Consider the following 111,085-nt stretch of genomic DNA (forward strand, 5'->3'; position numbering starts at 1 on the left):
ACTGCCCTGTACAGGAATGTTTACGGGTAAGATCGGCGCGGTTTCTCTGAATACAACCAAACCGACCGGCAGCCTTACGATGTCGAATTTCGCAGGTCTGAACTGGTTCATGAGCAAGGCGACCGTCGATGTCGAAATGACGATCCCGACAGAGGAAGCCTATGAGAAGATCGCCGCCGGAACCCCGGTGGAGGTAACGGTCAGGCTCAACAATGTAGAGGGAAAGCTGTATATCGTACAAAAGGGTAAAACATTCCTTGTGCTGAATACAGACCCGACGCCCGCAGGGTGATTTTAAACGCAGATCACGTTAGACAGCGATCAAAAAAGAAGGCGCTCCATAGAGAGCGCCTTCTTTTTTTGTCACTTTGCCCAGCCAGAAAATGGTATTTTCGGCATATTTATCCTGTTTGTAAAATTTGAGTATAGGCTTTTCATGCCGGCTTTACGCAGGCTTGACACAGCCGCCGGAGCCTGTGCAAAAGCTTTACCTCCATTTTGCGCGTACATGGTCGCAGCGCACACGGCGGTGCGGTACAATAAGGCCGTTCCCAAGGAAAACACAAGAAAACATCGGCCGGAACGACGTTCCGGCATTTATTGGAGGAAAAGGGTTATGAAAAAGATCACTCGTCGTTCGTTTATCACTGTCTGCGGCGCTGCTGCTGCAGCGATGGCTCTGACCGCCTGCGGCGGCGCAGCCTCTTCCACTGTGGCATCCTCTGCTGCAGAGTCTGCCTCTTCTTCTGCCGCTGCTGAGACCGCTGCAGGCACCCTGTCCGGCAATGTGGCGACCGGCGGTTCTACTTCCATGAAGAACGTCATCGCTGCCCTGACCGAGGGCTTTGCCGAGGTGGAGCCGGGTGTCACCGTCAGCTACGACCCCACCGGTTCCGGCGCAGGCATCACCGGTGCTACCGATAAGACGCTGGACATCGGCCTGTCCTCCCGCGCCCTGAAGGACGACGAGAAGAACGACGTGGACGGCACCACCGTGGCGCTGGACGGCATCGCCATCGTTGTCAATAAGGACAGCAAGGTGGCAGACCTGACCGTGGACCAGCTGAAGCAGATGTTCACCGGCGAGATCACCAACTGGAAGGATGTGGGCGGCGACGACGGCGAGATCGTTCTGGTGGGCCGCGAGGCCGGTTCCGGCACCCGCGATGGCTTTGAGAGCATCGTGGACGTGAAGGACAGCTGCAAGTACGCACAGGAGCTGACCGCTACCGGCGCAGTCATCAGCGCTGTGGAGGCCAACCCTCTGGCTGTCGGCTACGCTTCCCTGTCCGCTGTGGGCGACACCGTTGCCATGGTCACCGTGGAGGGTGTGGAGTGCAGCGAGGACACCGTGAAGGACGGCAGCTACAAGATCCAGCGTCCCTTCGTGTTCGTCACCAACAAGAGCGTGACCCTGTCGGAGCAGGCACAGGCCTTTGTGGACTTTGCCACCAGCAAGGACGCTGCCGACCTCATCCGCACCGCAGGCGCTGTGCCGGTGAACGAGTAATTACCGGGTGGTTTGCCGGGGAAAGCTCTCCGGTGAACCGCCTGCCCCGCATCTGAACAAGAAAACTGCCGCGTCGGGCTGCCGTTTCTGCGGGCCGACGCGGCTTTTATAAAGGATTTCAGCTATGAACAAAAAATCCTATCTGAGCCGGGTGCGGCTGCCCCGCACCCCCGCCGAATGGCTGGAAGCGGTGATGAACTTTATCTTCTTCCTGTGCGGTATGCTGGCTGTGGGCTGCGTGGTGCTCATCTCGGTGTACATGGTGATCTCCGGCGTGCCGGCCATCCACAAGATCGGCCTGTTCCAATTCCTGTTCGGCACAAAGTGGGCCTCCACGGCGGCCCAGCCGCTGTTCGGCATCCTGCCCTTTATCCTGTCCAGCATCTACGGCACGCTGGGCGCTGCCATCATCGGTGTGCCCATCGGCCTGCTGACGGCGGTGTTCCTCTCCAAGGCCGCCGACCCAAAGCTGCGCACCGTGGTGGTCACCGCCATCGAGCTGCTGTCCGGCATCCCCAGCGTGGTGTTCGGCCTGCTGGGCATGCAGGTGCTGGTGCCCGCCGTGGCAAAGACCTTCGGCAAGGCTTCCGGTGCCTGCCTGCTGAGCGCTATCGTGGTGCTTTCCATCATGATTTTGCCCAGCATCGTGTCCGTGTCGGTCACGGCACTGAACGCCGTGCCGCCGGAGTATGAGCAGGGCAGTCTGGCACTGGGTGCCACCGACACCGAAACATGGTTCAAAATCAGCATTCCGGCAGCCAAAAGCGGCATTGCCGCAGGCATTGTGCTGGGCATCGGCCGTGCCATCGGCGAGGCCATGGCGGTGATGATGGTGGCAGGCAACAGCCCCAACATGCCGGACAGTCCCTTCCGCAGCGTCACATTCCTGACCACCGCCATCGCCAAGGAGATGAGCTATGCCGGCGGTCTGCAGCGGCAGGCGCTGTTCAGCATCGCGCTGGTGCTGTTCGTCTTTATCATGATCATCAATGTTGTGCTGAACGTTGTGCTGAAGGGAGGAAGCCGGGATGAATAAGGGCCTTTCGCCTTCCCGTCAGATGTGGAACCGGGTCATGACCGCACTGGTCTGGGCCAGCGCCGTTCTGGTGATGGTTCTGGTGGCCGGTATCATCGGCATGGTGCTGGTGCGGGGCATCCCCCACATCAGCTGGAAGTTCCTTTCTACCACTGCCAGTGTGCTGAAAAAGACCGACGGCATCCTGCCTGCCATCCTCAACACACTGTATGTCATTGTGCTGACATTACTGATCGTACTGCCTCTGGGCGTGGGCGCGGCGGTCTACCTGACCGAGTATGCCTCCAACCGACGGCTCATCGAGGTCATTGAGTTCACCAACGAAACGCTGGCGGGCATCCCCAGCATCATCTACGGTCTGGTGGGCATGCTGGTGTTCAGTCAGGCGCTGGGCTTCCAGACCTGTCTGCTGTCCGGTTCACTCACGCTGGTGGTCATGAACCTGCCCACCATCATCCGCACCACGCAGGAATCCCTCAAGACGGTGCCGCAGGGCTACCGTGAGGGTGCCATGGGCTTGGGTGCAGGCAAGTGGCACATCATCCGCACCATCGTGCTGCCCTGCAGCATCGACGGCATCGTGACCGGCTGCATTCTGGCTGTGGGCCGCATCGTGGGCGAAAGTGCCGCTCTGCTCTTCACCGCCGGTGCCGCAGAGGTCATTGCCAAGAGCGTGGCCAAAGCCTACACCTCCAACGGTGCCACCCTGTCGGTGCTGCTGTACCTGCGTGCCTTTGAGGACGGCGATTTTGATTCCGCATGGGGCATCGGTGCGGTGCTGCTGGTGCTGGTGCTGGCCATCAACCTTGCGGCGCGGCTGGCAAAGACTAAGCTGAAACAGAAACAGTAAAATTTGATTTTACTGTTCAAAATGGCCTCCGCATTCGCTCTGGCCATGAATCGCGGAAAAATTATTTTTAATTTCGTAGATTTGAAAAATCTGCGGATTTTTCAAATCTACCTTTTCACGGGAAGGGTCGAAACGGTAAACTTCCTGTTGAAATTCAACAATGAGGTACTCTATGGAAAACACGAACATGCCGGTGATATCGGCAAAAGACCTGAACCTCTGGTACGGCGACTTCAAGGCGCTGAAAGGCATTTCGCTGGACGTGGGCGAGCGGGAGATCACCGCTCTCATCGGCCCTTCCGGCTGCGGCAAGTCCACCTTTTTAAAGACCCTCAACCGCATGAACGACCTTGTGCCGAATGTGCGCATCGAGGGGGATGTGCGGCTCAAGGGCGAGGACATTTTTGCCCGGGAAATGCAGCTTACCGACCTGCGCCGCCGGGTGGGCATGGTGTTCCAGAAGGCCAATCCCTTCCCCATGAGCATTTACGACAACATCACCTACGGCCCCAAGCTGCACGGCGTGCGCAATAAGGCTGAGCTGGACGAGCTGGTGGAAAGCAGCCTGCGGGGCGCGGCCCTGTGGGACGAGGTGAAGGACCGCCTGAAAAAGAGCGCGCTGGGCCTTTCCGGCGGCCAGCAGCAGCGTCTGTGCATCGCCCGTGCACTGGCGGTGAAGCCCGAAGTGCTGCTGATGGATGAGCCCACCAGCGCACTGGACCCCGGCTCCACCATGAAGGTGGAGGAGCTGATGAGCGAGCTGAAGAAGAACTACACGGTGGTCATCGTTACCCACAACATGCAGCAGGCGGCCCGTATCAGCGACCGCACCGCCTTCTTCCTGCTGGGCGAGCTGGTGGAAGTGGGCCCCACGGCGCAGATCTTCAGCGCACCGCAGGATAAACGCACCGAGGACTACATTTCCGGTCGGTTCGGTTAAAGGAGGAAACAGCTATGAGTATCCGTAAACAGTACGACACCGATCTGGAATCGCTGAAAAATTCGCTGACCGAAATGGGCCGCAACTCTGCCGATGCCGTGGAGAACGCTTTGGAAGCGCTCTGCGTTGCTGATGCCGATGCAGCTGCGGCCATCGTGAAGGGGGATGCCCGCATCAACAATATGGAGCGGGATATCGAGCACCGCTGCATGACGTTGCTGCTGCGTCAGCAGCCGGTGGCAGGCGATCTGCGCCGCATCTCCACCGCCATGAAGGTGGTCACGGATATTGAGCGCATCGGCGACCATGCCGCCGACATCGCCGAGATCATCCCCCACCTTGTCACCGTCCGCAAAGAGGGCGACCCGGCGGTAAGTCGGGCCATTGCCATGGGCAAAAAGGCCCACCAGATGATCCTGGATGCTCTCGATGCCCTGACGGCAGAGGACGAAAATGCCGCCCGCAGGGTGATCGCCGCAGACGACGCGGTGGATTACGACTTCAACGCCATCAAGCATCAGCTGGCGCAGGAGATCGCCGAAGATCCCGGCAAGGTGGACGCAGCGCTGGACCTGCTGATGGTCATTAAGTATCTGGAGCGCATCGGCGACCACGCCGTGAATGTGGCCGAGTGGGTGCAGTTCGTGCGCACCGGCCGCTACAAAGACGAAAGCATGTTCTGAGCATTTCCCTTCCTCATTTTTGAGGGTTCGTGTTTTCTTTATTTCTCCTGAAAAAGGCCGTTTCTGCCCGGTGCGGAAGCGGTCTTTTTCTGTAAGACGAAAACCCTCTCAGGCTCACTGCGTTCGCCAGCTCCCCCGAAGGGGGAGCTTTTAAGCATCTACCGGTTCGTGCCGATAAAGCTCCCCCTTCGGGGGAGCTGGCACGCCGTCAGGCGTGACTGAGAGGGGTCGGACTCCTACAACGAAAATTGACTAAAAATTTTTTAGCTTTCTGCAATATTCCGGTGCGTCGGTTCGTATCTGAGGTGTAGGGCGGCAGGAGCCGCCATTCCCTGTGCGGCGGGCGTCCGACATCCCCCAGTCCCCGCCCGCCGCACCCTTTACGGAGGAAACGCAGATGACACAGACGAATCCTATCCTGCCGGAAGTCAGGGCCGGAACGGTCAGCCGCGAAGCACTGGTGCAGGCGGCACTCAAAGAGATCACCCAGAATTACCGCGAAGCAAGCCTTTCCAACGTGGCACGGGAGTACGGCGTTTCGCTGGCATATGTCAGCGAGTGCGTGCGTGCCCAGACCGGACGCACCTATAAGGAATTGCTGCAAAAGCACCGTATGGAGACCGCTGCCCGCCTGCTGCGCCGCAGCGACATGAACATCCAGCAGATCATTTCTCTGGTGGGCTACGAGAACACCAGCTATTTCTACCGCCTGTTCCACGAGCGGTATGGTCTCAGCCCGCGGGAATACCGGCTGGTGCGCACCGGCCATGGCCGCGCCAGCGCATAAGGTACTTGCTCTAAAAGCAGGGACTGCTGCACATCGTTTTAGCCGAAAGTGCAGCAGCCCCTGCTTTTTGCCGTTTTGGAGCATTTTAAGGTACTTTGGTGCGGGAACTGGATTTTTATGGTAATTTGTAGTACAATAAGAACAATTCTCAAAGTGCTGTGCCGGACCGAGCGCAGCGCAGAAAAGACGAGGTGGAATGAATGTTTCGTGGAGCAGTGAGAGGGGATCTGCCCCAGATCCTGAAGATCTACGCCCATGCACGTGCAGTCATGAAGGCATCTGGCAACCCGACCCAGTGGGGGGATAATTTCCCGCCGCAGGAACTGCTGGAGGAGGATATCGACTCGAACCGGTTGTTCCTCTATGTGGTCAACGGCCAGATCGAGGCCGTGTTTGCCTTTATTCTGGGGGCAGACCCCACCTACGCCGCCATTGAGGACGGCCAGTGGCTGGACGATACCCTGCCCTATGGCACGGTGCACCGTCTGGCATCGGCCGGAAAGCACAAGGGCGTGGCATCGGCAGTGCTGGACTGGAGCATGGAGCACTGCCAGAGCCTGCGTGCCGACACCCACGCCGACAACAAGATCATGCAGCATCTGCTGGAAAAGAACGGCTTTACCCGCTGCGGCATCATCCATGTGGCAGACGGCTCGCCCCGCTTTGCCTACCAGAAGCTTGCCCCCACCCAGCCGCTGGGTTGAAACAGAATACACCCCCAAAGAGCCCCGGTCTGCGGATGCAGAGCCTGCCATGCAGGACTGCGCACGCAGGCTTTTTTGTTTGCCCCCGCTCGCTCCGCCCTGCGCCGCTCGACGGTGACGGAGAGAACAAAGCCGCGAATGGCCAAACCTGTCCTTGCTACAAATACAGATCAACGGAAAACCCCCATGGGCACCGACCTGAATGCAAATTTGTGAACGAAAAATGTCTGAAAACGCTTTCATTTCTCTGCCGTATGTGCTATAATAACACCCGTCCTTGTGTAAGAGACAGGAAGCTGTACGCCATTGGCGTACAATAGGAAAGAGGAGTGTCTATATGAAAACGTTGAATAAGGCAGTTGCCCGCTACAACGGCATCAGCCTGATCGTTCGCATTCTGATCGGCCTGTTCATCGGTGCGGTGCTGGCTCTGGTGGCCCCCGGTGCAGGCTGGGTGGGTGAACTGGGCAGCCTGTTCGTTGGCGCACTGAAGGGCATCGCCCCGGTGCTGGTGTTCGTGATCGTGGCAAGTGCTCTGGCACAGGGCTCTTCCAAGCTGGACCGCCGCGTCGGCACGGTCATCTGGCTGTACATGCTCACCACCTTTCTGGCTGCGGCCATCGCAGTGGCGACCAGCTTTATGTTCCCGGTCACGGTCGTGCTGGCAGACGCTGCCCAGTCGGACGTGGTGCCGCAGGGTCTGGGCGAAGTGATGGGCACTCTGCTCACCAACTTTGTGGCAAACCCCGTCAGTGCCATCATGAGCGGCAACTACATCGGCATCCTGTTCTGGGCCTGCATGTTCGGCGTGGCCATGAAGAAGATCGGCTCTGACACCACCAAGACCTTTATGGCAAACACCGCCGATGCGGTCTCCCAGATCGTGCGCTGGATCATCAATCTGGCACCCTTCGGCATCATGGGTCTGGTCTACACCAATGTTTCCGGCAACGGCCTTGCCATCTTTACCCAGTACGGCAAGCTGCTGGCCCTGCTGGTGGGCACCATGCTGTTCATGGCCCTCATCGTCTCCCCCTTCATCATGTTTATCTATCTGGGCTGCAACCCCTATCCGCTGGTGTTCCGCTGCCTGCGTGAGTCCGGCCTGACCGCCTTCTTCACCCGCAGCTCCGCCGCCAACATCCCCGTGAACATGGCCCTGTGCGAAAAGCTGGGTCTGGACAAGGATATGTACTCCGTCTCCATCCCGCTGGGCGCCACCATCAACATGGACGGTGCCGCCATCACCATCACCATCATGACGCTGGCCGCTGCTAACACCTTGGGCATTCAGGTGTCTCTGCCTGCAGCCATCGTGCTGAGCGCTATGAGCGCTCTGGGTGCCTGCGGTGCTTCCGGCGTGGCCGGCGGTTCCCTGCTGCTGATCCCCATGGCCTGCTCCCTGTTCGGCATCTCCAACGATGTCGCCATGCAGATGGTGGGTGTCGGCTTCATCATCGGCGTGGTGCAGGACTCTGTGGAGACTGCCCTGAACTCTGCCGGTGACGTGGAGTTCGCTGCCACCGCCGAGTATCATCAGTGGCGCAAGCAGGGCAAGCCCCTGCCGGAGTTCCTGAGCGGCAAGAAGAATTAAAAGAGCAAAAAAATGGCTGGCATCCTGCGATGCCAGCCATTTTTTGTCAGTCGATGACCTTTGCCTCCTGCAAAGCCACCAAAATCAGCGGGATGAGCACCAGCTGAGCCACGATGCCCGGCACAGCGGTGAGCAGTGCACCGGACAAAAACGCGCTGAACGGGAAGCTGGAACCGGTCAGGCCGGCCAGCACAAAGCGTACCGTACCCCAGACCAAACGGCCTGCCACCATGGCGGTGACAAGAGAAGCGTACATCATGGGCACGGTGTGCTTCACCTTGTGCCAGAGCACGCCGGACACAAGGCCGTAGGTGGCCAGCTCAAAGGCCATGGCAATGGCGATGGGGAACATCGGCGGCATGCCGAACAGCACCGACCGCACCAGCGGAGCAATGAAGCCCACGGAAAGGCCCCATGGACCGCCCAGCACAAAGCCGCACAGCAGAATGGGAAAATGCATCGGGCACAGCATGTTGCCCACCTGCGGCACATGGCCGGTGATCATGGGCAGCACAAAGGCCAGTGCAAGGAACAGTGCAGCCAGCACGAGGCTGCGGGTGGTGGAATGGGGGTTCGTTTTCATAAAAAGCTTCCTCCTTTGGCCAGACAAAAAAGGGGTCTGCCCGGCTTACAAGCCAACGGCAGACCCCTTCGTGGTGTCTATAGCAGCAAAAATAAGATGGCAGAACGCAAAGGCCCCCTGTGGGTTTTGCTCTGCACCGCTGCGTAAGCGCAGCGGTGGATAAAATGCTCCATCAGGATGGAGAACACGGGCTTCTGTCCGCACACCCGGCTTCGTGCCGGAATCTGTGAAAAATATAGCAGATGCTTCTGGCTTTGTCAAGATACGGCAAAAAGCCTGCAATTTGACCAAAAAGCGGCAAATTTCCGTGAATATTTCCCCGTGTGTGTACATTTTGCATGAAGATGCTTGACCTTTTTGCATAGAATAGCTAATATAAACTTGAAAAAGAGCGCGCTGCGGGCAGCAGGACTGCACCGGCGCTGACGAAAGGCTTTTTTGAACATGTGCAAATCTGAGGTTCATACGGGAGGACCATCATGACAAATGCAGAAAAACTTACTCTGGCCAAGCACGCCTGCCACATCCGCATGGGCGTGATCGAGGGCACGCACAGCGCAAAGTGCGGTCATCCGGGCGGCAGTCTGGATATCGCCGAGCTGCTGAGCTACCTCTATTTCGTGGAAATGAACATTGACCCGAAGGACCCCAAGAAGGCCGACCGCGACCGTCTGGTGCTGTCCAAGGGCCATGCAGCACCGGCACTGTATGCAGCGCTGGCAGAGCGCGGCTATTTCCCGGTGGAAGACCTTAAGACCCTGCGTAAGATCGGCAGCTATCTGCAGGGCCACCCCAACATGAACGAGACCCCGGGCGTGGATATGTCCACCGGCAGTCTGGGTCAGGGCGTGTCTGCCGCCTGCGGCATGGCACTGGGTGCCAAGCACGCCGGTAAGCCCATCAACGTCTACACCATCCTGGGCGATGGCGAGGTGGAAGAGGGCGAGTGCTGGGAAGCCTTCATGTTTGCCGCACACTACGGCCTTTCCAACCTGTGCGTTGTGCTGGACCGCAACCACCTGCAGATCGATGGCACCACCGAAACCGTGATGAACAGCGCCCCGCTGGAAGAGAAGCTGAAGGCCTTCAACTTCAATGTTGTCACCATCGACGGCCACGACTACGACCAGATCGAAGCTGCCATGCAGGCATTCCATGCAGAGACTGCAAAGCCCACCTGCATCATCATGGACACCACAAAGGGCAAGGGCGTTTCTTATATGACCAACTCTGTGGACTGGCACGGCAAGGGCCCCAACGATGACGAGTACAAGATCGCAATTGAGGAACTGAACGCCGCATACGCCGCGCTGGAGCAGGAGGAAAACTAAGATGGCAGATGTGAAGAAGATCGCTACCCGTGAAAGCTACGGCAACACCCTGAAGGAGCTGGCCGCAGAGGGCCACGAGGATCTGGTGGTGCTGGACGCAGACCTTGCCGCTGCCACCAAGACCGGCATGTTCCGCAAGGCTTACCCGGATCGTCATTTTGACTGCGGCATTGCCGAGGAAAACATGATGGGCGTGGCTGCGGGCCTGTCCACCATGGGCTACGTGCCCTTTGTTTCCAGCTTTGCCATGTTCGCCGCCGGCCGTGCCTTTGAGCAGGTGCGCAACTCCATCGGCTATCCCCACCTGAACGTGAAGATCGGTGCCACCCACGGCGGTATCTCGGTGGGCGAGGACGGCGCTTCCCATCAGTGCTGCGAGGACTTTGCCCTCATGCGCAGCATCCCCGGCATGACCGTGATCTGCCCCGCCGACGATGTGGAGGCCCGCGCCGCTGTGCGTGCTGCCTACGCAATGGAAGGCCCCGTCTACCTGCGCTTTGGCCGTTTGGCTGTGCCTGTGTTCCACGATGCCGAGAACTATCACTTCGAGATCGGCAAGGGTGAGCAGATCACTGAGGGCGGCGACATTGCCATCATCGCCACCGGCCTGATGGTCAACGAAGCCCGCATTGCCGCGGAACAGCTGGCTGCCGAGGGCATCCATGCCCGGGTCATCAACATCCACACCATCAAGCCTCTGGACGAGGAGATCGTCCTCAAGGCTGCAAAGGAATGCGGCAAGGTCATCACCGCCGAGGAGCACAATGTCATCGGCGGTCTGGGCGAGGCCGTCTGCGCCGTGCTGAGCGAAAAGCTGCCCACCCCTGTGCGCCGTGTGGGCGTGCAGGACAAGTTTGGCTGCTCCGGCCCTGCATGGGACCTGTTGCGTGAGTACGGTCTGGATGCCGCTACCATCTGCAAGACTGCCCACGAAATGCTGGGCAAATAAAGCTGCCGGAATCTCACAAAAGCTGAAGGGGCTGCTGCACGTTTGTTCAAAACGATGTGCAGCAGCCCCTTTTTGCGCCCCAATGTGACCCGGTTACGGAAAAGCCCTGGCGTTTTGGGTATACTGATGCCATAAGAACAACCACGAACGAACCCTTTCAGGAGGTAGAAATATGGCAGTTGTTACGATCACGAAAGAAAATTTTGAGCAGGAGGTGCTGCAGAGCGCAAAGCCTGTGCTGCTGGACTTCTGGGCCAGCTGGTGCGGCCCCTGCCGCATGCTCAGCCCCGTTGTGGACGAGGTAGCTGAGGAGCGCACCGATGTGAAGGTGGGCAAGGTGAATGTGGACGAGCAGCCGGAGCTGGCCGGGGAGTTCGGCGTCATGAGCATCCCCACTCTGCTGGTGTTTGAGCAGGGCAAGCTGGTGCGTCAGGCCGTGGGTGCCCGCCCGAAGGCCAGTGTGCTGGAGCTGCTTGGGTAAATATGCGTGCTGAAAAGGAGCTGTTGCGCCATGCGACGGCTCCTTTTCTTCTTTTCCCTGTACAAACGCACAGAAAAATCGTATCATTGAGTTGGAAACACCGTCACTTTCCTACTTTACAACTTTACCGAGATAAAGTAAAATAAACTCAAGTAAGAAATGGGGGAACCGACAATGGAATTCAGCCTTGCAAACCTGCAGCCCAAGGAGCGCGCCTCCTTTGCGCTGCGCGCCTTGTACGAAGCGGCGGGCTGCCGCAAGTATCATATGGGCCGGTTTGAGGAGTACGGCCTGTATCAGGCCAACCGCAGCTTTTTGTCGTCCGAACAGGTCATTACCTTTACCGATCTGGACGGCCGTCTGCTGGCCCTCAAGCCGGACGTGACCCTCTCCATTGCCAAGACGGCGCAGCCCGCCCCCGGCGAGACCCTGCGCTACTACTATCACGAGAACGTCTACCGCCCTTCCGCCGAGAGCCACACCTTTAAAGAGATCAGCCAGATGGGCCTTGAGATGCTGGGTGCGGTGGGCGAAGCACAGGTGCAGCAGGCGGTGTGTCTGGCGGCGCGGTCGCTGGATGCGCTGGGGGCCGATTGGGTGCTGGAAGTGAGCCACATGGGCTACCTGTTCGGCCTGTTCGACGCGCTGGGCGTGCCGGATGCCGCCCGCGCAAAGCTGCTGGAAAAGCTGCGGGAGAAAAACGCCCACGAGCTGCGGGCTGCAGCCGGAGCCGCCGGCCTTGCCGATGCCGCCGATACCCTGTGCAGCGTGCTGGATCTTTCCGGTGCCTATGCCGAAACGCTGGAAAAGGCTGCAGCCCTGTGCCGCAACGACGCCATGCGCGCAGCGGTGGCCGAGCTGGAAGCGCTGGCTGTGCCGCTGGAAAAGGCGGGCGGCGTGATCCGGCTGGACATGACGCTGGCCGGTGAGATGGAATACTACAACGGCCTTGTGTTTCAGGGCTACCTGAAAGCCCTGCCCCGCCCCCTGCTCAAGGGCGGCCGCTACGACCTGCTGATGCAGAAGTTCACCCCCGGTGCCGGTGCCATCGGCTTTGCGGTCTATCTGGACGAGCTGGACCGCCTGAGCGCCCCGCTGCCGCCGGTGCAGAAGAACAGCACCGACAGGGTGATGCTGAACGTGGCCCTGCCCAAGGGCCGTCTGGGCGATAAGGTGTATCACCTGCTGGCGGGCATCGGCTACGGCTGCCCGGAGGACTACAACGCCACCCGCAAGCTGGTGGTGGAAAACCCGGAGGCCGGCATCCGCTACTTCCTCGTCAAGCCCAGCGATGTTGCCATCTATGTGGAGCACGGTGCCGCCGATGTGGGCATCGTGGGAAAGGACATCCTCACAGAGGCTTCTGCCGATGTGTATGAGCTGCTGGACACCGGCCTTGGCAAATGCCGCATGTGCGTTGCCGCCCCGGCCGATTACCAAGACGACCCCAGCCGCCCGGTGCGGGTGGCCACCAAATTCGTCAACATTGCAAAGAGCTACTACGCATCTATGGGGCGGGACATCGATATCATCAAGCTGAACGGCTCCATTGAGCTGGCCCCCATTCTGGGCCTTTCGGACGTCATCGTGGATATCGTGGAGACCGGCACCACCCTGCGGGAGAACGGCCTGAAGGTGGTCACCGAGTTCATGCCCATCTCGGCCCGGTTCATTGCCAACAAGGCCAGCTACCAGTTCAAGCACGCCGAAATGGACACCATGCTGGAAAAGCTGCGGGCGGAACTGCAGAACAAGGAGGAAGCAAAATGATCAAGCTGTATAACTTTGACGAGCTGAAGCCCGAAGAGATTCTGAACCGCGACATCCGCGCGGAAAAGAACGTGGAGGATGTGGTGGACGGCATCATTGCCGATGTGCGCGCCCGGGGCGACGATGCCCTGAAGGATTATGCGCTGAAATTTGACGGCGCGAAGATCGATGCCCTGCAGGTGACGCAGGAGGAGATCGACGAAGCCTTTGCGGGCATGGACCCCTACTTCCTCGAAACGCTGCGCGAAGCCGCCGCCAACATCGAGAGCTTCCACCGCAAGCAGGTGCACAAGAATTTTGTGGTGAACGACAAGCCCGGCATCGTGCTGGGCCAGAAATATACCCCCATTGAAAAGGCCGGTGTCTATGTGCCCGGCGGCACGGCGGCTTATCCCTCCACCGTGCTCATGGACGTGATCCCGGCAAAGGTGGCAGGCGTGTCCGAAATCGTCATGACCACCCCCGCCGGAAAGGACGGCAGGGTGAACCCGGTCATCCTTGCCGCCGCTGCCACCGCAGGCGTGACCAAGATCTTCAAGACCGGCGGCGCACAGGCTGTGGCGGCGCTGGCCTACGGCACCCAGAGCATCCCTGCAGTGGATAAGATCGTTGGCCCCGGCAACATCTACGTTGCCACCGCCAAGCGCAAGGTGTTCGGCAAGGTGGGCATCGATATGATCGCAGGCCCCAGCGAAATTCTGGTGCTGGCCGACGGCGGCTGCAACCCCGCATGGGTGGCAGCAGACCTGCTGAGTCAGGCCGAGCACGACAAACTGGCAAGCCCGGTCCTCGTCACCGACAGCCCGGAGCTGGCCAAGGCCGTGCAGGCGGAGCTGGAGGTGCAGATCCCTCAGCTGCCCCGTGCCGCCATCGCCCGCGCCAGCGTGGACGACAACGGCAAGATCATCCTCTGCACCGACCTGCACAAGGCCATTGAAGCCTGCAACATCATTGCACCGGAACATCTGGAAGTGTGCGTGGAGGACCCCTTCGGCGTGCTGAACGAGATCAAAAACGCAGGCAGCATTTTCCTTGGCCGCAACGTGCCGGAAGCGCTGGGCGATTACTTTGCAGGCCCCAACCACACTCTGCCCACCAGCGGCACCGCCCGCTTCTCAAGCCCCTTGGGCGTAGACGACTTTGTAAAAAAGTCCAGCTTCCTCTACTACACCCGGGAAGCGCTGGGCGAAGTAGCCCCCCGCATCGCCGATTTTGCCGAGCGCGAGGGCCTGCACGCCCACGCCCGCAGCGTGACCATCCGGTATGAAAAGTGAGGATTTGAACCATGAGTAAATTCCTTTCTCCCACGCTGGCCGCTGTCACCCCCTACACCCCGGGTGAGCAGCCGCAGGATCAGCAGTACATCAAACTGAACACCAACGAAAGCCCCTATCTGCCCTCCCCGGCGGTGATTGCCGCCGTGAGCGAGCACGAGGTGGAAAAGCTGCGCCTTTACTCCGACCCCGCCTGTGCCGACCTGCTCAAGGCGGCCGCAGCCCACTTCGGTTTGCAGCCGGAGCAGATCATGCCCGGCAATGGCAGCGACGAGAACCTCTTCTTTGCGCTGCGTGCCTTCTGCGACGCAGACCACCCGCTGGCCTATGCCGACATCACCTACGGCTGCTACGGCGTGTGGTGTGGGCTGATGCACATTCCCAGCCACATCATCCCGCTGAAAGAGGATTTCACCCTTGACCCGAAGGACTACTACGGCCTGAACCAGACCATCGTCCTTGCAAACCCCAACGCCCCCACCGGTATTGCACTGCCCCGGGCGGAAATTGAGGGCATCTTAAAGGCAAACCCGAACAATGTGGTCATCGTGGACGAGGCCTATGTGGACTTTGGCGGCGAGAGCTGCGTGCCCCTCATCGACCAGTACGAGAACCTGCTGGTGGTGCAGACTTTTTCCAAGTCCCGGCAGCTGGCCGGTGCGCGTCTGGGTCTTGCCATGGGCAATGCAAAGCTCATTGCCGACCTGAACCGGGTCAAGTTCAGCCTGAACCCCTACAACATCAACCGCCTGACCCTGAAGGCCGGGCAGGCTGCGCTGGAAGATACCGCTTATTTTGACAGGACCCGTGCCGCCATCGTGGACACCCGCGCATGGACAAAACAACAGCTGGAACAACGCGGCTTTGCCGTGCTGGACAGCCGCTCCAACTTCCTGTTTGCAAGTACCGACCGGAAAGACGGCGAGGCGCTCTACAAAGAGTTGAAGAAAAACGGCATTCTGGTGCGCCATTTTGACGCGCCCCGCATCCAGAACTGGCTGCGCATCACCATTGGCACGCCGGAACAGATGCAGACGTTTATGGAAACGCTGGATAAGATCATGGAGGAATGAACCATGCCGAACCGAATGATCTCGCTGGAACGCAACACCAATGAGACCCAGATCGACCTTACCCTTGATCTGGACGGCACCGGCCGCTACGAGGTGGACACCGGGTGCGGCTTTCTGAACCACATGCTGGAGCTGTTCGCCCGCCATGGCCGGTTCGATCTGGTGCTCACCTGCCACGGCGATGTGCAGGTGGACTACCACCACACCACCGAGGATGTGGGCATTGCACTGGGTCAGGCCTTTGCACGGGCGCTGGGCGATATGCGCGGTATCCAGCGCTACGGCAGCTTTTATCTGCCCATGGATGAAGCGCTGATCCTGTGCGCCGTCGATCTTTCGGGCCGCTGCACCCTGAACTGGGACGTCCATTGCAGCACCGAAAAGGTGGGCGATTTTGACGTGGAGTGCGCCAAGGAATTCTGGCTGGGCTTTGCCCGCAGCGTGCCCGCTACTGTCCACTTTGTACAATTTGCGGGAGAAAATACCCACCACATCCTCGAAGCCTGCTTCAAGGGCGCAGGCCATGCACTGGGCGTGGCCGTGAAGATCGACGAAGCCCACAAGGACGAGATCCCTTCCACGAAAGGACTGCTGGTATGATCGCAATTATCGATTATGGCGTGGGCAACCTGTTCAGCCTGAAGTCCAGCCTGAAACAGCTGGGACTGGAAGCTGTTGTGACTGCGGATGCGGACACCATCCGCAAAGCCGACCGGCTCATCCTGCCGGGCGTGGGCGCTTTTGCCGATGCCATGGCCAAGCTGGAGGCGACGGGCCTTGTACCGGTCATGAAAGAAGAAGCTGAAAGGAAGCCGCTGCTGGGCATCTGCCTTGGCATGCAGCTGCTGTTTGAAAAGAGCTACGAGTACGGTGAGCACGAAGGCCTTGGCTTTGTGAAGGGCGAGGTCTGCCCGCTGGAGCCAGACCTTGCGGACAAGAGCCTGAAGGTGCCGCAGATCGGCTGGAACGCCTTGCACCTTGTAAAGGACGACCCGCTGTTCAAGTACATCCGTGAGGGAGAGTACGTCTATTACGTCCACAGCTACTACGGCAAGAACTGTACGGAGAGTACACTGGCTGTGAGCGACTATTCCATTCCCGTCACCGGCGCGGTGCGGGCAGGCAGGGTGTACGGCACCCAGTTCCACCCGGAAAAGAGCGGGGATACCGGCCTGCGCATTCTGAAAGCATTTGCGGAATTGTAAGGAGAAAAATTATGCAGCTTTTTCCAGCCATCGACCTGCGGGGCGGCAAGGTGGTGCGCCTGACGCAGGGCGACTACAGCCGCATGACCGTCTACGGCGAGGACCCCTGTGCACAGGCGCGGGAGTTCCTTGCAGCGGGGGCCAAAAATCTGCACGTCGTCGATCTGGACGGCGCAAAGGACGGCACCCTTTCCAACTACGATACCATTGCCGCGCTGGCAAAACAGGGCGGCTTATACATTGAGGTGGGCGGCGGCATCCGCACCGAGGAGCGCATTGAAACATATCTCTCCCTCGGTGTGGGCCGCTGCATCCTTGGCAGCGTGGCGGTGACGGATTTTGCCTTTACCGCCCGGATGCTGAAAAAATACGGCGATAAAATTGCCGTGGGCGTGGACGCAAAGGACGGCTGTGTGGCCATCCATGGCTGGAAGGAAGTGAGCGCCGAGCCGGGCGTGGACTTCTGCAAGCGGCTGGCAGATGCCGGATGCACCGCCATCATCTACACGGACATTGCCTGCGACGGTGCCATGAGGGGCACGAACCTCGGACTGTACCGCACGCTTGCCAAAGAGGTGCCCGGTGTGGCCTTTACGGCCAGCGGCGGCATCTCGTCCGAAGCAGAGCTTCTGGAACTGAAAAAAATGGGCACTGCCGCTGCCATTTTGGGCAAGAGCCTGTACACCGGCGCACTGGACCTTGCGCGCTGCGTGCATCTGGTGCAGGAGTGAACGGAGGGGAAACGACATGATCACCAAACGCATTATCCCCTGCCTTGATGTGCGAAATGGCCGCGTGGTCAAGGGCACGAACTTTGAAGGCATCCGGGACGTGGCCGACCCGGTGGAAATGGCCCGCATGTACAACGCTGCCGGTGCCGACGAGCTGGTGTTCTACGATATCACCGCCAGCTTCGAGGGGCGGGCGCTGTTTACGGATATCCTGACCCGCGTCGCCAGCGAAATTTTTATCCCGCTCACGGTAGGCGGCGGCATCAACACGCTGGAAGATTTTGACCGGGTGCTCAAGTGTGGCGCGGACAAGGTCAGCGTCAACTCGGGCGCACTCAAAAATCCCGGCCTTATCCCGGCGGCAGCACAGCGCTACGGCAACCAGTGCGTGGTGCTCTCTGCCGATGTGAAGCGGGTGGACGGCCAGTTCCGGGTGTTCGCCAAGGGCGGGCGCGAGGACACCGGCCGGGATGCACTGGACTGGATCAGCTGGTGCGTGGACCACGGCGCAGGCGAGATCTGCCTGAACAGCATCGACACCGACGGCGTGCGCAGCGGATTCGACCTTGAGATGCTGGATGCAGTTGCGGCGCGGGTGAACGTGCCCATCATTGCCAGCGGCGGCGCAGGCAAAAAGGAAGACTTTCTGGAGCTGTTCCACCACAAGGGCATCGACGCAGGCCTTGCGGCGGGCATCTTCCACCAGAAGCTGCTGACCATCCGCGACCTGAAAGAATACCTCAACGCAAACGGCGTGGAGATGCGGCTGTAACGCCGGGGCATTTCTCCCCGGCGCAGGGAGAAGCCGTAACGCGAAACTGGATTTCCGCAAAAACAACCCGCAAACTCTTGCGTTTGTGCACCGAATACGCTAAACTAGTAATATCCCCATCCGGGGAGGGAGAACCGTTATGAATCTGAAATTTGATGAAAAGGGCCTGATCCCTGCCATCGTGCAGGACCACTACACCAAAGAGGTGCTCACCCTCGCATACATGAACGCCGAGACGCTGGCGCTCACCATCGCCGAGGGCCGCACTGTGTTCTGGAGCCGCAGCCGTCAGGAGATCTGGCGCAAAGGCGAGACCAGCGGCAACGTGCAGCGGGTGGTGTCCATCACCGCAGACTGCGATGCCGATGCTCTGGTGGTGGAAGTGGTCAAATCCGGCCCCGCCTGCCACACCGGCGCCGAGAGCTGCTTTTTCAACGAAGTATACGTCTCGCCGGAGCTGAAGCAGTTCAGCTGGCAGGGCCTGTACCAGCTCATCAAGGGCCGCAAGGATAGCCCCAAGGAGGGCAGCTACACCACCTACCTGTTCGAGAAGGGCAAGGAGAAGATCCTGAAAAAGGTGGGCGAAGAGTGCACCGAGGTCATCATTGCGGGCGAAAAAGAGGATAAGGAAGAGACCGTTTACGAGATCAGCGATCTTGCCTACCATGTTCTGGTGCTGATGGTCAGCGCCGGCATTACGGTGGAAGATGTGACCCGTGAACTGGAAAAACGTCACGTCATTGACCACAAGGTCAAACAGGAAAGGATGCAGTGAATTAACGATGGCAGATTATAAGAAGTCCAGTGTCCATTGCCACTCCACCATGTGCGATGGCAAAAATACCTTGCAGGATATGGCAAGTGCTGCATGTGCGCAGGGCTTGACCACGCTGGGCTTCACCGGCCATAGCTACACCCAGCGCGACCGTGAATACTGCATGAGCCCCAGCCGCACCGCCCAGTACAAGGCCACCATTGCCAAGCTCAAGACTGAGTACAAGGGCAAGGTGGATATCCTGTGCGGCATCGAGTGGGATATCCTGAGCGAGGATAAGCGCACCGGTTACGATTACTGGATCGGCAGCGCACACCACCTGTACGGCAAGAACACCGGCAAGTATTACGAGATCGATTTCCGCCCGCAGGACCTGTGGGACTGCATCAACGATGATTTTGACGCAGACCCCCTTGCCGCTGTGGAAGCCTACTTTGCCGAGGTGGAAAAGGTGGCTGCCCTCAAGCCGGATATTCTGGCCCACATCGACCTCATCAAGAAGCTGAATGCCAACGGTGAGTTCTTCGACGAAGAGTCGCCCCGCTACAAGGCCGCTGCCCTCAAGGCACTGCAGGCCGCAAAGGCAAACGACTGCCTGCTGGAAGTGAACACCGGCAGCGTGTACCGCGGCTACCGCAAGGACTTCTACCCCGGCCCGTGGCTGCTGGGCGAGTGGCAGAAGATGGGCGGCAAGGTCATCATCACTTCTGATTCTCATGATATCAACAGCCTGACCTACGGCTTTGACGAAGCTGCCGCCGCCATCAAGGCTGCAGGCTTTACCAGCGTGCAGGTGCTTACCGGCAGCGGCTTCGAGACGCAGGAACTGTAATTTTATGGCACGGACTCCTTCCGTCACCTGCGGTGCCACCTCCCTCTGAGAGGGAGGCATTGGCAAAACCAGAAACTTTTACCGGCATGCCAAAGGCTCCCTCTTTGAGGGAGCTGGCAAATCCGGAGGATTTGTCTGAAGGAGTTCAGGCCCGCAAAAAATCGATCATCTGCAATGCCTTTTCCTGTTTTTTATAAATCGGGAAGGGATTGCAGATGTTTTGTTTTGTGTACAGATATCTTAAAAGTTATAATTTTGGAGGAACCCTATGACCCACGCGCAGCCCCAAAAGAAAAGTTTCTTCAACATGAACGTAGACCTGATGCACGGGCCTATTTTAAAAAGCCTGCTGCTGTTCATGCTGCCCATTCTCGTCTCCAACCTGTTCCAGCAGCTCTACAACACGGTGGATACCATGATCGTGGGCAATGTGCTGGGCGATACAGCCCTTGCCGCCATTGGCTCCTGCGGCTCGATCTACGAGCTTTTAGTCGGCTTTGGCATCGGTATCGGCAATGGCCTTGCCATCGTTGCAGCGCGCTCCTACGGCGCGCAGGACGAAGACCTGCTCAAGCGCACGGTGGTGGGGTCGGTCGTCATTGGCCTGATCGCCTCGCTGGTCATTACAACGGCAGGCTTTTTCGGCCTGCATGCCCTGCTGCAGCTGCTGGATACCCCGGCAGAAATTCTGGAAGATGCCTACAGCTACATCATCGTGATCGACCTTGGCGTTGTGGTCATGTTTATGTATAACCTGTGCGCAGGCCTGCTGCGCGCCATTGGCAACAGCGTAATGCCGCTGGTGTTCCTGCTCATCAGCTCGGTGCTGAACGTGGGGCTGGACCTGTGGTTCATTGCCGGGGTTGGCATGGGCGTGCGGGGCGCAGCGGTGGCAACGGTCATTGCACAGGGCATCTCGGTGGGGCTGTGCGTTCTGTACGTGCTGGCAAGGGTGCGCATCCTCATCCCGGAGAAAAAGCATTTCGCCGTGGGCAGTCATCTCTACTGGGAGCTGTTCAGCCAGAGCATCTCCATGGGCCTGATGAGCAGCATCGTGTCTGCGGGTTCGGTGGTGCTGCAGTACGGCATCAACGGGCTTGGCACCCTGACCATTGCGGGGCACACCGCTGCCCGCAAGCTGTTTGCCTTTACGGATATGCCGCTCATCTCCATGGCGAACGCCGGTTCTACCTTCGTTTCCCAGAACCGCGGCGCAAACCAGCCCGACCGTGTGCGCAGGGGAATGCGGCAGATGTATCTGTACTCGGTGGTGGTGATGGCCGCCGCCGTAGTGCTGATGAACTTTAGTGCTCAGTGGATGGTGCAGCTGATCTCCGGCTCTTCGGAATCCATCGTGCTGGAAAACGGTGCGCGGTATCTGATCTGGAACGCACCCTTCTATGCCGTTCTGGGCGTGCTGCTGTGCACCCGCTACGCGCTGCAGAGCCTTGGCCAGAAGGTGCTGCCGCTGTTCTCCAGCGTGATCGAGCTGGTGGGCAAGGTGATCTTTGTGCTGGTGTTCATCCCGAAATTCCAGTACAACGCCGTGATCCTGTGCGAGCCCATCATCTGGTGCTTCATGGCGGCATATCTGGTGGCGGTGTACCTGCACGAGCCATTTGTGTTCCCGAAAAAAGAAAAGTAAAAACAAGGCTTTGCAGGTGCAGGTGCACGTGCAAAGCCTTGTTGTGTTTTGATGAAAAGTATGCTATCATAAAACTGCCGCTTTGGCGGCAGGGCGCTGTGCCACAAACGCAGGCGGCTTTTTTCTCCTTACCGGCACCTGAGCGCGCCGGGTAAAGAGATTTTTCTTGAAATCTCGCTCCCCCGGACGCTTGAGGGCGGAAAGGGGGGATGCACCATGACGTTTGAACAGGTCGTATTGCTGCTCACGCTTCTCGGCGGAGCGATCTACGTTACGTTTGAAATTACATGGACTGTTTCTCACAGCGATAGACGCAAGAAAAAATGACCGCCTCCAGCTACCAACTTGAACGGTCATTTTTCTTGATCTGATTCAGTAAGGAGCGAGCCGTTTGCGGGCCAGCGCCTTTCTATTTATAGTATAATCATTTCACAAGGGACTGTCAAGGGCGCATCCGTGAGCACTTGACAGCCTTTTTACGTTACAGCGCCGAATAGCCAAAGCTGTTCACCAGCGCATCGATGTGCTGGCCGGCCTTGCACAGGGGGCAGTCGCGGCTGTCAAAGCTGGCGTAGTCCGGCAGGCTGGCGGGGTCAAAGATGGAGGTGACTTCATAGCCCATGCACTCGTGGGTGGTGGCAAAAATAGCGGAAAGGCCTGCCACGGTGCCGCCGTAGTAGTTCACGGCCTCCACAGCGGCCTGCACGGTGTAGCCGGTGGTGATGGAAGCCGCCAGAATGAGCACATGCTTGCCCTTGACCATGGGGGCCAGATTGTCGCGCAGGATGATCTGGCTGCCGGTGGTGTACTCCGGGGTGATCACATAAATGGTCTGGTGGGCGTTCATGTTGGCAAAGCCGTCCTTGGTCAGCTCGTTGGCAAGGCAGGTGCCGATCACCTGCGTGCCGTCCAGACAGAGCACGGTGTCCACAATGGTGTTGTGCTGGTAAGCGGCCACCAGCTCCTTTGCCACGGCCTTGGCCTCGGAAAGGCGGGACTTCTGGGTGGTGACATCGATGTAATAGTTGATATGGCTGTGGCTGGTAGCAAAGTGGCCCTTTGCTACGCGCAGGAACAGGTTACTTTTTTTGGTGGGAAGCTTTACCATATTGATCATCGAAACAGCACTCCTTTTCAGGTTTTCCGGGTTGCCCCTCAAATGCAAAAAGCACCGCATCGCTGCGATGCTCCTGCACATTTTTATAACCCTATTGTACCGGAAAAGAAACCTGTGCACAAGGCATAAATCCACTAAAAAACTTTGTACATTTTACATGATATCGCCCAAAACTTGGATACAAATGGCCCGCATACGCAAAAAGACCCGCACCTTGTGGGTGCGGGCCTTAGACATAATATAAAATCAAGCGGTAGGGATACTATCCTTGATGGCATCGGTGATATCCCAAGTGCCGTAGATATCATTGTAGGAATCATTGGGTTCACCAGTAGCGGCATGCTTGGGAGTATACAGCACAGCTACTTTGGTAGCGCCGGAGAGATCCAGATCGAGAGTCAGAGTGGCCTCGGTGACGCTGCCCTTGGGAGCTTTGGGGTTAGCGGTATCGCCCAGACTGGGCTTAGGATTGGTATTATAATAATAGTGCTTCGTGCCCGCATCAGTCGTAACATCGACCTGGAAATGGCTGTCAGTGATCTCCAGCAGTTTGAGCTTGGTGACGATCTTGAAGTAGCAGGTCAGGGTCTTGGTATTAGGGTCATAACGCGGTTCTTTGCCAGCACTGTTCAGCACAGTGGCTTCACAGATGCCGTCGCCCGGCTTCAGGGTGTCACCGGCCTTGCCGACAGGACGGTTCGGGTTGGAGCAGCCGGTCAGGGAGCCGGAGACTGCCACGGCAGCGGCGGCCAGTGCGGTATATTTCATAAAGTCACGGCGGGAGAATGTATAGGACATGTTCGTTCCTCCTTTAAAAAGCAGATCAGTACGGCCTTGCGGCACTACCTATAAGATAGGCGAAACCGGGCCGGATGTCAATGCCTTTTGGCAAAATAAAATGATGAAATTTTGAGCTGTGACGTTGTTTTGCGACGAAATTTTGTCCCGGGAAACCGTTCTCTCAGGCGCGGGTCACGTCTGCGGCGGTCATGACAAAGGTCATGGTCTTATCCGCTGCAAAGGTGGGCATGTAAGTAACGCTCAGCTGCTGCCAGCCCTTGGGGACCATCAGCATCAGCTGCAGATAGCCGGTACCCTGCGGGGGCAGATTGGTGGAATCCGAGAAGGTCTGAGAGTTGGAGTTGTACAGCGAGATGTTGGCACCGCACTCCACGCTCTGGCCGTCGCAGGAAGCAGAGAAATCGGTAGAAGCTGCTGCCAGTGCATGGAAGTTTGCATCCACGTTCTCCTGCGGGGGCACGGGATAAGCGGCGTTGATCTCGGCCAGATTCTGTGCGCCGATGTTGAAGGTCTGGTTCTTGGTGCGGTTGACCACGGTGACCAGAACAGCAATGTATTCGTAACCGGCCTGTGCAGGTACGGTATCAATGTTGAACAGGCTGGTCAGCTGAACGCCAAGGCCGTTCCAGTTGCTGACCTTATCACCGACCTTGACATCCACGATGGTGGCGCTGCCATTCTGCTGGCAGCCGCCCAGCAGGCTTGCTGCGCCCAGAGCAGCAACAGATGCGCCGGTGCACTTGAGGAAGGTACGGCGGGAAATGGAGTTGGACATAGAATAAATCCTCCTTTTGATAGGAAAAAACCGTATTCCAGAATGTTCTATTCTGTTTATACCCTTTCTGCCCGAAAGATGCAAGGGTTTTGGGGCTGAATTTACAGCTTTTTCACAGGAATATCACCCTTCGTGGGTAAGGCCCTTCACATGTGTTTCGCTGGTTTTGACCAGATTTAACAGGCTGGGCGTATAAAGCGGGAACTCGCGGGTCAGGCTTTCTGTGGTCATGGTCAGGCAGGCCGGGTCCTTTACGCCCTCGCCGCCGTTCACATCCTGTCCGTCCAGCAAGGCTTCCACGTTGGCTTCGGACATGCGCATCACGGCATCGGAGCAGCCGCGCCAGCGGATGGGCTCGATGCTGAACATACTGGCGGCGTTGTGGGGCTCGGCCGAGTACAGCAGGCGGAACATTTTGGCTACGGCCATCATCAGGTAGGCGCTCACCTCGGTGGTAAGGGCCTTGCTGTGGCACTGGCCGATCTTGGCGTACAGCACGTTCAGGCTGTTGGAGATCAGCTTTTTGTTCATGGTGGGCAGCACGCTGCCGTGGTAGATGTTGTCCTTCATCTTGTCCGGGTTCGGGATGTCTTCTGCCGAGAGCATCATGCCGTTGCGCTCTGCACTGCGGCCCAGAAGATAATCGCAGGAAACATTATAATAGTCTGCCACGCGCACCACAAAGTCCAGGCCGCATTCGCGGATGCCTTTTTCGTAGTGGGACAGCAGCGCCTGCGAGACGCCAAGATCCTCGGCGGCCTGCTTCTGGGTGATGCCGCGTTCCTTGCGCAGCAGCTTGATGATACGGTTGAATTCCATGATTTTTGGCTCCTCAAAGTTCGATGTAGGGGGACATCCTTGTTTTTGGTTTACAGCAGGTTGATTATACACAACGGAAAACCTTTTGTAAAGCAAGAAAAGTGACGATATTTTTCGTTGATTTTCGTCATTTCTGTCAAAAGGCTTGCTCTGGACACCATATCTATGTTAAACTATAGGTATTAACGCATACATTTTGTGGCGTGCGCGGGGCCGCAGCTGCCGCCAAAGAGCAAAAAATCTGGCAGACGACACGTTTTTCTGCCAGATTTTTTCTCCGCAGCGGGTTTTACCGTCCATTCCCGTGCCGCCGCACAGCGATAAAGAGAGGCACTATCCATGAAAACGTTCAAGCTTCATCTCATCCGCCACGGCATGACTGCAGGCAACCTGCAGGGCCTGTACATCGGCAGCGGCACCGACATCCCTCTGTGCGACGAGGGCCGCGCTCAGCTCAATGAGCTGAAAGAGCGGTTCGAGTATCCGCAGGTGGATACCGTGTTCTCCTCCCCGCTGCTGCGCGCAGTGGAAACAGCCAACATCCTGTTCCCGGATGCAAAGCACACCTTTACCGTGCACGACCTGCGGGAGGCCGGCTTTGGCAAGTTTGAGAACAAGCCGGTCAAGGAGCTGGTGCACGACGAGGACTTTAAAAAGTGGATCACCCCCGGCTCCGGCTATATGCCCGAAGGCGCAGAGCCTACCGACCAGTTCCACGCCCGCTGCGCCGAAAGCCTGATGAAGCTGTTTGAGTATATGATCCGCATGGATGTGACCGAAGCAGCCTGTGTGACCCATGGCGGCGTGATCATGAGCATGCTCAGCCAGCGCGCGGTGCCCACCCGCCGCCCGGAGCAGTGGATGGCAGACCCCGGCTGCGGCTACACCGTGCAGACCGATGTGCAGCTGTGGATGCGGGACCGTCTGGTGGAAGCCATCGACATCGTGCCCTTTGGCTATGCTGATACCCTGCGCGGTCAGGCCGAAGCCGAGGAGAACGAAGCCTTTGAGTAAGGATTCGGTTACAGTTTCGGCCCATCCCTTGACAGAAACAGCACAATCCTTTATTGTATAAGGGAACGATTATTTTAGGAGGAAGTTCCATGTCCCAGTCCATGTCCCGCCGGTCATTCCTGAAATGTGCCGGTTCCGGTGCGGTCAGCCTTGCGGCAGCGCTGCTCACCGGTGTATCTGCTGCGGCGCAGCAGCCGCATCTTGCAGGCGAACCTGCCCTGCTGGACGGCAAAGCTGCTGTGGAGCTGCTGGGCTATGCCCCTGCGCAGGAAATGGGCAATGTGCTGGTGTACCTCTCGGTGGAAAACCTCTCCGCATCCACCCTGCCGGTGGGCGCAAGCTATCTGCAGAGCCGTGAGGTGTGCACGCTTGGGGAGCTGTACAGTATGGGCACCGGCGTTACCGCTGTGTGCGATGGCAAGCCGGTGCGCTGCGGCAGCTTTGCTGCGCCGCTCTACGGCGAGAACGCGGCGGATGCTTCGGTGTTCACCCTGAACCTGACGGCGGGCCGCGGCGCGCTGCTGCACTGCTTCTGCGCAGTGCCGGACAACTGGCAGACGCTGGAGCTGACCTATCACCCGGATTTCGCGGCGGGCCGCAGCGTGACCTTTACGGTCAACCGCAGCACGGACCGCGCCGTGCTGGGCGTGGTGCCCACCTCTCCTGCCGAGGTCGGCAGCGTGGTGGATCTGTAAAATACCATTCAATACACAAAGGCCCTTGCACAGGAAAACTGCGCAGGGGCCTTTGAATTTGTTTTGTCAATTCAGCACATTCTGCCCGGCGGAATCCAATACCGTCAGCTCCTGCCCGGTCACGCTGGAGACCAGCGCAATGTAGCTGCGTCCGGTGCGGATGCTCAGCGGCCTGCCGTCGGCATCGTAAAAGGCAAAGGTGGAGTCTGTGCCCTGCGTCCATGTGATGTGCCACAGCTGGCTGCCGTTCAGCCAGACACCGCCGCCAAGGGACAGGTCGTAGTCCAGCGTGGTGCCGTCGTCCCGCAGGCTGGAAGCGGAGTAAAGGACCAGCAGGTTGTCGAATTGCGCCTGCGCGCCGGTGTTGGCATCCAGCTGGGCGGTGCCGTCTGCACGGAGCATCCCGTAGGTGCCGCTGGCCGCATCGTAGGCAAAGCCGGTGGTGCTTTGGGGCGCAAAGTTGATCTGCACCTGTTCGGCATCCCGGGAACCTGGCTCCGGCAGGCGGGGCTCTTTGGCCTGCGGCAGCAGGGCGGGCAGAGCGGAAATGGCAGAGCTGTCCTCGGCAGTGCTGGCCGAGGAGGAAGCGCTGCTGCCGTGGTCGCCCAATGCGCCGGAAAGGTTCAGGCTGCCCAGTACGGAAGCGACCTCCGCGCCGCTGGTATGCCACAGCGGCGCGCCGCTCCAGACATCATCGCAGGAAAAGGCGTTGCGGCCCACTTCCAGCGCGTCCACGGCCCGCAGGTTATAATAATCCAGATAGTTGCGGGCAAACTGCCCTGCACCCCGCTGGATGGGCAGTACTTCCTGCCCGCTGAGCAGCCGCCAGTAAAGGTCCTGACCAAGGGTCACTGGGCCGACGGTTGGCATGGCCGATACCGAAGGATAAGCCAGGCACAAGCTGGTGGGCTGGCCGCTCTCGGTCAGGGCTTCCAGCACCACCGATGCGCTGCCAATGCCCCACTGTGTGGTGCTGGAAGCGGCGTTGTCGATCACCACGGCGGCGGTGCGTTCGCCGGGATACTGCAGCTCCTGCCCGGTCAGCGGGTCGGTGGGCGCTGCACTGTCCGGGGCAGTGGGGCCGGACAGTGCACACCCGCACAGCAGGACTGTGCACAGCACCGCCGTGCCAAGGGCCAGATTCCAGATGCGTTTCATGCGGTTCCCTCGTTACTGATAACTGAAGTTGGACCACTCGTCGTCGTCCACGATGGCAAGATAGGTCTTGCCGCGGTTGAAAAGCATCTGCGCACCGGTCTTGTCGTAGACCAGCAGCGGATGCTCAGGCGAAGCCTTTTCCCAGCGGCCATGCTGTACAGCGCCGCGGCTGAAATAATAGGCATCGCCGCCGGAGATGTAGCTTACCTGCTGCACATCGCCGGAGTCGCCGGAATAGCGCTCGATGGGAGCAAAGCAGACCAGCAGGTTGTCAAAGCTCAGCTGCTTTGCATTCAGCTCGTCCACGGTGTTTTCAAATTTGCCGGAGATGCGGCTGTACATCTGCATTTTATAGGTGCGGGACTGCGGATCATAGCGGAAGCTGGTCTTGTAGTGGTCCGAGTGGGTGATGCTGACCGTTTTGCCGGATGCTGCACCCTGCATGGCGTTCTCCTCGCCGGTGCGGTAGTCCGCAAAGCGGAAGAAGGTGGTGTCGTAATCGTATTTCAGGCCGATGCCCGCGTTGGAAGCGGCCTGCCGGATCTCCTTGCCGGAGGTGAACTCGGTGTGTTCATAGGCCACATCCCGGCCCCGGCTGTCGCGGTGAGCCACATGCGGATGGGTGGGAGTATTAAAGTAGCTCTTGCCGCCGATGTTCAGGCCGGAATAGTTGTATACGCTGATGAATTTGGTGCAGGCGGCGCTTTCGCCATCGTGGTAGTACAGCGCCTGATAGGGTATCAGCAGCTGCAGGAACTGGTCGCGGCCAGAGCGCAGCGGGCCGATCTCCGGGATGGAGTCGGCATCGTGGAACACCGCGCAGAAGCGGGTGATGCCGCCCTCCACCTTGCACTCGATCAGCAGATCGGCAGAGGAAAGGCCGCGCTGCGGACGGGCGTTCTGACGGGAGGTGTTGGAGATGTTGTTCACCATCACGCCCACGATGCGGCCATTGCTGCGCTTGGCCTCACCGGTCAGCGGGTCGGCATCGTAAGCGGGCAGTGCGGCAAGACTGGCAGCGGGCTGTTCGCCTGCTGCCGGCGAGGAAGCAACCATGGCCTCCGAGGATGCAGCAGAAGAAGCTGCGCCGGAAGAACTGATGCCCAGTGTCTGCTGGAGCCAGCTGGAAAAATTGCTGCCCAGAATGGCACTGCCGGAAGCACTGCAGCTGGAAAGCGCCAGCGAAGCGGCAGCGGCACCGGTCAGGCGAAGAACAGCACGGCGAGTGATCTTCATAGGAAAAACCTCCTGCAAAAAACGTATCGGCGCGGCCCGGCAGAATGCCAAAGCCGGGAAAAAGTTTGCGGGTGCAGCGCGGCGGGGCGCACACTGCCGGGCAGTAAAACGCAGCGCACTGCAGACGGATTTGATTTGATTGTAACGATTCTTGCCGGGTTTGTAAAGAGGAAGTTATCGGGATGAAGCCCCTTCCGCTGCCGACACCGGAGCATCTTCGATCTGCTGCGCGGATGAAAAGCGGAAGCCCACACCGATGCAGGAGCTTTTTGCACCTTTTTGCCCGGGAACCCTTGCATTTTTGCGCAAGTTGTGGTAATATTATTCGGCAGTATGTTCACTGCGGAAATATGCGCTCGTAGCTCAGCCGGTAGAGCATCTGACTTTTAATCAGAGGGCCAGGGATTCGAGTTCCCTCGAGCGCACCAAAAGGACGATAAATCGTTGAACTAAACGGTTTATCGTCTTTTTTGTTTTATATTGGCTTTTTGTCTTGTACCTATGATTTTTTCAAAAATTTTAGAGGTCAAAGGTACAAAAATGAAGAAGATTCAGAAGAATGCAGTCCGGTTTGATAATCTAAAGCAAGATTTTTTGGACGACAAGAAGTATTCTGGCACGGCAGAAGCCACGTTGAACGGCTATCGGTATGATATTATACGGTTCTTGAAGTTCCTTTCAGATGAGCAGTCAGCCGTGAATCGATGCAAGTAGATAGAACAATTGATCGATTTGTGCTATACTTATCAATAAGAAATGGATTATCTTGCAGAGGTGCGTATCTGGATCAGGAAAAAGACTACTTATCTGGTTCGACAAAAGCAACCTATCAGAACAAAGCGTATCTGAGCAAAAACGATCCCAATTTACATAACACACCAAAAGATGCAATCGTTTTTGGAGCAGCGGTCAATGCGGTGGTGGCCCCCTGTTTTGCCCGCGGAAAATACCGGCAGATTTTGAATGAAGCAAAGTATTATCAGGCAATTGAAAGCATCTACGATGACTTTACTGCGGCAGTAGAACGCTCTGCGGCGCAGGATACAGTTTATGTTCAACAGATAAAACACCAGGATACTATTATGCTTTTCGTACTTCAGCTGGGATCTCGTTCTGGCTCAGATATCCCACAGGGAGGGCGCAGAGGTGGAAACTGCGGCGGCACCTGCGCGCATGGCGGCCATGATGTCGGCTTTGTCCCGCAGCAGGCCGCCTGCAATGACAGGCACCTGTGTGCGGGCGCTGATCTCGACGATGACCCGGGGCATGATGCCGGGAAGGATCTCGACAAAATCCGGCTTGCCCTGCTCCAGCTGGCCGGACAGGCTGGTCAGCGAGAGGGAATCCAGGATGAATGCCCGCTGGACGGTCAGCAGGCCGCGGTGGCGCGCCCGGCGGATCAGGGTCGGGCGGGTGGAGATGATGCCGTCCGGGTGGCATAGGGCGTTGAGGGAGTCCACCGCGATCTCCCGCGACGAAAGGCCGTCCACAAGGTCGATGTGAACCACGGCCAGTTTTCCAGCATCATGTATGCGGTGCACAAGCCCGTCTACGGTGAGCAGGGTGCTCGCCAGCAGAAAAACGGCGCTGCAGGGCGAAGCCAGCGCAGCAGTCAGGGCTTCGTCCGTTTTCACGGCGGCGATCACCGGTTCGTCCAGCAGGGTTTCAGCAAGAGGATGCATTGGGTAAGACTCCTTTTTTATCAATTACTTGATTTATATTATTCTACAAAAAAGCCGCCATGTAAATAAGTTACACGGCGGCTGTAATGTAAAATCTAGGTTTTATCAGAATGTGGTTGCAATCAGCTCACCGCCGCCCAGAATGGTAGTGGTATTGGAACAGCTGACCATGACGATAAACAATTAAAAATATTTTGTGCGCGAACTATAAAGTCAGACGAAAATCATCAATGCTCTGCCCAGTCGCAGCTGCGGCCCACAGCCTTGTGCCAGCCGGCCAGCAGGCGGGTGCGCTCGGCCTCTTCCATCTGCGGGGCAAAGGTCATATTGCAGTGCCACAGGCTGCGGATCTCGTCCCGGTCCTTCCATACGCCGGTGGCAAGGCCCGCCAGATAGGCAGCGCCCAGAGCGGTCGTCTCCCGGATGGCCGGGCGCAGCACGGTCTTGTTCAGGATGTCAGCCTGGAACTGCATCAGGAACTGGTCGCGGGATGCGCCGCCATCCACCTTCAGCGAGGTGATGGGCACGCCGATGTCTTTTTCCATAGCCGCCACAAGATCTGCGCTCTGGTAGGCAATGGACTCCTCTGCCGCGCGGATGATGTGGTTCTGGGTGGTGCCGCGGGTGATGCCAACAATGGCACCGCGGGCGTACATATCCCAGTACGGTGCACCCAGACCAGTAAAGGCCGGCACGATGTAAATGCCGCCGTTATCCGGCACCTTCTGGGCATAGTATTCCGCATCGCGGCTCTCCTGGATCATGCGCAGGCCGTCGCGCACCCACTGGATGACGGCACCGCCCACAAAGACGCTGCCCTCCAGCGCGTACTCCACCTTACCGTTCAGGCTGATGGCGATGGTAGAGATCAGGCCGTTCCGGCTGCGGCAGATGGTATCGCCGGTGTTCATCAGCAAAAAGCAGCCGGTGCCGTAGGTGTTCTTGGCCTCGCCCTTGCGAAAGCAGCTCTGTCCGAACAGCGCAGCCTGCTGGTCACCGGCAATGCCGGCCACCGGGATCTGCACACCGCACAGATCGGTGGTGCCGTAGACCTCGCTGGAATCCGTCACGCGGGGCAGGATGCAGCGCGGGATATCCAGCGCTTTGAGCAGGGTGTCGTCCCAGTCCAGCGTGCGGATGTTATACAGCATGGTGCGGCTGGCGTTGGTGCGGTCGGTGACATGCACTCTGCCGCCGGTCAGCTTCCAGACCAGCCATGTGTCCACAGTGCCGAACAGGATCTCCCCTGCCTCGGCGCGCTCCCGCGCACCGGGCACATTGTCCAGGATCCACTTGATCTTCGTTGCGGAGAAATAGGCATCGGGCATCAGGCCGGTGTTCTCCCGGATGTAGTCTGCCATGCCGGGCTGCTGCAGCAGTTCATCCACCAGCGGAGCCGTGCGGCGGCACTGCCAGACGATGGCATTGTAGATGGGGCGGCCGGTAGCCTTTTCCCACAGGATGGTGGTCTCCCGCTGGTTGGTGATGCCAATAGCGGCGATATCGTGGGCATCGACACCGCTCTGGGCCACCACCTCGTTCATGACTCCATACTGGGTGGACCAGATCTCCATGGGGTTGTGCTCCACCCAGCCCTGCTGCGGATAGATCTGCTCAAACTCGCGCTGCTGCACCGCAATGATATTCTGCTCATTGTCGAACAGGATGGCACGGCTGCTGGTGGTTCCCTGATCCAGCGCCAGAACATATTTTGTACTCATGCTTTTGCTTCCTCCGTATCGTTTCAGGAGTGTGTATCACAGATTTCGTGTCGCCACAACGTCCACGCCGGTGCCGCACACATCTGCCAGCACCACCTGTCCGGTGCGGACGGGTGCGTGCAGAGTGACGCGGTCCAGCGCAGCCATGACCTCGGTCATCTTCTCTTTGGGCACGGCCTGCGCAGTTTTTACCGGGCAGCGCGGATACAGCCCACCCTCTACCCGCACGGTGCTGGTGAGGATGCGGGTGGGGTGGGTCAGCTCTTCCCTGCCGTAGGCGGCACCGTTGGGACAGGCGTTTCCAGTTACATTATAATCATTTTCCGGGTCCACCTGCAAGTGGCAGCCGCAGGGACAGCAGATGCAAATCACTTCTTTGATGCTGCTCATTCTGCAATAACCTCCTCTACCGCAACGGTCAGCGGGCCGTCTGCTTTTTCCAGCAGGACTTTGGGCAGTGCGATGTGCTCCATCTCGCCGGGAGCCATGCGCTGGCGCTTGAACCGGGCCAGCTGCCTGCCGCCGCAGGTCACGGTGATCTGGCTGGGGCCGTAGTTCTGCCGCACGCGGAAGAAAATGTTCACGCTCCTGTCCACATCAGCGGGGCGCACCCGCTGCGGCACGGTGTAGCCCACGCCATTGCCCGGAACAAGGTCAAGCACAACCGTATCGGAGGCTTCGCCCTTCAAAACATAGGCCGCCGCAGAAGCACCGGCAAGGTCGCTTTCGCCCGAAACGAAGTCCACCAGATCATGCACGTGCACCACATTGCCGCAGGCGAACACACCGGGGATGCCGGTCTCCATATTCTCGTAGACCACAGCGCCCTTGGTGTGAGGGTCCATGGGGATGCCCGCCTGCCGGGTCAGCTCATTTTCCGGGATCAGGCCGACGCTGAGCAGGATGGTGTCCACATCAAATTCCATCTCGGTGCCCGGGATGGGGCGGCGGTTTTCGTCCACCTTGGCAACGGTGGCCTTTTCCACGCGGGCCTTGCCCTGAATATCCACGATGGTATGGGACAGATACAGGGGGATGTCGAAGTCCTGCAGGCACTGCACGATGTTGCGGGTCAGGCCGCCGGAATACGGCATGACCTCCACGCAGGCCAGTACTTTGGCACCTTCCAGCGTCATGCGGCGGGCCATGATCAGGCCGATGTCGCCGCTGCCGAGGATGAGCACCCGCTTGCCTACCAGATAGCCCTCCATGTTGACATAGCGCTGGGCAGCACCGGCGGTGTAGATGCCGGCGGGGCGGGTACCCGGGATGCCAATGGCACCGCGGGTGCGTTCCCGGCACCCCATGCAGAGGATGATGCTTCTGGCTTCCAAGATCTGATAACCCTTTTCCCGGCTGACGCAGTGGATCTTTTTGTCCGGGGTGACCTCCAGCACCATTGTGCCCAGCTCCACCCGGACACCGGTGGAGCGCAGCAGTTCAATGCAGCGGCCTGCGTATTCCGGGCCGGTGAGCTGCTCGCCAAAGCGGTGCAGGCCGAAGCCGTTGTGGATGCACTGGTTCAGGATGCCGCCCAGCTCGTTGTCGCGCTCTAAGATAAGGATATCGCGCAGACCATGCTGCCATGCGCTGTAAGCTGCGGCAAGGCCTGCAGGGCCGCCGCCGACGATGACCAGATCAATCATGGTGCTCTCCCTCCTGTTTGGTTTCGCACAGTAAGACGTTGGTGCCGGCCTTATCCTGCAGCACGTCCAGCGGACTGATGCCCAGCGTTTTGCTGATCAGTTCCAGCACGCGCGGCCCGCAAAAGCCGCCCTGACAGCGGCCCATACCGGCACCGCAGCGGCGCTTGACACCGTCAATGGTGGCGGCGGGAATCTCTTCGTGCAGAGCGTCCAGAATTTCGCCCTCGGTGATCGTCTCACAGCGGCAGATCACGCGGCCATAGGCGGGTTCCTTTGCAATGAGCCGGGCTTTTTCTTCGGGCGGAAGCTCCTTGAAGCGCACCCGGGTGCGGCCATCCCTGTAATCCGCCTTGGGGGCGGGCAGATCGCCGTGGGCTTCCAGAATTTTGACGGCTTCTCTGGCAACGGCCGGTGCACTGGAAAGGCCGGGCGATTTCATGCCCGCCAGATCGATGAAGCCGGGGGTGCCCTCCGCTTCGCCGATAACGAAGTCGCCCGTGTCCACATTGGCGCGGACACCCGCAAAGTTGCGGATGGACTCGCTGAAGCGGATGTTCGGCACGCTGCGGCGCGCGGCCGCGCTGACGAAGGCAAGCCCGGCGGCGGTGCAGGCGGTATCGTCCCCTTCCACGGGGTCGGCGTTCGGGCCGACGATCAGGTTGCCGTGGACGGTGGGGGCCACCAGAACGCCCTTGCCGTTTTCGTTGGGGCACTGGAAGATGACGTGGTGCACACGGCTGCCCTCGGATTTATCCAGCAGGTAGTATTCGCCCCGGGTGGGCTGGATGGTAAATTCGTGGGGTGCGGCCATATCGTGCACGGCCTGCGCCGAGACACCCGCCGCATTGATGATATAGCGCGTTTCCACAATTCCGGAGGGGGTGGTCAGTGCCCAGCCGCCGGCGGTCTTTTCGATGTGGGTCACAGGGCAGCTGCGGTGCAGCTCCACGCCGTTGCGCACAGCCACTTCTGCCATTGCCAGCGCAAACTCCCACGGGCTGACGATGGCGGCGCTGGGCGCATACAGCGCGCCAACGACAGTGGGGGCCAGATTCGGTTCCATGGCAAGCGTTTCCTCTGCGGAAAGCAGCCGGATGCCCGGCACGCCGTTGGCGATGCCGTTCTCATACAGTTTCTGCAGGTGGGGCAGCTCTTCCGGGCTGAGGGCCAGCACCAGACTGCCGCACTGCAGGTACGGCACATCCAGCCGGGCGCAGATCTCCTTGGCCAGTGCGGACCCCTCCACGTTGAGCCGCGCCATCCGGGTGCCCGGTTCGGGGTCGTAGCCAGCGTGCAGAATGGCACTGTTGGCCTTGGTGGTGCAGTCTGCCACGTCATTTTCAGCCTCGAAAATGGCGGTCTGCAGCGGGTAATGGGACAGCTCATAGGCTGCTGCCGCACCAATGACACCGCAGCCGATAATTGCTACATCCAGCATAAAAACCTCCTGATCGCTCCGTTTGCCGAATAAAAGAAAAAGAGCAGGACAAACAAAAGGGCCTTTCGACTCTCCCCTTGCTTGTTCTGCTCGATTCTCTGAACAAACTTTTATTGTCTTTATGATAATGCGATCTGCACAAGATGTCAAGCATTTGTTGAAAATTTAAAGCTCATTTTTACCTGTGCGGCTTTTTTCTGCTCTTTACGGGCGCGGAGGCTTTTGGCAGAGCACGGCCTGCTGCAGCATGGCCTGCAGCGCTGCGCCCGGCCACAAGGCCGGAGCCGAACGCCCAGTGCAGGTTAAAACCGCCGCAGCTGCCTGCGCAGTCCAGCGTTTCGCCCACAAAGTAAAGGCCCGGACAGCCCTTGAACTGGAAGTGCTGATCCACCTCCCGCAGGGCCAGCCCGCCGCCGGTGGTCTGGGCCTGCTTCCAGCTGCAGGGGGTCAGCCCTTCAAAGCGCCAGTGCTTGGCGGTGTGGGCCAGCTTCTGCCACTGTCCGGCGGTGAGCACGGCAGGCGCGTCGCTGTCCTGCAGCCCGGCGGCAGACCACACAGTACGGCCCAGCTTCTGGTTCAGCAGGCCCAGCCAGAAGTCAACGGCGCTGCCCCCTGCCGTCTGGGCGGCGTGGGCCGCAAACAGGCTGGCAAGTGCGGTTTCGTCCACTGCCGGGAAGAGGTCCAGCTCCACAGCAGGAGCCTTGGGGCCGCGGCCCGGGGCCAGCAGGCCGGACAGCTGCATGATGCAGATGCCGGAAAGGCCGTAATCGGTGAACTGTACCTCGCCGTTCTCGCAGGCAAGCACACGGGCACCGTCCAGCAGGGATGCTGCTGCCTTGGCACGGATGCCAGCCAGCGCTTTGCGGGGCTTTGCGCACTGCAGGGCGGTCAGGCAGGGGTACAGCGGCTCCACCCTGCCGCCGCACTGGGCGGCAAACCGGGTGCCAAAGCCGTCGGTGCCGAACTGCGGCCCTGCCTCGCCGCCCATGGCGCAGATGACGGCATCGGCGCGCAGCGTTTCGGCAGAGCCCTCTGCCGTATCGAACTGCACGGCGTAGCCGCTGCGGCTCTGGCTCAGGGTGCGCACGGTGCAGCCGGTGCGCAGCTGCACATGGTGCTGCGCAAGGTGGTGCTCCAGCAGGGCCAGCACGTCCGCCGCCTGATTGGAGTACGGATACACCCGGCCCGCCTCGTCGGTGCGGGTGTAAAGCCCCAGCGCACGGAACCAGCGCAGCGGGTCGGCGGTATTTACGGCATCCAGCAGCGGACGAAGTGCTGCCGGGTCGGCAGTGAAATACAGCTCCGGTGCAATGCCGGTGTTATCCAGATTGCAGCGGCCATTGCCGGTGGCAAGCAGCTTTTTGCCCGGCTTCGGGTTGCGCTCCAGCACAATGACCTGTGCAGCGGGGGCACTTTGTGCCGCCGCCAGCGCGGCTGCAAGACCGGCGGCACCGCCGCCCAGAATGAGGATGTTCGGCATCCGGACACCTGCCTTTCTCAGCAGAATTTTAGGATCTGTCTTCATAAGCGGGGTGCTGTGCTTATGAAAACGGCTTTTTGTATCATTGTAGCAGAACCCTGCCGGAAACGCAACGAAGAGACAGCTTTCCGTGCAGGTCTTTTTGCGCGGGGGCAGCAGGTATAAATGGCCCGGCCTGACAGATACTAGTGCTGCAGGCATTTTTAAGGAAACGGAGGAGCAAAAACATGAAAGCAACAGGAATCGTGCGCCGCATCGACGAGCTGGGCCGGGTGGTGATCCCCAAGGAGATCCGCCGCACCCAGCGCATCCGCCGCGGCGACCCGCTGGAGATCTTCACCACAGGCGACGGCGAGGTGATCTTTAAAAAGTATTCGCCCATTGGCGAGATGAACGCAGTAGCGGCCCAGTATACCGAGGTGCTCAGCAAAAGCTTTGCGCTGACCGCACTGGTGGCCGACCGCGACCGCATCCTGACGGTGAGCGGCTCCGGCCGACGGGAACTGGCCGACCGCAGCATCAGCCAGCCGCTGGAAAAGCTGATAGACGGCCGCAGGCTGTACCAGAGCGAGGGCATTGCCGAAAAGTGCATCCTGCCCTGCGAGGGCTCGCCCCGAGCAGTACTGTGCGCCGCACCCATCATTGCGGCGGGCGATGTGACCGGCGTGGTGGCCCTGCTGACCGAAGACCGCACGGCCACGCCGGATGCCGCCCAGCTCAAGGCCGTGAATGTGGCAGCGGCATTTCTGGCAAGGCAGATGGAAGAGTAAAGAACATGCCAGAGCGCTTTCCTTATAATAAGGAGGGCGCTTTCTTCGTTTATGACAGAATTATGAATCTTTTAAAACATTTTTCCAAGGGGCTTGACAGCACCGGAAAATTGGCTATAATGGTCTTAGCACTCAGGAACAAGGAGTGCTAAACAAACAAAGCGAACGCAAAAAGGAGGCAGGCGCTATGACGATGGATGCACGCAAGCAGCGAGTCTTGCAGGCGATCGTGGCGCTGTATGGTCTCGAAGGCGAGCCCGTTGGCAGCAGCGTGCTGGCAAACTACTTTGACATGGCAGTTTCCAGCGCAACGCTTCGCAATGAGATGGCGGCGCTGACAAAGCTGGGCCTGCTGGAGCAGCCCCACACCAGCGCGGGCCGTGTGCCCAGTGCCAAGGGCTACCGTTACTACCTTGATAATCTGCTGACCGACGATCAGCCGCTGGATCGTGTGAGCCGCGCCCGTGTGGATGCGGTGTTCGCAAGCCTCGACCATGAGCCGGAAAAGCTGGCCGCAGGTGCCGCCAAGGCGCTGGCCGCCATCAGCGGCTGCACCGCCGCCATCAGCACCCCATGTGCCGAAGACCTGTGCATCGCCCACTATGAAGTGGTTCAGGTGGGCCGCAGCGCAGCGGCTGTGCTGGCCGTTACCACGGCCGGTTACGTTCGTACCCGTGTGGCACGGGTGCGCACCGGTCTTTCCCGCGAGAATGCGGCAGCACTTGCCGCACTGCTCAACCGCAACCTTACCTTTGTAGCGCCGGTGGATCTTTCCACCCGGCTGCTGGCAGAGCTGTGCAGCCAGATCGACCCGGAGCTGGTGCCCGTTATCAGTGCAGCGGCTGCCATCCTGCAGGATTCCGTCAAGCCCCATGTATTTCTGGGCGGCGAGCAGTATCTGCTGGACTGGCCCCAGCTGGACGGCAAGGTGGGCGACATCCTCACACTGCTGAATGACGAGGAGCAGGCCGCTGGCCTGATCGCACCTCCGGCGGAACGCAGTGAGAGCGTGCTGCTGGGCGAGGATCTGGAACCGCAGATCCCGGGCCTGTGCATCGTGAGCGACCGGTATCTGGTGGGCGGAGGCCTGTGGGGTTCCATTGCATTGATCGGCCCCACCCGGATGCCCTTCCAGAAACTGATGCCGCTGCTGCATTACTTTGCAGATCAGCTGGGCGAGGGCATGAGCGGCAAACGAAAAGACACCCCGCAGGCTGCCGTACCGCGGCGGACTGTGATCTATAAGGAGGATCTGGAATGAGCGAAGAAGCAAAAAAGACGGCTCCGGCTCAGGAAGCGGAGCAGCCCGAAACGGCTCCCGAGGAAAAGGCCCAGCAGGCAGCACCCGAACAGGAACCTGCTGCTGAAGCTGCCGACCCGAAGGATGACAAGAAGAAGGATGGCGGCTGGTTCAACAAGAAGGCCCGTGAGCTGGAAGCCGTAAAGGCAAAGCTGGATGCTGCCGAAGCCAACGCTGCACAGGCCAAAGACCAGCTGCTGCGCATGGCAGCGGAGTACGAGAACTACCGCAAGCGCTCCACCCGCGAAGCCGACCAGAAGTTCAACGATGGCATTTCCTTTGCGGTGAACCAGATCATTCCCATTCTGGACACGCTGGAGATGGCAGCAAATGCCCCCACCACCGACGAGAACTACAAAAAGGGCGTGACCATGACGCTGGACAAGGCCGCCAAGGCGCTGGATGCCCTCCATGTGGAGGAGATCGAAGCGCTGGGCAAGCCCTTTGACCCCAACTTCATGAACGCAGTGCAGCAGATCCCCGCCCCGGATGGACAGGAGAGCGGCACCGTCATCACGGTCTACCAGAAGGGCTACAAGCTGGGCGATAAGATCGTCCGCCATGCGACCGTTGTAGTGGCCGAATAACAAAGCAGAAACCCGAAAGGGTTTTGAATATAACATCCGCTTACAAACATTTGAGCATCACATAAACAATAAGATTTGTTCTTTCGAGAGGAGTTTTCATTATGAGTAAGATCATTGGTATCGACCTTGGTACTACCAACAGCTGCGTGGCTGTCATGGAGGGCGGCGAGCCCGTTGTTATCGCAAACTCTGAGGGTGCACGCACCACCCCGTCTGTGGTGGGCTTCACCAAGACCGGCGACCGTCTGGTGGGTCAGGTGGCAAAGCGTCAGGCCATCACCAACCCTGAGAACACCGTTGCTTCCATCAAGCGCTTCATGGGCACCGACCACAAGGTGACCCTGAACGGCAAGGAGTACACTCCCCAGCAGGTCAGCGCTATGATCCTGCAGAAGCTGAAGGCTGATGCCGAGGCTTATCTGGGCGAGCCTGTTACCGAGGCCGTCATTACCGTTCCTGCATACTTCAACGACAGCCAGCGTCAGGCTACCAAGGACGCAGGCACCATTGCAGGCCTGAACGTCAAGCGTATCATCAACGAGCCTACTGCCGCTTCTCTGGCATACGGCATCGATAAGGAAGAAGACCAGAAGATCATGGTCTACGATCTGGGCGGCGGCACCTTCGATGTCTCTATCATCGAGATGGGCGACGGCGTTACCGAAGTTCTGGCCACCAACGGTGATACCCATCTGGGCGGCGATGACTTCGATGAGCGCATCATCAACTGGATGGCAGATGCCTTCCAGACCGAGAACGGCATCGACCTGCGCAAGGACAAGATGGCTGCGCAGCGTCTGAAGGAAGCTGCCGAGAAGGCAAAGATCGAGCTGTCCAGCGCAATGAGCAGCCAGATCAACCTGCCCTTCATCACTGCCGATGCTACCGGCCCCAAGCACTTGGATATGACCCTGACCCGCGCAAAGTTCAACGAGCTGACCGCTGATCTGGTCGATCGCACCATGGGCCCCGTCCGCAAGGCTCTGCAGGATGCAGGCCTGCGTCCCTCTGACCTGAAGAAGGTCCTGATGGTCGGTGGTTCCACCCGTATCCCCGCTGTCTACGATGCAGTCAAGAAGGAACTGAACTGCGAGCCCTTCAAGGGCATCAACCCCGATGAGTGCGTGGCTGTGGGCGCTGCCATTCAGGGCGGCGTGCTGCAGGGCGATGTGAAGGGTCTGCTGCTGCTGGATGTCACCCCGCTGAGCCTGGGCATTGAAACTCTGGGCGGCGTGTGCACCAAGATCATCGACCGCAACACCACCATCCCCACCCACAAGAGTCAGGTGTTCTCCACCGCTGCAGACAACCAGCCCTCTGTTGAGGTCAACGTTCTGCAGGGCGAGCGTGAGTTCGCCCGCGACAACAAGAGCCTGGGTGTCTTCCATCTGGACGGCATTGCTCCGGCTCCCCGTGGTGTGCCTCAGATCGAAGTGACCTTCGATATCGATGCAAACGGCATCGTGAAGGTCAGCGCAAAGGATCTGGGCACCGGCAAGGAGCAGAACATCACCATCACCGCTTCCACCAACATGTCCAAGGAGGACATCGACAAGGCTGTGAAGGAAGCTGAGCAGTTTGCTGCCGACGATAAGAAGAAGCGTGAAGAGGTCGATATCCGCAACGGTGCCGACCAGATGGTGTTCCAGACCGAGAAGATGCTGAAGGAGAACGGCGACAAGCTGCCCGCCGACGTGAAGAGCGAGGCCGAGAGCAAACTGGCCGACCTGAAGACCGCTGTTCAGTCCGGCAACGTGGACGACATCAAGGCAAAGCAGGAAGCTCTGAGCCAGGTGTTCGAGAAGATGTATCAGGCAGCCGCTGCCGCACAGCAGGCCGCCGGTGCACAGCCCGGCCCCGATGCAGGTGCAAACAACCAGCAGAAGCCGGGTGATGACGGCGTTGTGGATGCCGACTTCAAGGAAGTCTGATAAAAAACACAGCAGTGTGTGCCCGGCCAAACCGGCGGACGCACGCGTGGAATAGCAAAAGCCGCTCCGGTTTTGCCGGAGCGGCTCTTGCTGGTTATAGAGCGAGGAACCAACCGGGGCGTTTCCCGGATCAAACGTTCCCGGAGAGGTGAGTGGATATGGCACAGGAAAAGCGTGATTACTACGAAGTGCTGGGGGTATCCAAGACTGCGACCGATGCCGAGATCAAAAAGGCATACCGCAAGCTTGCAATGAAATACCACCCGGACTATAACCCCGGCGATAAGGATGCCGAGGAAAAGTTCAAGGAAGTAAACGAAGCAAACGAGGTGCTTTCGGACCCGAAGAAGCGCCAGCTGTACGATCAGTACGGCTTTGCAGGTGTTGACCCTGCCTATGCAGCACAGAACGGCGGCGGCCCCGGTGCGGGCGGCTTTGGCGGTTTTGGCGGCGACGGCGTGGATCTGGGTGACATTTTCGGCGATATCTTTGGCGGCGGCTTCGGTGGCTTTGGCGGTTCGTCCCGTCGGGCCAATCCCAACGCCCCACGCAAGGGTCAGGACATCCGTGTGCGCATCACCCTGAGCTTTGACGAGGCCGTGCACGGCTGTAAGAAGAACATCACCATCACCCGCCAGCAGGAGTGCACCGAGTGCCACGGCAGCGGCTGCGCTGCCGGCACCAGCCCCGAGACCTGCCCGGACTGCGGCGGCCGCGGCTTCGTGATCCGTCAGCAGCGCACCCCCTTCGGCGTGATGCAGACCCAGCAGCCCTGCTCCCGCTGCGGCGGCAAGGGCAAGCTGGTCAAGAACCCCTGCAAGGTCTGCCATGGCAGCGGCAAGGTGGCAAGCAAGAAGACGCTGGAGGTGTCCATCCCCATGGGCATCGACGACGACCAGAGCTTTGCACTGCGCGGCATGGGCGATGCCGGTGCAAACGGCGGTCCTGCCGGTGATGTGATCGTCATGGTCACGGTGCGCCCCAGCGAGGTGTTCCAGCGCGATGGCTACGATGTGTGGGTCACAGTGCCCATCACTTACAGTCAGGCTGTGCTGGGCGACACCGTGCAGGTGCCCTCCATTGACGGCAAGGTGGAGTACACTGTGCCCGAGGGCACCCAGAGCGGCACCACCTTCCGCCTGCGCGGCAAGGGCATCCAGTACCTGAATGGCCGCGGCCGCGGTGATATGTACGTCAAGTGCGAGGTGGAGATCCCCAAGAAGCTGAACAAGACCCAGCGGGAGGCCCTGAAGAAGTTCGAAGGCACCCTGAAAGAAGAAAACTACGAAAAGCGCAAGGGCTTCTTCAAAAAGCTGAAGGACATGTTCAACAGCTGAGACGGAAAACCGCATAACATAAAAAGCGGCGGCACTTCCCAAACGGGAGGTGCCGCCGCTTTTGTTTTTTTTTCAGAACAGAGACCGGGACTTAGTTGCCGAAGATCAGCAGGGCGTTGGGCACCAGGCCGATGATGGTTGCGCAGGAACCAATGAACCAGAAGCTGCAGCCGATGTCATGGATGGTGTTCGTGGGGCTTTTTTCAGCATGGGCAACCAGAGCGTTCATGCCGTTTTCCACCCAGTTGGAGTTGATATTTGCCTTGCGGTAATCGTGGATGGCAGAAACAGCCTTGTACCAGCCGTACAGCGGGAACCATGCCATGGCGGCTTCCACAACACCTACGCCGCCCTCGGTGTAGGTCATTTCTTCGCAGGACAAAACATTGTATGCAGCAGGATAAGTAATGGCGTTCGTCATAAAGCAAAACTCCTTTTTTAGGTTTGATAAAAAAAGCGGCGGCTCTTCCGCTGAAGAGCCGCCGCAAAAAGCCCTTTGGTGTACTCCTGAAAATTAGAAGTAGATGTTGCCCAGAGCAGCAACAGCATACAGACCCAGACTGCCGATGGTAAAGACTGCGTTGTTGACAATGATACCAGCGTAGTAGAAGCCGTTGGTCACGTTGCCCTTGCACTCGGCCAACATGTTGTTCCATGCATTGGACAGCCAGTTGTCGCGGTCCTTTGCAACTTCCTCACGGCACTTGCCAATGCCGATCTGGGTAGCATAGCCGGGCCAGAACCAAGCTGCCAGTGCCTGACCGACAGTAGCACCGCCTTCGGTGTAGGTCATTTCTTCATTAGACAGGACGTTGTAAGAAGCAGGCATCATCATTTTGTTTTCCATAATAACACTCCTTTGAATCAAAGCTATCCAGACAGTGCAAGATCGCACTGTTTAAAACCCAAAAATAAACCGGGATATGCGCTTGGAGACCGTTCTCATGAAGCAGGGCGCGCCGCCGCATGACGCGAGTAGTTGCTTGCAGGAAAAGGAAAGCAGTGCTGTTCTCTGCAGGCAAAAGGCCGTTCAGACGGTATACAGTGCTCAGGCAGCCGATTTCTTATTTCTGCTTGATGAAAAGCCCGCGGCCCTCTCTGGCGGAAAAGGCCGCGGGTAAAGGGGTCTTTGGTCTCTCCGGACGGATCTTATGAGCAGGGTCAGAGCAGGACGATGGCAGCATTGACCAGAAAACCAACGCCGGTAGCGCTGGTCGCGGTGACCCAGACGATGCGTCCCAGATCACGCAGCATGTTCTGCGCACTGGAATCCATATCGCGGCTCAGAGCATCCAGACCGGTATCCAGCCAGTCGTTGGGGTGGCTCTTGCGGTAGTTGCGCATGGCGGTAACACCCATGTACCAGCCAATGGGCGGAATCCAGTTCAGCAGAGCTTCCGTAAAGGTAGCACCGCCCTCGGTGTAGGTCATCTCTTCGCAGGAAAGAACGTTGTAGGAAGCAGGCATCATGATCTTGTTTTCCATAATAACACTCCTTTGAATCAAAGATCGTATCAGCACATTCTATGCACTGTTCACACCAAATCGAACCATCGGTGAAGAGCAACTGCTCTATATCGCCATTGTACAACACCCGTTGCATTTTTTCAAGGGGTGAATGGGCAGAGTGCGCAAAAACTGGAGAGACTTCCGAAAAGAACTGGAAAAATTTGTGAAAAAAGACTGCAATAATTTGACATAAAACAACAGCGCCCTTTCCTTTGCGGAAAAGGCGCTGCCATGTTTACCCGGCCACACCGGCACGGTAGAGGTACGGGTCGCTCTTGAAGCTGTCAAAGCTGTACAGCACCAGGATCTGGTCATAATCGTTATCCGCGATCAGCTGATCCAGACCGTAGTTGTAGTTGCGGAAGTCCACCACATCGATCTGGGCGTAGTTTGCGGTCAGGTAGGGTGCAAAGCAGTTGGCGTAGCTGTCCTTGATTACCAGAATGCGCCCGGTGCCGTCGCCCTCAATGCGGCTCAGGCCGTTGTTGCCATGCAGGAACATGGCGTACTTATCGTACACGTTCAGCTTGTCCGTGTCGTACAGGCCGGTGGTCTGGCCGTCTGCGGGCTGGCCTGCAGCGGTGACGTTATAGATGGTCAGGCTGTTCGGCAGGTCGTAGTAGGTGATAGTATCCGGCACGGCATTCCATGTGCGTGCCTTGGAGTAGTGGGTGCCGTAGAAATTTTCGGCGGTCAGAGCCGTGTGCGCGGCGGGGTCGAAGGGGGTCAGGCTCAGCGTACCGCACAGCTGCTGGTAGGCGTAGTATGCGCCAAGGCTCGTCCAGTGATGGTCGGTGCGGTAGTAGATATATTCGTCCTTGTGTTCGGCAAGGGTCTGCCGCACATCCACAAAGCGCCCTCCGGCGGCCTGTACGGCGGCGGAAAGCTGGTCGAGATAGGCATCCTCATCCAGCAGCGGCGCGTTTGCAGGCACGTTTTCCGGGTAAATGACCGATGCTGCCGGGGCCAGCAGTACATCCACCTTACCCGGGTGGCGCTGGCACAGTGCTTCCACAGCGGCGGTGTTCTTGGGCAGGGTGCGGTTCTCGCTGTCCAGCAGGCTGAAGGTGCGGGGGAACATCATGTGCTCCTTGCCCAGCAGGATGCCGCCGTTCTGCTCCTTCTGCAGCAGGGTGGTCTCCACTACGCTCTGCAGGCTGATCCACTCATCGCGGCCGAACACCTGATCCTTCACGTACTTTGTGTAGGCGGTAAAGTAGCTGTTCAGCCCCTTGGCGGAAAGCTGGGTCAGCGCCGGGCGCTGGGAAAGGGTGGTGTTTTCCATCTCGCTGTAGGCGCGGTCCGGTGTAATAAGGTCCAGTGCGAACAGACCAATAAAGAACAGGCTGAACACCACCAGCACCGGGTAGTGCAGGAGCGAGGAAGATTTTTTGGAATGCTTGTCCATCTTCACGCCTCCTTAAAAGTTGAAATAGAGGAACGGGCTGTTGGTGCTGCCCACCACATAGGCGGTGGAGACCACCAGCAGCGCCAGAATGGCGGCACAGCGGGTGACGGCATTCTTTTTAAGCAGGTTCCAAATCTTTTCAATGAGCGGGGTGCAGCAGAGGATGCTGACCACCAGCAGCACACCGTAGTTGCGCAGGAAGTACAGCGGCGAAACACCGCCGGAAGGAACGAACAGCTTGTGGAACAGCAGACCGAAGCTTACGCCCGTATCGTTGCCCACGAACATGGCCCAGCCCACCACCACGAGGAACAGGGTGTAGATGTGGGGCCACACTCTGCCCTTTTGCAGGTGGGGCAGCAGGAACAGCTTTTCTACAGCCAGCAGCACAAAGTAGTACAGGCCCCAGCAGATAAAGTTCCAGTTCGCGCCGTGCCAGATGCCGGTGAGCAGCTCCACCACGAACAGGTTGAAGATCTGGCGCTTCAGACCCTTGCGGTTGCCGCCGAGAGGGATATACACATACTCCCGGAACCAGCCGGAAAGGGTCATGTGCCAGCGCCGCCAGAACTCGGTGATGGATGCGGAGATATAAGGGTAGTTGAAGTTTGCGGGGAAGTCGAAGCCCAGCATCTTGCCCATGCCAATGCCCATCATGGAGTAGCCGGAAAAGTCAAAGTAGAGCTGCAGGCTGTAGGCGATGATGCCCAGCCACACCAGCGGGGTGGATGCATTGGCAAGGCCCACAAAGGTGGTGGAAGGGCTGTCCGCAACGCCGATGATGTCTGTCCACAAAGCACCGATGGCATCCGCCAGCAGCACCTTTTTGGCAAGGCCAAAGGTGAACAGGGTCATGCCCTCTTCGATCTGCTGCAGGCTGTAGCGGTGCCGGTATACGTGCAGCTGGTTCGAGACATCGCGGTATTTCACGATGGGGCCGGCGATCAGCTGAGGGAACATGACCACATAGGCACCAAAGTCGATGATATTACGCTCTGCCTTTACATCCCGGCGGTAAACATCGATGGAGTAGGAAAGGGTCTGGAAGGTGTAAAAGCTGATGCCCAGCGGCAGAGTGCCAATGCCCTGGATCTCGGCAAAGGCGGTGCCCAGAAGGGCGTTTGCGCTGCGCAGCACAAAGTTTGCGTATTTGAAGTAGAACAGCATCCCAAGGCTGCCAATGAGGGCCACCAGCAGAAATGTCCTGCGCAGGGCCGGCTTTTGGTCGAAGTGCTCGATGCACAGGCCGCTGATGTAGTTGATGAGGATGAGGGCCACCATGACCGGGAAAAACCGTACCTCGCCCCAGCAGTAGAACACCAGACTGCAGAGGAACAGAACGGTGTTCTTGAGCTTTGCGGGCGCAAGGTAATACAGCGCCAGCGTGATGGGCAGAAACCGGAACAGAAAGATGATGGTGCTGAAAACCAAAGCGTCAGCCTCCTTTTAGCCGAAAAAAGCCGATGCCGCAAATGGCACCGGCCTTGGGTGGATCCAGATTCAGTCTGCCAGTGCGCTGTCCACGGCGCTGTCCAGATCGGCAGTGCACTCGTTGGATGCGATCACCATGACAACGGTGTTGCCCTTGAAGGCGATGACAGCGTTCTCCACGTTATCCTGCGCCTGAGCAAACTCGGCGTAGTTGCCGTAGAAGGCCACCTGATCCTGCTGGTAGGAAGCCAGCTGGTTGGCTACGTCCTCGGCCTTGCCGTCGGCAGCTTCGAGCACCAGCACCAGACCGGCATCGCCGTTGTCGTTGCTCTTCACGCCCTTGTAGCTCACCACGTCCTCAGCCTTCAGGCCGAAATCGTACTCAATGTTCATGGCTGCGATCTCGAACTGGTTGGAGATGGGGTCGGCTTCCAGCAGAGCATTGAAAACACCGTCCAGTGCATCAGAGCCGTTCTCGGCAGCATTGTCCACAACAGCGGATGCAGCGGCGCTGGAAGCGGGAGATTCCGCAGCAGCGGTGGAAACGGAGGAGGGAGCGGCCGAAGAGCTGGCGGAGCCGCCGCAGCCGGTAAGAGCGACAGCGGCCAGCGCGCCAGTGAGAGCAATTGTAAAGATTTTTGTGCGATTTATCATAAAATATTCCCTCTTTTGTTCAAAACATTCTTGCAGCTGCCCAAAGCGGTCCTGCATCAGGGCAGACTATTGTTATCTTACCATAACTGTGTGCAAAATGCAACGAAAAGCCCCTCGGTTTTACGGATTTTTAACCGGTGATCTTCTCTCCTGCAGCAAGCTTCTGCAGCACGGCAACGGCATCCTCAAAGCACAGGCCGCTCTGCTGGATCAGGGCCGCATTTTCCGGCCCCACATAGCGCCAGTGCCACGGCTCGTAGGTGATCTCGGTAACGGCTTCTGCGTTTTTGGGGTACCGCAGGATGAAGCCGTATTCCACGGCATGGGCGCTCAGCCAGCGGAAGGCCTCGGTGTTTTCAAAGCCCTCGGTCAGGTCGGTGTGCTCCGGGCTGTTCAGGTCGGCAGCAAGGCCGCAGTTGTGCTCCGAGTAGCCCGGCGGGTTCACGATATTTGCCGCCTGCTTTTTCGCTTCGGCTTCGCTCAGGCCCTTATTGCGGAAATACTGGGTCTTTTGGTCGTAGAGGTTCTTCTGGTAGTCCACGCTGCGGTAGCCGCTCTGCATCCAGATGGTCACGCCGTCCTTTGCGGCGGCGGCCTGCATGGCGAGGAACGCATCGGCGGCTTCGGTCTGCAGGGTCTTGTTCACAGCGGTGGCCGAGCCGCACGCCTTGGTGGTAAAGGTATGATCGTCCGGCATTTTGTTCGTGTGGTTCACCAGCACCATGCGGGGATCATTCAGAATGGCCTGCGCTTGCCGGGCGGTCAGCAGACTGCTTTCTGCCTCTGATGCTGCCGAGGCGCTGGACGTGGAAGTTGCCGAGGCGGCAGGCACAGCGGAACGGCTGTGCAGCACGAACGAGGCCCCGCCCACGGCAATGCAGGCCACGACGGTAACGGTGAGCACGCGCCGCACGGCGGGCCGCAGATGGCGGCGGTGATGAGGATGGACAGACGGATTCATCTGGAATACCTTCTTTCCGGTGGATGTGCATAGAGTTTGCTTCCTATGGGCAAGCTATGCCCGGAGGGGAAACAATATGAAAATGACAGCACAGGAATATGCGCGCCGGGTGCGGCGCATCGGGCCGCACTCGCCCTTGGGGCTGGACTGCCTGTGGGCTTTTGGCGTGGGCGGCGGCATCTGCCTGCTGGGCGAAGTGCTGCGCCAGAGCTATCTTGCCATGGGCGTGGAAGCCGACCTTGCCGGCACCCTGACCAGCTGCAGCCTGATCGTGCTCTCAGCGGTGCTTACCACGCTGGGCTGGTACCAGAAGCTGGCCGCAAAGGCCGGGGCCGGGTCGCTGGTGCCCATCACAGGCTTTGCCAATGCGGTGGTCAGCGCGGCCATCGAGTTCAAGGCCGAGGGCCGGGTGCTGGGTACCGGGGCCAAGATGTTCACCATTGCCGGGCCGGTGATCGTGTACGGCACGCTGGCGGCGGTGGTGTACGGCGCGGTGCTGTGGGTGCTGGGCATGGCGGGTGTGCCTGTGCTGTCATAAACACGGGCAAGTGTGCCGTAAGATTGCAGCATGATGTTATTATACAATATTTTATGGAACGGTTTCCATCTATTTTCCACGAAGGAGAAATTTTGCCTATGACGGTCCGGTGCGGGGATACCCTGCTGTTCCAGACACTGCCGGTGATCGCTGCGGGTGCAGCGGTGGGCGGCAAAAAAGAGAGCGAAGGCCCGCTGGCGGCAGAGTTCGACGAGCTGAGCGCAGACAACCGCTTTGGCCAGTCCAGCTGGGAAGCTGCGGAAAAATACCTGCAGCTGCGCGCCGCGCGGCTGTGCCTGCAAAAAGCGGCGCTTCCGCAGGAAAAGGTGCAGCTGGCCCTTGCCGGGGATCTGCAGGCCCAGTGCACGGCATCCAGCTATGCCATGCGGGAGCTGGGCGTGCCCTTTGCCGGGCTGTTCGGGGCCTGCAGCACCATGGCCGAGGGCCTTGCGCTGGGCGCTGCTCTGTGCGAGGGCGGTGCTGCGCGCAATCTGCTGGCCATGGCTTCCAGCCACTTCTGCGCGGCAGAGCGGCAGTTCCGCACGCCGCTGAGCTACGGCGCGGTGCGCACGCCCACGGCCCAGTGGACTGCCACCGCTGCCGGATGCTGCCTTTTGCAGCCGCAGGGCGAAGGCGTTGGCATTGCCGCTGCCACCTTTGGCCGTGTGCAGGATTATCAGGTAAAGGACATCAACAATATGGGGGCTGCCATGGCCCCGGCAGCGGCTTCCACCCTGCTGCACTATTTTAAGGATACCGGCACCGAACCGCAGGAGTTCGACTGCATCTATACCGGCGACCTTGGGCAGGTGGGCAGTCAGCTGCTGCGGGAGCTGCTGGCCGCAGAAGGCTTGCTGATCAAAAACCATGTGGACTGCGGGTGCATCCTGTTCGACGCAAACGAGCAGAGCGTAAAGAGCGGCGGCTCCGGCCCGGGCTGCTGCGCGGCGGTGCTGTGCGGGCACATCCTGCCGCGCCTGCGCCGGGGCAGCCAGAAGCGGGTACTGTTCACAGCCACCGGGGCCCTGATGAGCCAGACTACCTTTTTGCAGAAGGAGACCATCCCGGCGGTGGCGCATCTGGTGGAGCTGCGTGCGCCGGAAAAGGAGAAGTAAGATGAACTATTTCTGGGCTTTCTGTGTGGGCGGGGCCATCTGCGTGGCGGGACAGCTGCTCATCGACCTGACCGGCCTGACCCCGGCCCGCATCCTGACCGGATATGTGGTGGCGGGCGTGGTGCTTTCGGCCATTGGGTGGTATGCCCCGCTGGCCGAGTTTGCCGGGTGCGGGGCCACGGTTCCCCTGCTGGGCTTTGGCCATCTGCTGGCAAAGGGCGTGCGCACTGCGCTGCAGGAAGAAGGTGCTGTGGGCATCCTCACCGGCGGGCTGACCGCCGCTGCGGCCGGTGTTACCACCAGCCTTGTGTGCGGCGTGGTGTGCAGCTGGGTGGGCAAAAGTCACGACCAGAACTGAAGAAAAAATACACGGGAACATTGCTGCTTTGTCCGCCACCCTTCGCCCTGTTTTTCCACCGCACTGCGGTAAACTGTGCAAAACAGGAGGTGATGCGGATGAAGCACCGCTGGACGACCCTTTTGTGGGAGCTTTGGGCTGCACAGGCCTTGTGCGCGGTGGCAGCCCTGCCGCCGGGCAGTGCGTTCCATACATGCCCGGCACTGGCGCTGCCGGGGCTGGCCCTTGCGGCGGCGGTGCCCACGGCATGGGCTGCGTGGGCGCTGCTGGCCGAGCCGCCCGACGGCCTGCCGCCGGAGCAGCTTCTGGAGCAGGCACCGGGGTTCGATTTTGCCACCCTGTGTGATTTTGAGCGGCCTGCTGCCGTGCCCTGAAAAGCGGGCAAAACAAAAACCCCTGTGCCGGGAACCCGGTACAGAGGTTTTGTTCGTCAATCAGAAAGCGATCAAGCGTTCTTGTTAGCACGCTTTGCCATACGGCTGATCTTGCGGCTGGCGGTGTTCTTTTTGATGACACCCTTAGCGCGAGCCTTGTCGATCGCGGAAACAGCAGCCAGGACGGTTGCGTCCTTGTCAGCGGCATTCGCATCGATGGCAGCGTCTGCCTTCTTGACGACTGTTTTCAGGTTGGTCTTAATGGCCTTGTTGTGAGCCTGCTCTGCAGCAGCCTGCACGACGCGGTCCTTCTGAGATTTGATGTTAGGCATTCGTTCCACCTCCTTGGCTACCTATAACAGCGCACCCTATGATACCATATTTCGCGTACCAGCGCAAGCGTTTTTTTGATTTTTGTTTAGAAAAGTTTTATTTTTGCCATACTTTCTGCGTGCAGAGGGGGCATTTGGCCCCAAAACAGGCAGGAGGAGCAGAAAAATGCGTTTTACCGATATGGCAGACGAGATGTTTGGCGCGGCACAGGGGGCGCTGCCTGCCGGGGTAAGGCTTGCCACAGCAAAGCGCGGCGGGGTCACAATAACGCGGGTGGAGATCGCGCGCGAAGGGCTGGCGAAGCCCCGCGGGCGGTATGTCACGCTGGAAATGCCCAGCGTCAGCGTGCTGGACGAGCGGGACGCTGCGGTGATCGAGACCTGTGCGGCAGAACTGCGCGCCCTGCTGCCGCCGGAAGGGCCGGTGCTGGTGCTGGGCATCGGGAACCGGCGGGTCACGGCGGATGCTCTCGGCCCGCGCACGGCGCAGAAGATTTTAGTCACCATGGGGCCGCAGCACACGCTGCCGGTAAAAGGCATCCGGCCGGTGGCCGCCATTGCGCCGGGGGTGTCGGCCTCCACCGGGCTGACTCTGCGCCAGCTGGCCGGGGCCATGGTGGAAGCGGTGCGGCCGGCGGCCCTGATCTGCGTGGACAGCCTTTGCAGTGCCGAGGGCGCGCGGCTGGGCCGCAGCGTGCAGTTCTCCGATACCGGGCTGTACCCGGCGCAGGTGGATCATGCAAAACATCTGGACGCGGCAGCGCTGGGCGTGCCGGTGATCGCGGCGGGCATCCCCACCTTGATGGATTCGGACGAAGGAGCAGATCTTGTGGTCACGCCCCGGGCGCTGGACAGCGTGATCGCCCACGGCTCGGCTCTGCTGGCCGGTGCCATCAACCGGGCCTTGCAGCCGCGGCTCAGCGTGGCGCAGCTGTTCTGGCTGGCGGGGTAACACCGGTGGGCCGGAAGGGAGGTTATTTTATGCGCAGCAAAGCACTGCCGCCCGCCCGGGCGCAGGGGCATATCGTGCCGTTTCTGGAAGCGGCTGCTCTGTTTGCCGCACTGTGCATCTTTGCCCGCACGGCGGCACTGATGCTGGCTGCGGCCATTACTGCACCGCTGCCAATGGCCGAAACTCTTTTCTGGCTGGGGCGGCAGTCCGCACAGGAGCAGCCCGCATCATCTGTGCAGGTGGAAGCCGCACCGGACAGCACGCCGGAAGCGGCATCCTCTCTGCCGCAGGCCGTGCAGGCGCTGACCGGGAACATTGAGGACTACCTTGTGCCGCTGCTGGGCGAGGAAGCCCGCCCGGCGGATGCGGGTACTGTCATTGAAAAAAATTATCCGCAGGGCAGCGGCGAAAAGTACATTCCCTGCGGGGCGGGCAGCATCAAAAACAATACCCGGCAGACGGCGGCAGACATTGCGGCGGAGATCGAGAATCCGCTGCCCTTTGCCATTGAGCCGAACAGTCCCGACCCGCAGGTGCTGGTGATGCACACTCACGCCACCGAGGACTACCGCCTTTCGGCCGGGCTGTGGTTTGCCCCCGGCGATGGTGCCCGCAGCACCGACTGCAGCGTGAACATGTGCGCGGTGGGCCGTGTGGTGGCCGATACCCTCAATGCGGCAGGCATCAACACCCTGCACGACGAGACCCTGAACGACTACCCAAGCTACACCGGCAGCTATGCCAACAGCCGGGCCGTGGTGCAGCAGTATCTGGCCCGGTATCCCAGCATCAAGGTGGTGCTGGATGTCCACCGGGATGCCATCGAGACGGAAAGCGGCAGCCGCTATGCCCCGGTGTGCACGGTGGACGGACGGCAGGCCGCACAGGTCATGATCATCTGCGGGTGCGACAACGGCACCACCGTTCAGCTGCCGGGCTGGCGGCAGAATCTGCGCTTTGCCGCTGCGTGGGAGCGCAGCATGGAAGGAATGTACCCCGGTTTTACCCGGCCGGTGCTGTTCAGCTACCGGTTCTACAATCAGGATCTGACCACCGGCAGCCTGCTCATTGAGATCGGCGGGCACGGCAATAACCTGAACGAGGCTCTTTATGCCGGGCAGCTGGCGGCAAAGGGCCTTGCTGCCGCATTGCTGGGCGGTGCTTGACAAAACGCCGCCAAAGTGCTATTTTTTAAAGGTCAAATGCAAAGATCGGGAAAAGTAGCGCGGGCCGTCCGGCCCAGAGAGTGCGGCACAGCTGAGAGCCGCGCCCGCACGCCGCGTGAACGAACACCCGGGAGCAGCAAACTGAACATGGCAGCTGCCATTAGTAGGTGCGCCGCAGGCCCTGCGTTACAGGGGCAGCGCTTTTATTGAGCGCGTGAGCGACCGGACACTTCCGGTAATTCAGGTGGCACCGCGGACATTACAAGACAGCTTGTTCGCCCTGAACTTTCAGGGAGAACAAAGCTGTCTTTTTTATGTTATAAAGGAGAACTATCATGGAACGTACCGAGATCGTTTCGCTGTTCAAAAACACCCCCGCCGACGGCACCGAGATCACCGTCTGCGGCTGGGCAAAGAACATCCGCGACTCCAAGAACATCGGCTTCATCGCCCTGTCGGACGGCGGCTGCTTCAAGACCCTGCAGGTCGTGCTGGAAGCAGGCAAGCTGGCCAACTACGATGAGGTGATCCACACCGGTCTGTACAGCAGCCTGCGCGTCAAGGGCAAGCTGGTGCTCACCCCGCAGGCAAAGCAGCCCTTTGAGCTGAATGCCGACAGTGTGGAGATCCTGGGCGACTGCCCGGCGGACGAGTATCCGCTGCAGAAAAAGAAGATGAGCATGGAATATCTGCGCACCATGCCCACCCTGCGCCCCCGCACCAACACCTTCAACGCCGCTTTCCGCGTGCGCAGCGCCGCTGCCTACGCCATCCACAAGTTCTTCCAGGAGAACGGCTTCGTTTACTCTCACTCTCCGCTGCTCACCTCTTCCGACTGTGAGGGCGCCGGTGAAATGTTCCGCGTGACCACCCTCGACCTTGAGAATGTGCCCAAGAACGAGGACGGCACCGTGGATTACACCCAGGACTTTTTCGAGAAGCCGGTCAACCTGACCGTTTCCGGCCAGCTGGAAGCCGAGGCCATGGCTATGGCATTCGGCAAGGTGTACACCTTCGGCCCCACCTTCCGTGCCGAGAAGAGCTTTACCACCCGTCACGCCGCCGAGTTCTGGATGATCGAGCCGGAGATGGCATTCTGCGATCTGTCCGGCTACATGGACACCGCCGAGGCCATGACCAAGTACGTCATCCGCTACGTGCTGGACAACTGCCCGGATGAAATGGCCTTCTTCAACCAGTTCATCGACAAGGGCCTCATCGAGCGTCTGGAGCTGGTGGCAAACAGCGAGTTTGGCCGCATCAGCTACACCGAGGCCATCGAGATCCTGAAGAAGAACAACAAGAAGTTCCAGTTCCCTGTGGAGTGGGGCGTGGACATCCAGACCGAGCACGAGCGCTACCTGACCGAGGTGGTGTTCAAAAAGCCTGTGTTCGTCACCGACTACCCGAAGGAGATCAAGAGCTTCTACATGAAGCAGAACCCGGACGGCAAGACCGTGGCAGCCGCAGATATGCTGGTGCCCGGCATCGGCGAGCTGATCGGCGGCAGCCAGCGTGAAGAGAACTACGACAAGCTGGTGGCCCGCATGGACGAGCTGGGCATGGACAAGACCAACTACGACTGGTACCTGAATCTGCGCAAGTTCGGTGGCGTGGAGCACGCCGGATACGGCTTGGGCTTCGAGCGCATGATCATGTACCTCACGGGCATCCAGAACATCCGTGACGTGCTGCCCTTCCCCCGCACTGCATACGGATTCTGAGTATGACGATTTGAATGCCCTCCGCTTGCGCTTTGGGCATATTCAGCGGAATGAATTTTTAATATTCGTGTTTGTCGCGGCCTGCGGGCCGCTCCAAACACATTTTCACGCAAGGGGCCGTATCCGGAAACTGCTGCTTTAAAATGATACAGCTGTTGACCGCAGCGGCCTTACCTGTGAAAGTGCGATCCCGGAAAGTCCGCAGACTTTCCGGGATCGCTTTCTATAAAAATTTTACCGCTATGATTGCCAGAGCAAAGCGGAGGCAATTCTAAATCGGCAAGATGTCTGACTTTTCAACAAGGAGCACAAAACAAGTGGAAAACATTTCCTCTGCCCTGCTGGACTGGTTTTACAAAAACCACCGCATCCTGCCCTTCCGCACCGACCCCAGCCCCTACCATGTGTGGCTCAGCGAGATCATGCTGCAGCAGACCCGGGTCTCGGCGGCACTGCCCTACTACGAACGCTTTCTCGCCGCCCTGCCGGACATTCCGGCCCTTGCCGCCTGCGAAGAGGAAAAGCTGCACAAGCTCTGGGAGGGTCTTGGCTACTACAGCCGGGTGCGCAACCTGCAAAAGGCTGCACGCATCGTCTGCGAGCAGTACGGCGGACAGCTGCCCGCCGACTACGATGCCCTGCGGGCGCTGCCCGGCATCGGGGACTACACCGCTGGGGCCATTGCGTCCATCAGCTTCGGCATCCCGGTGCCCGCCGTGGACGGCAATGTGCTGCGGGTGTTCTCCCGTTTGTACAACGACCCCGCTGCCGTCACGGAACCGGCCGTGAAAAAAGCGTTCACCGCCCGCGTGATGGAGCACCAGCCGCCGGATGCGCCCGGCGACTACAATCAGGCCCTTATGGAGCTGGGAGCGCTGGTCTGCGTGCCGAACGGTGCGCCCCTGTGCGAAAAATGCCCGCTCGCCCACCTGTGCGCCGCCCGTGCTGCGGGCACTGCATTGGAGCTGCCCCGCAAAGCAGCGCCCAAGCCCCGCAGACTGCAGCCTGTGACGCTGGCCCTGCTGGAAAGCCCGGCAGGCTTCCTTTTGCAGCAGCGGCCCCAAAAGGGCCTGCTTGCCGGGCTGTGGCAGCCGGTACTGTGGGAGGGTGAAGCCCTTGCCGCCGGAGAGGTCCTTGCCCGCCTGCAGGCCATGGGGATGGATACCGGCACCGCCGCGCCGGAAGCGCTGCCCGCTGCAAAGCACATCTTCAGCCACATCGAGTGGCATATGAACGGCATCCTGCTGCATGTGCCCGCCCAAGATGCTCCGGCAGGCTGCGTGTGGGCAAGCCGGAAAGCCCTGCAGGCCGAGTATACGCTGCCCGGTGCATTCAAGGCATACAGGAAGCTTATCATATGAAATTTTGGCCTTTTTGACCTGAATGGTTGTAATTTTTGACAGGAACGGGTATAATAAAAGCCAACAAGCACTGGAATGAAAGCTGAAACATCGTTTCAACGAAAAAAGGAGTGTACTGAACCTATGAAGAAATCTTGTCTGGTCGCTGTGATCACTGTTCTGGCCGCTGTTGCCGGTGCCCTTGCTGCTGTTGCTGTTTACCTGCACCGCCGTGAGAAGGAACTGGACGAGTACGAGCGTCTGCTGTTCGGCGAGGACGATGCTGCAACGGTAGAGCCGGAGGCTGCTGCCGAAGAGGCTGCCCCTGCAGAGGATGCTGCAGAATAAAAAACACGAACCGTAAACCTTCGGGCGCACCGGCAGTCTGCAAAAGGCTGTGCCGGTGCGCCCTTTTTGCTACATAGAAGGAGTGTATCATGAAGCGTTTTCTGCTCTGGCTCGTGGGTGTGGTGCTGGGCGTAGGCATCTTTCTGGGCGCGGTGATGGGCGTGAGCTATGCCTTTACCACCGAGGGCGGCTGCCCGGACAGCACCGCGCAGTTTGGCACCGAAGCGCTGGAACCCAACGGCTGGTGCTGGCAGGTGCCGCTCATCGGCGGAAAGCTCGATAAGGTGTTTGCCAGCCCCGCCACCCTCACGGTGCAGAAGCTGGGCACGCTGTACACGGCCCACCCGGCCATCACCCTGCCGGACTGGGCCAGCTACACCACTCTGACCATCCGGACGGCTTCCGGCGAGACGGTGTTCACGGGCACAGCCAGTGAATATGAGAGCTTTCTGTTCCCAGCCAACGGCGAATATAAGGCAGAGCTATCGGTCTGGCGGGTGCCGGAGGGCGGCATGGCCACCCAATTTGAGGGCGGCAGCACCGGCTCAGTGCGCAAAAATCTGGGGCTGGAAAAGCCCGCAAAGCCCACCGGCTGGTATCGTTATGCCTTCCGGTTCACCCTGCAGGCCAGCGCGGAGGTGGAGCTTTCCGCCGAGCGGGTGGAGCAGGGCGGCATTGTGGGCCTGCGCATCTCCGGCATGACCGGCGATGCAGCACCCACTGTGGAGACCGACCTTGGCAATGTGCAGTGCGTGCGTGCAGCCGATGGCTGGCGGGCCTACATCCCGGCGGCATACAACGCTTCCTCCGGCGGGCATGAGGTGAACATTACCGTGAACGGCGAGACCATCACCCGCAGCATCATCGTGCTGCCCAAGGATTTTGGCACGGTGGACGTGGAGCCGGAACCGGATGCATCGGATGCGGCAAACACCCAGTTCCGCAATGCAGTCTGGGGCCTGTACGAAGCGCCCGCGCGGGAAAAAATGTGGCAGGGCGGCTTTGTGAACCCGGTGGAAAGCTACACCACCCTTGTGGATTACGGTCAGGTCAGGGTGGCGAACGGCCAGCAGGGCAGCCGTTCCAACTCCACAAAGCTTTATACCATCCCCGGTGAACCCTGCCGTGCCCCTGCAAACGGCGTAGTGGTGCTGGCCGCAGAGCTGGCCCTTACCGGCAACACGGTGGTCATCGACCACGGCTGCGGGATGCGCAGCTACCTGTACGGGCTGCAGACTCTTTCCGTCTCCGCCGGGCAGAGCGTGGAAAAGGGGCAGGCTGTGGGTGTGCTGGGCGAAGAACTGACCATGGACTTCAAGCTTGGCAGCAAGAGCGTGAACCCGTGGATGCTGTTCCAGACCTCCGGCGGGCTGTTCTGGAAGGAGAACGGGTAAAGATAAAGCAGAATTTTGAAGTCGCACTGCTACGTTGATTCATCAAATAACCGTTGTTCATTTTTTGCATAGGAGGTTTACCATGCTAGAGCAATTCTTCAAGTTACGGGTGGCAACTGTTTCGGATTCAACTTATTGCCATCGTATTACAGATGCTTTGACAGCAGCTGGAATCAAATGCTATTGCAAAACCAAAGATGCTAATCAGCGAAGTGTTTTTGACGCGACACGGATGCGGGCTCAAATTGGGACTTTTGGAATAAAGCCCCGGTATATTACAGAGATTTTTGTAGATAAAGAAAACGCAGAGCTCGCTTCTCATATCATTCATACTCTGTAAAATTCCAGTTTGCAAACCTGCTATCAATATCAAAGGCCGGAGCCGTCAGCATTACCTGTCGGCTCCGGCCTTTTTCGGAGCTTTTAAAACCTCAGGAGATGGCATCCACATCCCACTTCATGCGGACGGCATCGGCACCGTCCAGTTTGATGTTCAGCGCACCAGCGTTGTCCATCACCTGCTGCGGGGTGCGGGCACCGCACAGCACATGCAGGCCGGGGATCATGCGGGCGGTCAGGGCGATCACCAGCTGTGCCAGAGAGCAGTCGTATTTCTCGGTCAGGTCGCCCCACTTTGCCAGCATATCCAGCGCCTGTGCCCGGCGGGCGGGCTGGAAGCTGGGGTTGGAGTTGCGGGTGCTGCCCTCGGGGTAGGTGGTTTCCATAGTCACCTTGCCGGTCAGCAGGCCCTGCTCCAGCGGAGAGTATGCCTGCACCGAAACGCCCAGCTCCCTGCAGGTGGGCAGCAGCTGCTTTTCCACACGGCGGGTGAGCAGACTGTACTTTTCCTGAATGACATCCAGCTGGCCGTACTTGCAGTAGCCGCGGATAATATCTGCAGTGACATTGGATGCACCGATGGCACGGATCTTGCCCTGCTCCTTCAGCTTCATCATGGCTTCCACCGTCTCTTCCAGCGGGTAGATGCCGAAATCGGGGGTCTGCCAGTGGGTGTACAGCACATCCAGATGATCGGTGTGCAGGCGGCGCAGGCTGTCCTCCACATCCTCGATGATGCTCTTTGCAGACAGGTCGCGGTAAACGGTGGTGCCGTCCACGACCTTGTGCAGCACCGGTGTTTCATGCCGCCACTCCAGACCGCACTTGGTGGAAAGCACCACCTTGTCGCGGTCGATGTGCTTCATGGCTTCGCCCACCACGGTCTCGCTGTGGTACAGGCCGTAGATGGGAGCGGTGTCGATCCACTGGATGCCCTGCTCCACAGCAGTCTGGATGGCCTTGACTGAAAGGCTGTCGTCGTTATCGCCCCACCATGCACCGCCGCCGATGGCCCAGGTGCCCATGCCGAGAAATGGCACCTGAATGCCGCTTTTGCCAATATTGATGTTTTGCATATATTTTCCCTCCATGCCAGCAGTGTTCCCCGCAATGGGAGCAGCGCATTCCATAGCTGGCATTCTTTGTTGTATTTTTTGTGTTTTATGAAAAAAGAACCGCAGCTGCGGGATATTCCCGCACCGCAGCTCTCTTTCAACTCAGATATTACCGAACTCGCTCAGTTTCAGCGTTTCGTTGTGGGTCTCAGCCCAGCGCACCGCCCAGTCGGAGGTGAACAGCAGCAGGCGGTTGCCCTTCATATCCTCCACAGCCTTGGTGTCGCTGGTCAGGTCCAGATCCCGCAGGTTGTAGGTGTCGGGGTCGTTCTGCACCCAGCGCAGCTGTTCAAAGGGCAGCTGCTGCATCCGGATCTCCACGTTGTACTCGGTGTTCAGGCGGTACTCCAGCACTTCCAGCTGCAGCACGCCGACCACGCCGACCACCACTTCTTCCATGCCGCCGCCCACTTCGCGGAAGATCTGGATGGCACCCTCCTGCGCGATCTGCTCCATGCCCTTCACGAACTGCTTGCGCTTCATGGTGTCCTTCTGCTCAATGCGGGCAAAGTGCTCCGGCGAGAAGGTGGGGATGCCTGCGAACTGGACCTTCTTTTTGCCGGTGCACAAGGTGTCGCCGATGGAGAAGATGCCCGGGTCGAACAGGCCGATGATGTCGCCGGCGTAGGCCTCGTCCACGATGGCGCGGTCCTGCGCCATCAGCTGGGTGCCGGTGGCCAGCTTGATGTTCTTGCCCTCCTGCACATGGAAGGCCTCCATGCCGCGCTCGAACTTGCCGGAGCAGATGCGCATAAAGGCGATGCGGTCGCGGTGGGCCTTGTTCATGTTGGCCTGAATTTTAAAGATGAAGGCAGAGAACTCGTCGCGGCAGGGGTCCACGGTCTCGCCGGTCAGGCTGTCCACGCGGGCCAGCGGGGTGGGAGTGAGCCGCAGGAAGTTCTCCAGAAAAGGCTCCACGCCAAAGTTGGTCAGGGCAGAACCAAAGAACACGGGGCTCAGCTCGCCGCGCAGCACTTTGTCGAGGTCAAATTCCTCGGCGGCACCGTCCAACAGCTCGATCTCATCCACCAGCTGCTGGTGCAGATACGGGGTGAGCAGCTCGTCCAGTGCGGGATCGCCCAGCTCGGCCTCGGTCTCATCCACTTTCTTCACGCCGTTGGCGCGGCCGTCGCTGGAAAATGCCAGCACCTTGCGGGTGTTGCGGTCGAACACGCCCTTGAACTCCTTGCCGCAGCCGATGGGCCAGTTCATAGGGTAGGTCTTGATGCCCAGAATCTCCTCAATGTTCTCCATCAGCTCAAAGGGGTCGCGGGCTTCGCGGTCCATCTTGTTGATGAAGGTGAAGATGGGAATGTGGCGCAGGGTGCACACCTTGAACAGCTTGATGGTCTGTGCCTCAACGCCCTTTGCGGCATCAATGACCATGACGGCAGAGTCTGCCGCCATCAGGGTGCGGTAGGTGTCCTCCGAGAAGTCCTGATGGCCCGGGGTGTCCAGAATGTTCACGCACTTGCCCGCGTAGTTGAACTGCAGGACAGAAGAGGTGACGGAAATACCGCGCTGCTTCTCAATGTCCATCCAGTCGGACACGGCGTGCTTTGCGCTCTGCTTGCCCTTGACGGAGCCTGCCTGATTGATGGCTCCGCCGTACAGCAGCAGCTTTTCGGTCAGAGTGGTCTTACCGGCATCGGGATGGCTGATGATCGCAAACGTCCGGCGGCGCTCGATTTCTTCACGATTTGTCATAAACTAGTATTTCTCCTATACGGATAAAACTCCTTCCGTCATCGCTCCGCGATGCCACTGTTCCCCCTTTTGTCACTTGTGTGACATCTTCCCCCGACCGGGGGAAGTCTTTCTCAAGGAGGGAGGCTTTTGCCTTCCCGCAGCATCAAAGGCTCCCTCCCAGAGGGAGCTGTCGAGCGAATGCGAGACTGAAGGAGTTCGTTTTTACACATACGTACCCTATTTTATCCGAAAACGCTCCATAATGCAAGTGTTTTCGTTATTTTTTCAGGATGATGCAGGGCAGAGGGGCGGTTTCGGCCCAGTTGGCAAAATCACACACCAGAACGGTAAAACTTTTGAGCGGAAGTGCCCGGAGATATTCCAGCACCGTCTGCTTTTCATCCGTGCCGATGACCTGCCCGCTGTAGAGGATGGCGCTCACCACGCCGCCGGGGCGCACGGCTTCCAAAGCCGCCTGCAGGGCGGGGATGCTGCTCTGCGCGGTGGAGAACACTGCGTGGTCGGCCCCGGGCAGCCAGCCAAAGTTGAACATCACCGCATCTGCCGTGCCTGGCTGCACAACCTGTAAAAGGTCTGCGTGGCTTTGGCAGTGCAGCTCATACCGGGCGGCAGGCACGCCCAGCTGCTCCAGATGCTTCCGGGTGGATGCAATGGCAGCTTCCTGCACGTCAAAGCCGACTACCTTTCCTTCCGGCGCGGTGATGCCGCACAGGAAGGCCGTGTCGCCGCCGTTGCCGCAGGTAGCATCGATGCAAAGGCGCGGCTGTGCCAGCCGCGCGGCCAGAAAGTCCTGCACGAACTTGACGGCGGTCAGGTCCGGCGTGCGGCGGCGCACCAGCTGCCTGCCTTCTGCCGCAAAGCCGAACTTTGCCCAGAACGCAAGCTCTGCGGCATCGGCGGGCAGCGGGGCGGTAAATACGGTAGCCTTTTCGCGGTCGTATCCGGCGTAGGCGCGCAAGACTTCTTTTAATAGATAGGAGCCGTAGCCTTTGCGCCGCCACTGCGGTTCGATGCCAAACGCGGTGATGGCAGCCCCCTTCGGGGCGGGCGTGAGCGCGCAGAAGCCGATCTGTGTTTTTTCCTTATAGAGGGCAAAGCCCTCGTCTGTGCGGTGCAGTTCCATGGTGTGTTCCTCCTGAATTTACACTTTTACAATAGCAAGCGCAAAGGCCGCTGTCAAGGGTGGAAAGCGCGTCTTTATTTCACAGTTTCTTCACGGCGCGCGCGATTGATTTTCACAATTGATGGTTACAATAGGAGCAGTTCAACGGAACAGGGCTCCTGTGGACGTATCCCTTACGGAAAGGAAGTATCAGCATGGACAATGAGAACAAATGGGAATATGATTATTCCTCTCAGGATAAAAACGAAAGCGGAGATACCGGTTATCCCAATGTGGGCAGCAGCGGCATGAACACCGCCAACCAGTACAACGACCCGCAGCCGGAACCGGAGACCGCTTACACCGCTCCGCAGACAGACAACGGCGCAGGTGGTGCAACGCCGCCGGTACATCCGGTACAGCCGCAGGACGCGCAGCCCCCTAAAAAGAAGAAAAAGTTCAATGGCAAGCGCGTTGCACGCAGCGCTGTGGCGCTGGTGCTGGCCGCAGCCATGGGCTTTGCGGGCGGCTTTGTGGGGGCAAAGTTTGGCGGCAGCGGCAAGGTGGTCATTCAGCAGGTGGCACCTTCCTCTACGGCCGACAGTGCACCCGGTTCGGATAGTTCCATCACCGCAGCATCCAGCAGCGGCAGCAGCCTGACCACGGAACAGGTGGCTGATCTGGTCAGCCCCAGCGTGGTGGTCATCACTACGGAGCAGGTGGTCTACTCTCAGTGGTCGTGGTACGGCCAGAATCAGGTGGAGAGCGGTGCCGGCAGCGGCGTGATCATCAGCTCGGACGGCTACATCCTCACCTGTGCACATGTGGTGGACGGCGCTTCCACCATCACCGTTACCATTGGTGACAAGGACTACACCGCCACCCTTGTGGGCGAAGATACCACCAGCGATATCGCGGTCATCAAGATCGATGCTGACGGCCTGACCCCCGCCACCGTGGGCAACAGCGACAGCCTGAAGGTGGGCCAGAGCGTGATGGCTGTGGGCAACCCGCTGGGTGAGCTGGGCGGCACCGTGACCGGCGGCATGATCAGCGCTTTGAACCGCAGCGTCACCATTCAGGGCAGCAGCTCTGTGAACACCATGTCCCTGATCCAGATGGATGCTTCGGTCAGCCCCGGCAACTCCGGCGGCGGCCTGTTCAATATGAACGGTGAGCTGGTCGGCATTGTGAATGCAAAATCCTCTTCCAGCGATGCAGAGGGTCTGGGCTTTGCCATCCCCATCAATGATGCCATCAAGGTGGCACAGGAACTGCTGGAGAACGGCTATGTGACCGGACGGCCTTATTTGGGCATCACCTATCTGGCCGTGACCGACGCACAGACTGCTTCTCAACTGGGCGTGAATGCCTACGGCGTTTACGTTGTGGAGGTGGTCAAGGGCGGCCCTGCCGAAAAGGCAGGCCTGCAGGCCGGTGACCGCATCGTGAGCGTGGACGGCACCGAGATCGCCTCCAAGGACGACCTTGGCACTCTGATGCAGAAGCACGCAGCAGGCGATACGCTTTCCATCACCATTGCACGCGACGGCCAGATGCAGACGGTCAATGTGACACTGGGCGAAAAGACGGCTTCCAACAGCTGAGCAAAATAGAAAACAGGAGCGGATGAGAGTTTTCCATCCGCTCCTGTTTTTATATCTGTCCAAAGATGGCGGCACTGTAAGGCATCAGCACGGCCTCGTGCTCATACACTCTTGCCGGGCCGCGCCACAGGCTGGACGATATGCCGTCGCTCAGCATCTGCCAGCGCCCAACCGGCAGCGGCACGACCTTGCTGGTCTCGGTGGGGTTATAGAACACGCACAGCGCCTGCCATGCTGCGCCGTCGCCCCACTGGGCGGGCAGCTGCCAGCCCACCAGCGGCTGATCCAGTGAGAAAAAGTGCAGGGCATCCGGCGCGTGGGGGTCGGTGCTGGAAAGCCGCGGAAACCTTGCCCGCAGCGCCAGCAGGCCGCGGTAGTAGTCCACCAGTGCATGATATTTTTCGGCCCGCTCCCAGTCCAGCCGGTTCAGCGCAGGCGAAGAGCGGTAGCTGTTGCCCTTCCCTTTTTTGGTGCGGGCAAACTCCTCGCCCGCCTGCAGGAAAGGCAGGCCGAAGCTGGTCAGGTAAATGCCCGCCGCCAGCCGGTTCTGGGCAAGGGCTGTGCTGTCTGCCGCCGTGAACTCCGGCTTTTCGTACCGCACCAGCAGCAGCTTGTCCCACAGGGTGAAGTTGTCGTGGGCGGAAACATAGCTCACGATCTGGCTGGGCGCGTGGGACGGCAGACGGTCGCTGCGGCACCATGCCGCCACCGCGCCGCCGATATCCCAGAAGCTGCCGGGCCTGCCCTCCACATAGCCCGACTCCCGGGCGTTGAAGCAGCCGCCCTTGATGGTGTCGCGGGTGTCGTCGCAGAAGATGCCGATGCGCTCGTTCAGCATGGCCAGATTCGCCTTGTTGGCCTCGTACCGGTGCAGCTGGCTGCCGCCGCCCTGCCACGGCTCGCCGTACATCAGGATATCCCGCCCGCCGGGCAGCGTATCCAGCGCGGTGCGCACCGCGTTGATGGTCTCCACGTCGTACAGGCCCATCAGGTCGAACCGGAAGCCGTCGATGTGGTATTCCTGCGCCCAGTAGAGGATGGAATCGATCATATACCGCCGGGCCATGGGCCGCTCGCTGGCAAATTCATTGCCGCAGCCGCTGCCGTTGGAAAAGCTGCCGTCCTCGTTCTGGCGGAAAAAGTAGCAGGGCACGGTGTCGTTCAGCGGGTTCGCATTGCGGTACATGTGGTTATACACCACATCCATCACCACGCCGATGCCCGCCGCGTGCAGGGCTGCGATCATTTCCCTGCACTCCCGGATGCGCACCTCGCCGCGGGTGGGGTCGGTGGAATAGCTGCCTTCGGGCACATTGTAGTTGGTGGGGTCATAGCCCCAGTTGTACTGCCGCAGCAGCGGCTTTGCCTCGTCCACGCTGCCAAAGTCGAAAATGGGCATCAGCTGCACATACTTCACGCCCAGCCGCTTTAAATAATTCAGGCAGGTGGGGTGGATGCCGTCCCCGTGCAGGGTGGTGCCCTGCTGGGTAAAGGCCATGAACTTGCCCCGCCATGCCGGGCGCACGCCGCTGGCAGCGTCCTGCGAGAAGTCGCGCACGCTCACCTCCCACACTGCGCGCTGCTCCGGCGGGATGACCGGACGCACATCCCGCTCCCACCCGGAGGGGGCGGTGCGGGCAAGATCTACGATCATGCTGCGGGTGCCGTTCACACCGGCAGCGCGGGCGTAAGGGTCGCCGGTCTCGCGGCTCACGCCGTCCACCGTCACCGTAAAGGTGTAGTAACGGCCGTGCTGGTCGCCGGGCAGATAGATGCTCCACACGCCCTGCGGCCCGCGTTCCAGCGGCAGGGTGCCCATGCACACGCCGCCATGGCCCTTGCGGTAAAGGTTCACACACACGCTCTGAGCTGTAGGTGCCCACAGACGCAGCCGCGTGCCGGAAAGGGTATACTCCGGCCCCAACGGCCCGGTGCAGGTGGTGTCCCGGGCAAAGGTGTCGCTCTCGAACAGTTCTTTCAGTTCAGCGGGGGTTCTGGCACTCATGGTTTCCTTCATTCCTTCTTCTTATTTTCCATACAGTAAGTGTAAACAACCGGTGTGGATTTTTCAAGAGGGAATTGCAAAAGCTGTCCGGGTACACTATACTGGAAGAAAACGACAAAAACGGAGGGCAAACCATGGCATATACCGACGATTGGGAAAACCTTATGAACGGTGTGTTCGGCGCAGGGGGAAAGCCGCGCTTTGGCGGCACGGCCCAGCCGGAAAGCAAAACGCCAAAGGCCAAAGCGCCCGCAGTGCCGGACCTGAACGCTGCCCTGCTGGAAAACCAGAAGCAGCTGGATGCCCTGCTCAAAAAACAGAATGCCCAGCTGAAAACGCAGGACACGGAGGTGCAGTCTGCTCTGGAGGACAGCCGCCAGATGCTGCGGGATATGGAAGCGGACGGCCTGCTTGCCAAGGGCACTGCCGATGTGACCGCAGAGCACCTTGGCAGCTTTGAGGGCCTTGCCGCCGAGGTGAAAAAGACCGTTCTCGGGCAGGATGCCTTTGTGGACAGCGTGGTGCGCGCCATGCGCCGGCCCTTTGTGCTGGGCACTGAGCGCCCGGCGGCACGCAATGTGATCCTGATCTGCGGAGGTGCAGGCACCGGACGGCACTTTGCGCTGGAAGAGACCGCCCGCATCATGGCGGCGCGGGGCCTTTTGCAGAGCGACAAAACCGCGGTGGTGGACCTTGCCCTCTACCCCAATTCCGGTGCGGAAAAGCTGTTTTTGCAGGATCTGTACGCGGCCCTGCACGCACCCGGGGAGATCGTGATCTTTGAGCACTACGAAAGCTGCCATGCGGCTTTCCTCAAGACTCTTGCAGACCTTGCTGTGAAGGGCAGCGCACCGCTTTCCAGCCGGTATCTGGTGAACAAGGAGGGCATCCTTGTGGATGCAGGCACGGCGCTGGCACCGGGAGCGGTGAGCAGCATCACGCCCTGCGGCAAGTACCTCATCTTCTTTTCCCGCAAGGGCCGGGACGCGCTGGCAGATAAGTTCGGTGCGCCCTTTGTGGCGGCGGTGGGCGATGTGTGCGAGACCAGCGCCTTTGCCCGCGAGGACCTTGCAGCACTGGCGGCGCAGCAGCTGAATGCGCTGGCCCAGAAGGTGAGCGCACGCCTTGGGCTGACCCTCTCTGCCGGGGCCGATGTGCGGGACTATGTAGCCGCCCAGTGCTCTAAGGAAAAGGGTGCGGCGGGCCTTGCGGAATGCTGCGATAAAATGTTCCGCGCCCTGAGCGAATACTGCCTGCAGACGGATGCAAAGCTTACCGGCACTGTCACCCTGACCGCAAAGCCGGAGGGTGTGTGGTTCAGCCTGAACGGCGGCGGGGAGCAGGCGCTGTCTGCCCTGCTGCCCGCCGAGTACACGGGGGCCGCAGAAGCGGTCCGCGCAGAGCTTGACGGCCTTGTGGGCCTTGGGACGGTCAAGGAGTATGTGTTCGGTCTGGCGGATAACCTGCAGGTGCAGCAGCGCCGCGCGGCGGCAGGCTTCAAGACCGCCAGCCTTTCCATGCACATGATCTTCACCGGCAACCCGGGCACCGGCAAGACCACCATTGCCCGGCTGGTGGCAAAGTACCTCAAGGCCATCGGCGCGCTGAAGGGCGGTCAGCTGGTGGAAGTGACCCGTGCCGACCTTGTGGGCCGCTACACCGGCCACACCGCCCCGCTGACAAACAGCGTCATCGAGAGTGCGCTGGGCGGCGTGCTGTTTATCGATGAAGCCTACAGCCTCTACCGCGGCGAGCAGGACAGCTTTGGTCTCGAAGCCATCGACACCCTTGTGAAGGGCATGGAGGATCACCGGGACGAGCTGGTGGTCGTTCTGGCGGGCTACACCCGGGAGATGGAGGTGTTCCTTACCGCCAACAGCGGTCTTGCCAGCCGCTTCCCCAACAAGATCGAGTTTCCGGACTACACGGCAGACGAGCTGCTGGACATCACCAACGTGCTGGCAAAGGGCAAGGGCTACCGCCTTGCCGAGGGCTGTACCTTCCCGCTGCTGGGCTACTACAAGCGCCGTCAGGCGCTGGACAGCCGCACCGCCGGCAACGGCCGTCTTGCCCGCAACACGCTGGAAAAGGCCATCTTCCACCAGAGCCGCCGCCTTGTGGCAGAACCTGCCGCGGAACTGGACCTGATTTTGCCCAGCGATCTGGAATTTGAAGAATAACTTCCATATATGAGAACGGCTCCTACCCAATGGGCAGGAGCCGTTCTTTTCGGTTATTGATGCATCTCCGCTAATTTTTTGGCTATTTCCCGCAGGCCCTGCCGCACCTCGGCGGGAGCCGTTACTTCCACCTTGCCGCCAAAGCCGCACACCCAGCCGTAGAACTGGGGGCTGACGCATACCGGCACATCAAAGTGAAAATATGCACCGTCTTCCTCCGGCACGAACAGCGGCGTTTTGCCAAAGCGGTCGCGCATGGCGCTTTCCAGGTCGGCGGTGCAGCGCAGGGTGACCCGGTACTCCGGCCCGCCGAACATGTTGAAGTGCTTGCGCAGATAGGCGGGCAGGTCGAACTGGCGGAACTCGGCTTTGCCCCGGCGGGCATCGCTCAGCACCGTCACGGCAGACATGCGGTCCACGCGGTAGTTGCGGATGTCCGCAGGCTCTTTCTCGTCCTGATAAGCAATAAGGTAGTAGCAGCCGTTTTCCCATGCCAACTGCCACGGGCTGACGGTGCGGGTGCCGCCGTCCTTGTAGCGGAACCGCACCATTCTGCCCGCATTGATGGCGCTGTGCAGCGCATCGATGCTGTAAAGCAGGGTGTGGCTGTCGCTTTTGGGGCGGCCGTCCACGTACACCTGACGCTGCAGCTGGGTGCCCTCGTAGTCGGAGCAGAGGGCTTCCAGTTTATGGATGAGTTTACTGCTGGTGCGTGCCGACACAACCTTGCTGGCCTGTACGGCATCCACCAGCAGCTTCAGCTCAGAAAGCTCAAAGGTGCGGCTGGCCAGCCAGTAGCCGCCGCCGCGCCCGCGCCGCAGCTGGATGTCATACCCCAGACTGCGCAGGGTGTCGATATCGCTGTAGATGCTTTTGCGCTCGGCAAGAATGTCCTGCTGTTCCAGCAGCTCTACCAGCTGCGGTACATTGAGCAGGTGTTCTTCGTCGGTCTTTTGTTCCAGAATGCGCAAAAGGGTCAAAAGCTTGGATTTCTGGCCTTCCTGCTTGGGCATGGGAGCACCTCCGGTTTATTCGGGCAGTTTTTTGTCGAACGCCGCGCGGCGCTGGGTGGAAAGACGGAACATCTCTTCCAGCTTGTTCCGGTCGTCGGCCACAAGGGCAGCGCGCATCTGCTGCAGCGCAGCATCGAACTGGTCGATTTCGCTGATGAGGTTTTCCTTATTCCACAAAAACAGCTCTGCCCACATTTTATCGTTGATGCGTGCAATGCGGGTCAGATCACGGAAGGAGTCGCCGGTGTACTCGCACAGCGAAGAGTTATCGTTGGCGCACATCAGGCTCACGGCGATGGCATGGCACAGCTGGCTCACATAGCCGATCATCTTGTCGTGTTCCTGCACCGTCAGGGTGCAGATGTGGTGGAAGCCCAGCACTTCGGCCAGCTCTCGCAGCCACTGGATGGCTTCTGGTGTGTTCTTTTCCGTGGGGGTGATGATGAAGTTGGCCGGGGCAAAGTTCACCTCGGCGGCGTGCTCCACGCTGGAAGTCTCACGCCCTGCCATCGGGTGGCTGGCAATGAACTCCACGCCCGCCGGGCACATGGCCTGCACCGGCTCCACAAGGCCGGTCTTTACGCCGGAAACATCGGTAAAGATGCAGCCGGGCTTGAGCAGATGGCCGTAGGTGCGGAACCACTCGATGAGGGCTGTGGGGTACAGACCAAAGATGATGTGGTCGGCGCTGCTCACAAGGTCCTCAAAATCGTGGGTCTTGCCGCTGGCGATATAGCCGTGCTCTAGCGCGTACTGCAAATGCCCCTCGCTGCGGTTGATGCCGTCCACATGGAAGCCGGCTTTCGTCAGTTCCAGCGCGTATTTGCCGCCCAGCAGGCCAAGACCCACCACGAGATAACGTTTTGTTTTATCAAGCATATTCCACCTCCGCGCCCAAGGGCTTGATGGCTTCAAAGAAATTCGGCCAGCTTTTTGTAATGGCTTCGGCATCGTCCACGGTCAGGGGGATGCCCGTACTCAGGGCCAGCACCGCAAGGCTCATGACCACACGGTGGTCATTGTGCCCATGCAGAACACCCGCCGGAGCGTGCAGCCTGTTCGCGCAGCCGTGCACCGTAATGGTGCCGCCCTCGCTTTCCAGCACGCCGCCGCAGGCACGCAGCTCGGCCTCCATGGCAGCGATGCGGTCACTCTCCTTCAGGCGTAAACGCTCTGCGTTGCGGATGACTGTAGTGCCTTCGCACAGCAGGCCCAGCACCATGAGCACAGGGCCAAGGTCCGGGCAGTCCGCAAGGTCGATGTCCACCCCGTGCAGCGGTGACTTTGTAAAGGGGATGCCCGCTTCTGTTTGGGTGAACTTTGCGCCGCAGCGGCGCAGGATATCCAGAATGGCGGCATCGCCCTGCAGCGTTTCCGGGGCAAGGCCGGTGATGGTCACGCCGCCGCACACTGCACCCAGCACCGCCGGGAACGCGGCCTGACTGTAATCGCCCTCCACGGTGTAATCGCAGGGGCGATAGTGCTGCCCGCCCGGGATGGCAAGAGTGTTTTCGTCCAGCCAATGGCTCTGCACACCGAAGGCTGCCTGCACAGAGCGGGTCATATCGATGTAGCTGCGGCTCTCCACCGGCGGGATGAGGTGCAGAGTGCTGCTGCCGGAAAGCAACGGCAGAGCAAACAGCAGCCCGCTGATGAACTGGCTGGATACATTGCCTGCAAGGCGGTATTCGCCGGGGGTCAGTGCCCCTTCCACGGTCAGCCCGGCAGCGCTCTGCTCAAACCGCAGGCCCTGCTCCCGGTACAGAGCTTCATACACCGACTGGGGCCGCTCCATCAGCCGCCCGCGGCCGGTGAAGGAAACTGCCTGTCCGGTCAGGCTGGCGATGGGGATGAGAAAGCGCAGGGTGCTGCCGCTCTCGCAGCAGTCCACCGGCGCAGCAAGAGGCACAAAATGCCCCAGCCCTTCCACCACAGCATCGTCTGCGCCGGTGCGCACACGGGCGCACAGCTGTGCCGCTGCGCCCAGCGTGGCAGAGATGTCCTTGCTGAATTCCAGATTGGTGATGTGGCTGCGTCCTTCGGCCAGTGCCGCGCAGAGCACAGCACGGTGAGCCATGCTCTTGCTGGGCGGGGCAGTGATGGTGCCGGAAATTTTACTGGGGGATCGTGTTATTGTTACAAGCATAGATAAACCCTTTAGGCAGCTCGCCCTCTCCGTCATCGCTTACGCGATGCCACACTCCCCCTTTTGCCACCTGCGGTGACATCTTCCCCCGGAGCGGGGGAAGTCTTTCCTCAAAGTGAGAGGCTTTGGCAGTACGGCAGAGTTTCCGGTTTTGCCAAGGGCTCCCCCTTTGGGGGAGCTGTCGAACGAATGTGAGACTGAGAGGGCGAGGACGCTTGCCTTTTACATATCCCGGCCAATGGCCCATGCCACCTGACGGCACTTTGCCATGGCCTGTGCGAAGGAATCCGGGGTCAGGCACTGTGCGCCGTCGCTCCATGCGTGCTGCGGGTCGTAGTGGACCTCCACTTCCAGACCGTCGGCACCGGCGGCCACGGCAGCGATCATCATGGGCTCCACCAGATTGGCCTTGCCGGTGGCGTGGCTGGGGTCCACGATGATGGGCAGGTGGGTCTTTTCGTGGATGATGGGTACTGCAGAGAGATCGAGGGTGTTGCGGGTGTACTTCTCGAAGGTACGGATGCCGCGCTCGCACAGGATGACCTGCTCGTTGCCGCCGGCCATGATATACTCGGCGCTCATGATCCACTCCTCGATGGTGTTGCACAGACCGCGCTTGAGCAGCACGGGCTTGTGCATCTTGCCAACGGCCTTGAGCAGCTGGAAGTTCTGCATGTTGCGGGCACCGATCTGCACCACGTCCACGTACTCCTCAAACTCCGGGATGCGGTCCTCGCTCATCAGCTCGGAGACGATGGGCATGCCGGTGGCCTCGCGGGCCTTTACCATATCCAGAATGCCCTCGGTCTCAAGGCCCTGGAAGGAGTAGGGAGAGGTGCGGGGCTTGTAGGCACCGCCGCGGAACAGGGTGGCACCGCCGGCCTTCACGCCCTGTGCAATGCGCAGAGCCTGCTCTGCGCCCTCGATGCTGCAGGGGCCTGCCATGACGGCAATCTTTTCCTTGCCGCCGATCTTCACGCCGCCGCAGTCGATCACGGAATCTGCCGGGTGGAACAGGCGGTTTGCGCGCTTATAGGGCGCGGACACGCGGGTGACGTTGTCGATCCACGGGTTTGCCAGCACATCCCGTTCGTCGATCTTGGTGGTGTCGCCCACCAGACCGAACACGTTGTAGTCCTTGCCGGTGATCAGGGTCACGTCCAGACCCTGCTTCTCGAATTTGTCAACGATCTTTTCCAGTTCGCCCTTCGGAGTCCCTTTTTTGGTGGAGATGATCATGGGAGTTTGTTCCTTTCCTGTTTGTTTTAAGATGGAAGCCTGTGCTGAATGGTGCTGTGAATCTGCGCACAGACGGCATCAAAATGATTGTCTACATCATTGTTTGCAAAACGGAGAACCAGCAGTCCATACTGTTCAAGGACCGTACTTCGTTCTGCGTCATAAGCCTTGCCCTGCTCGGTATAGTGTTGAGAGCCGTCCAGCTCGATCACAAGCCGTGCCTGTGCACAGTAAAAGTCAACGACAAAGGATTCAATGATCCGCTGCTTGTAGATTTTTACAGGATAATCACGCAGAAACACATACCAGAGCTTGTGCTCCTGTGGGGTCAGATTACGGCGTAATGTGCGTGCTGTGCCAAGCATTTTATTGTTTTTATTTACAGTTGCATGTTTCATGGACGGCTTCCTCTACGGCAGCGGCCTCGCCCTCTCAGGCGCATTCGCGCCAGCTCCCCCAAAGGGGGAGCCCTTGGCAAAACCGGAAACTTTGCCGTACTGCCAAGGCCTCTCCCTTTGGGAGAGGTGGCATCGCGTAGCGATGACGGAGAGGGCTAGCCCGCTGCCCGTGTTCATCCTTTTACATCACGATATGCGCCTTGCTGGAGCCGTCGGTGCGCAGCAACTGGGCCAGATAGATGCAGGCGTGCAGGTAGCCCTGCGGGCCTTCGCCGATGAAATGACCCTGACAGCCGAAGGATACCACATCCATCTTGCGGAAGGGCTCCCGCTCGTCCGGGGCGTGCAGCATCACTTCCACGGCGGGTACGCCGCACAGGCGCAGCGCATCCAGAATGGCCACGCTGTAGTGGGCGTAGGCACCAGGGTTCAGCACGATGCCGTCCACCCGGCCCGCTGCAGCCTGAATTTCGTCCACGAGGTCGCCCTCGTGGTTGGACTGGCAGCAGTCGGTCTCAATGCCCAGCTGTTCGCAGCCTGCCTGCACATAGTCCATGATGGCGTTATAATCCAGCTCACCGGGTACGCCCGGCTCCGACCAGCGCATGATGTTGAGGTTCGGGCCGTTAAGAATCAAAAATTTCATCCAATGCCTCCATGGCGGCACGCAGGGCTTCGTCCAGTGTGCCGTTGTTGGGGATCACGGCATCTGCCGCTGCCAGATACAGCGGACGGCGCTGTGCTTCCATCTGGCGCAGTGCGTCCATGCTGGAAGAAAGCGGCCTGCCGCCGCCCACGGCCAGCGCATCCACCGGCCGGTCGATGAACAGAATGACGCCGTTCTGGTGCAGCGCCCACAGGTTTTCGGGCCGTTTCACGATACCGCCGCCGCAGGAGATGAGCTGCCGCCCCTCCCTGCCGAAACGGCGGGTCTCGGCGGTCTCCCGGGCGCGGAAGCCGTCCTCGCCCTCGGCTGCAAAGATATCCGGGATGCTGCGGCCGTCGGTCTTTACGATCTCCTCATCCAGATCCACAAAGGTACGGCCAAGGCTCTTTGCCAGCATCCTGCCGAGGGTGGTCTTGCCGGAAGAGGGCATCCCGATCAGGGCAATGTTCAGCATATCCCGGCGCAGTGCGGCGGTGATGCGCCGAATTTCAACCGGCGCATCCTCAAACTTGCGGTCCAGAAAATATTCTGCGGCATACACTGCCTGCGCCACCAGCATTTCAAGGCCGCCCACAGCCACCGGCACGCCCGCTTCCTCGGCGCGGAGGATGAGCTCGGTCTTGTCGGGGTTGTATACCACATCCACTACAGCCTCGAGGTCCGGCATGGCGGCAACGTCCAGATTGCACACACCTACATTGGGGTACATGCCCGCTGGGGTGGTGTTGATCACGATCTGCGCCCCGCTGGAAACGGCCTCGGCATAGCTCAGCTCGCCCTTTTCCGGGTCCGGATGGCGGCTGACGGTCAGCACCTTTGCCGCGCCCTTGTCCCGGGCCACCGCGCTGGTGGTGTTGTGGGTACCGCCGGTGCCCAGAATGAGCACGGTCCTGCCTGCAAAATTCACGCCGTGGGCGTCGCACAGGTGGGCAAAGCCCATGTAATCAGTATTGTATCCATAGAGCAGGCCGTTTTTGTTCACCACCGTGTTCACCGCTCCAATGGCCTTGGCCCGCGGGTCGATGTAGGAGCAGTATTCCATCACCAGCTTTTTATAGGGGATGGTCACATTGATGGCCTTGAACTGCCGCTTTGCCAGAAAGGCCCGGGCCTCTTCCTCGGTGGGCAGAGGGCACAGGTCGTAGTGGTAGCCGCAGAGCATCTCGTGGATGATCTTGGAGTAGGAGTGGCCGAGTTTTGCGCCGATGAGTCCGTATTCCATTTTACTCGTCCTCCTTCCGGAAGCTGGTGGGGTGGGTCATCCATGCCGCGCCGTAACGTGCCGTGAGCAGGTCGCCCACAGCCAGTGCGGCGGCGCAGGTCTGCACGATGGCGGCTCTGGGCACGATGCAGGGGTCGTGACGGCCCTGAATGGACAGCTGCGCGTCCTTTTTGGCAAGATAGTCTACTGTATCCTGCTGTTTGTAGATGCTGGGTGTGGGCTTGACCACGGTGCGGAACACCACCGGCATCCCGTTGGCGATGCCGCCGTTGATGCCCGCATTGTGGTTGGTGGCAGTGACGACTGCTCCCTCCGGTGTCATGCGGAAGGCGTCGTTTGCTTCGGAGCCGCGCATCCCGGCAAAGCCGAAGCCGGTGCCGAACTCGATGCCCTTGACGGCGGGGACGGAAAATACCAGATGTGCGATCTCGCTTTCCACGCTGTCGAAATAGGGCTCGCCGATGCCGGCCGGCAGGCCGAGGATGGCGGTTTCCAGCATCCCGCCCACGCTGTCGCCCTCCGCACCGGCGGCACGGATGGCGGCTTTCATGGGTTCTTCTACGGTTTCATCCAGCACCGCAAAGCCCTCGGGCTTGCTGGCAAGGGCTTCCACCTGCGCGGCCAGCTGTGCGGCATCATCCTGTGCAAAGCGGGTGTCCGCAATGCCGGCGCACTCTGCGATATGGGTGGTGATGTCGATGCCCGCACGGTGCAGTGCGCTCAGCACAATGGCACCGCCCGCCACAAAGGCGGCCGTCACCCGGCCGGAGAAGTGCCCGCCGCCGCGCGCATCCTGAAAGCCATGGTACTTGGCATAGGCTGTATAGTCTGCATGGCCGGGGCGCAGAAGGTCTGCGGTCTTGGCGTAATCGCCGCTGCGGGTGTTGGTATTTTCGATCATCAGGGCAATGGCAGTGCCGGTGGTGCGGCCGTTCATCACGCCGGACAGCAGCTGCACGGTATCCGCTTCCACCCGGGGAGTGGACAGGCCGTCGCCCCGGGCACGGCGCTTGTCCATGCAGGCGGCGAGAAATGCCTCGTCCACCGGCACGCCTGCGGCCATGCCGTCCAACACCGCGCCGATGGCGCGGCCATGGCTCTCGCCGAAAATGGTCAGCGAAAGGTCGCTGCCGAATGTATTTTTCATGGCTTACTCCTCAATGCCCAGCAGGGGACGCAGGCCCTCCACCGGGATGGTCTCGGCGCGCCAGCAGCCCAGACCCGGCACCTTGATAATGGTGATCTGGCCGCTCTGTGCCTTTTTGTCGTGCAGCATTTCAGCCAGCACCTTTTCCTTATCGTAAGTAGTGCGGGTGGGCAGGCCAAGGCGGCGGTACACCGCGCGCACCCGCTTCTGCAGTGCCTTGGATTCGATCATGGGCAGCATGCCCAGCGCCACGCACTCGCCGTGGTAAAGGCCCACGGTGCGGCGGCCCTTGATGCCCTTGACGGCCTCGATGCCGTGGCCGATGGTGTGGCCGAAGTTGAGCGCCTTGCGCATGCCCTGCTCAGTCTCGTCCTGCTCCACGATATTCTTCTTGAACCGCAGGCTGCGGCAGATGATCTCGCCGATCTGGGCATCCACATCGCCATTTTCAAAGATCGCGAACAGCTCGGGGTCTGCCAGCAGGCTTGCCTTGACGGCTTCTGCCAGACCGTTGATGAAGTGGCGGCGGGGCAGGGTGGCAAGGGTGTCCGGATCCACGATGACGAGCTTGGGCTGCCAGAAAGCGCCCACGATGTTTTTGGTATCGCCCAGATCCACGGCGGTCTTGCCGCCGATGGAGGAATCGATCATGGAAAGGGTGGTGGTGGGGCAGTTGATGAAGTCGATGCCCCGCATGTAGATGGAAGCGGCAAAACCGGCCAGATCGCCCACCACGCCGCCGCCCACGGCGATCACCAGATCGCCGCGGCCCATGCCGAATTCCAGCATCTGCTTGAGGACGGATTCCAGAATTTTAAAGCTCTTGCTGGCTTCGCCCTGCGGCACCGTGATGATGTGGGCATCCTTGCACTGGTCGGCCACCATCTGGGCGTACTGTGCGGGCACACCGCTGTCGGTCACAACGGCCACACGGCGGTCCAGCCGGGCGAACTGGTACAGGTTTTCCAGCGAGCCGCTCTTGACGATGATGTCATAGCTGCGCTCGCCCAGATTCATGGTCAGCTTGGTTCCGATAAATTCACTCATTTGGTATACACTCCTAACAGCCGCACGGTACGGCAGGTGCGGTCAAGCTCGCGCAGCAGCGCGGCGGTCTCGTCGGCGGTGGGGTCGCCCACCAGCTCCACGTAAAAATAATATTCAAACGGCACATGAGGCATGGGCCGGCTCTTGATGGACTCCATATTGAAGCCGCTGGCACCGATGATCTGGATCACCTCGCCCAGCTTGCCGGGCTTGTTGTCCACCGTGAACAGCAGCGAGAACCGGTTGCCGCCGGTAGGCTTTTCGCGGCTGAGCACGATAAAGCGGGTGGTGTTGTCGCCGTCGGTGTTGATGCTGGGCACCAGCACCTCCAGCCCGTACAGTGCCGCCGTCTCCACGCTTGCAATGGCCGCTTTGGAGGAGTCGCCGCTTTCGGCCACGAACTTTGCGGCCATGGCGGTGTTGGCCATGGCGGTGGCGGGCAGGCCGAACTGCCTTAAAAAGGTCTCGCTCTGGGCGATGGCCTGCTGGTGGCTGTAGACGCTTTTGATCTGGTCGAGTTTTGTGCCCGGCAGCACCAGAAGATTCTGGGAGATGGGCAGATCGTACACATCCACCACCCACAGCGCCGGATGGTTATAGCACAGATCCAGCACGGCGGAAACATCGCCCGCATGGCTGTTCTCAAAGGGAACAACGCCCCGGGCAGCATCGCCGCGTTCCACCGCGTCAAACACCTCGTCCCAGGTGGGATAGCTCACAGCCTCGGCGTGGGGGAACAGCGCCCGGAGGGCAATGTGGGCAAAAGCGCCCTCTACGCCCTGATAGGCAGCGCGGTTTTGGCTCAGCACCACGGCTTCGTACTGCTTTGCCACGTCCATCAGGTTCTGCACGTGGTCTTTATAGTAGGGCCGCAGGGCCGGGTCCTGAATGCGGGCCGCAGCCTTCTCCAGCACTGCCGTCTCGCGGGCGGCATCGTAAACGGGCAGGCCATGGGCTCTTTTGTATTCGGCCACCTGCAGCACGGCGGCCATCCGCCGCTCAAACAGCGCAGCCAGCTGGGCATCCACCGTGTCGATCTCGGCGCGCGCCTGTTCCAGTGCGTCCATGGGTTCACATCCTTTTGTATGTATGATAAATACCATCAAGATAATAGATACCCAGTAAGTATACCATAACTGGGACGGAGAAACAACAAAACCTCCGGCGTTTCAAAGGGGAGAATATTTCAAATCAGATATGTGTAAAAAGAACAAAATAGAAAACGAACTCCCTCAGTCAAACCCTTGCGGGTTTGCCAGCTCCCTCAAAGAGGAAGCCTTTGACAAAGCGGAAAAGTTTCCGGTTCTGCCAAGGGCCCCCTCCCCGAGGGGGCTGTCGCCGAAGGCGACTGGGGGAGTTCTATTTGCATATTATCTGTTTTTCAGCAGTTCTTCCCGGCTCCTTGCTTTGCCGTAATATCTCCCATAGGGATTATCCAGCGCCTGTGCAAGGGAGACCGGCTTTTCCGGCTCTGGCCTTTGCACCGGCTTTGCTGTGCGGTCAAATGTGAACCCGGCGGCAGGCCCGCCGCGCTTTACCCGGAACCGCATGGCTCAGCCCTCTGCACTGGCGGTAGAAACAGCCCCGGCGGTCAGCTTGTTCCACAGTTCTTCGCCGTCCTCAAGCAGGTCGGCGGAGTCCTTGTTCCATGCGCCGCGGATGCCGATATAGTACCGGCTCATCAGCTCCTGACTGGAGCCGCTTTCGCTCTGCACAGCATCAGAAGCGTAATCGCCCAGATCAAGGCCGGTCAGCACCGGGCAGTCGGTCCAGCGGTAGACCATGTTCCACCAGTCACTGTCTGCGTCGGACTGTGGCAGGCTGCCGTCAAGGTAGCGCAGGGTGCCGGTGGTCTGCTGGAACCCGGCTGGGTCGTACAGGATGAAGATGGAGCTCAGCGCGCCCTGAATGTCGGTGGAAAGCTTGGTGGTGCCTGCCATGTCAAGGTAGGCATCCGAGTCCTCGTTGCCAAAGTCCATGGTGTAGAGGTTCAGCTTTACCACCACCTTACCGTCGCCGTTCCGGTCCTCACCGTAGGCGGCAAGGGTGTCCTGCAGGGCGGTCTGGGTGGCTTCCGGCAGGTAGTGGGGTGCCACCACGGCCACGTTATAGTCTGCATGGACGGTAAAGAAATACTGCCCGATGAAGTTGTAGCCGAAGAACACCACGATGATACCGATGATGATGACCCACTTGAGGTTATAATCCCACCAGTTGGCCCAGCGTTCCTTGCGGGTGTACTGGCGCTGTTTGCGGGGCTGGAGGTCTTTGGGGTCGATATCGCGTTCGTAACGGTAGCTTGCCATGGGGCAGTTTCCTCCAAGTTCTGATTTACAGCTGTGCCAGAATGGCCTGACGCACAGCGTCCGGCAGCTGCTTCTGCTCGGCCTTGCTCATGCCTGCAGTCCGGATGGGCGGCAGCACCTTGATATGCACGCTGCCCGGATGGCACAGGTTGCCATTGTTCTCGAACAGGGCACGTGCACCGGTAATGGCCACCGGAACCACCGGTGCGCCGGTCTTGACGGCAATGCGGAATGCACCGGCCTTGAACTCACCGGCACCGCCCTCTTCTCCCTTGTAGCGGGTGCCCTCCGGGAAAATGACGAAGCTCTTGCCGCTCTCCACGATGGCAGTGGCATCGTTCAGGGCGCGCACGGATGCCCGCAGGTCGTCGCGCTGCACGAACACGCAGCCCAGCAGCTTCATCCAGCGGTTCAGCAGCGGGATCTTTTCCAGCTCTTCCTTGGCAAGGATGCCGTGGGGCTTATCCAGACTGGCCAGCAAAAGCGGGATGTCGTAGTAGCTGCGGTGGTTGCCCACGAACACGCAGGCCGTATCTTTGGGGATATTCTCAAGGCCCTCCACGCTCAGGGAAACGCCGGTCACCTTTAAAATGCCCCGGCTCCAGTGCGGGATATGCTTGTTGACGAGCTCTTCCACCAGCTGCATGTCGCCTGCAGCCAGAGCGCGTTCCGCCCGGCGCAGCACGCCATAATGGACGATCATATAACCAAATAAGTAGATAAACATCGCAATCGTGCGAAAAATACTCATTGTGTTTTCCTCCCTTCGGCAAAATATGCCATTGTCATTGTATCACACTTTTTGTAAAAAGGGGAGAAATAACACTTTTTTTACAAATCGGAGGATCTGCGGTCTTGCAAAATTGACAAAATGCGGGTATATTTATAGTTGTAAAGCCAGCACAATGGCACTTTCTGCACGAAATGCTTTCTGCCGGCCCAATGGATGAAGAGAGAGGTACCATACGAACATGGGTTTATTTCCTTCCGCAAATGACTTCAAGGCCGGTAAGGGCGTTGAAAAGGATGCTCCCCGCAAGACCGGCATAGGCCGCTTTTTTGAGCTTGTGGGCCGTGATATGAACGGCATGTTCCTTGCAAACCTGCTGGCCTGCATCGGCTTTCTGCCGGTGATCTGTCTGGTGTACATCGGCTTTCTGGCAAACAGCCTGCCTGTCATGCTGGCAAGCGCTGCGGTGGGCGGCATTCTGGCCGGGCCTGCGCTGGCCGGCATGTACGATACCGTGCTGCGCGCCCTGCGCGATGAGGCCGGTTATTGGTGGGTGACCTACCGCCGCGCTTTCAAACGCAACTTCAAGGCCAGCATCGCGCCGGGCATCTTCTACTGTGTGGTGGTCACGGCGCAGATCTTCCTTGTGTATTTCTGCTTCAATATGCTGAGCAAGGGCACCAATGTGGGCGTGCCGCTGTGGGTGGCCACGGTGCTGAACCTGCTCATCTTCCAGATGCTGTTCGCCTACATGTGGCCGCAGATCGTGCTGCTGGATCAGCCCTTCAGCCTGACCGTGAAAAACAGCATCAACTGCATGATCGCGTTCCTGCCCCACGCACTGGCGGCGGCCATCGTGCAGATCCTGTTCTGGGGCGTGGTGATCCTGTGCATGCCGCTGGGCCTGCTGCTCATGCTGATCTTCGGTTTCTGGTTCGTGACCGAAGTATCCTGCCAGATCATCTACGGCGATATTGAAAAGGTGTTCCACATTGAGGAGAGCATCCGCAAAATGAAGGATGCCGAGCTGGAAGCCGCCCTCAAAGAGGACTACGGCGAAAGCACCGACGACACCGAAGAGTAAATTTGAACTTCCGCAAAGGAGAGGTGCTCCATGGAACAACGGAATAATCTGGTTTTGCAGGGCACCGAGACCTTCTCCCGCGGGCAGCTGGACAATGTGGCGCTGGACGGCGGCGCGCTGGTGCTGGACAGCGTGGCGGGCCGCTGCCTGCAATACGGCAGCTACACCACGCCGGAATTTGCCATGCCGGCCTTCTGCAACCTGAATGTCAGCTGGAACGCCTTTGCGCCCCACAACACCATGGTGGAGGTGCGCTGCCGGGTATATGCCGGAGGAAACTGGACCGGCTGGATGAGCTTTGGCAAGTGGGCACCGGGCTACCCCCGCTGCAGCTGCAATTCCCAGAGTGACGACGGCATGATCTTCCTCATGGGCGATACCGTGACCGTGGCAACGCCCGGCGGCGGCACCGGCGTGCAGCTGCAGGTGAACCTTTCCACCAACGATGACAAGGTCTCGCCCGCAGTGCGCCTGCTGGCCGCGGCAGTGCGGCCGCTGGCGTGGGAGAAGCACAACGGCCACCCGCTGAACCGGCAGCTCTATCTGCCGGAATACTGCCTTGCGGCCCACGATCCCAGCTTTGGGCGCACCATGGATCTGCCGCTGGTCATGGCGGCACTGATGAACTGCTGGGGCGAGGATGTCCTGCCCGAAGAAGTGGCTTATGTGATGGAGGACATGGCCCACAGCACCACCGCCAATGCGGCCTTTGCGGCTGCTGCCGCCGGCTGCTGCGGCTACCCCTGCTGGCAGGCATGGATGGACCTTGCCGACCTGCGTGCCCAGATCCACGATGACTGCTGTGTGGCAGTGCAGGTGGAGCGGCGCATCCGCGGCCAGCGGGACCCGGTGCGGGTCTGGATGGGCCTGCGCGGCTTTGGCCACGACGATGCCGTAATGGCAGATTATGTGCTGCTGAACGACCCCACCGCAGATTCCAACGGCGCAGTGAACTGCACCATGGCATTGGTGGACTTTATGCGGTACTTTACCGGGCGCGCCATCGCACTGCGGGCAAAACCCCGCGATATTGCCGCCAACCGTCCGCTGCGGATGCGCTGCGAGCTGGTGCCCGGCGAGACGGCAGACGTTTACTATTTTGAGCAGCGCGGTGTGAAGGACCCGCTGCCGGAAGGCTTTTCCGGCTGGGTGGCCTGTGCGTGCCACGACGGTGTGGCCCACGCCACCACCGCCCACCGCAGCTTCTGCCGGATGGAGCGCACGCCGGAGGGCGGCATCCGCTTCCCGGAAAAGATCATGGCCGCAGGCTGCCGCTGCAGCGTGTATGCAGTGGACCAGACCGGTGCCATGCGCGTGGCGGAGGTGCGGCTGCCAAAGCCGCGCCCCATGCCGGAGCAACCTGTTTCCCAGGCACAGGAAAAGCCGGCGGAATGACCGGCCAGACCCAAAGCCTTTGGGCTATAGATCAAGACATAGGAGGAACACATTATGGCAAAGACGATCATCACTTTGGGACGTGAATACTGCACGGGCGGCCGCTACATCGCTGAAGATGTGGCAAATGCGCTGGGCATCAAGCTTTACGACAAAGAGCTGATCACCATGGCAGCAAAGCACTCCGGTCTTTCGGAAGAAGCTGTTGCCGCCAGTGAAAAACGGCATACTCACAGCCTGCTGTACAGTCTGTACACCATGGGCAATGAGCTGCCGCTGGGCGATCAGGTGTTCATTCTTCAGAGCCGCATCATCAAGCAGCTGGCCGAGGAAGGCCCCTGCGTGATCCTGGGCCGCTGCGGCGACTATGTGCTGCGTGAGCGCAAGGATGTGCTGCGCGTGTTCGTGTACGCCCCCAAGGAGTGGCGGCTGGAATACGCAAAGATCAATCCTCTGGTCAAGGCCAAGGACGAAAAGGGCATCAAGGACGAGGTGGAAAAGACCGACCGCAACCGTGCTGCCTACTACAACTACTACACCCAGAACCGCTGGGGCGATGCCCACAACTATGATCTGGCCATCAACGCTGCTCTGGGCCGCGAGACCTGCGTGAAGATGATCCTGGACGCAGCCGCCGCCAAGGAGAAGAACCTTGGCTGACCGCCCGGGCACTTCAAAATAAAACAGCGATGATTCGTGGGTAGGGTGCTCCGGCACCCTGCCCACGTTTCGGGCAACGGCGACTGTTTTACTCCTTCAGTCACGGCTCCCGCCGTGCCAGCTCCCTCGGAGAGGGAGCCTTTGGCAGTATAATGAAGTTTCTGATTTTGCCAATGCCTCCCTCATTGAGGAAGGCGGCATCGCGCAGCGATGACGGAAGGAGTTATTCGGCAGCGGCCTTGCCATATCACCTGAATCCCAATGTAAAAAGGAGCAAACGTGGAAACAAAGCAACCCCAAACCTCTCCCGCCCAAACGCGGGAAAACATTATGGGCACCATGGAGATCAACCCTCTGCTGGTCAAGCTGAGCGTGCCCATGATGATCTCCATGCTGGTGCAGGCGCTTTACAACGTGGTGGACTCGGTGTTCGTGTCCCATGTGAGTGAAAGCGCCCTCACCGCTGTGTCCCTCGCCTTCTCGCTGCAGAATGTGATGATCGCTGTGGGCGTGGGCACCGGCGTAGGCGTGAACGCCATGCTGTCCAAGAGTCTGGGCGAAAAGAACCAGAGCCGCGCCAATGCCACGGCGAAAAACGGCATCTTTCTTTCGCTGTGCAGCTTCGTGGTGTTCCTCGTCATTGGCCTTACCTGCATGAAGCCCTATTTCTATGCACAGACCAGTGATGCGGCTATTGCGCAGCAGGGCATCCAGTATCTTTCGGTGTGCTGCATCTTCAGTCTGGGCCTTTTCACCCAGACCATGGGCGAAAAGCTGCTGGCCGCTACCGGCCGCACCTACCTGAGCATGATCAGCCAGCTGGTGGGTGCAGTGGTGAACATCATTCTGGACCCCATTTTCATCTTTGGCTACTGCGGTGAGGCCCTCAGTGGTACCACCGGCGCAGCTGTGGCAACGGTCATCGGCCAGTTCTGCGGCGCAGGCATGACCCTGTTCTTCAACCTGAACAGGAACCCAGATATCCAGATCAGCTTCAAGGGCTTCCGCCCCAGTGCAAAGGCCATTGGCCGCATCTACACGGTGGGCCTGCCCAGCATTGCCATGCAGTGCGTGGGCAGCCTGATGACCTTTGGCATGAACCTGATCCTCATGAGCTTCTCGGCCACGGCGGTGGCGGTGTTCGGTGTGTACTTCAAGCTGCAGAGCTTCGTGTTCATGCCCATCTTCGGCCTGAATAACGGCATGGTGCCCATCATCAGCTACAACTACGGTGCCCGCAGACCGGACCGCGTGAAAAAAACCATCATGCTGGCAGTCTGCTATGCCGAGTGCATCATGCTCATTGGTTTCTGTATCTTCCAGTTCGCGCCGGATAAGGTGCTGGGCATCTTTGCAGCCAGTGATGCCATGCTGGCCATTGGTATCCCGGCCATGCGTATCATCTGCCTGCATTTCCTGCTGGCGGGTGCCAGCATCGTGCTCAGCTCGGTGTTTCAGGCACTGGGCAACGGTGTGTTCAGCCTGATCGTTTCGGTCTGCCGTCAGCTGTTCGTGCTGCTGCCGGCCGCATGGCTGCTGGCACAGACCGGCAATGTCAACAATGTCTGGTGGGCCTTCCTCATCGCTGAGATCGTCAGTGTCCTGCTGAGCCTTGGCTTCTACGCACGCATCAACAAAAACATCATTGCCCCCATGTATTCCCCTGCCGAATGAGGACATGAAAAACTGTCCCTGCAAAGGAAAGGAACGTGATCTCTATGGTAAAAAAGCTCAAATGGAATCTGGTGCTCATGAGTGCGCTGTATCTGGGTCTGGGCGTTTTTCTGCTCATGAAGCCCACCACGGCCCTGAACATCGTGTGCTATGCGCTGGGCGCTGTGGTGCTGGCCTGCGCGGCGGTGCAGCTCATCCGCTATTTTGTGGTGGAACGCGGTGTGTTCCAGAGCCAGCTCACCCTGATCTCCGGCATCATCTGTCTGGCATTGGGTGCGTTCCTGATCCTGCGCAGCGACATCGTGGTGAGTATCCTGCCCATCGTGTTCGGCCTGTTCGTGATCTTTGACAGCATCAGTCGTGTGCAGAACGCACTGGACCTGCGCCGCTGCGGCTATTCCAGCTGGAAGAGCTTTCTGCTGCTGCCGGTGCTCAGCGTGGTGCTGGGCGTTATCATGATCCTGAACCCCTTCGGCACCATGGAAACGCTGGTCATGGCCATTGGCATCATCCTGATCGTGGAGGGTTCCATCAACCTGCTCAGCGCCCTGTACACGGTGCTGGCCGTGCGCCGTTTTGCCAAACTGCACCCGGAGACTCAGTCCATGCTGGAGTCCCTGACCGGTGAAGACCTGAACGGCGACGGCGTGGTCGCCCCGGATGTGACCCGCACCGATGCCGAGGCCAGCGCCGTGGAACTGGATGAGGTGGACGAGAGCGCCACCGTGGAACAGGAGAACGAGAAAGATTAACGGGCTTGCCCTCTCAGTCTCGCTCTGCTCGCCAGCTCCCCCAAAGTGGGAGCCCTTGGCAGTCCACGCAAGGTTCATCTCTTTGCCAAGGCCTCTCCCTTTGAGGAAAGACTTCCCCCGCGCCGGGGGAAGATGTCGCGTAGCGACAAAAGGGGGAGTGTGGAACGGCGTAAGCCGTGACGGAGAGGGTGAGGCCGTCAGTCTTATCATGCAAGCTTGAGCCAAGCTTGAGCAAATAAAAATCATATAAAGGAAAAAGAGAAATGGAAAAGTATGATCTGATCATTGTCGGTGCCGGCCCGGCTGGCATTTTTACCGCTGTAGAGCTGCTGCGCCACGGCAGCAAAAAGAAGATGCTGCTGGTGGAAAAGGGCAAGCCCGTGGAAAAGCGCCACTGCCCCAAAGCCGAAGTGGGCCACTGCGTCAACTGCCGCCCCACCTGCGCCATCACCACCGGCTTTTCCGGTGCAGGTGCCTTCTCGGATGGCAAGCTGAGCCTCTCCTATGAGGTGGGCGGCGACCTGCCCACCCTGATCGGAGAGGAGTTTGCACAGGAGCTTATCGACTACACCGACAAGATCTATCTTGAGTTCGGCGCAGACCCCCATGTGGAGGGCATCTACACCGGCGAGGAGATCAAGGAGATCCGCAAGAACGCCATCCATGCCGGCCTGAAGCTGGTGGACTGCCCGATCCGCCATCTGGGCACAGAAAAGGCGCAGCAGCTGTATCTGGCCATCCAGAACTATCTGGCCGACAACGGCGTGGAGATGCTGTTCAATACCGAGTGCGAGAACATCATTCTTGAGAATGAGGAGTGCAAGGGCGTGCTGCTGAAGGACGGCGATCAGGTCCGGCCTGTGTATGCGGATACCGTGGTCATTGGCACCGGCCGCCGCGGTGCAGACTGGCTGGAAAAGATCTGCGCCGAGCACCACATTGCCCACAAGCCCGGTACCGTGGACATCGGTGTGCGCGTGGAGTGCCGCAACGAGGTCATGGAAAAGGTGAACAAGGTGCTGTATGAGTCCAAGCTCATCGGCTATCCCAAGCCCTGGAAGAACAAGGTGCGCACCTTCTGCCAGAACCCCGGCGGCTTTGTGGCGCAGGAAAACTACGACAACGACCTTGCCGTGGTCAACGGCCACAGCTTCAAGGAGAAAAAGAGCGAGAACACCAACCTTGCGATTCTGGTCTCCCACAACTTTACCGAGCCGTTCAACCAGCCCATTGCCTACGCACAGAAGGTGGGCGAGCTGACCAACATGCTGGGCGCAGGCCACATCATGGTGCAGCGCTACGGCGACATCCTGGACGGCAAGCGCACATGGCAGAAGGAGCTGGCCCAGTCCAACGTGAAGCCCACCCTGAAGGATGCCGTGGCAGGCGACATTACCGCCGCCATGCCCTACCGCGCCATGACCAACATCATTGAGTTCATCAAGATGCTGGATATGGTGGTGCCCGGCTTTGCCGCCAACGAGACCCTGCTGTACAGCCCGGAGCTGAAGTTCTACTCCAATAAGGTGAAGATGGACGAGAACCTTGACACCAACATCAAGGGCCTGCACTGTCTGGGCGACTCCTCCGGCTGGACCCGCGGCCTGATGATGGCTTCGGTCATGGGCGTGCTCATGGGCCGCAAGCTGGCCGAAAAGGAAGGCTGCTAAAAAACGGCAGCATCGTAAATATAAATAAAAGAAAAGCGACAGTGTGTCAAAATTGCACGCTGTCGCTTTTTGTGCTATACTGTCTCTGCGGCCCTTCTCCATGTCCCCCAAGCGCGGAAAGGAGGTGGCACCCATGAATGGATTCGTCACATTCATTCAGACTGTCGGAGCACAAGTAGTAGCCTACTATCTGTGCAAGTGGCTTGACAGTTTGATCGGCAAGGGCAGTAAGCACTAAAAAGAGCCCCTCGGTAGTGCTAGTACCGGGGGGCTTTGTTTTTTGCGTGGCATCCACGTTCAGGCTTCGTCACATTGCCTAGCTCTATTATATGCAGCTACGCGCAAAAGTCAAGAGAAGCAAGGTGGATTTTTGAGGAGGATCAGCCCTCAATGAGCTCCACAGTCTTCATCTTGACCGGGGTGGTGGGCTTATCGTTCCAGTCGGTGCGGACAGCTGCGATCTTATCCACAACATCCATGCCTGCAACCACCTTGCCAAAGGCAGCGTACTGGCCATCCAGATGAGGTGCATCCTGATGCATGATGAAGAACTGGCTGCCGGCGCTGTTGGGGTTCATGGCGCGTGCCATGCTGATCACGCCGCGGGTGTGCTTGAGCGGATTGTTCACGCCGTTTGCAGCAAACTCGCCCTTGATGTTCCAGCCGGGGCCGCCGGTGCCGTTGCCCAGCGGGCAGCCGCCCTGGATCATAAAGCCGGGGATCACGCGGTGGAAGGTCAGGCCATTGTAAAAGCCCTCGCTGACCAGCTTCTTGAAATTCTCACAGGTGATAGGAGCGGCTTCTTCGTTCAGCTCGATATCGATGATGCCGCCGTCTTCCATAGTAATGCGAACCATAACGCTACAATACTCCTTTTGTGTTGCCCCGCAGCAGTGCGGGAGTGTTCGGCAGAAAGCCTGCCGGATATCTCTTATAGTATACCATAGGTTTTGGGGGTTGCAACGCCGCAGATGCAACGTTTTTGTTAAAATTCATCTTTCATCTCCACCATATCGGCCCAAAAGCGCTTGGGGCAGTGGGTCATGCGGCATTTTTCGTTGTGGCGAGCCTTGATCTCCAGCGTCTGGTAGAACTGCTTCCACAATGCCTGAAACTGCTGCTCCCGCTCGCTGGGCGGCGGCAGCTCCAGCGGCGCGGCCAGCTCCATCAGCCGGGCCTTGTGGTCCTCCTGCAGCAGCACAGCCTGATGCACCGCATCGTAGATCATAAAGTTCTCTTCCGGGAAGCGCCCGCAAAAGTGGGGCCGCAGCAGCGGCAGGATGTAGTTTTTGGGGTGGATCACCGCCCCCAGCATCCCGTCGTGCTCCTCGAAGCGGACGAAGCCCTGAAACTTGTCCACTTCCCAGTCAAGGCTTTTCTTCATCTCATACAGCGGGGCCACGTCCGGGTGGCCGGTGCGCTTCACGGTGCCGGGGCCGAGGGCGAAGGCCAGATGCAGAAAGCGGATGAGCAGCAGCTCTTTGTCCTCCCGCCCGGAGAGGAAATCCCGGCTGACGAGGTACTCTGTCTCGGGGCCAAGCTTTCTGCCAAAGCTGGCAAACACCCGCTGAGCCTTGGCGTGGTCGGTGGGGATGTCCTTGACCGGGTACAGGGTGGAAGTTTCCCGCTGGGGCGTCCACACCGCAAAGGGAATCTCGTGCTGGGCAAAGCTCTCGAACACGCAGCACAGAAAGCCTTCAAAGCTGCTGTCGTAGAGGTACACCACATCCGCATCGTGGAGCTTGCGGGCTTTCTGAACTTGAACATTTACAGCGCCTTCGCCAGACATTGCACTGCCTCCTCCCGCACCATGCGCATGGCTGCGCGCGGTGCCACGCCCTGCGTGATCAGATCGTCCACCGCAGGCGGCGTGAACAGACTGAGCTGTTCGCAGCTGCCGCCGAACACGTTGGGGTCGATGAGCGCCTGCGTGATGCGCTCCCGCCCGGCGGTGCCGCGGCCCGGGTGCGCACCCGCAAAACCCTTGCAGGTGATAAAGTACTGTGCCCGCTTGAGCACCACGCCCATGCGCTTCAGCTCGTCCAGCCCAAGGCTGGAAAGCTTGCGCGCGTGCCAGATGCGCCGGGCGCTTTTGGGGCCGATGCCCGGCACACGCAGCAGCATTTCAAAGGGCGCGCGGTTCACATCTACCGGAAAAAGCCCGTAGTGCTGCACGGCCCAGTTGCATTTTGGGTCGAGGTAGGGATTGAAGCTCTGGTTGGCTTCATCCAGAATTTCGTCTGCCTTGAACTGGTAAAACCGCAGCAGCCAGTCAGCCTGATACAGCCGGTGCTCCCGCAAAAGCGGGGGTTTGGTGTCCAGCGCAGGCAGGCGGGTGTCCTCGGCTACCGGGATGTAGGCGGAGTAGAACACCCGTTTCAGACTGTACTTCTGGTACATGCCCTCAGTGAGCTTTAAAATGTGGTAGTCTGTCTCCGGCGAAGCACCTACGATCATCTGGGTGCTCTGCCCGGCGGGTGCGAACTTTGGCGCATGGCGGTAGACGGTCAGCTCCTGTTTGCTCTGCGCGCCGGAAACTGCGATCTGCTTCATGGGCCGGAAAATGGAGTGCCGCCCTTTGTCCGGGGCCAGCAGGTTCAGGCTCTGCTCACTGGGCAGCTCCACATTCACGCTCAGGCGGTCGGCCAGATATCCCAGCTGCTGCAGCAGTTCCGGGCTTGTGCCGGGGATGGCTTTGGCGTGGATGTAGCCCCCAAAGCGGTATTCGCCCCGCAGCAGCCGCAGGGCGGCCAGCATCCGTTCGGTGGTGTAGTCCGGCGTGCCCAGCACCGCGCTGGAAAGGAACAACCCTTCAATGTAGTTGCGGCGGTAAAACTCCACGGTCAGCTCGGCCAGCTCCCGGGGCGTGAAGGTGGCACGGGGGATATCGTTGGACTTGCGGTTGACGCAATAGCTGCAGTCGAAGGCACAGCAGTTGGTCATGAGCACCTTTAAAAGGCTTACACAGCGGCCATCAGCGGTAAAGGCGTGGCAGCAGCCCGGCGCATAGCAGCTGCCAAGAATGCCTGCCCGCGCGGTGCGGGATGCGCCGCTGGAGGTGCAGGCAACATCATATTTGGCGCTGTCGGCCAGAATGGTAAGCTTGTCCATCAGGGTCTGTTCCATGCAGAATACACCTCCAAAGTGGGAAAAAGGGTCAAAAAATAAAGCCATGCGCAAAATGCAGATGGCTTTACATCAATTTGTGCCGAATTCCTTCAGTCACGGCTGCCGCCGTGCCAGCTCCCCCGGAGGAGGAGCCTTTGGCAGTACGGGAAAGTTTCCGGTTTTGCCAAGGCCTCCCTCCATGAGGGAGGTGGCTGCGAGCAGCGTGAGCAGACAGAAGGAGTTATTACCACTTCGCCTTGGTCTCCACCACGCGGCCGGCGATGTGCAGATGGTTCAGGTCCTCACCCTTGATGACCATTTCGCTGTAGGCCGGGTTGAAGGGCTGCAGCACCACGCAGTTGCCGCGCTGGATATAGCGCTTCAGGGTGCCCTCGCCCTCATCGCCGTAGATCAGCACGCCAAGGTCGCCGTTTTCCAGTGTGTCCTGCTTGTGCACAAGGGCAAGGTCGCCGTCCTGAATGCGGGGCTCCATGCTGTCGCCGCGCACCACCAGATAAAAATAGTTGGAGGGGTCCTTCACACGGGCATACTCCTGACCGTAGTCCTCCTCAAAGGCGAGGGCACCGTAACCGGCCTTTACCGTGCCGATCACCGGGATCAGGCTTTCAGAATAGCTGCCAAAGAACCGCTCTTCCGGGGCGGAAACATTGCTTACCGGGCGGTACAGGCCCAGCAGATAATCTGCTGTGGTGTTCAAAAGCTCGGCAATGCGGGCCACGGTAGACGGATCGGGAGAGGACTTGCCGCTTTCCCATTTGCCGACAGCCTGCTGTGTCACGCCCAGTTTGGAAGCCAGCTCAGCCTGGCTGATGCCCTGCTTTTTGCGGCACTGCTTCAAAAGTTCTGAAAACGACATGGTATATTTCTCCTTTACACCGCGAGGAAATTTTCTTGTGTTTATTATACAACAAAAAGGTGTACTTGTAAAGACCTGAAACAGGCCGAGACCCAAAAAGGTTGTGGTAAATTTTGTTTTTAAGGGCTGAAAGAAAAAAATTGCGCCAAAGGCTTGACACCGGCGTGCAAATCTGGTAAATTAAATAGGCATTCGACACGGCGTAAGGCGGATGTCCACAAGGAGAGATGTCCGAGTGGTTTAAGGAAGCAGTCTTGAAAACTGCCGTACGGCAACGTACCGTGGGTTCGAATCCCACTCTCTCCGCCATTTTTTATTGAATAAGTGTAACACACTTTGCTCTGGAGTAGTACTCAAGAGGTCGAAGAGGCGCCCCTGCTAAGGGCGTAGGTCGTCTAAACAACGGCGCGAGGGTTCAAATCCCTCCTACTCCGCCAAGAAAAAGCTCGTTGATTCGTTGAAATCAATGGGCTTTTTCCTTTGTAAAGGAAAAATGCGGCTTGCGGAACAAAAAGGAGGAACCAATGGCGTTTGGCGTTTTGGCGGGTCAGATTACGGTGATCTTTCTGGAAGTGCTGCTGGGCTATGTAGGTGCACGCAGCGGCATTATCAAGGATCGTGACAGCAAGTTTTTGTCGGATTTTATCATGAAGCTTCTGCTGCCCTGTACCATGCTGGCTGGTGCAGCCGTGGACGGTGAGCCGGAGCTGCTCACTCAGGCAGGGGTGCTGTTCGTGCTGCTGCTGGCACTGTTTGTGGTGACCACCGGCCTGTGCCGGTTGAGCAGTTGGCTGCACCACGACACGCCGGGCAAGTATGCGGTGCTGGTGGGCACGGCGGCTATGCCCAACTGCGGCTTCATCGGCCTGCCGCTGTGCAGCGCCCTGCTGGGCACCGCGCGCGGCACTGTGTTTGCAGGCATGGCCATGGCCTCTTATAATGTATGGTTCTTTACCTATGTGGTGTGCCTGTTCCGCCCCGGCGAGAAGATCCGGCTCAAGACCTTCATCACCCCCACCAACATTGCCACAGTGGCTATGCTGGTGCTGCTGGCCACCGGCTGGCGGCTGCCCGCACCGGTGCAGCAGTTCTGCAGTGCGGTGGGCGGCTGCACCACCCCGCTGGCCCTTATGATCGTAGGTGTGCTGCTGGCAGACAGCGACATCCGTGCGCTGCTGCACACCGGTTTCCTGTACCGGGTCACCCTGCTGCGCGGCATCCTGTTCCCGCTGCTGTTCATGCTGCTGCTGTGGCTGCTGCCGCTGGACAATGTGCTGCGCACCGGCCTGTCCATCATCGCCTGCTGCCCGGCCGGCAGCCTTGCCGCTGTGCTGGCCAAGCAGACCGGCACCGAAGCGACCCTTGCCAGTCAGGCGGTGGCCCACTCCACCGTGTGTATGCTGGTCACAGTGCCTGCCATACTGCTGCTGACGGGCGTTATGTTCCCGATGTGAGAAGCTGTAAAAAAGCCCGCTGTCTTTGGACGGCGGGCTTTCTGCTGTTATAGCATAAGGTTCGTGATACCTGCTAGCACCAGCAGGTGCACCGGGTAGAACCAGTAAAAGGCTTTTTTCTGCAGCGGACTGCACGCGCCGCGCTGCCCGTTGTAGAACCAGACCAGCACAAAGGCCAGCGGCGCGGTCAGCTCGAACAAAAATAGCAGCGCACCTGCAAGGCACTGCCGCTTGCGGTCTGCGCGGGTCAGGTACAGGGTGCAGATGATGAGCACGCCGATGGCGTGGTAGTCGGTGTTGGCAGCCAGCGCCAGCGCGGCGCAGCCGCCCGCCCACACAAGCCCCTGCCAGCCGGGCAGGCCGTTTTCCTTTTCAAAGCGCTTGAGCCCTGCCATAGCCAGCACGCCCAGCGCCAGCGTCCAGTAAACATTCTGGTGCTGCGGGGCGAACGGTGTGCGGAAAAAGGCAAGGTCAAAAGGCACCTCGCTGACAAGCCCGAACAGCAGAAGCCGCCGGACGTATTTTTTTACATCGTGGGTGTGCAGAAAGCCCTCCACGGCCAGAAAGCAGAAGATGGGAAAGGCCAGCCGCCCGATATACCGCAGCACACGGTCTGCAGCCAGCAGGGTGCTGACCGGGATGCCGCCGCAGCTGGCAGCACCGGCGGCGAGGGCCGGCAGCAGGATGCCGGTTTCGATGCAGGAAGCGCCGATGTGATCAATGAGCATGGTGATGCAGGCGATGTATTTGAGCGCTGTGCCGCTGAGTCCACAGCGGACAGGGGCTTTGGCAGTCTTGGTCATAAGGAATCCCTCACTTGATAAAAAATCTACTTTTTGTGCTTTTTAATGATACGGCGCAGGCTGGCAGGCTCCTGCGTCATCTTTGACAAAATACGCCGGAAAAGCGCATAAATCGGGCAAAATGCTTGACAGAAAAGGCGCGGGATAGTACAATCAAGAATATAATTGAACTATCTCAAATGAAAGATGAAAAAGATTCACAGAGAATCGGGCGTCTCCGAACCAGTAAAGACGGAAGGAGGCTTTGGGCATGACGCTTTTTTCCTACGAGATCTTTGATGCCGTGGCCCGGCAGGGCAGCTTCAACAAGGCGGCACAGCAGCTGCACCTGACCCCATCGGCCATCAGTCACGCCATTGCCGTAATGGAGGAGGAGCTGGGCTTTGCTCTGTTCAACCGCGGCAAGAACGGCGTATCCATGACCAGCTACGGCGCATCCCTGTACCCCTCTATTCGCGATGTGCTCAACAGCGACGAGGCCCTCAAGCAGAGCATCGCCCGCCTGAACGGCCTGGAAAAGGGCAAGGTGAAGCTGGGCGTATTCAACTCGGTGTGTGCTTCGCTGCTGCCGGGCCTGCTCAAAAGCTTTATGACCCACTACCCGCAGATCGAGATCGAGGTGTATCAGGGCACCTACGATGATGTAAAGGAATGGCTGCGAACCGGTCAGGTGGATATCGCGTTCCTTTCCTCCACCTGCCGTGAAGAGTTCAACCTCACCGAGCTGTTCCGCGAGCCGCTGCTGTGCATCGTGCCGCAGGACTGGCCCGAACCGGAAAACGGCGTGATGACTCCCGCCCTGATGAACGGCCAAAGCTTCGTTGTGCAGTGCGATGCCACCGATGCTGAGATGCGCCAGTTCCTGAAAAAATATAAGATCGGCACCGAGCGCCGCTGCCATGTCATCGACGACCAGTCCAACATCGCCATGGTGGAAGCAGGTCTGGGCATTTCCATCATGCCGCAGATGCTGCTGCGCGACTGCAAGGCTGCGATCAAGATCTATCCCATCGAGCCAGAGGAAGACCGTGTGGTGGGCCTGGCTGTGCAGCGCCCCGCCGCAATGGCCCCAGCAGTGGAACAGATGTTCCACCACATCGTGGACTACTGCAGACAGATCGAGCTGAGGTGAGCCGGACACCCTTATACTATACCATAAAACAGTCTGTGTGTGGAGCATGGGCTGTTTTTTATTAAAAAAGAGCGATTGTATCAGCGTGCAAAATCCGCTATACTTAGAAAAACAGACTGGTTTTATGCAGAAGCCTTGATTGGAGCAGAAAGATGAAGACCATAAAACGACGTGCCTTTTGCAAGGCGGCAGCAGCTGCCGTGGCAGGCGTGCTGGCCCCGCACGCGGCGGCAGAGGCTTTGCTGCCGCAGGCTGTGGTGGGCAGCGCGGTGCCGGAGGATTACTACTCCTTTGCCTTCCGCAGCGACCACAGCGAAACAGATCTCTCCCACGATTTTTATTATACAGATGCCTTTTTTGAGAACACGGCGCTGCAGTACAGCCACAAGCTGGCACTGGCAACGCTGGGCCTTGTGGCGGCAAGCGGCAGCACCTACAAGAGCGATGCGCTTTACTGGGTGGAGGGTGAAGCGGGCCGTGAGGACAGCATTGCGGATGCCTACCAGAAGCTTGGCTTTGCCAATGCGGTCTATGTGGGCTACCAGTGCAGTCTGAACACCCCGGTGGATACTGCGGGCTGTGCTTTTGCGCAGAAAACACTGGTACAGGATGGCCAGCGCACCACCATTATTGCTGCCATGCTGCGCGGTGTCGGCTATGGTGCCGAGTGGGCCAGCAACCTGCATGTGGGCGAAGGCGGCGGGCACTATGGCTTTGTGACAGCAGCAGAGCATTTTTTTGAGGATCTGCAGGACTACCTGAAAAAAGCCGAGGCTGCAGCGGGAACGCTGGGCACCATCAAGCTCTGGCTGGGCGGCTACAGCCGCGGCGCGGCTGTGGCAAACCTGACGGCGGCGCGCATCCGGCAGCAGCTGCCGCAGATCGCGCAGGAAAATACCTTTGTTTACACCTTTGCCGCACCGGCGGCACTGACGGCAGCGGATCGCCCGGATCTGCAGGCGGACTACGACAACGACCACACTGCAGACGGCGGACTGAAAACGGATTGGGATGTAAGCAATATCTTCAACATCATTTCCAGCGGCGACATCGTGGCCCGCGTGATGCCGGAAGAGTGGGGCTACCACCGCAACGGAAACGACCGCTTTCTGCCCTCCACGGCGTACCAGAACGAGCTGGATGATCTGAGCATCATCGAGAGCCGGATGGGCGGCGTGCCGCTGCGGTTCGACCAGCTGGCGACAAAGGAAGATGTGGATTCGGTGGTCGCGGCGGCTCTGGCGTTCTGCAAAAGCGCTGCAAATTACCACGAAAAATATGAAGCTGCCTTTATGGATATGCTGCAGTGTGCCTTTACCCTCTCGGAGAAAGAGGTAGCCGAGGGCGTGATCCTGGACGATGAAGCTGTGACGGAACGGCTGCGCAGCATGGAGAACATCCGCAAAATGTCGTGGACGAAGGTGCTGCGCTGCGTGATGACGGCTTCGGCCATGAGTCGACCCATTCTGGAGCAGGTGGGGGCCATCGTGCCGCTGCGGGCGCAGCAGGTGGTGGTGCCGGTGCTGGCGGTGGGTCTGTGCTACGAGGTGGAGAGCGATGTGCTGAAGCTGCTGGTGTACTACATCCTCAGCCTGATGAGCGTGAACAGCCCGGCAGACAGCGTTCTGCGTGCGGCATTTTGCCACTACCCGGAAAACTACATCACCCTGATGGAATATTACGACCCCGCCGAGCACGGCATGGAAGCCTATACCCGAAAATAAAACCTCCGGAAATAAAAAAGAGGGGCTGTTGCAAAATAAAAATGCGATAGCAGCTTGCACAAAGGAATAGCGCAAAATCAGAAACCCGGAACCCTTTTTGAGCCATTTTGGCCCTGAGAAGGTTCCGGGTTTTTATAATTTTCCGGCGCAAGACCGGGCTGCCACTCAAACGCCCCGCTGGGGCGTTCGTTGCTTCGCAAACGCGGTCTTGTTGGGGCGTGCGGAGCCACAAACCCTGCTTCTTACTATTTGGAAATTACATGATTATGCACCACTGGGTCCACGAGAACTGACGCTCATCGGAGGCATAGAACTATAAAAAGATTGGCCGTTCACAGTGTTTTGAGTCAACCCAATCAAATCGATCAACTGGCTCTCGTTATAGCGCTCTTGACAGTTATCCAGCACAGCGCATTGGCAGCTATATACACCACTATCGTTAGAGACAACTCCCCACCATTCAAGGTCTGCCAAAAGTTTTCCAATCTTCTTGCGGTCAAAGCGTATTTCTTTTTCCAAAAGGGACGAGCAAATTTGTGGAGCAGACATCGGTTTTTGCTTTAATAGGAGAGCTAATGCTAATTCCTGTCCATGCAAACGGTGAAGCAAAAGACCTCTGCGAACCCAAATGTTCGATGCTTTTTTCATAGCAAATGCCTCCTTTTTTAGATAGCTCGTTCACTTAAAATACGATTGATGTCCATTTGAAATTGCGCTCATTCACAATTGTTATGTTGACGTGAGTATATCATATTACACAATAAAAGACTACTGTTATATATCAGAACTTGCCCTTTTTCCTGCGTACGTGCGTACCGACCATGTACGGACGTACGCAGCGATTGACCCGAAACGCACAATATAGGGGGATGCAAAACAAAAGGCAGGGCAACACCGCTATGGTGATACCCTGCCTTTGTTTATTGCTGTTCGAGTTCTGTACCGCCCACCACATTCCCAGACCGAATGGTCGGGCGACACCTTTCTTGGTAGACATTCCTAGCCGTTGGGAACCGCGCACTAACAAACACCCCACTGGGGTGTTTGCTGTCCCGCCTGCGGCGGTGCCGTGCTGTTCGAGTTCTGTACCGTCCACCACGAAAAAAGTCCCCAGACCTTTTGGTCTGGGGACTCGTGGTGGAGCATTGTCCACAGCACTCGAACCCAACACTTCCTCACGGGTGACCGTTTTGGCATCATCCGTGAAGTTGAAATTGAGTACGACCCGGTCATCAAAGACGTAGACCGAGTTGACAAAGGTATCAATGATCTGCCGCTGGTGTTCCGTGCTGCCCACGTCACCCTTGCGGAATTTTTCAAGCCAGAACCGAATCCACTCACGGGTCAGGACGGGCTTTTTCAGCTCTTCTTCCAGAATGCTGGTGTTCAGGGCTTCTTTCCGGGCTTCCAGCTCGTCCAACCGCTGCTTGGTGGTCGAGGTCAGGATGCCCTGTTCAATGGCTTCCAGAAGGTTTGCGAGCCGTTTCTCCGTATCCCGGAGCTGCTCTTTCAGAACAGGCAGCCGGGTGTTCTCCTGCTGCTGGGCTTCCATGACCAAATCTATCAGCCGTTCGGTAATTTCATCGCTGAAGATCACCTTAATGGCAGTGTCCACCACGAACCGTTCCAGCGGCTCTTTGCGGATGGCTTTCAGATCGCAGTGCGCCTTGCCGTGGCGTTTGGCTTTGCCGCACTTGTAGTAATAGTAGGTGTTTCCCATGTGGCTTGTGCCGCTTTCGCCGCCCATCAGGGTGCCGCACTTGCCGCAGAACAGCTTGGTGGTCAGCAGATAGCTCACATCCTCTTTTGCGGGGCGACCGTGGGCAATCTTGTTCTGCTCGAAACGTTGCTGCACCCGGTTGAACAAGTCCTCGTCCACGATGGCCGGAATGCCGCCTGGCGTCACGATGTCCTTGTAGCGGTATTCGCCGATGTAGCGGCGGTTGCGGAAGATCTGGAAGAAGCTGTTCTTCACGAACGGCTTTCCGGTGCGGGTACGCAGGCCGCGCTCGTTCAGGGATGCCGCAATCTTCTCAGCCGGTTCGCCGTCGGCATACCGGGTGAAGATTTCTTGCACGATGGGAGCCGTCTCCGGGTCGATATGGTACAGCCTGTCCTCCTTGCCAATGGTGAAGCCCAGCGGCACCACACCGCCGTTGTACTTGCACTGGAGGGCGTTTTCGCGCTCACCGCGCGCCACTTTCAGGGCGAGTTCGGCGGAATAGTATTCCGCCATGCCAATCAGCATACTCTCCACCATAATGCCTTCAGGCCCCTGCGAGATGGGTTCCATGGCAGACACCAGATGGACACCGTTCTTTTCCAGCTGGTACTTGTAGTTCACGGCATCGAACCGATTCCGGGCAAAGCGGTCGAGCTTCCAGACCAGAACCACATCGAAGATTTTCTTCGCGCTGTCCTTGATCATCCTCTGGAAGTCTGGACGGTCATCCGTCTTGGCAGAGTAGGCACGGTCGATGTAGGTGCCGACCACTGTAATACCGTTCTTCTCGGCGTAGTCCTTGCAGTCGCGCAGTTGTCCTTCAATGGACGCTTCTCGCTGGCTGTCAGATGAATAGCGGGCGTAGATCACGGCGGTCATGGTTGCACCTCCTTGGCGTGTATTCGACTTGCCTTTATAGTATCGGGTCAAGCGCAGCTTGTCAACAATCTGCGAGCAGATTGAAATGTGAAAATTACGAAACGCAGCGAAAAAGGGGAGAGCAAGAATCGTCCCGTGGCCACAAATTTTCAATTCTTGAAAATGTTGTGCCCTTCCGGGACTGCACTTCTGCGACGCTCCCGCGTTTTTGAAGTGTTCTTGTTGGGGCGTACCTGCCCCAAACCCTGCTTCTGAGGTTACGACAAACGGGAATTTAGTTGGTTGATTATTCTTCGTTATCCTTTTGAGATTCATCACTTTCCCTATTTCGATTTTGACCATCGAGAGCAGACCCTATGCCTACACCAAGCGCTAAACCGACAAGCATATAGAGTGGAATATTGTTGGTTACTACACCAATAGCCGCACCGATAGAAATTCCTATGCTCATAAAAGTCGGTAAATAGTGAGGCTTATCATCTTTTTTATTTTTCATATAGCTATACATTCCTTTCCAAATTATAAGATTTATTGAGTGTCGTTATCAAAATGATTGCAGCAAAAGACTCAATACATAACTAACGATTGCTCCTACTGCAGCACTTCCGATAAACCATAAAACCTTTTGATAAGGACGTTTGCCGTATTCTCTGGCGCTCTGGATTTCATCCAGCCTTTTACCTTCACAAAATGCTACGATTTCTTTATATGTTTGAACATCATTGTCCTTTTTTATTCGTTCAACCTTTGCTGCAAAATACATGGCAGCTAAAGCAATGACACACCAAAGGATCAATGCCCATTTATTACCAATGTAAAATAACGGAGCTGCCGAAATAACAGCAATAACGAGAAAAACCGTATAGATTGCGCCATAGTGATTGAGTTTTTTGATTTCCTCTTGTTTGATTACTTCTTTCATAGTATCAATATCTCCTTTGATTAGTTTATCAAGTGAGATTTGAAAGATTTCACTCAGTAATACCAAGCTGGTTACATCTGGATAGCTTTTGTCATTTTCCCAATTTGAGATTGTTTGCCTTGAAACATAAACATGATCGGCTAACTCCTCTTGAGACAGTTGTAACTCTTGGCGATATTTTTTTATTTGCTTTCCGAGTTCCATCTCTTCACCTCCTTGCATACTCATACTAATCAAAAGATTGTATTTTCGCAATCAAAGGACATTGACATCTGTGTTTTCCGTGTGTCAAAGGTCTTTTACATACCGTTAACTTCCGATTTGTTGAGCCGAGTATACCATACTACCAGCTGAAAGAACACCCCTATATGTCAGAACTTTCCCTTTTTTCTGCGTACGTGCGTACCGGCCATGTACGGACGTACGCAGCGATTACCCCCAAACGCGCCATATAGGGGGACGATCAAGTTCGCACAAAGCGAACTTGATTCCGCAAAGCAAAAGGCAGGATACCACCGTCATGGTGATACCCTGCCTTTGCTCGTTTACTGTTCCGAGTAGTCCTTTCGCAGAACCTTCTGTAAACAAAAAACGTACCCGAACCCTTTTTCGTAAAGAATCGGGTTCGAGTACGAACTGTATGGTGGACGGTACAGGACTCGAACCTGTGACCTCCTGCACGTCAAGCAGATGCTCTACCAGCTGAGCTAACCGTCCATATTCTGTTTTGCCGAAATCAGCTTGATTATATTACCATACCTTCTGCCAAAAAGCAAGTGCTTTTTCAAAAATTGTAAAACTTTTTTAAAGGCAGGGGCGCTGACTGCCCTTTTTACGCGCCAGCGCACATTTGGCGGCGGCATGCGAAAGGTTTTCTGTTGCTCACACTGTTTTGTTGTGATATAATAATAAAGTTATAATAGGAATAGTATCGGAAGGTATTTGCAGCATGAGAGTTTTGGGCATCGACCCCGGCTACGCCATCGTGGGCTGGGGCGTGGTGGATTACGCAGGCAACCGGTTTGCGCCGGTGGATTTCGGTGCGGTGTGCACCGACGCGGGCGTGCCGTTCGAGCGCCGTCTGGACGAGGTGTATGCAGGCATCAAAGAGGTGATCGAGCGCACCCGGCCCGAGGTGCTTGCCATCGAAAAGCTGTTCTACCAGCACAATCAGACCACGGTCATCGGCGTGGCAGAAGCCCGCGGCGTGATCCTGCTGGCGGCAGCGCAGGCAGGCCTGCCCATCTACGAGTACACCCCCATGCAGGTAAAGCAGGCTGTTACCGGTTACGGCAAGGCCGTGAAAAAGCAGGTGCAGGAGATGACCCGCGTGCTGCTGCATCTGCCCGCCGTGCCAAAGCCGGACGATACCGCCGATGCGCTGGCAATGGCCATCACCTTCTGCCACACCAACGGCAACCAGCTCAACCGCTTTGTCCGCCGTGTGGCCGGGCCGATCTGACCCTCTCACCGGTTCCGTCTGCCTGCAGCGGCACGGCACCGGAGTTCTCCCGAAGGGCGAGCTGAACAGAGGAAAATTGGCCGACACAGAAACGGAGAGGGTTTTAAATGATCTACTGTCTGACAGGAAAAATCGTCAAAAAAAACATGAACGCAGTGGTGCTCAGCTGCGGCGGTGTAGGCTACTATGCCCAGTGCCCGGCCAGCGTGGCCGGGGCCTTGCCCGGCGTGGGCAAGGAAGCCACCATCTACACCGTGATGAGCGTCACCGAGAACGACGTGAGCCTTTACGGCTTTGCCACCGAGGAGCAGCAGGCCTGCTTTGAGATGCTGACCGCCGTGTCCGGCGTGGGGCCTAAGGTGGGTCTTGCCATCCTGAGCGTGATGGAGCCGGACCGCGTGGCACTGGCGATCTCGGCGGGGGACCACAAGGCGTTCAAGGCGGCTTCCGGTGTGGGCCCCAAGCTTGCACAGCGCATCGTGCTGGAGCTGAAGGATAAGGTCGCCAAGGGCTTTGTGGACGGCATCTCGCTGGAGGATGTGGCAGGTGCTTTTGCCGACACACAGGCTTCTCAGGGCAGCAGTCAGGCCATTGCGGCGCTGGTGTCGCTGGGGTACAGCCAGAGCGAAGCAGCGCTTGCCGTTTCCAAGATCGACGCGGCATTGCCCGTGGAAGAGATCATCAAACTGGCCTTGCGCAGCATGGCAGGCAGGAGGTAAAGAATGCAGGACGAAACTGCGCTGTACGGCGCAAAAATGATGCAGCCCGGCATGACGGCGGCGGACAGCGAGGAAAACAACCTCCGCCCGCAGCATCTGGAAGACTACATCGGGCAGGAAAAGGTCAAGCAGAACCTGAAGATCTATCTGGAAGCCGCCAAGCGGCGCGGGGAGCCCATGGACCACATCCTGCTCTACGGCCCGCCGGGTCTGGGCAAGACCACACTGGCAGGCATCATTGCCAACGAAATGGGCGTACAGATCCGCATCACCAGCGGCCCGGCCATTGAAAAGCCCGGCGACCTTGCCGCCCTGCTCACCAATCTGCAGGAGGGCGATGTACTGTTCATCGACGAGATCCACCGCCTGTCCCGTCAGGTGGAAGAGGTGCTGTATCCGGCACTGGAAGACTATGCGCTGGATATCATGATCGGCAAAGGCCCCAGCGCCCAGAGCATCCGCATCAACCTGCCGCGGTTCACGCTGGTGGGTGCCACCACCCGTGCAGGCCAGATCACCGGCCCCCTGCGCGACCGCTTTGGCGTGCTGCTCAAGCTGGAGCTGTACAGCCCGGATGAACTGAGCAAGATCATCCAGCGCTCGGCAGGCATCCTCGACCAGCCCATCACGCCGGAAGGCGCTTACGAGCTGGCCAAGCGCAGCCGCGGCACGCCCCGCGTGGCAAACCGCTTTTTGAAGCGCATCCGCGACTTTGCCACCGTGCTGGGCGACGGCATCATCGACCGGGATGTGGCCCTGATGGGCCTCAAGCGGATGGACGTGGACGCACTGGGTCTGGACGAACTGGACCGCAGTATGCTGCGTGCGATCATTGAAATGTACAACGGCGGCCCGGTGGGTCTGGAAACGCTGGCGGCGGCCCTCGGCGAGGAATCCGTCACGCTGGAAGACCTGTGTGAGCCGTATCTGATGCAGATGGGCTTTCTGACCCGGACGCCCCGGGGCCGCTGCGCAACGCGGCTAGCCTATGAACATCTGGGCCTGAAAGCGCCGGAGGCCGCTGCGCCCGAGGACAACGGGCAGCAGAGTTTGTTCTGAGAGAAACGGGCTTGCCCTCTCAGTCTCACTTCGTTCGACAGCTTATTCCCCCTTTTGGCTTCGCCATTTTCCCCCGGCCGGGGGAGGTGGCACGAAGTGCCAGAAGGGGAACAAGGTGGCATCGCGCAGCGATGACGGAGAGGGCGAGGATGCTTACAATATTAAAACTTGCTTCTTTCTATAGAAAGTGGGGTATTATTATGGGAAAATATTTTGGAACCGATGGTGTGCGCGGTGTTGCAGGCGCAGACCTGACCTGTGAGCTGGCAATGAAGATCGGCCGCGGCGCTGCTGCGGTGCTGACCGGCAGCACCGGCCACCGTCCGCGCATCCTGATCGGCAAGGACACCCGCCAGTCCGGTGATATGCTGGAAGCAGCCCTGACCGCCGGTCTGTGCAGCGTGGGTGCGGATGTGGAAAGTCTGGGTGTTCTGCCCACGCCCGCTGTGGCCTATCTGGTGGGTAAGTACAATGCCGATGCCGGCATCGTGATCTCTGCCTCCCACAATCCGATGGAGTTCAACGGCATCAAGATCTTTGCCGGTACCGGCTATAAGCTGCCGGACGAGGTGGAGAACCAGATCGAAGCCTACATCGACAACGATTGCGCGGGCATTGAGCTGAAGACCGGTGCCGAGGTGGGCCGTGTTTACCGCCGCGACGACGGCCTGCAGGACTATGTGGATCACCTGTATGAGTCCATCCACGGCGACCTGACCGGCCTGAGGGTCTGCATCGACTGTGCAAACGGTGCTTCTGCCGCTGTGGCGCAGAAGCTGTTCCCCCGGCTGGGCGCAGACTGCACCTTCATCGGCATTGAGCCTGACGGCCAGAACATCAACAAGGGCGTGGGCAGCACCCATCTGGAAAATCTGGAAAAGGCTGTTGTAGAGGGCGGCTTTGACTGCGGCATTGCCTTTGATGGCGATGCCGACCGCTGCCTTGGCTGCGACGAAAAGGGTCAGGAGATGGACGGCGACAAGATCATTGCCCTGCTGGCCATGACCATGAAGGAAAAAGGCCGTCTGGACGGCGACACCGCCGTGGTTACGGTCATGTCCAATCTGGGCTTCATCAAATATATGGAGAGTCAGGGCATCAACACCGAAAAGACCGCCGTGGGCGACCGCTACGTGCTGGAAAACATGCGCGAGAACGGATTTGCCATCGGCGGCGAGCAGAGCGGCCATGTCATCCTGCTGCACCATGCCACCACCGGCGACGGTGAGCTGACCGCCGGCAAGCTGCTCAAGCTGCTGGCTGAAAGCGGCAAGAAGATGAGCGAACTGAACGGCATCTACGCCCAGTATCCGCAGGTGCTGGTGAATGTGACCGCCAACGCCGCCCAGAAAAAAGCCTACAAAGAGGACGAAGTTCTGGCCGGTTTCATTGAGAACGAGCAGCAGAAGCTTATGGGCATGGGCCGCGTGCTGGTGCGGGTGTCCGGCACCGAGCCGAAGATCCGCGTGATGGTGGAGGGCCAGGATCTGGATGCCATCCACCGCTGCGCCGACCGCATCGTGGATAAGATCAACAAGCGCATTCTAGGCCAGTAAGAAACGGATAAAAGAGAAGGGAGGACGCTATGCGCCCTGCAGATACCTGGAAAGACTATGAACTGCTGGATGCCACCGACGGCAACCGTCTGGAGCGCTGGGGTGAGACCATCCTCATCCGCCCGGACCCGCAGGTGGTGTGGAAAACGCCCAAGCAAAGCCCGCTGTGGGCAAAGGCAGATGCTGTTTATCACCGCTCCAATCAGGGCGGCGGCGAGTGGGAGTACAAGCGCCGTCTGCCCGAGAAGTGGAAGATCAGCTGCGGCGAGGGCGAGGATAAGCTCACCCTCATCGTCAGCCCCACCGGCTTCAAGCACACCGGCGTGTTCCCGGAGCAGGCTGTCAACTGGGCATGGTACGCCAAAAAGATCCGTGCCGCAGGCCGCCCGGTAAAGGTGCTGAACCTGTTCGGCTACACCGGCGGTGCCACGCTGGCCTGTGCGGCGGCAGGTGCCACCGTCTGCCATGTGGATGCCTCCAAGGGCATCGTGGCGTGGGGTAAGGACAATGCTGCGGCAAGCGGCCTTGCCGACCGGCCCATCCGCTGGCTGGTGGACGACTGTGCCAAGTTCGTTGCGCGGGAAAAACGCCGCGGCAACACCTACGACGGCATCATCATGGACCCGCCCAGCTACGGGCGCGGCCCCGGCGGTGAGATCTGGAAGCTGGAGGACTGCATCTACGATCTCATCAGCCAGTGCGAAGAGGTGCTGAGCGATACGCCGCTGTTTTTTGCAGTGAACAGCTACACCACCGGCCTGTCCCCGGCGGTCATGGAGTATATGCTCAAAACAACGCTGGTGCCCCGCTTTGGCGGGCAGACCTCCTGCGACGAGATCGGCCTGCCGGTGTCCGCCACCGGCGGCGTAGTGCCCTGTGGCGCAACTGCCATCTGGGAAGAATAAAAGAGGTAAACGGGCTCGCCCTCTCAGCTTCGCGTTGCTCAGCAGCTCCCCCAAAGGGGGAGCCCTTGGCAAAACCGGAAACTTTGCCGTACTGCCAAGGCCTCTCCCTTTGAGGAAAGACTTCCCCCGCGCCGGGGGAAGATGTCACCGCAGGTGACAAAAGGGGGAGTGTGGCATCGCGCAGCGATGACGGAGAGGGCGAGGCCGCTAAAAATAAACAAGCAATCAATTTCAATAGAATGGGGTACAGCCCCTTTCAGAGGGGCGCACCACCAGAAAGAGAAACACAAATGGAAGAGACGATTTTAACAGCACAAAATCTGAAATTCCGCTACGACAGCGACCAGCCGGTTTACGCACTGGACGGTGTCTCAACGGAAGTAAAGCGCGGCGAATTTGTGGCCGTGCTGGGTGCCAACGGCTGCGGCAAGTCCACGCTGGCAAAGCACTTCAACGCGATCCTGCTGCCGGAGAGCGGCAAGGTCTACGTGGAGGGCATGGACACCGCAGACGACGACAAGCTCTATGATATCCGCCAGACCGTGGGCATGGTGTTCCAGAACCCGGACAACCAGATCGTTGCCACCGTGGTGGAGGAAGACGTTGCCTTTGCACTGGAAAACCTCGGTGTGCCGCCCGAAGAGATGCGCCGCCGCGTGGACGACTCCATGAAGATGGCCGGCATCTATGAGTACCGCGAGCGCGCACCCCACAACCTTTCCGGCGGCCAGAAGCAGCGCGTTGCCATTGCAGGCGTTGTTGCCATGCGGCCGGACTGCCTGATTTTAGACGAAGCCACCGCCATGCTGGACCCCCGGGGCCGTGAGCAGGTGATGCAGACCATCCACTACCTGAACAGGAACATGGGCATCACCGTGGTGTCCATCACCCACTATATGGAGGAAGCTGCGCAGGCAGACCGTGTGCTGGTGATGAGCAAGGGCCATGTGGTGATGGAGGGCACCCCCAAAGAGGTGTTCAGCCAGACCGAGAAGGTGCGCTCCCTGCATCTGGATGTGCCGCAGGCTGCAGAGCTGCGGGACGAGCTGGTAAAGGCCGGCATCCCGATGCCGGAGGGCATCATCGACACCGGCGAATGCGCACAGGCTCTGTACGAGCTTTTGCAGTAAGGGGGGCAGACGCAAATGGCAGATATCATCAAAGTAGAACATCTGAGCTACGTCTACAACCCCGGCATGCCCAACGCGGTCACTGCGCTGGACGATGTGAGCTTTACGGTGGAAGAGGGCGACTTTGTGGGCATCATCGGGGCCACCGGTTCCGGCAAGAGCACCCTCATCACCCACATGAACGGCCTGAACAAGCCTACCAGCGGCAAAATTTATATCGATGGCCGCGACCTGTGGGAAGACCCGGAGAAGATCCGGGACTTCCGCTTCCTCACCGGTCTGGTGTTCCAGTACCCGGAGTACCAGCTGTTCGAGGAGACCTGTTATAAAGATATCGCATTCGGCCCCAAGAACATGGGTCTGGACGAAGCCGAGATCGACCGCCGCGTGCATGAAGCCGCCGATTTCGTGGGCCTTGACCCGGCCCTGCTGGAGCGCAGTCCCTTTGAGCTTTCCGGCGGCCAGAAGCGCCGGGTGGCCGTGGCGGGCGTCATGGCCATGAAGCCCCGCATTCTGGTGCTGGACGAGCCTGCTGCGGGCCTTGACCCGGAGGGACGGGACGACATCCTCAGCGAAGTAAAGGAATACCACAAAAAGACCGGAACCACCGTGCTGCTGGTGTCCCACAGCATGGAGGACATTGCCAAGTACGCCAACCGTGTTCTGGTGATGAGCAATAAGAAAATTGCCATGTACGACACCGTGGAAAAAGTCTTTGCCCGCGCTCCGGAGCTGCTGGAGCTGGGGCTTTCCGTGCCGCAGGTGACGAAGATCTTCCTCAAGCTGCGGGAGATGGGCGTGGATGTGCCCGCTGATGTGTACACCATCCCCTATGCGGTCAAGATGATCCTGGAGGCCAAGCGCCGCCGGGAGGCAGGCGAGAGCCTTGTGCTCCCGCGGGAAGCAAAGAAGGAAGGAGGCGCTGCCGGATGCTGAGAGATATCACCATTGGCCAGCACTTCCCGGGCGACAGTCTGGTGCACCGGTTCGACCCGCGCCTGAAGCTGGTGCTGACCATCGCCTATATCGTGCTGCTGTTTGCAGCTTCCAATCCGCTGGGCCTTACCCTTTCCATCCTGTTTTTGGCAGTGATGTACAAGGTGGCAAAAATTCCCGGCAAAATGATTCTGAAGAGCCTGAAGCCCATCCTGCCCATCGTGATATTCACAGCGGTGCTGAACCTGTTCTTTGTGTCAGGCGAGGGCGAACCGCTGGTGCATATCTGGTTTTTGACCATTTATGCCGAGGGCGTGCGCTATGCTGTGCTGATGGCGGTGCGTGTCATGGCGCTCATCGCGGGCACCAGCCTGCTCACCTACACCACCAGCCCCATCGTGCTCACGGATGCCATCGAGCAGCTGCTCAAGCCCTTGGGCAAACTGCACTTCCCGGTGCACGAGCTGGCGATGATGATGAGCATTGCCCTGCGGTTCATCCCCACCCTCATTGAGGAGACGGACAAAATTATGAACGCCCAGAAGGCCCGCGGTGCCCAACTGGACACCGGAAAAATGACCGACCGGGTCAAGGCACTGGTGCCGGTGCTCATCCCGCTGTTCATTTCGGCCTTCCGCCGCGCGGACGAGCTGGCCATGGCCATGGAATGCCGCTGCTACCGGGGCGGTGACGGCCGCACCCGCCTGAAGGTGCTGCGCTGCGAAAAGCAGGATTATATCGACCTTGCCGTGTGCATCGCCTGCTTTGCGGTGATCCTTGCCTCCCGGCTGATGTTCCCGAATTTTTAAGGGAAGCAACCTCGCCCTCTCAGTCATTCGCTTTGCTCATGACAGCTCCCCCAAAGGGGGAGCCTTTGGCAGAACCGCGAACTTTACCGTACTGCCAAGGCCTCTCCCTTTGGGAGAGGTGGCACCGAAGGTGACGGAGAGGGCGAGCATGCCGATCATGAAAGAAAACACTTATGAACTTTTTACTTACCCTTGCCTACGACGGCACGAACTACTGCGGCTTTCAGGTGCAGCCCAATGGCCGCAGCGTGGCCAAAACCTTTCAGGACGCGCTGCAGGCCGTGCTGGGCAGCCGCCCCGATATCAAGGGCTGCAGCCGCACCGATGCGGGGGTGCACGCGCTGGGCTTCAAGCTCAACTTCCACGCCGATACCCGCATCCCGGCGGCAAAGCTCCCGCTGGCGCTGAACCAACATCTGCCGCCGGACATCCGGGTGCTGGACGCGCAGGTGGTGCCGGAGGATTTCCATGCCCGGTACGCGGCCCATACCAAAACCTATCTCTACCGCATCCACAACCACCCCATCGACTCGCCTTTTGACGCGGCTTATTACACCCGGGTGCCCCGGCATCTGGACGAAGCCAGAATGCAGGCGGCGGCGCAGCAGTTCGTGGGCAGGCACGATTTTCTGGCCCTGTGCGCGGCGGGCTCTTCCGCTGCAGCCCATGGCGATACCGTGCGCACCATCACGGACTGTCATGTTACCCGCAAGGGGGACGAGATCGACATTGAAGTGACCGCCGACGGCTACCTGTACAATATGGTGCGCATTCTGGCGGGCACTTTGTGCGAAGCAGGCGCAGGCCGGCTGGACCCGGCGGAAATTCCCGCCATTCTGGAAAGCCGTGACCGCAGCCGCGCCGGGCCGACCCTGCCCGCCAAGGGCCTGTTTTTGAAGTGTGTGGAGTATGATCTGTAAGGAGAACCATTCATGAGCAAAATTCGCCGCGGCGGACATTCCGCCGAAGGGGAGCCGCTTTCTGCCGGGCGCGTCGAATATCTGGAAGCCGCCCGGGCCCGGGTGCGCACACGGCGCATCCGCCGCACCGTCATCATCGTAGCGGTGCTGACCATCCTTGTCCTGTTTGCCACCGGCGCAGTGGGGTCTTCTATTGCGCGCGCAAAAGACCTTGTGGATACTGCCGTCATCGCGCTGGCACCAGCCGCAGGCTGGCCGCAGCAGACCGGCATCACCGACCCGGATGCGGTGGCGCAGATGTCCGGCAGCTTTGTGGAGATGGGCGGCGACAGCTGCGTGGTATACAGTCTTGGCGGCACCCGCCTGAACAGCATCCAAAGCGGCTATGCCCGCCCGGCCATTGCTGCAGGCAAGACCCGCTTTGTGCTGTACAACCGCTCCGGCAATGAGCTTCGGGTGGAAAGCCGCACCCAAAACCTTTATACCAAAACCATGGACAGCACCATCTCCCTGTGCGCCGTGGCAGATGCCGGACAGGTGGCTGTGGTGACCGACAGCACCGACAGCGTGGCAAAGCTGACCGTTTACAATTCCAGTATGCAGCAGCAGCTGGTGTGGAACCTGACCAGTGAGCAGGGCACTCCGCTGCGCATGGCCTTTGCGCCGGACAGCCGCCGCCTTGCCGTGGCCGCTGTATCGGCGGTGGGCGGCCAGCTGACCACGAACCTTTATGTACTGCCCCTCTCGCAGGGCGACCCAGTATGCCTTGGCTCCGAGAACAGTGTGCCCCAGTGGATGGGCTGGATGTCCAACGGCTTTTTGCTGGTGCTTTATGAGAACCGCGCCGTGCTGTACAACACGAGCGGCGGCAGCGCAGGCGAACGCGCCAGCTACGATTTTGGCGGCGGCACCCTCGTCAGCGTGTCCAACACCAGTAACGGTGCAGCCCTGCTGTTGAGCAATGGCCAGACCAGCACGGCGGTGCTGCTGGACGGGGAGCTGACCGTGGGTTACAGCGGCAGCGTGCTCTCGGCCAGCCAGATCATCCGGGCAAAGAACGACGGCTTCTACCTGCTCACCGACAGCACGGTGGAGCGCTTCAACAGTGTGGGCGAGTTCCAGT

General features: G+C 59.1%; 110 protein-coding genes, 4 tRNA genes and 1 pseudogene (2 of these 115 running past the window's edge). 66 read left to right on the forward strand and 49 right to left on the reverse strand.

Going from position 1 to position 111,085, the window contains the following annotated elements:
- The 9 genes from DW937_RS05730 to sstT form a co-directional block, all read left to right on the forward strand.
- On the forward strand, positions 1–292 hold the 3' portion of the coding sequence (locus tag DW937_RS05730) for a twin-arginine translocation signal domain-containing protein (protein WP_120120393.1). It extends 254 nt beyond the left edge of the window; only the last 292 of its 546 coding nucleotides appear in the window; its start codon lies beyond the left edge, outside the window; it ends in the stop codon at positions 290–292.
- Positions 293–616: 324 nt separating this feature from the next.
- Positions 617–1,510, forward strand: a complete 894-nt coding sequence (locus tag DW937_RS05735; protein ID WP_120120394.1) for a phosphate ABC transporter substrate-binding protein — start codon at positions 617–619, stop codon at positions 1,508–1,510.
- A 124-nt stretch (positions 1,511–1,634) separates the two neighbouring features.
- Positions 1,635–2,546 (forward strand): phosphate ABC transporter permease subunit PstC, encoded by a 912-nt coding sequence (pstC, locus tag DW937_RS05740; protein WP_097774558.1) that lies wholly within the window; start codon positions 1,635–1,637, stop codon positions 2,544–2,546.
- Positions 2,539–3,396 (forward strand): phosphate ABC transporter permease PstA, encoded by an 858-nt coding sequence (gene pstA / locus DW937_RS05745; RefSeq protein ID WP_097776899.1) that lies wholly within the window; start codon positions 2,539–2,541, stop codon positions 3,394–3,396. The genes pstC and pstA overlap by 8 nt, the downstream gene beginning before the upstream one ends.
- Before the next feature lie 172 nt (positions 3,397–3,568).
- Positions 3,569–4,336: a phosphate ABC transporter ATP-binding protein PstB gene (gene pstB, locus DW937_RS05750; protein WP_097774560.1), complete on the forward strand. Its 768-nt coding sequence runs from the start codon at positions 3,569–3,571 to the stop codon at positions 4,334–4,336.
- Between the two features lie 14 nt (positions 4,337–4,350).
- The gene (gene phoU, locus DW937_RS05755; protein WP_120120395.1) at positions 4,351–5,019 is read left to right on the forward strand and encodes a phosphate signaling complex protein PhoU; all 669 of its coding nucleotides are present in this window, start codon (positions 4,351–4,353) and stop codon (positions 5,017–5,019) included.
- Positions 5,020–5,416: 397 nt separating this feature from the next.
- The gene (locus tag DW937_RS05760; RefSeq protein WP_044953911.1) at positions 5,417–5,806 is read left to right on the forward strand and encodes a helix-turn-helix transcriptional regulator; all 390 of its coding nucleotides are present in this window, start codon (positions 5,417–5,419) and stop codon (positions 5,804–5,806) included.
- A 200-nt stretch (positions 5,807–6,006) separates the two neighbouring features.
- Positions 6,007–6,510, forward strand: coding sequence for a GNAT family protein (locus DW937_RS05765; RefSeq protein WP_097774563.1), 504 nt, complete (start codon positions 6,007–6,009; stop codon positions 6,508–6,510).
- Between the two features lie 346 nt (positions 6,511–6,856).
- Positions 6,857–8,104: a serine/threonine transporter SstT gene (gene sstT / locus DW937_RS05770; RefSeq protein WP_347561894.1), complete on the forward strand. Its 1,248-nt coding sequence runs from the start codon at positions 6,857–6,859 to the stop codon at positions 8,102–8,104.
- Between the two features lie 46 nt (positions 8,105–8,150).
- Here the strand turns inward: sstT and DW937_RS05775 are convergent, their stop codons facing one another.
- Together DW937_RS05775 and DW937_RS14715 are read right to left on the reverse strand one after the other, a co-directional pair.
- Positions 8,151–8,687: an ECF transporter S component gene (locus DW937_RS05775; RefSeq protein ID WP_120120397.1), complete on the reverse strand. Its 537-nt coding sequence runs from the start codon at positions 8,685–8,687 to the stop codon at positions 8,151–8,153.
- A gap of 45 nt (positions 8,688–8,732) precedes the next feature.
- Positions 8,733–9,152, reverse strand: a complete 420-nt coding sequence (locus DW937_RS14715; RefSeq protein ID WP_133300966.1) for a hypothetical protein — start codon at positions 9,150–9,152, stop codon at positions 8,733–8,735.
- Positions 9,153–9,166: 14 nt separating this feature from the next.
- Between DW937_RS14715 and DW937_RS05780 the strand changes: the two genes are divergently transcribed.
- From DW937_RS05780 to DW937_RS05840, 14 genes are all read left to right on the forward strand, one after another.
- The gene (locus DW937_RS05780; protein ID WP_097774567.1) at positions 9,167–10,018 is read left to right on the forward strand and encodes a transketolase; all 852 of its coding nucleotides are present in this window, start codon (positions 9,167–9,169) and stop codon (positions 10,016–10,018) included.
- 1 nt (position 10,019) lies between these two features.
- Complete coding sequence (locus tag DW937_RS05785) at positions 10,020–10,967, forward strand: transketolase family protein (protein ID WP_120019993.1); 948 nt, start codon at positions 10,020–10,022, stop codon at positions 10,965–10,967.
- A 172-nt stretch (positions 10,968–11,139) separates the two neighbouring features.
- Positions 11,140–11,448, forward strand: a complete 309-nt coding sequence (trxA, locus tag DW937_RS05790; protein ID WP_097776904.1) for a thioredoxin — start codon at positions 11,140–11,142, stop codon at positions 11,446–11,448.
- A gap of 174 nt (positions 11,449–11,622) precedes the next feature.
- Positions 11,623–13,218 carry an ATP phosphoribosyltransferase gene (gene hisG / locus DW937_RS05795; RefSeq protein ID WP_120120398.1) on the forward strand — a complete coding sequence of 532 codons (1,596 nt, stop codon included), beginning with the start codon at positions 11,623–11,625 and terminating at the stop codon, positions 13,216–13,218.
- Positions 13,215–14,492: a histidinol dehydrogenase gene (hisD, locus tag DW937_RS05800; RefSeq protein ID WP_120120399.1), complete on the forward strand. Its 1,278-nt coding sequence runs from the start codon at positions 13,215–13,217 to the stop codon at positions 14,490–14,492. Before hisG ends, hisD begins: the two co-directional genes overlap by 4 nt.
- Before the next feature lie 11 nt (positions 14,493–14,503).
- The gene (gene hisC, locus DW937_RS05805) at positions 14,504–15,565 is read left to right on the forward strand and encodes a histidinol-phosphate transaminase (RefSeq protein WP_120120400.1); all 1,062 of its coding nucleotides are present in this window, start codon (positions 14,504–14,506) and stop codon (positions 15,563–15,565) included.
- A gap of 3 nt (positions 15,566–15,568) precedes the next feature.
- Positions 15,569–16,165, forward strand: coding sequence for an imidazoleglycerol-phosphate dehydratase HisB (hisB, locus tag DW937_RS05810; protein WP_120120401.1), 597 nt, complete (start codon positions 15,569–15,571; stop codon positions 16,163–16,165).
- Entirely contained in the window at positions 16,162–16,770 is a 609-nt protein-coding gene (gene hisH, locus DW937_RS05815; protein ID WP_120120402.1) for an imidazole glycerol phosphate synthase subunit HisH, read from the forward strand. The genes hisB and hisH overlap by 4 nt, the downstream gene beginning before the upstream one ends.
- 11 nt (positions 16,771–16,781) lie before the next feature.
- Positions 16,782–17,501, forward strand: a complete 720-nt coding sequence (hisA, locus tag DW937_RS05820) for a 1-(5-phosphoribosyl)-5-[(5-phosphoribosylamino)methylideneamino]imidazole-4-carboxamide isomerase (RefSeq protein ID WP_120120403.1) — start codon at positions 16,782–16,784, stop codon at positions 17,499–17,501.
- Between the two features lie 16 nt (positions 17,502–17,517).
- The gene (gene hisF, locus DW937_RS05825) at positions 17,518–18,273 is read left to right on the forward strand and encodes an imidazole glycerol phosphate synthase subunit HisF (protein ID WP_120120404.1); all 756 of its coding nucleotides are present in this window, start codon (positions 17,518–17,520) and stop codon (positions 18,271–18,273) included.
- Positions 18,274–18,412: 139 nt separating this feature from the next.
- Positions 18,413–19,048: a bifunctional phosphoribosyl-AMP cyclohydrolase/phosphoribosyl-ATP diphosphatase HisIE gene (hisIE, locus tag DW937_RS05830; protein ID WP_005943640.1), complete on the forward strand. Its 636-nt coding sequence runs from the start codon at positions 18,413–18,415 to the stop codon at positions 19,046–19,048.
- 7 nt (positions 19,049–19,055) lie between these two features.
- Complete coding sequence (locus DW937_RS05835) at positions 19,056–19,880, forward strand: histidinol-phosphatase HisJ family protein (protein ID WP_044953902.1); 825 nt, start codon at positions 19,056–19,058, stop codon at positions 19,878–19,880.
- 59 nt (positions 19,881–19,939) lie between these two features.
- Positions 19,940–20,077 (forward strand): hypothetical protein, encoded by a 138-nt coding sequence (locus DW937_RS14890; RefSeq protein ID WP_165852897.1) that lies wholly within the window; start codon positions 19,940–19,942, stop codon positions 20,075–20,077.
- 71 nt (positions 20,078–20,148) lie between these two features.
- On the forward strand, positions 20,149–21,525 hold the full coding sequence (locus tag DW937_RS05840) for an MATE family efflux transporter (RefSeq protein ID WP_120120405.1): 1,377 nt from the start codon (positions 20,149–20,151) through the stop codon (positions 21,523–21,525).
- A 481-nt stretch (positions 21,526–22,006) separates the two neighbouring features.
- On the opposite strand, the gene DW937_RS05845 is transcribed toward DW937_RS05840, so the two are convergent.
- The 4 genes from DW937_RS05845 to DW937_RS05865 all read right to left on the reverse strand — a co-directional run bounded on the left by DW937_RS05845 (position 22,007) and on the right by DW937_RS05865 (position 25,037).
- Positions 22,007–22,642, reverse strand: a complete 636-nt coding sequence (locus DW937_RS05845; RefSeq protein ID WP_097776913.1) for a phosphoribosyltransferase — start codon at positions 22,640–22,642, stop codon at positions 22,007–22,009.
- A 246-nt stretch (positions 22,643–22,888) separates the two neighbouring features.
- Positions 22,889–23,440, reverse strand: coding sequence for a twin-arginine translocation signal domain-containing protein (locus tag DW937_RS05855; protein WP_120120406.1), 552 nt, complete (start codon positions 23,438–23,440; stop codon positions 22,889–22,891).
- Between the two features lie 163 nt (positions 23,441–23,603).
- On the reverse strand, positions 23,604–24,218 hold the full coding sequence (locus tag DW937_RS05860) for a twin-arginine translocation signal domain-containing protein (protein WP_120120407.1): 615 nt from the start codon (positions 24,216–24,218) through the stop codon (positions 23,604–23,606).
- Positions 24,219–24,341: 123 nt separating this feature from the next.
- Positions 24,342–25,037 carry a helix-turn-helix transcriptional regulator gene (locus DW937_RS05865; RefSeq protein WP_097776917.1) on the reverse strand — a complete coding sequence of 232 codons (696 nt, stop codon included), beginning with the start codon at positions 25,035–25,037 and terminating at the stop codon, positions 24,342–24,344.
- 339 nt (positions 25,038–25,376) lie between these two features.
- On the opposite strand from DW937_RS05865, the gene DW937_RS05870 reads away from it, so the two are divergent.
- Together DW937_RS05870 and DW937_RS05875 are read left to right on the forward strand one after the other, a co-directional pair.
- On the forward strand, positions 25,377–26,051 hold the full coding sequence (locus tag DW937_RS05870) for a histidine phosphatase family protein (protein WP_120120408.1): 675 nt from the start codon (positions 25,377–25,379) through the stop codon (positions 26,049–26,051).
- 89 nt (positions 26,052–26,140) lie between these two features.
- Entirely contained in the window at positions 26,141–26,746 is a 606-nt protein-coding gene (locus DW937_RS05875; RefSeq protein WP_120120409.1) for a Tat pathway signal sequence, read from the forward strand.
- 66 nt (positions 26,747–26,812) lie between these two features.
- On the opposite strand, the gene DW937_RS05880 is transcribed toward DW937_RS05875, so the two are convergent.
- Together DW937_RS05880 and DW937_RS05885 are read right to left on the reverse strand one after the other, a co-directional pair.
- Positions 26,813–27,904, reverse strand: coding sequence for a DUF3048 C-terminal domain-containing protein (locus DW937_RS05880; RefSeq protein ID WP_120120410.1), 1,092 nt, complete (start codon positions 27,902–27,904; stop codon positions 26,813–26,815).
- Positions 27,905–27,916: 12 nt separating this feature from the next.
- Positions 27,917–29,140 carry a DUF3048 domain-containing protein gene (locus DW937_RS05885; protein ID WP_120120411.1) on the reverse strand — a complete coding sequence of 408 codons (1,224 nt, stop codon included), beginning with the start codon at positions 29,138–29,140 and terminating at the stop codon, positions 27,917–27,919.
- Between the two features lie 352 nt (positions 29,141–29,492).
- Here DW937_RS05885 and DW937_RS05890 point away from each other — a divergent pair.
- Positions 29,493–29,568 (forward strand) — tRNA-Lys (locus DW937_RS05890).
- A gap of 690 nt (positions 29,569–30,258) precedes the next feature.
- On the opposite strand, the gene DW937_RS05895 is transcribed toward DW937_RS05890, so the two are convergent.
- The 6 genes from DW937_RS05895 to DW937_RS05920 form a co-directional block, all read right to left on the reverse strand.
- Positions 30,259–30,822 (reverse strand): glycerol-3-phosphate responsive antiterminator, encoded by a 564-nt coding sequence (locus tag DW937_RS05895; protein ID WP_120120412.1) that lies wholly within the window; start codon positions 30,820–30,822, stop codon positions 30,259–30,261.
- Positions 30,823–31,049: 227 nt separating this feature from the next.
- Complete coding sequence (gene glpK, locus DW937_RS05900; protein ID WP_120120413.1) at positions 31,050–32,543, reverse strand: glycerol kinase GlpK; 1,494 nt, start codon at positions 32,541–32,543, stop codon at positions 31,050–31,052.
- A gap of 36 nt (positions 32,544–32,579) precedes the next feature.
- Positions 32,580–32,933 (reverse strand): DUF1667 domain-containing protein, encoded by a 354-nt coding sequence (locus DW937_RS05905; RefSeq protein ID WP_005943592.1) that lies wholly within the window; start codon positions 32,931–32,933, stop codon positions 32,580–32,582.
- Positions 32,930–34,189 carry an FAD-dependent oxidoreductase gene (locus tag DW937_RS05910; protein ID WP_120120414.1) on the reverse strand — a complete coding sequence of 420 codons (1,260 nt, stop codon included), beginning with the start codon at positions 34,187–34,189 and terminating at the stop codon, positions 32,930–32,932. The genes DW937_RS05905 and DW937_RS05910 overlap by 4 nt, the downstream gene beginning before the upstream one ends.
- The gene (locus tag DW937_RS05915) at positions 34,182–35,627 is read right to left on the reverse strand and encodes an NAD(P)/FAD-dependent oxidoreductase (protein ID WP_120120415.1); all 1,446 of its coding nucleotides are present in this window, start codon (positions 35,625–35,627) and stop codon (positions 34,182–34,184) included. The genes DW937_RS05910 and DW937_RS05915 overlap by 8 nt, the downstream gene beginning before the upstream one ends.
- Positions 35,628–35,805: 178 nt before the next feature.
- Positions 35,806–37,107 (reverse strand): aminoacetone oxidase family FAD-binding enzyme, encoded by a 1,302-nt coding sequence (locus DW937_RS05920; RefSeq protein ID WP_120120416.1) that lies wholly within the window; start codon positions 37,105–37,107, stop codon positions 35,806–35,808.
- A 227-nt stretch (positions 37,108–37,334) separates the two neighbouring features.
- On the opposite strand from DW937_RS05920, the gene DW937_RS05925 reads away from it, so the two are divergent.
- The 5 genes from DW937_RS05925 (at position 37,335) to dnaJ (ending at position 43,032) form a co-directional block, all read left to right on the forward strand.
- Positions 37,335–37,877 (forward strand): stage V sporulation T C-terminal domain-containing protein, encoded by a 543-nt coding sequence (locus tag DW937_RS05925; RefSeq protein WP_120020007.1) that lies wholly within the window; start codon positions 37,335–37,337, stop codon positions 37,875–37,877.
- A gap of 187 nt (positions 37,878–38,064) precedes the next feature.
- The gene (gene hrcA / locus DW937_RS05930; protein WP_120120417.1) at positions 38,065–39,138 is read left to right on the forward strand and encodes a heat-inducible transcriptional repressor HrcA; all 1,074 of its coding nucleotides are present in this window, start codon (positions 38,065–38,067) and stop codon (positions 39,136–39,138) included.
- Positions 39,135–39,764, forward strand: a complete 630-nt coding sequence (locus tag DW937_RS05935) for a nucleotide exchange factor GrpE (protein WP_005943579.1) — start codon at positions 39,135–39,137, stop codon at positions 39,762–39,764. The genes hrcA and DW937_RS05935 overlap by 4 nt, the downstream gene beginning before the upstream one ends.
- Before the next feature lie 101 nt (positions 39,765–39,865).
- Complete coding sequence (dnaK, locus tag DW937_RS05940) at positions 39,866–41,695, forward strand: molecular chaperone DnaK (protein ID WP_005943578.1); 1,830 nt, start codon at positions 39,866–39,868, stop codon at positions 41,693–41,695.
- A gap of 158 nt (positions 41,696–41,853) precedes the next feature.
- A complete protein-coding gene (gene dnaJ, locus DW937_RS05945; protein WP_120120418.1) occupies positions 41,854–43,032 on the forward strand; it encodes a molecular chaperone DnaJ in 1,179 nt (392 codons plus the stop codon).
- A 91-nt stretch (positions 43,033–43,123) separates the two neighbouring features.
- Here dnaJ and DW937_RS05950 read toward each other — a convergent pair whose 3' ends face one another.
- The gene (locus tag DW937_RS05950) at positions 43,124–43,453 is read right to left on the reverse strand and encodes a hypothetical protein (RefSeq protein ID WP_005943576.1); all 330 of its coding nucleotides are present in this window, start codon (positions 43,451–43,453) and stop codon (positions 43,124–43,126) included.
- A 93-nt stretch (positions 43,454–43,546) separates the two neighbouring features.
- On the reverse strand, positions 43,547–43,879 hold the full coding sequence (locus tag DW937_RS05955; protein ID WP_120120419.1) for a hypothetical protein: 333 nt from the start codon (positions 43,877–43,879) through the stop codon (positions 43,547–43,549).
- 97 nt (positions 43,880–43,976) lie between these two features.
- On the opposite strand from DW937_RS05955, the gene DW937_RS14895 reads away from it, so the two are divergent.
- Positions 43,977–44,153: a hypothetical protein gene (locus DW937_RS14895; protein ID WP_158576340.1), complete on the forward strand. Its 177-nt coding sequence runs from the start codon at positions 43,977–43,979 to the stop codon at positions 44,151–44,153.
- Between the two features lie 40 nt (positions 44,154–44,193).
- Here DW937_RS14895 and DW937_RS05960 read toward each other — a convergent pair whose 3' ends face one another.
- The 5 genes from DW937_RS05960 to DW937_RS05980 form a co-directional block, all read right to left on the reverse strand.
- Positions 44,194–44,517: a hypothetical protein gene (locus tag DW937_RS05960; protein WP_005943572.1), complete on the reverse strand. Its 324-nt coding sequence runs from the start codon at positions 44,515–44,517 to the stop codon at positions 44,194–44,196.
- Between the two features lie 259 nt (positions 44,518–44,776).
- A complete protein-coding gene (locus DW937_RS05965) occupies positions 44,777–45,949 on the reverse strand; it encodes a DHHW family protein (protein ID WP_120120420.1) in 1,173 nt (390 codons plus the stop codon).
- A gap of 12 nt (positions 45,950–45,961) precedes the next feature.
- Positions 45,962–47,380: an MBOAT family O-acyltransferase gene (locus tag DW937_RS05970; RefSeq protein ID WP_120120421.1), complete on the reverse strand. Its 1,419-nt coding sequence runs from the start codon at positions 47,378–47,380 to the stop codon at positions 45,962–45,964.
- A 69-nt stretch (positions 47,381–47,449) separates the two neighbouring features.
- Positions 47,450–48,034: a DUF4358 domain-containing protein gene (locus tag DW937_RS05975; RefSeq protein WP_165852898.1), complete on the reverse strand. Its 585-nt coding sequence runs from the start codon at positions 48,032–48,034 to the stop codon at positions 47,450–47,452.
- A 130-nt stretch (positions 48,035–48,164) separates the two neighbouring features.
- Positions 48,165–48,995: a M15 family metallopeptidase gene (locus DW937_RS05980; RefSeq protein WP_243111432.1), complete on the reverse strand. Its 831-nt coding sequence runs from the start codon at positions 48,993–48,995 to the stop codon at positions 48,165–48,167.
- A 76-nt stretch (positions 48,996–49,071) separates the two neighbouring features.
- Here DW937_RS05980 and DW937_RS05985 point away from each other — a divergent pair, with 76 nt between their 5' ends.
- The 4 genes from DW937_RS05985 (at position 49,072) to DW937_RS06000 (ending at position 51,380) form a co-directional block, all read left to right on the forward strand.
- Positions 49,072–49,533, forward strand: a complete 462-nt coding sequence (locus tag DW937_RS05985) for a SpoVA/SpoVAEb family sporulation membrane protein (RefSeq protein WP_097774624.1) — start codon at positions 49,072–49,074, stop codon at positions 49,531–49,533.
- Between the two features lie 98 nt (positions 49,534–49,631).
- Positions 49,632–50,648, forward strand: a complete 1,017-nt coding sequence (locus DW937_RS05990; protein WP_044953883.1) for a stage V sporulation protein AD — start codon at positions 49,632–49,634, stop codon at positions 50,646–50,648.
- Position 50,649: 1 nt separating this feature from the next.
- The gene (locus tag DW937_RS05995; RefSeq protein ID WP_005943559.1) at positions 50,650–51,006 is read left to right on the forward strand and encodes a SpoVA/SpoVAEb family sporulation membrane protein; all 357 of its coding nucleotides are present in this window, start codon (positions 50,650–50,652) and stop codon (positions 51,004–51,006) included.
- 98 nt (positions 51,007–51,104) lie between these two features.
- Complete coding sequence (locus DW937_RS06000; protein WP_118527663.1) at positions 51,105–51,380, forward strand: peptidoglycan synthetase; 276 nt, start codon at positions 51,105–51,107, stop codon at positions 51,378–51,380.
- Between the two features lie 71 nt (positions 51,381–51,451).
- Here DW937_RS06000 and rpsT read toward each other — a convergent pair whose 3' ends face one another.
- Complete coding sequence (gene rpsT, locus DW937_RS06005) at positions 51,452–51,712, reverse strand: 30S ribosomal protein S20 (RefSeq protein ID WP_005943554.1); 261 nt, start codon at positions 51,710–51,712, stop codon at positions 51,452–51,454.
- A gap of 166 nt (positions 51,713–51,878) precedes the next feature.
- Between rpsT and gpr the strand changes: the two genes are divergently transcribed.
- The 7 genes from gpr (at position 51,879) to DW937_RS06040 (ending at position 58,976) form a co-directional block, all read left to right on the forward strand.
- Positions 51,879–52,664, forward strand: coding sequence for a GPR endopeptidase (gene gpr / locus DW937_RS06010; protein ID WP_097776934.1), 786 nt, complete (start codon positions 51,879–51,881; stop codon positions 52,662–52,664).
- A 29-nt stretch (positions 52,665–52,693) separates the two neighbouring features.
- Positions 52,694–53,830 carry a stage II sporulation protein P gene (locus DW937_RS06015; RefSeq protein WP_120020015.1) on the forward strand — a complete coding sequence of 379 codons (1,137 nt, stop codon included), beginning with the start codon at positions 52,694–52,696 and terminating at the stop codon, positions 53,828–53,830.
- Between the two features lie 335 nt (positions 53,831–54,165).
- Positions 54,166–55,554 carry an asparagine--tRNA ligase gene (gene asnS / locus DW937_RS06020; protein ID WP_120020016.1) on the forward strand — a complete coding sequence of 463 codons (1,389 nt, stop codon included), beginning with the start codon at positions 54,166–54,168 and terminating at the stop codon, positions 55,552–55,554.
- A 317-nt stretch (positions 55,555–55,871) separates the two neighbouring features.
- Positions 55,872–56,915 carry an A/G-specific adenine glycosylase gene (locus DW937_RS06025; RefSeq protein WP_120020017.1) on the forward strand — a complete coding sequence of 348 codons (1,044 nt, stop codon included), beginning with the start codon at positions 55,872–55,874 and terminating at the stop codon, positions 56,913–56,915.
- A 123-nt stretch (positions 56,916–57,038) separates the two neighbouring features.
- Positions 57,039–57,242 carry a hypothetical protein gene (locus DW937_RS06030; protein WP_044953882.1) on the forward strand — a complete coding sequence of 68 codons (204 nt, stop codon included), beginning with the start codon at positions 57,039–57,041 and terminating at the stop codon, positions 57,240–57,242.
- Between the two features lie 89 nt (positions 57,243–57,331).
- Positions 57,332–58,636 carry a M23 family metallopeptidase gene (locus DW937_RS06035; RefSeq protein ID WP_120120423.1) on the forward strand — a complete coding sequence of 435 codons (1,305 nt, stop codon included), beginning with the start codon at positions 57,332–57,334 and terminating at the stop codon, positions 58,634–58,636.
- A gap of 82 nt (positions 58,637–58,718) precedes the next feature.
- Positions 58,719–58,976: a hypothetical protein gene (locus DW937_RS06040; RefSeq protein WP_120120424.1), complete on the forward strand. Its 258-nt coding sequence runs from the start codon at positions 58,719–58,721 to the stop codon at positions 58,974–58,976.
- 91 nt (positions 58,977–59,067) lie between these two features.
- Here the strand turns inward: DW937_RS06040 and DW937_RS06045 are convergent, their stop codons facing one another.
- The 3 genes from DW937_RS06045 to DW937_RS06055 form a co-directional block, all read right to left on the reverse strand.
- Positions 59,068–60,051, reverse strand: a complete 984-nt coding sequence (locus DW937_RS06045) for an aldo/keto reductase (protein WP_097774628.1) — start codon at positions 60,049–60,051, stop codon at positions 59,068–59,070.
- Between the two features lie 141 nt (positions 60,052–60,192).
- Entirely contained in the window at positions 60,193–61,797 is a 1,605-nt protein-coding gene (locus DW937_RS06050) for a peptide chain release factor 3 (RefSeq protein ID WP_005943533.1), read from the reverse strand.
- Positions 61,798–62,056: 259 nt separating this feature from the next.
- Entirely contained in the window at positions 62,057–62,923 is an 867-nt protein-coding gene (locus DW937_RS06055; RefSeq protein WP_120120425.1) for a bifunctional GNAT family N-acetyltransferase/class I SAM-dependent methyltransferase, read from the reverse strand.
- Positions 62,924–63,117: 194 nt separating this feature from the next.
- On the opposite strand from DW937_RS06055, the gene DW937_RS06060 reads away from it, so the two are divergent.
- Positions 63,118–64,509, forward strand: coding sequence for a trypsin-like peptidase domain-containing protein (locus DW937_RS06060; RefSeq protein ID WP_118527679.1), 1,392 nt, complete (start codon positions 63,118–63,120; stop codon positions 64,507–64,509).
- 49 nt (positions 64,510–64,558) lie between these two features.
- On the opposite strand, the gene pulA is transcribed toward DW937_RS06060, so the two are convergent.
- On the reverse strand, positions 64,559–66,514 hold the full coding sequence (gene pulA, locus DW937_RS06065) for a type I pullulanase (protein WP_243111433.1): 1,956 nt from the start codon (positions 66,512–66,514) through the stop codon (positions 64,559–64,561).
- A gap of 134 nt (positions 66,515–66,648) precedes the next feature.
- Here pulA and DW937_RS06070 point away from each other — a divergent pair, with 134 nt between their 5' ends.
- The gene (locus DW937_RS06070; protein WP_120120427.1) at positions 66,649–68,694 is read left to right on the forward strand and encodes an AAA family ATPase; all 2,046 of its coding nucleotides are present in this window, start codon (positions 66,649–66,651) and stop codon (positions 68,692–68,694) included.
- 53 nt (positions 68,695–68,747) lie between these two features.
- Here DW937_RS06070 and DW937_RS06075 read toward each other — a convergent pair whose 3' ends face one another.
- The 13 genes from DW937_RS06075 to DW937_RS06135 form a co-directional block, all read right to left on the reverse strand.
- On the reverse strand, positions 68,748–69,707 hold the full coding sequence (locus DW937_RS06075) for a WYL domain-containing transcriptional regulator (RefSeq protein WP_118527685.1): 960 nt from the start codon (positions 69,705–69,707) through the stop codon (positions 68,748–68,750).
- Positions 69,708–69,722: 15 nt separating this feature from the next.
- On the reverse strand, positions 69,723–70,586 hold the full coding sequence (locus tag DW937_RS06080) for a prephenate dehydrogenase (RefSeq protein ID WP_120120428.1): 864 nt from the start codon (positions 70,584–70,586) through the stop codon (positions 69,723–69,725).
- The gene (gene aroA, locus DW937_RS06085) at positions 70,579–71,853 is read right to left on the reverse strand and encodes a 3-phosphoshikimate 1-carboxyvinyltransferase (protein WP_120120429.1); all 1,275 of its coding nucleotides are present in this window, start codon (positions 71,851–71,853) and stop codon (positions 70,579–70,581) included. Before aroA ends, DW937_RS06080 begins: the two co-directional genes overlap by 8 nt.
- A 222-nt stretch (positions 71,854–72,075) precedes the next feature.
- Positions 72,076–73,092 (reverse strand): 3-deoxy-7-phosphoheptulonate synthase, encoded by a 1,017-nt coding sequence (gene aroF / locus DW937_RS06090; protein ID WP_118527689.1) that lies wholly within the window; start codon positions 73,090–73,092, stop codon positions 72,076–72,078.
- Positions 73,093–73,118: 26 nt separating this feature from the next.
- Entirely contained in the window at positions 73,119–73,490 is a 372-nt protein-coding gene (locus tag DW937_RS06095) for an endonuclease domain-containing protein (protein ID WP_120120430.1), read from the reverse strand.
- 181 nt (positions 73,491–73,671) lie between these two features.
- Entirely contained in the window at positions 73,672–74,136 is a 465-nt protein-coding gene (locus DW937_RS06100) for a type II 3-dehydroquinate dehydratase (RefSeq protein WP_120120431.1), read from the reverse strand.
- Positions 74,117–75,379 (reverse strand): shikimate kinase, encoded by a 1,263-nt coding sequence (locus tag DW937_RS06105; protein WP_120120432.1) that lies wholly within the window; start codon positions 75,377–75,379, stop codon positions 74,117–74,119. Before DW937_RS06105 ends, DW937_RS06100 begins: the two co-directional genes overlap by 20 nt.
- Position 75,380: 1 nt before the next feature.
- Complete coding sequence (gene aroC, locus DW937_RS06110) at positions 75,381–76,526, reverse strand: chorismate synthase (RefSeq protein ID WP_120120433.1); 1,146 nt, start codon at positions 76,524–76,526, stop codon at positions 75,381–75,383.
- Positions 76,527–76,529: 3 nt separating this feature from the next.
- Positions 76,530–77,573, reverse strand: coding sequence for a 3-dehydroquinate synthase (aroB, locus tag DW937_RS06115; RefSeq protein ID WP_097774639.1), 1,044 nt, complete (start codon positions 77,571–77,573; stop codon positions 76,530–76,532).
- Positions 77,570–78,640, reverse strand: coding sequence for a prephenate dehydratase domain-containing protein (locus DW937_RS06120; protein WP_005943511.1), 1,071 nt, complete (start codon positions 78,638–78,640; stop codon positions 77,570–77,572). The genes aroB and DW937_RS06120 overlap by 4 nt, the downstream gene beginning before the upstream one ends.
- A 303-nt stretch (positions 78,641–78,943) precedes the next feature.
- Positions 78,944–79,123: a hypothetical protein gene (locus DW937_RS06125; RefSeq protein WP_005943509.1), complete on the reverse strand. Its 180-nt coding sequence runs from the start codon at positions 79,121–79,123 to the stop codon at positions 78,944–78,946.
- Positions 79,124–79,126: 3 nt separating this feature from the next.
- Positions 79,127–79,879, reverse strand: coding sequence for a hypothetical protein (locus DW937_RS06130; protein WP_120120434.1), 753 nt, complete (start codon positions 79,877–79,879; stop codon positions 79,127–79,129).
- Between the two features lie 25 nt (positions 79,880–79,904).
- A complete protein-coding gene (locus DW937_RS06135; RefSeq protein WP_005943505.1) occupies positions 79,905–80,630 on the reverse strand; it encodes a lysophospholipid acyltransferase family protein in 726 nt (241 codons plus the stop codon).
- Between the two features lie 220 nt (positions 80,631–80,850).
- Between DW937_RS06135 and DW937_RS06140 the strand changes: the two genes are divergently transcribed.
- The 6 genes from DW937_RS06140 (at position 80,851) to DW937_RS06165 (ending at position 87,844) form a co-directional block, all read left to right on the forward strand.
- On the forward strand, positions 80,851–81,693 hold the full coding sequence (locus tag DW937_RS06140; RefSeq protein ID WP_120120435.1) for a DUF624 domain-containing protein: 843 nt from the start codon (positions 80,851–80,853) through the stop codon (positions 81,691–81,693).
- A gap of 30 nt (positions 81,694–81,723) precedes the next feature.
- Positions 81,724–83,088, forward strand: a complete 1,365-nt coding sequence (locus DW937_RS06145; protein WP_118527709.1) for a hypothetical protein — start codon at positions 81,724–81,726, stop codon at positions 83,086–83,088.
- A gap of 54 nt (positions 83,089–83,142) precedes the next feature.
- Positions 83,143–83,748 carry a cytidylate kinase-like family protein gene (locus DW937_RS06150; RefSeq protein WP_120120436.1) on the forward strand — a complete coding sequence of 202 codons (606 nt, stop codon included), beginning with the start codon at positions 83,143–83,145 and terminating at the stop codon, positions 83,746–83,748.
- A 279-nt stretch (positions 83,749–84,027) separates the two neighbouring features.
- On the forward strand, positions 84,028–85,422 hold the full coding sequence (locus DW937_RS06155; RefSeq protein ID WP_120120437.1) for an MATE family efflux transporter: 1,395 nt from the start codon (positions 84,028–84,030) through the stop codon (positions 85,420–85,422).
- A gap of 44 nt (positions 85,423–85,466) precedes the next feature.
- A complete protein-coding gene (locus tag DW937_RS06160) occupies positions 85,467–86,174 on the forward strand; it encodes a DUF308 domain-containing protein (RefSeq protein ID WP_005943498.1) in 708 nt (235 codons plus the stop codon).
- A gap of 263 nt (positions 86,175–86,437) precedes the next feature.
- A complete protein-coding gene (locus DW937_RS06165; RefSeq protein ID WP_118527713.1) occupies positions 86,438–87,844 on the forward strand; it encodes an FAD-dependent protein in 1,407 nt (468 codons plus the stop codon).
- A 380-nt stretch (positions 87,845–88,224) separates the two neighbouring features.
- Here DW937_RS06165 and DW937_RS06170 read toward each other — a convergent pair whose 3' ends face one another.
- The 4 genes from DW937_RS06170 to DW937_RS06185 form a co-directional block, all read right to left on the reverse strand.
- Positions 88,225–88,701, reverse strand: a complete 477-nt coding sequence (locus DW937_RS06170; protein ID WP_005943496.1) for a peptidylprolyl isomerase — start codon at positions 88,699–88,701, stop codon at positions 88,225–88,227.
- A 128-nt stretch (positions 88,702–88,829) separates the two neighbouring features.
- Entirely contained in the window at positions 88,830–89,633 is an 804-nt protein-coding gene (locus DW937_RS06175; protein ID WP_120120438.1) for a TIGR03915 family putative DNA repair protein, read from the reverse strand.
- Positions 89,612–90,970 (reverse strand): putative DNA modification/repair radical SAM protein, encoded by a 1,359-nt coding sequence (locus DW937_RS06180; RefSeq protein WP_044953876.1) that lies wholly within the window; start codon positions 90,968–90,970, stop codon positions 89,612–89,614. The genes DW937_RS06175 and DW937_RS06180 overlap by 22 nt, the downstream gene beginning before the upstream one ends.
- 226 nt (positions 90,971–91,196) lie before the next feature.
- A complete protein-coding gene (locus DW937_RS06185; protein WP_005943491.1) occupies positions 91,197–91,829 on the reverse strand; it encodes an XRE family transcriptional regulator in 633 nt (210 codons plus the stop codon).
- A gap of 221 nt (positions 91,830–92,050) precedes the next feature.
- On the opposite strand from DW937_RS06185, the gene DW937_RS06190 reads away from it, so the two are divergent.
- The 3 genes from DW937_RS06190 to DW937_RS06200 all read left to right on the forward strand — a co-directional run bounded on the left by DW937_RS06190 (position 92,051) and on the right by DW937_RS06200 (position 93,283).
- Positions 92,051–92,138, forward strand: a tRNA-Ser gene (locus tag DW937_RS06190).
- A 34-nt stretch (positions 92,139–92,172) separates the two neighbouring features.
- Positions 92,173–92,266 (forward strand) — tRNA-Ser (locus DW937_RS06195).
- 87 nt (positions 92,267–92,353) lie between these two features.
- Positions 92,354–93,283, forward strand: a complete 930-nt coding sequence (locus tag DW937_RS06200) for an AEC family transporter (protein ID WP_120120439.1) — start codon at positions 92,354–92,356, stop codon at positions 93,281–93,283.
- Between the two features lie 47 nt (positions 93,284–93,330).
- On the opposite strand, the gene DW937_RS06205 is transcribed toward DW937_RS06200, so the two are convergent.
- Positions 93,331–94,086: a TraX family protein gene (locus DW937_RS06205; RefSeq protein ID WP_120120440.1), complete on the reverse strand. Its 756-nt coding sequence runs from the start codon at positions 94,084–94,086 to the stop codon at positions 93,331–93,333.
- 250 nt (positions 94,087–94,336) lie between these two features.
- Here DW937_RS06205 and DW937_RS06210 point away from each other — a divergent pair, with 250 nt between their 5' ends.
- Together DW937_RS06210 and DW937_RS06215 are read left to right on the forward strand one after the other, a co-directional pair.
- A complete protein-coding gene (locus tag DW937_RS06210; protein WP_005943485.1) occupies positions 94,337–95,218 on the forward strand; it encodes a LysR family transcriptional regulator in 882 nt (293 codons plus the stop codon).
- A 152-nt stretch (positions 95,219–95,370) separates the two neighbouring features.
- A complete protein-coding gene (locus tag DW937_RS06215) occupies positions 95,371–96,942 on the forward strand; it encodes a lipase (RefSeq protein ID WP_120120441.1) in 1,572 nt (523 codons plus the stop codon).
- A gap of 264 nt (positions 96,943–97,206) precedes the next feature.
- On the opposite strand, the gene DW937_RS06220 is transcribed toward DW937_RS06215, so the two are convergent.
- The 5 genes and pseudogenes from DW937_RS06220 to DW937_RS06240 form a co-directional block, all read right to left on the reverse strand.
- Positions 97,207–97,590 carry a hypothetical protein gene (locus tag DW937_RS06220; protein ID WP_097776957.1) on the reverse strand — a complete coding sequence of 128 codons (384 nt, stop codon included), beginning with the start codon at positions 97,588–97,590 and terminating at the stop codon, positions 97,207–97,209.
- Between the two features lie 487 nt (positions 97,591–98,077).
- Positions 98,078–99,544: pseudogene (locus tag DW937_RS06225) on the reverse strand (recombinase family protein); the annotation flags it as partial.
- Positions 99,545–99,830: 286 nt separating this feature from the next.
- Positions 99,831–100,040: an AtpZ/AtpI family protein gene (locus DW937_RS06230; protein WP_117477165.1), complete on the reverse strand. Its 210-nt coding sequence runs from the start codon at positions 100,038–100,040 to the stop codon at positions 99,831–99,833.
- Positions 100,041–100,088: 48 nt separating this feature from the next.
- A complete protein-coding gene (locus tag DW937_RS06235; RefSeq protein WP_117505945.1) occupies positions 100,089–100,670 on the reverse strand; it encodes a helix-turn-helix transcriptional regulator in 582 nt (193 codons plus the stop codon).
- 437 nt (positions 100,671–101,107) lie between these two features.
- A tRNA-Val gene (locus DW937_RS06240) sits at positions 101,108–101,183 on the reverse strand.
- 232 nt (positions 101,184–101,415) lie between these two features.
- Here DW937_RS06240 and ruvC point away from each other — a divergent pair.
- From ruvC to DW937_RS06290, 10 genes are all read left to right on the forward strand, one after another.
- On the forward strand, positions 101,416–101,928 hold the full coding sequence (gene ruvC / locus DW937_RS06245; RefSeq protein ID WP_005943476.1) for a crossover junction endodeoxyribonuclease RuvC: 513 nt from the start codon (positions 101,416–101,418) through the stop codon (positions 101,926–101,928).
- A 107-nt stretch (positions 101,929–102,035) separates the two neighbouring features.
- The gene (gene ruvA, locus DW937_RS06250) at positions 102,036–102,647 is read left to right on the forward strand and encodes a Holliday junction branch migration protein RuvA (RefSeq protein WP_097776958.1); all 612 of its coding nucleotides are present in this window, start codon (positions 102,036–102,038) and stop codon (positions 102,645–102,647) included.
- A gap of 3 nt (positions 102,648–102,650) precedes the next feature.
- A complete protein-coding gene (gene ruvB / locus DW937_RS06255) occupies positions 102,651–103,706 on the forward strand; it encodes a Holliday junction branch migration DNA helicase RuvB (protein ID WP_005943473.1) in 1,056 nt (351 codons plus the stop codon).
- Between the two features lie 200 nt (positions 103,707–103,906).
- Complete coding sequence (gene glmM / locus DW937_RS06260; protein ID WP_120120442.1) at positions 103,907–105,262, forward strand: phosphoglucosamine mutase; 1,356 nt, start codon at positions 103,907–103,909, stop codon at positions 105,260–105,262.
- Between the two features lie 29 nt (positions 105,263–105,291).
- Positions 105,292–106,167, forward strand: a complete 876-nt coding sequence (locus DW937_RS06265) for a class I SAM-dependent methyltransferase (protein ID WP_097781215.1) — start codon at positions 105,292–105,294, stop codon at positions 106,165–106,167.
- Between the two features lie 290 nt (positions 106,168–106,457).
- A complete protein-coding gene (locus DW937_RS06270; RefSeq protein WP_097776961.1) occupies positions 106,458–107,297 on the forward strand; it encodes an energy-coupling factor transporter ATPase in 840 nt (279 codons plus the stop codon).
- Between the two features lie 15 nt (positions 107,298–107,312).
- The gene (locus tag DW937_RS06275) at positions 107,313–108,233 is read left to right on the forward strand and encodes an energy-coupling factor transporter ATPase (RefSeq protein ID WP_005943466.1); all 921 of its coding nucleotides are present in this window, start codon (positions 107,313–107,315) and stop codon (positions 108,231–108,233) included.
- Positions 108,227–109,042 (forward strand): energy-coupling factor transporter transmembrane component T, encoded by an 816-nt coding sequence (locus DW937_RS06280; protein WP_120120443.1) that lies wholly within the window; start codon positions 108,227–108,229, stop codon positions 109,040–109,042. Before DW937_RS06275 ends, DW937_RS06280 begins: the two co-directional genes overlap by 7 nt.
- Before the next feature lie 173 nt (positions 109,043–109,215).
- Positions 109,216–109,962 (forward strand): tRNA pseudouridine(38-40) synthase TruA, encoded by a 747-nt coding sequence (gene truA, locus DW937_RS06285; protein WP_120120444.1) that lies wholly within the window; start codon positions 109,216–109,218, stop codon positions 109,960–109,962.
- A gap of 12 nt (positions 109,963–109,974) precedes the next feature.
- Positions 109,975–111,085, forward strand: partial view of a DUF5711 family protein gene (locus tag DW937_RS06290; RefSeq protein ID WP_120120445.1) — the 5' portion only. 122 nt of this gene lie beyond the right edge of the window; only the first 1,111 of its 1,233 coding nucleotides appear in the window; it begins with the start codon at positions 109,975–109,977; its stop codon lies beyond the right edge, outside the window.

Source organism: Faecalibacterium sp. AM43-5AT (assembly GCF_003603345.1).
Classification (GTDB): domain Bacteria; phylum Bacillota; class Clostridia; order Oscillospirales; family Ruminococcaceae; genus Faecalibacterium; species Faecalibacterium taiwanense.

What these genes read in the sequence shown, in the direction of transcription:
- DW937_RS05735 (WP_120120394.1), top strand. Translation starts at nt 617, where the DNA reads ATGAAAAAGATCACTCGTCGTTCGTTTATCACTGTCTGCGGCGCTGCT.
- pstC (WP_097774558.1), top strand. Translation starts at nt 1,635, where the DNA reads ATGAACAAAAAATCCTATCTGAGCCGGGTGCGGCTGCCCCGCACCCCC.
- pstA (WP_097776899.1), top strand. Translation starts at nt 2,539, where the DNA reads ATGAATAAGGGCCTTTCGCCTTCCCGTCAGATGTGGAACCGGGTCATG.
- pstB (WP_097774560.1), top strand. Translation starts at nt 3,569, where the DNA reads ATGGAAAACACGAACATGCCGGTGATATCGGCAAAAGACCTGAACCTC.
- phoU (WP_120120395.1), top strand. Translation starts at nt 4,351, where the DNA reads ATGAGTATCCGTAAACAGTACGACACCGATCTGGAATCGCTGAAAAAT.
- DW937_RS05760 (WP_044953911.1), top strand. Translation starts at nt 5,417, where the DNA reads ATGACACAGACGAATCCTATCCTGCCGGAAGTCAGGGCCGGAACGGTC.
- DW937_RS05765 (WP_097774563.1), top strand. Translation starts at nt 6,007, where the DNA reads ATGTTTCGTGGAGCAGTGAGAGGGGATCTGCCCCAGATCCTGAAGATC.
- DW937_RS05775 (WP_120120397.1), bottom strand. Translation starts at nt 8,687, where the DNA reads ATGAAAACGAACCCCCATTCCACCACCCGCAGCCTCGTGCTGGCTGCA.
- DW937_RS14715 (WP_133300966.1), bottom strand. Translation starts at nt 9,152, where the DNA reads ATGAACCTCAGATTTGCACATGTTCAAAAAAGCCTTTCGTCAGCGCCG.
- DW937_RS05780 (WP_097774567.1), top strand. Translation starts at nt 9,167, where the DNA reads ATGACAAATGCAGAAAAACTTACTCTGGCCAAGCACGCCTGCCACATC.
- DW937_RS05785 (WP_120019993.1), top strand. Translation starts at nt 10,020, where the DNA reads ATGGCAGATGTGAAGAAGATCGCTACCCGTGAAAGCTACGGCAACACC.
- trxA (WP_097776904.1), top strand. Translation starts at nt 11,140, where the DNA reads ATGGCAGTTGTTACGATCACGAAAGAAAATTTTGAGCAGGAGGTGCTG.
- hisG (WP_120120398.1), top strand. Translation starts at nt 11,623, where the DNA reads ATGGAATTCAGCCTTGCAAACCTGCAGCCCAAGGAGCGCGCCTCCTTT.
- hisD (WP_120120399.1), top strand. Translation starts at nt 13,215, where the DNA reads ATGATCAAGCTGTATAACTTTGACGAGCTGAAGCCCGAAGAGATTCTG.
- hisC (WP_120120400.1), top strand. Translation starts at nt 14,504, where the DNA reads ATGAGTAAATTCCTTTCTCCCACGCTGGCCGCTGTCACCCCCTACACC.
- hisB (WP_120120401.1), top strand. Translation starts at nt 15,569, where the DNA reads ATGCCGAACCGAATGATCTCGCTGGAACGCAACACCAATGAGACCCAG.
- hisH (WP_120120402.1), top strand. Translation starts at nt 16,162, where the DNA reads ATGATCGCAATTATCGATTATGGCGTGGGCAACCTGTTCAGCCTGAAG.
- hisA (WP_120120403.1), top strand. Translation starts at nt 16,782, where the DNA reads ATGCAGCTTTTTCCAGCCATCGACCTGCGGGGCGGCAAGGTGGTGCGC.
- hisF (WP_120120404.1), top strand. Translation starts at nt 17,518, where the DNA reads ATGATCACCAAACGCATTATCCCCTGCCTTGATGTGCGAAATGGCCGC.
- hisIE (WP_005943640.1), top strand. Translation starts at nt 18,413, where the DNA reads ATGAATCTGAAATTTGATGAAAAGGGCCTGATCCCTGCCATCGTGCAG.
- DW937_RS05835 (WP_044953902.1), top strand. Translation starts at nt 19,056, where the DNA reads ATGGCAGATTATAAGAAGTCCAGTGTCCATTGCCACTCCACCATGTGC.
- DW937_RS05840 (WP_120120405.1), top strand. Translation starts at nt 20,149, where the DNA reads ATGACCCACGCGCAGCCCCAAAAGAAAAGTTTCTTCAACATGAACGTA.
- DW937_RS05845 (WP_097776913.1), bottom strand. Translation starts at nt 22,642, where the DNA reads ATGATCAATATGGTAAAGCTTCCCACCAAAAAAAGTAACCTGTTCCTG.
- DW937_RS05855 (WP_120120406.1), bottom strand. Translation starts at nt 23,440, where the DNA reads ATGTCCTATACATTCTCCCGCCGTGACTTTATGAAATATACCGCACTG.
- DW937_RS05860 (WP_120120407.1), bottom strand. Translation starts at nt 24,218, where the DNA reads ATGTCCAACTCCATTTCCCGCCGTACCTTCCTCAAGTGCACCGGCGCA.
- DW937_RS05865 (WP_097776917.1), bottom strand. Translation starts at nt 25,037, where the DNA reads ATGGAATTCAACCGTATCATCAAGCTGCTGCGCAAGGAACGCGGCATC.
- DW937_RS05870 (WP_120120408.1), top strand. Translation starts at nt 25,377, where the DNA reads ATGAAAACGTTCAAGCTTCATCTCATCCGCCACGGCATGACTGCAGGC.
- DW937_RS05875 (WP_120120409.1), top strand. Translation starts at nt 26,141, where the DNA reads ATGTCCCAGTCCATGTCCCGCCGGTCATTCCTGAAATGTGCCGGTTCC.
- DW937_RS05880 (WP_120120410.1), bottom strand. Translation starts at nt 27,904, where the DNA reads ATGAAACGCATCTGGAATCTGGCCCTTGGCACGGCGGTGCTGTGCACA.
- DW937_RS05885 (WP_120120411.1), bottom strand. Translation starts at nt 29,140, where the DNA reads ATGAAGATCACTCGCCGTGCTGTTCTTCGCCTGACCGGTGCCGCTGCC.
- DW937_RS05895 (WP_120120412.1), bottom strand. Translation starts at nt 30,822, where the DNA reads ATGCATCCTCTTGCTGAAACCCTGCTGGACGAACCGGTGATCGCCGCC.
- glpK (WP_120120413.1), bottom strand. Translation starts at nt 32,543, where the DNA reads ATGAGTACAAAATATGTTCTGGCGCTGGATCAGGGAACCACCAGCAGC.
- DW937_RS05905 (WP_005943592.1), bottom strand. Translation starts at nt 32,933, where the DNA reads ATGAGCAGCATCAAAGAAGTGATTTGCATCTGCTGTCCCTGCGGCTGC.
- DW937_RS05910 (WP_120120414.1), bottom strand. Translation starts at nt 34,189, where the DNA reads ATGATTGATCTGGTCATCGTCGGCGGCGGCCCTGCAGGCCTTGCCGCA.
- DW937_RS05915 (WP_120120415.1), bottom strand. Translation starts at nt 35,627, where the DNA reads ATGCTGGATGTAGCAATTATCGGCTGCGGTGTCATTGGTGCGGCAGCA.
- DW937_RS05920 (WP_120120416.1), bottom strand. Translation starts at nt 37,107, where the DNA reads ATGCCGAACATCCTCATTCTGGGCGGCGGTGCCGCCGGTCTTGCAGCC.
- DW937_RS05925 (WP_120020007.1), top strand. Translation starts at nt 37,335, where the DNA reads ATGAAAGCAACAGGAATCGTGCGCCGCATCGACGAGCTGGGCCGGGTG.
- hrcA (WP_120120417.1), top strand. Translation starts at nt 38,065, where the DNA reads ATGACGATGGATGCACGCAAGCAGCGAGTCTTGCAGGCGATCGTGGCG.
- DW937_RS05935 (WP_005943579.1), top strand. Translation starts at nt 39,135, where the DNA reads ATGAGCGAAGAAGCAAAAAAGACGGCTCCGGCTCAGGAAGCGGAGCAG.
- dnaK (WP_005943578.1), top strand. Translation starts at nt 39,866, where the DNA reads ATGAGTAAGATCATTGGTATCGACCTTGGTACTACCAACAGCTGCGTG.
- dnaJ (WP_120120418.1), top strand. Translation starts at nt 41,854, where the DNA reads ATGGCACAGGAAAAGCGTGATTACTACGAAGTGCTGGGGGTATCCAAG.
- DW937_RS05950 (WP_005943576.1), bottom strand. Translation starts at nt 43,453, where the DNA reads ATGACGAACGCCATTACTTATCCTGCTGCATACAATGTTTTGTCCTGC.
- DW937_RS05955 (WP_120120419.1), bottom strand. Translation starts at nt 43,879, where the DNA reads ATGGAAAACAAAATGATGATGCCTGCTTCTTACAACGTCCTGTCTAAT.
- DW937_RS14895 (WP_158576340.1), top strand. Translation starts at nt 43,977, where the DNA reads ATGAAGCAGGGCGCGCCGCCGCATGACGCGAGTAGTTGCTTGCAGGAA.
- DW937_RS05960 (WP_005943572.1), bottom strand. Translation starts at nt 44,517, where the DNA reads ATGGAAAACAAGATCATGATGCCTGCTTCCTACAACGTTCTTTCCTGC.
- DW937_RS05965 (WP_120120420.1), bottom strand. Translation starts at nt 45,949, where the DNA reads ATGGACAAGCATTCCAAAAAATCTTCCTCGCTCCTGCACTACCCGGTG.
- DW937_RS05975 (WP_165852898.1), bottom strand. Translation starts at nt 48,034, where the DNA reads ATGATAAATCGCACAAAAATCTTTACAATTGCTCTCACTGGCGCGCTG.
- DW937_RS05980 (WP_243111432.1), bottom strand. Translation starts at nt 48,995, where the DNA reads ATGAATCCGTCTGTCCATCCTCATCACCGCCGCCATCTGCGGCCCGCC.
- DW937_RS05985 (WP_097774624.1), top strand. Translation starts at nt 49,072, where the DNA reads ATGAAAATGACAGCACAGGAATATGCGCGCCGGGTGCGGCGCATCGGG.
- DW937_RS05990 (WP_044953883.1), top strand. Translation starts at nt 49,632, where the DNA reads ATGACGGTCCGGTGCGGGGATACCCTGCTGTTCCAGACACTGCCGGTG.
- DW937_RS05995 (WP_005943559.1), top strand. Translation starts at nt 50,650, where the DNA reads ATGAACTATTTCTGGGCTTTCTGTGTGGGCGGGGCCATCTGCGTGGCG.
- DW937_RS06000 (WP_118527663.1), top strand. Translation starts at nt 51,105, where the DNA reads ATGAAGCACCGCTGGACGACCCTTTTGTGGGAGCTTTGGGCTGCACAG.
- rpsT (WP_005943554.1), bottom strand. Translation starts at nt 51,712, where the DNA reads ATGCCTAACATCAAATCTCAGAAGGACCGCGTCGTGCAGGCTGCTGCA.
- gpr (WP_097776934.1), top strand. Translation starts at nt 51,879, where the DNA reads ATGCGTTTTACCGATATGGCAGACGAGATGTTTGGCGCGGCACAGGGG.
- DW937_RS06015 (WP_120020015.1), top strand. Translation starts at nt 52,694, where the DNA reads ATGCGCAGCAAAGCACTGCCGCCCGCCCGGGCGCAGGGGCATATCGTG.
- asnS (WP_120020016.1), top strand. Translation starts at nt 54,166, where the DNA reads ATGGAACGTACCGAGATCGTTTCGCTGTTCAAAAACACCCCCGCCGAC.
- DW937_RS06030 (WP_044953882.1), top strand. Translation starts at nt 57,039, where the DNA reads ATGAAGAAATCTTGTCTGGTCGCTGTGATCACTGTTCTGGCCGCTGTT.
- DW937_RS06035 (WP_120120423.1), top strand. Translation starts at nt 57,332, where the DNA reads ATGAAGCGTTTTCTGCTCTGGCTCGTGGGTGTGGTGCTGGGCGTAGGC.
- DW937_RS06040 (WP_120120424.1), top strand. Translation starts at nt 58,719, where the DNA reads ATGCTAGAGCAATTCTTCAAGTTACGGGTGGCAACTGTTTCGGATTCA.
- DW937_RS06045 (WP_097774628.1), bottom strand. Translation starts at nt 60,051, where the DNA reads ATGCAAAACATCAATATTGGCAAAAGCGGCATTCAGGTGCCATTTCTC.
- DW937_RS06050 (WP_005943533.1), bottom strand. Translation starts at nt 61,797, where the DNA reads ATGACAAATCGTGAAGAAATCGAGCGCCGCCGGACGTTTGCGATCATC.
- DW937_RS06055 (WP_120120425.1), bottom strand. Translation starts at nt 62,923, where the DNA reads ATGGAACTGCACCGCACAGACGAGGGCTTTGCCCTCTATAAGGAAAAA.
- DW937_RS06060 (WP_118527679.1), top strand. Translation starts at nt 63,118, where the DNA reads ATGGACAATGAGAACAAATGGGAATATGATTATTCCTCTCAGGATAAA.
- pulA (WP_243111433.1), bottom strand. Translation starts at nt 66,514, where the DNA reads ATGAGTGCCAGAACCCCCGCTGAACTGAAAGAACTGTTCGAGAGCGAC.
- DW937_RS06070 (WP_120120427.1), top strand. Translation starts at nt 66,649, where the DNA reads ATGGCATATACCGACGATTGGGAAAACCTTATGAACGGTGTGTTCGGC.
- DW937_RS06075 (WP_118527685.1), bottom strand. Translation starts at nt 69,707, where the DNA reads ATGCCCAAGCAGGAAGGCCAGAAATCCAAGCTTTTGACCCTTTTGCGC.
- DW937_RS06080 (WP_120120428.1), bottom strand. Translation starts at nt 70,586, where the DNA reads ATGCTTGATAAAACAAAACGTTATCTCGTGGTGGGTCTTGGCCTGCTG.
- aroA (WP_120120429.1), bottom strand. Translation starts at nt 71,853, where the DNA reads ATGCTTGTAACAATAACACGATCCCCCAGTAAAATTTCCGGCACCATC.
- aroF (WP_118527689.1), bottom strand. Translation starts at nt 73,092, where the DNA reads ATGATCATCTCCACCAAAAAAGGGACTCCGAAGGGCGAACTGGAAAAG.
- DW937_RS06095 (WP_120120430.1), bottom strand. Translation starts at nt 73,490, where the DNA reads ATGAAACATGCAACTGTAAATAAAAACAATAAAATGCTTGGCACAGCA.
- DW937_RS06100 (WP_120120431.1), bottom strand. Translation starts at nt 74,136, where the DNA reads ATGAAATTTTTGATTCTTAACGGCCCGAACCTCAACATCATGCGCTGG.
- DW937_RS06105 (WP_120120432.1), bottom strand. Translation starts at nt 75,379, where the DNA reads ATGGAATACGGACTCATCGGCGCAAAACTCGGCCACTCCTACTCCAAG.
- aroC (WP_120120433.1), bottom strand. Translation starts at nt 76,526, where the DNA reads ATGAAAAATACATTCGGCAGCGACCTTTCGCTGACCATTTTCGGCGAG.
- aroB (WP_097774639.1), bottom strand. Translation starts at nt 77,573, where the DNA reads ATGAGTGAATTTATCGGAACCAAGCTGACCATGAATCTGGGCGAGCGC.
- DW937_RS06120 (WP_005943511.1), bottom strand. Translation starts at nt 78,640, where the DNA reads ATGGACGCACTGGAACAGGCGCGCGCCGAGATCGACACGGTGGATGCC.
- DW937_RS06125 (WP_005943509.1), bottom strand. Translation starts at nt 79,123, where the DNA reads ATGCGGTTCCGGGTAAAGCGCGGCGGGCCTGCCGCCGGGTTCACATTT.
- DW937_RS06130 (WP_120120434.1), bottom strand. Translation starts at nt 79,879, where the DNA reads ATGGCAAGCTACCGTTACGAACGCGATATCGACCCCAAAGACCTCCAG.
- DW937_RS06135 (WP_005943505.1), bottom strand. Translation starts at nt 80,630, where the DNA reads ATGAGTATTTTTCGCACGATTGCGATGTTTATCTACTTATTTGGTTAT.
- DW937_RS06140 (WP_120120435.1), top strand. Translation starts at nt 80,851, where the DNA reads ATGGGTTTATTTCCTTCCGCAAATGACTTCAAGGCCGGTAAGGGCGTT.
- DW937_RS06145 (WP_118527709.1), top strand. Translation starts at nt 81,724, where the DNA reads ATGGAACAACGGAATAATCTGGTTTTGCAGGGCACCGAGACCTTCTCC.
- DW937_RS06150 (WP_120120436.1), top strand. Translation starts at nt 83,143, where the DNA reads ATGGCAAAGACGATCATCACTTTGGGACGTGAATACTGCACGGGCGGC.
- DW937_RS06160 (WP_005943498.1), top strand. Translation starts at nt 85,467, where the DNA reads ATGGTAAAAAAGCTCAAATGGAATCTGGTGCTCATGAGTGCGCTGTAT.
- DW937_RS06165 (WP_118527713.1), top strand. Translation starts at nt 86,438, where the DNA reads ATGGAAAAGTATGATCTGATCATTGTCGGTGCCGGCCCGGCTGGCATT.
- DW937_RS06170 (WP_005943496.1), bottom strand. Translation starts at nt 88,701, where the DNA reads ATGGTTCGCATTACTATGGAAGACGGCGGCATCATCGATATCGAGCTG.
- DW937_RS06175 (WP_120120438.1), bottom strand. Translation starts at nt 89,633, where the DNA reads ATGTCTGGCGAAGGCGCTGTAAATGTTCAAGTTCAGAAAGCCCGCAAG.
- DW937_RS06180 (WP_044953876.1), bottom strand. Translation starts at nt 90,970, where the DNA reads ATGGAACAGACCCTGATGGACAAGCTTACCATTCTGGCCGACAGCGCC.
- DW937_RS06185 (WP_005943491.1), bottom strand. Translation starts at nt 91,829, where the DNA reads ATGTCGTTTTCAGAACTTTTGAAGCAGTGCCGCAAAAAGCAGGGCATC.
- DW937_RS06200 (WP_120120439.1), top strand. Translation starts at nt 92,354, where the DNA reads ATGGCGTTTGGCGTTTTGGCGGGTCAGATTACGGTGATCTTTCTGGAA.
- DW937_RS06205 (WP_120120440.1), bottom strand. Translation starts at nt 94,086, where the DNA reads ATGACCAAGACTGCCAAAGCCCCTGTCCGCTGTGGACTCAGCGGCACA.
- DW937_RS06210 (WP_005943485.1), top strand. Translation starts at nt 94,337, where the DNA reads ATGACGCTTTTTTCCTACGAGATCTTTGATGCCGTGGCCCGGCAGGGC.
- DW937_RS06215 (WP_120120441.1), top strand. Translation starts at nt 95,371, where the DNA reads ATGAAGACCATAAAACGACGTGCCTTTTGCAAGGCGGCAGCAGCTGCC.
- DW937_RS06220 (WP_097776957.1), bottom strand. Translation starts at nt 97,590, where the DNA reads ATGAAAAAAGCATCGAACATTTGGGTTCGCAGAGGTCTTTTGCTTCAC.
- DW937_RS06230 (WP_117477165.1), bottom strand. Translation starts at nt 100,040, where the DNA reads ATGAAAAATAAAAAAGATGATAAGCCTCACTATTTACCGACTTTTATG.
- DW937_RS06235 (WP_117505945.1), bottom strand. Translation starts at nt 100,670, where the DNA reads ATGGAACTCGGAAAGCAAATAAAAAAATATCGCCAAGAGTTACAACTG.
- ruvC (WP_005943476.1), top strand. Translation starts at nt 101,416, where the DNA reads ATGAGAGTTTTGGGCATCGACCCCGGCTACGCCATCGTGGGCTGGGGC.
- ruvA (WP_097776958.1), top strand. Translation starts at nt 102,036, where the DNA reads ATGATCTACTGTCTGACAGGAAAAATCGTCAAAAAAAACATGAACGCA.
- ruvB (WP_005943473.1), top strand. Translation starts at nt 102,651, where the DNA reads ATGCAGGACGAAACTGCGCTGTACGGCGCAAAAATGATGCAGCCCGGC.
- glmM (WP_120120442.1), top strand. Translation starts at nt 103,907, where the DNA reads ATGGGAAAATATTTTGGAACCGATGGTGTGCGCGGTGTTGCAGGCGCA.
- DW937_RS06265 (WP_097781215.1), top strand. Translation starts at nt 105,292, where the DNA reads ATGCGCCCTGCAGATACCTGGAAAGACTATGAACTGCTGGATGCCACC.
- DW937_RS06270 (WP_097776961.1), top strand. Translation starts at nt 106,458, where the DNA reads ATGGAAGAGACGATTTTAACAGCACAAAATCTGAAATTCCGCTACGAC.
- DW937_RS06275 (WP_005943466.1), top strand. Translation starts at nt 107,313, where the DNA reads ATGGCAGATATCATCAAAGTAGAACATCTGAGCTACGTCTACAACCCC.
- DW937_RS06280 (WP_120120443.1), top strand. Translation starts at nt 108,227, where the DNA reads ATGCTGAGAGATATCACCATTGGCCAGCACTTCCCGGGCGACAGTCTG.
- truA (WP_120120444.1), top strand. Translation starts at nt 109,216, where the DNA reads ATGAACTTTTTACTTACCCTTGCCTACGACGGCACGAACTACTGCGGC.